Source organism: Gordonia hydrophobica NBRC 16057, assembly GCF_001592365.1.
Lineage (GTDB): Bacteria > Actinomycetota > Actinomycetes > Mycobacteriales > Mycobacteriaceae > Gordonia > Gordonia hydrophobica.
Map to the genome: position 1 here is coordinate 56907 of NZ_BCWU01000007.1, position 112850 is coordinate 169756.

The 112850-nt window shown below is 68.0% G+C and carries 109 protein-coding genes, 1 tRNA gene and 2 pseudogenes (2 of these 112 cut by a window edge); 57 read left to right on the forward strand and 55 right to left on the reverse strand.

Annotation, left to right across the window (positions count from 1 at the left end):
• The 8 genes from GH2_RS12800 to GH2_RS12835 form a co-directional block, all read left to right on the forward strand.
• Positions 1-220 carry the 3' end of a DUF2249 domain-containing protein gene (locus GH2_RS12800; protein ID WP_066168610.1) on the forward strand. Its footprint begins 380 nt before the window's first position, so the window shows 220 of its 600 coding nt (coding positions 381-600); the start codon falls outside the window, past its left edge; its stop codon occupies positions 218-220.
• Between the two features lie 4 nt (positions 221-224).
• Positions 225-572 (forward strand): ferredoxin, encoded by a 348-nt coding sequence (fdxA, locus tag GH2_RS12805; RefSeq protein ID WP_066168613.1) that lies wholly within the window; start codon positions 225-227, stop codon positions 570-572.
• 4 nt (positions 573-576) lie between these two features.
• Positions 577-1173 (forward strand): helix-turn-helix transcriptional regulator, encoded by a 597-nt coding sequence (locus tag GH2_RS12810; RefSeq protein WP_066168617.1) that lies wholly within the window; start codon positions 577-579, stop codon positions 1171-1173.
• Complete coding sequence (locus GH2_RS12815; protein ID WP_066168619.1) at positions 1170-1619, forward strand: hypothetical protein; 450 nt, start codon at positions 1170-1172, stop codon at positions 1617-1619. Before GH2_RS12810 ends, GH2_RS12815 begins: the two co-directional genes overlap by 4 nt.
• Before the next feature lie 306 nt (positions 1620-1925).
• A complete protein-coding gene (locus GH2_RS12820; RefSeq protein ID WP_066168621.1) occupies positions 1926-2852 on the forward strand; it encodes an enoyl-CoA hydratase in 927 nt (308 codons plus the stop codon).
• Positions 2852-4015 (forward strand): acyl-CoA dehydrogenase family protein, encoded by a 1164-nt coding sequence (locus tag GH2_RS12825; RefSeq protein ID WP_066168624.1) that lies wholly within the window; start codon positions 2852-2854, stop codon positions 4013-4015. The genes GH2_RS12820 and GH2_RS12825 overlap by 1 nt, the downstream gene beginning before the upstream one ends.
• Positions 4016-4018: 3 nt before the next feature.
• Positions 4019-4984 (forward strand): acyl-CoA dehydrogenase family protein, encoded by a 966-nt coding sequence (locus GH2_RS12830; RefSeq protein ID WP_066168628.1) that lies wholly within the window; start codon positions 4019-4021, stop codon positions 4982-4984.
• On the forward strand, positions 4981-6072 hold the full coding sequence (locus tag GH2_RS12835; protein WP_066168631.1) for an acyl-CoA dehydrogenase family protein: 1092 nt from the start codon (positions 4981-4983) through the stop codon (positions 6070-6072). The genes GH2_RS12830 and GH2_RS12835 overlap by 4 nt, the downstream gene beginning before the upstream one ends.
• Before the next feature lie 3 nt (positions 6073-6075).
• Here GH2_RS12835 and GH2_RS12840 read toward each other — a convergent pair whose 3' ends face one another.
• The gene (locus GH2_RS12840) at positions 6076-7314 is read right to left on the reverse strand and encodes an Nramp family divalent metal transporter (protein WP_066168633.1); all 1239 of its coding nucleotides are present in this window, start codon (positions 7312-7314) and stop codon (positions 6076-6078) included.
• 138 nt (positions 7315-7452) lie between these two features.
• On the opposite strand from GH2_RS12840, the gene GH2_RS12845 reads away from it, so the two are divergent.
• Complete coding sequence (locus GH2_RS12845; RefSeq protein ID WP_066168635.1) at positions 7453-8322, forward strand: alpha/beta fold hydrolase; 870 nt, start codon at positions 7453-7455, stop codon at positions 8320-8322.
• Positions 8323-8432: 110 nt separating this feature from the next.
• Here the strand turns inward: GH2_RS12845 and GH2_RS12850 are convergent, their stop codons facing one another.
• The 6 genes from GH2_RS12850 to hsaA form a co-directional block, all read right to left on the reverse strand.
• On the reverse strand, positions 8433-9578 hold the full coding sequence (locus GH2_RS12850; RefSeq protein ID WP_066168637.1) for a sulfotransferase family protein: 1146 nt from the start codon (positions 9576-9578) through the stop codon (positions 8433-8435).
• A complete protein-coding gene (locus GH2_RS12855; RefSeq protein WP_066168639.1) occupies positions 9571-10350 on the reverse strand; it encodes an SDR family oxidoreductase in 780 nt (259 codons plus the stop codon). Before GH2_RS12855 ends, GH2_RS12850 begins: the two co-directional genes overlap by 8 nt.
• Positions 10351-10391: 41 nt before the next feature.
• Positions 10392-11588 carry a hypothetical protein gene (locus GH2_RS12860; protein WP_244885381.1) on the reverse strand — a complete coding sequence of 399 codons (1197 nt, stop codon included), beginning with the start codon at positions 11586-11588 and terminating at the stop codon, positions 10392-10394.
• On the reverse strand, positions 11579-12154 hold the full coding sequence (gene hsaB, locus GH2_RS12865) for a 3-hydroxy-9,10-secoandrosta-1,3,5(10)-triene-9,17-dione monooxygenase reductase subunit (RefSeq protein WP_066168643.1): 576 nt from the start codon (positions 12152-12154) through the stop codon (positions 11579-11581). Before hsaB ends, GH2_RS12860 begins: the two co-directional genes overlap by 10 nt.
• A 31-nt stretch (positions 12155-12185) precedes the next feature.
• The gene (gene hsaC, locus GH2_RS12870) at positions 12186-13100 is read right to left on the reverse strand and encodes an iron-dependent extradiol dioxygenase HsaC (RefSeq protein WP_066168644.1); all 915 of its coding nucleotides are present in this window, start codon (positions 13098-13100) and stop codon (positions 12186-12188) included.
• 166 nt (positions 13101-13266) lie between these two features.
• On the reverse strand, positions 13267-14451 hold the full coding sequence (gene hsaA, locus GH2_RS12875) for a 3-hydroxy-9,10-secoandrosta-1,3,5(10)-triene-9,17-dione monooxygenase oxygenase subunit (RefSeq protein WP_066168646.1): 1185 nt from the start codon (positions 14449-14451) through the stop codon (positions 13267-13269).
• 160 nt (positions 14452-14611) lie between these two features.
• Between hsaA and GH2_RS12880 the strand changes: the two genes are divergently transcribed.
• From GH2_RS12880 to GH2_RS12890, 3 genes are all read left to right on the forward strand, one after another.
• The gene (locus tag GH2_RS12880) at positions 14612-15769 is read left to right on the forward strand and encodes a 3-ketosteroid-9-alpha-monooxygenase, oxygenase component (RefSeq protein ID WP_066169184.1); all 1158 of its coding nucleotides are present in this window, start codon (positions 14612-14614) and stop codon (positions 15767-15769) included.
• Complete coding sequence (locus GH2_RS12885) at positions 15769-16155, forward strand: hypothetical protein (protein WP_066168648.1); 387 nt, start codon at positions 15769-15771, stop codon at positions 16153-16155. The genes GH2_RS12880 and GH2_RS12885 overlap by 1 nt, the downstream gene beginning before the upstream one ends.
• A 70-nt stretch (positions 16156-16225) precedes the next feature.
• Positions 16226-16549, forward strand: a complete 324-nt coding sequence (locus GH2_RS12890; RefSeq protein ID WP_066168650.1) for a helix-turn-helix domain-containing protein — start codon at positions 16226-16228, stop codon at positions 16547-16549.
• A gap of 4 nt (positions 16550-16553) precedes the next feature.
• On the opposite strand, the gene GH2_RS12895 is transcribed toward GH2_RS12890, so the two are convergent.
• Positions 16554-17141: a ClpP family protease gene (locus GH2_RS12895; RefSeq protein WP_066168652.1), complete on the reverse strand. Its 588-nt coding sequence runs from the start codon at positions 17139-17141 to the stop codon at positions 16554-16556.
• Positions 17138-17758, reverse strand: a complete 621-nt coding sequence (locus GH2_RS12900) for a ClpP family protease (protein WP_066168654.1) — start codon at positions 17756-17758, stop codon at positions 17138-17140. The genes GH2_RS12895 and GH2_RS12900 overlap by 4 nt, the downstream gene beginning before the upstream one ends.
• Positions 17759-17957: 199 nt before the next feature.
• Between GH2_RS12900 and GH2_RS12905 the strand changes: the two genes are divergently transcribed.
• The 5 genes from GH2_RS12905 to GH2_RS12925 all read left to right on the forward strand — a co-directional run bounded on the left by GH2_RS12905 (position 17958) and on the right by GH2_RS12925 (position 22756).
• Positions 17958-18755, forward strand: coding sequence for a VOC family protein (locus GH2_RS12905; RefSeq protein ID WP_066169185.1), 798 nt, complete (start codon positions 17958-17960; stop codon positions 18753-18755).
• Between the two features lie 3 nt (positions 18756-18758).
• Positions 18759-19601 (forward strand): class I SAM-dependent methyltransferase, encoded by an 843-nt coding sequence (locus GH2_RS12910; RefSeq protein WP_066168656.1) that lies wholly within the window; start codon positions 18759-18761, stop codon positions 19599-19601.
• Between the two features lie 124 nt (positions 19602-19725).
• On the forward strand, positions 19726-21444 hold the full coding sequence (gene kstD / locus GH2_RS12915; protein ID WP_066168658.1) for a 3-oxosteroid 1-dehydrogenase: 1719 nt from the start codon (positions 19726-19728) through the stop codon (positions 21442-21444).
• Between the two features lie 5 nt (positions 21445-21449).
• Positions 21450-22310 carry an enoyl-CoA hydratase ChsH3 gene (gene chsH3, locus GH2_RS12920; protein WP_066168660.1) on the forward strand — a complete coding sequence of 287 codons (861 nt, stop codon included), beginning with the start codon at positions 21450-21452 and terminating at the stop codon, positions 22308-22310.
• A 14-nt stretch (positions 22311-22324) separates the two neighbouring features.
• Positions 22325-22756, forward strand: a complete 432-nt coding sequence (locus GH2_RS12925; RefSeq protein ID WP_066168662.1) for a DUF6918 family protein — start codon at positions 22325-22327, stop codon at positions 22754-22756.
• A gap of 48 nt (positions 22757-22804) precedes the next feature.
• On the opposite strand, the gene GH2_RS21755 is transcribed toward GH2_RS12925, so the two are convergent.
• Positions 22805-22945, reverse strand: a complete 141-nt coding sequence (locus tag GH2_RS21755; protein WP_169802452.1) for a hypothetical protein — start codon at positions 22943-22945, stop codon at positions 22805-22807.
• A gap of 141 nt (positions 22946-23086) precedes the next feature.
• On the opposite strand from GH2_RS21755, the gene GH2_RS12930 reads away from it, so the two are divergent.
• Complete coding sequence (locus GH2_RS12930) at positions 23087-24613, forward strand: MFS transporter (RefSeq protein ID WP_239588892.1); 1527 nt, start codon at positions 23087-23089, stop codon at positions 24611-24613.
• 214 nt (positions 24614-24827) lie between these two features.
• Positions 24828-25382, forward strand: a complete 555-nt coding sequence (locus GH2_RS12935; RefSeq protein ID WP_066168664.1) for a hypothetical protein — start codon at positions 24828-24830, stop codon at positions 25380-25382.
• A gap of 8 nt (positions 25383-25390) precedes the next feature.
• Here GH2_RS12935 and GH2_RS12940 read toward each other — a convergent pair whose 3' ends face one another.
• Positions 25391-25774: a DUF5313 family protein gene (locus GH2_RS12940; RefSeq protein ID WP_066168666.1), complete on the reverse strand. Its 384-nt coding sequence runs from the start codon at positions 25772-25774 to the stop codon at positions 25391-25393.
• A 97-nt stretch (positions 25775-25871) separates the two neighbouring features.
• On the opposite strand from GH2_RS12940, the gene GH2_RS12945 reads away from it, so the two are divergent.
• The 3 genes and pseudogenes from GH2_RS12945 (at position 25872) to GH2_RS12955 (ending at position 28398) form a co-directional block, all read left to right on the forward strand.
• Complete coding sequence (locus GH2_RS12945) at positions 25872-26327, forward strand: MarR family winged helix-turn-helix transcriptional regulator (protein ID WP_066168668.1); 456 nt, start codon at positions 25872-25874, stop codon at positions 26325-26327.
• A gap of 51 nt (positions 26328-26378) precedes the next feature.
• A pseudogene (locus GH2_RS12950) lies at positions 26379-26558 on the forward strand (aldehyde dehydrogenase family protein); the annotation flags it as partial.
• A gap of 232 nt (positions 26559-26790) precedes the next feature.
• A complete protein-coding gene (locus tag GH2_RS12955) occupies positions 26791-28398 on the forward strand; it encodes an ABC-F family ATP-binding cassette domain-containing protein (protein WP_066168672.1) in 1608 nt (535 codons plus the stop codon).
• A 108-nt stretch (positions 28399-28506) separates the two neighbouring features.
• Here GH2_RS12955 and GH2_RS12960 read toward each other — a convergent pair whose 3' ends face one another.
• From GH2_RS12960 to GH2_RS12995, 8 genes are all read right to left on the reverse strand, one after another.
• Entirely contained in the window at positions 28507-28908 is a 402-nt protein-coding gene (locus GH2_RS12960; RefSeq protein WP_084247481.1) for a DUF732 domain-containing protein, read from the reverse strand.
• A 96-nt stretch (positions 28909-29004) separates the two neighbouring features.
• Positions 29005-30630, reverse strand: a complete 1626-nt coding sequence (locus GH2_RS12965) for an AMP-binding protein (RefSeq protein ID WP_066168674.1) — start codon at positions 30628-30630, stop codon at positions 29005-29007.
• A gap of 42 nt (positions 30631-30672) precedes the next feature.
• Positions 30673-31851 carry a lipid-transfer protein gene (locus GH2_RS12970; protein ID WP_066168676.1) on the reverse strand — a complete coding sequence of 393 codons (1179 nt, stop codon included), beginning with the start codon at positions 31849-31851 and terminating at the stop codon, positions 30673-30675.
• Complete coding sequence (locus GH2_RS12975) at positions 31848-32255, reverse strand: MaoC family dehydratase (protein ID WP_066168679.1); 408 nt, start codon at positions 32253-32255, stop codon at positions 31848-31850. Before GH2_RS12975 ends, GH2_RS12970 begins: the two co-directional genes overlap by 4 nt.
• Positions 32252-33262 carry a bifunctional MaoC family dehydratase N-terminal/OB-fold nucleic acid binding domain-containing protein gene (locus GH2_RS12980; protein ID WP_066168682.1) on the reverse strand — a complete coding sequence of 337 codons (1011 nt, stop codon included), beginning with the start codon at positions 33260-33262 and terminating at the stop codon, positions 32252-32254. The genes GH2_RS12975 and GH2_RS12980 overlap by 4 nt, the downstream gene beginning before the upstream one ends.
• A gap of 8 nt (positions 33263-33270) precedes the next feature.
• Positions 33271-34437 carry an acyl-CoA dehydrogenase family protein gene (locus tag GH2_RS12985; RefSeq protein WP_066168685.1) on the reverse strand — a complete coding sequence of 389 codons (1167 nt, stop codon included), beginning with the start codon at positions 34435-34437 and terminating at the stop codon, positions 33271-33273.
• A complete protein-coding gene (locus GH2_RS12990) occupies positions 34428-35519 on the reverse strand; it encodes an acyl-CoA dehydrogenase family protein (RefSeq protein ID WP_066168688.1) in 1092 nt (363 codons plus the stop codon). The genes GH2_RS12985 and GH2_RS12990 overlap by 10 nt, the downstream gene beginning before the upstream one ends.
• A gap of 92 nt (positions 35520-35611) precedes the next feature.
• Entirely contained in the window at positions 35612-37783 is a 2172-nt protein-coding gene (locus GH2_RS12995; RefSeq protein ID WP_066168693.1) for an acyl-CoA dehydrogenase family protein, read from the reverse strand.
• 132 nt (positions 37784-37915) lie between these two features.
• Here GH2_RS12995 and kstR point away from each other — a divergent pair, with 132 nt between their 5' ends.
• Positions 37916-38578 carry a cholesterol catabolism transcriptional regulator KstR gene (gene kstR / locus GH2_RS13000; RefSeq protein WP_157086085.1) on the forward strand — a complete coding sequence of 221 codons (663 nt, stop codon included), beginning with the start codon at positions 37916-37918 and terminating at the stop codon, positions 38576-38578.
• 242 nt (positions 38579-38820) lie between these two features.
• Positions 38821-39333: a flavin reductase family protein gene (locus GH2_RS13005; protein ID WP_066168696.1), complete on the forward strand. Its 513-nt coding sequence runs from the start codon at positions 38821-38823 to the stop codon at positions 39331-39333.
• 58 nt (positions 39334-39391) lie between these two features.
• Here GH2_RS13005 and GH2_RS13010 read toward each other — a convergent pair whose 3' ends face one another.
• The gene (locus GH2_RS13010; protein ID WP_244885382.1) at positions 39392-40288 is read right to left on the reverse strand and encodes an alpha/beta hydrolase; all 897 of its coding nucleotides are present in this window, start codon (positions 40286-40288) and stop codon (positions 39392-39394) included.
• Between GH2_RS13010 and GH2_RS22005 the strand changes: the two genes are divergently transcribed.
• Both GH2_RS22005 and GH2_RS13015 read left to right on the forward strand, forming a co-directional pair.
• Positions 40278-40478: a hypothetical protein gene (locus GH2_RS22005; protein ID WP_244885383.1), complete on the forward strand. Its 201-nt coding sequence runs from the start codon at positions 40278-40280 to the stop codon at positions 40476-40478. The two genes, GH2_RS13010 and GH2_RS22005, sit on opposite strands and share 11 nt — an antisense overlap.
• A 234-nt stretch (positions 40479-40712) precedes the next feature.
• On the forward strand, positions 40713-42176 hold the full coding sequence (locus GH2_RS13015) for an acyltransferase (protein WP_169802454.1): 1464 nt from the start codon (positions 40713-40715) through the stop codon (positions 42174-42176).
• Positions 42177-42179: 3 nt separating this feature from the next.
• Here the strand turns inward: GH2_RS13015 and GH2_RS13020 are convergent, their stop codons facing one another.
• A complete protein-coding gene (locus GH2_RS13020; RefSeq protein WP_244885384.1) occupies positions 42180-43103 on the reverse strand; it encodes an SGNH/GDSL hydrolase family protein in 924 nt (307 codons plus the stop codon).
• Between the two features lie 333 nt (positions 43104-43436).
• Positions 43437-45977, reverse strand: coding sequence for an ATP-dependent Clp protease ATP-binding subunit (locus GH2_RS13025; protein ID WP_066168702.1), 2541 nt, complete (start codon positions 45975-45977; stop codon positions 43437-43439).
• A 317-nt stretch (positions 45978-46294) separates the two neighbouring features.
• Between GH2_RS13025 and GH2_RS13030 the strand changes: the two genes are divergently transcribed.
• The gene (locus GH2_RS13030) at positions 46295-47707 is read left to right on the forward strand and encodes a PQQ-binding-like beta-propeller repeat protein (RefSeq protein ID WP_244885385.1); all 1413 of its coding nucleotides are present in this window, start codon (positions 46295-46297) and stop codon (positions 47705-47707) included.
• Between the two features lie 15 nt (positions 47708-47722).
• Here the strand turns inward: GH2_RS13030 and GH2_RS13035 are convergent, their stop codons facing one another.
• Entirely contained in the window at positions 47723-48118 is a 396-nt protein-coding gene (locus tag GH2_RS13035; protein ID WP_066168707.1) for a winged helix-turn-helix transcriptional regulator, read from the reverse strand.
• A 105-nt stretch (positions 48119-48223) separates the two neighbouring features.
• Between GH2_RS13035 and GH2_RS13040 the strand changes: the two genes are divergently transcribed.
• Positions 48224-49078, forward strand: a complete 855-nt coding sequence (locus GH2_RS13040) for an NmrA family NAD(P)-binding protein (protein WP_066168710.1) — start codon at positions 48224-48226, stop codon at positions 49076-49078.
• A gap of 23 nt (positions 49079-49101) precedes the next feature.
• Here GH2_RS13040 and GH2_RS13045 read toward each other — a convergent pair whose 3' ends face one another.
• The 4 genes from GH2_RS13045 to GH2_RS13060 all read right to left on the reverse strand — a co-directional run bounded on the left by GH2_RS13045 (position 49102) and on the right by GH2_RS13060 (position 51931).
• Positions 49102-50382 carry a M18 family aminopeptidase gene (locus GH2_RS13045; RefSeq protein WP_244885386.1) on the reverse strand — a complete coding sequence of 427 codons (1281 nt, stop codon included), beginning with the start codon at positions 50380-50382 and terminating at the stop codon, positions 49102-49104.
• Positions 50383-50408: 26 nt separating this feature from the next.
• Complete coding sequence (purQ, locus tag GH2_RS13050; protein ID WP_066168716.1) at positions 50409-51089, reverse strand: phosphoribosylformylglycinamidine synthase subunit PurQ; 681 nt, start codon at positions 51087-51089, stop codon at positions 50409-50411.
• Between the two features lie 6 nt (positions 51090-51095).
• Positions 51096-51335: a phosphoribosylformylglycinamidine synthase subunit PurS gene (purS, locus tag GH2_RS13055; RefSeq protein ID WP_066168719.1), complete on the reverse strand. Its 240-nt coding sequence runs from the start codon at positions 51333-51335 to the stop codon at positions 51096-51098.
• A gap of 104 nt (positions 51336-51439) precedes the next feature.
• Positions 51440-51931: a glutathione peroxidase gene (locus GH2_RS13060; RefSeq protein ID WP_066168722.1), complete on the reverse strand. Its 492-nt coding sequence runs from the start codon at positions 51929-51931 to the stop codon at positions 51440-51442.
• Between the two features lie 80 nt (positions 51932-52011).
• Here GH2_RS13060 and GH2_RS13065 point away from each other — a divergent pair, with 80 nt between their 5' ends.
• Positions 52012-52491: a MarR family winged helix-turn-helix transcriptional regulator gene (locus tag GH2_RS13065; RefSeq protein WP_066169196.1), complete on the forward strand. Its 480-nt coding sequence runs from the start codon at positions 52012-52014 to the stop codon at positions 52489-52491.
• A gap of 13 nt (positions 52492-52504) precedes the next feature.
• On the forward strand, positions 52505-54064 hold the full coding sequence (locus GH2_RS13070) for a DHA2 family efflux MFS transporter permease subunit (RefSeq protein ID WP_066168725.1): 1560 nt from the start codon (positions 52505-52507) through the stop codon (positions 54062-54064).
• Positions 54065-54313: 249 nt separating this feature from the next.
• On the opposite strand, the gene GH2_RS13075 is transcribed toward GH2_RS13070, so the two are convergent.
• The 3 genes from GH2_RS13075 to purB are packed head-to-tail and all read right to left on the reverse strand — an operon-like array spanning position 54314 to position 58769.
• Positions 54314-56449: a S9 family peptidase gene (locus GH2_RS13075; RefSeq protein WP_066169198.1), complete on the reverse strand. Its 2136-nt coding sequence runs from the start codon at positions 56447-56449 to the stop codon at positions 54314-54316.
• Positions 56446-57333: a phosphoribosylaminoimidazolesuccinocarboxamide synthase gene (locus tag GH2_RS13080; protein WP_066168728.1), complete on the reverse strand. Its 888-nt coding sequence runs from the start codon at positions 57331-57333 to the stop codon at positions 56446-56448. Before GH2_RS13080 ends, GH2_RS13075 begins: the two co-directional genes overlap by 4 nt.
• Before the next feature lie 8 nt (positions 57334-57341).
• The gene (gene purB / locus GH2_RS13085) at positions 57342-58769 is read right to left on the reverse strand and encodes an adenylosuccinate lyase (RefSeq protein ID WP_066168731.1); all 1428 of its coding nucleotides are present in this window, start codon (positions 58767-58769) and stop codon (positions 57342-57344) included.
• Positions 58770-58937: 168 nt separating this feature from the next.
• Between purB and GH2_RS13090 the strand changes: the two genes are divergently transcribed.
• The 4 genes from GH2_RS13090 (at position 58938) to GH2_RS13100 (ending at position 60847) form a co-directional block, all read left to right on the forward strand.
• Positions 58938-59198 (forward strand): metal-sensitive transcriptional regulator, encoded by a 261-nt coding sequence (locus GH2_RS13090; protein WP_066168734.1) that lies wholly within the window; start codon positions 58938-58940, stop codon positions 59196-59198.
• Between the two features lie 37 nt (positions 59199-59235).
• Positions 59236-59631 carry a DUF302 domain-containing protein gene (locus GH2_RS13095; protein ID WP_066168737.1) on the forward strand — a complete coding sequence of 132 codons (396 nt, stop codon included), beginning with the start codon at positions 59236-59238 and terminating at the stop codon, positions 59629-59631.
• Positions 59632-59673: 42 nt separating this feature from the next.
• Complete coding sequence (locus GH2_RS21760; protein ID WP_169802455.1) at positions 59674-59811, forward strand: DUF8730 family Cys-rich protein; 138 nt, start codon at positions 59674-59676, stop codon at positions 59809-59811.
• 79 nt (positions 59812-59890) lie between these two features.
• The gene (locus tag GH2_RS13100; RefSeq protein WP_066168740.1) at positions 59891-60847 is read left to right on the forward strand and encodes an alpha/beta hydrolase-fold protein; all 957 of its coding nucleotides are present in this window, start codon (positions 59891-59893) and stop codon (positions 60845-60847) included.
• A 28-nt stretch (positions 60848-60875) separates the two neighbouring features.
• Here GH2_RS13100 and GH2_RS13105 read toward each other — a convergent pair whose 3' ends face one another.
• From GH2_RS13105 to GH2_RS13125, 5 genes are all read right to left on the reverse strand, one after another.
• Complete coding sequence (locus GH2_RS13105; protein WP_066168743.1) at positions 60876-61568, reverse strand: LppP/LprE family lipoprotein; 693 nt, start codon at positions 61566-61568, stop codon at positions 60876-60878.
• A 108-nt stretch (positions 61569-61676) separates the two neighbouring features.
• Positions 61677-62930 carry a phosphoribosylamine--glycine ligase gene (gene purD, locus GH2_RS13110; RefSeq protein ID WP_066168746.1) on the reverse strand — a complete coding sequence of 418 codons (1254 nt, stop codon included), beginning with the start codon at positions 62928-62930 and terminating at the stop codon, positions 61677-61679.
• Positions 62931-62963: 33 nt separating this feature from the next.
• Positions 62964-64187 (reverse strand): low temperature requirement protein A, encoded by a 1224-nt coding sequence (locus GH2_RS13115; RefSeq protein WP_307825411.1) that lies wholly within the window; start codon positions 64185-64187, stop codon positions 62964-62966.
• Between the two features lie 129 nt (positions 64188-64316).
• The gene (locus GH2_RS13120; RefSeq protein WP_066168755.1) at positions 64317-66446 is read right to left on the reverse strand and encodes an ArnT family glycosyltransferase; all 2130 of its coding nucleotides are present in this window, start codon (positions 66444-66446) and stop codon (positions 64317-64319) included.
• On the reverse strand, positions 66443-67711 hold the full coding sequence (locus GH2_RS13125; protein ID WP_066168758.1) for a bifunctional glycosyltransferase family 2/GtrA family protein: 1269 nt from the start codon (positions 67709-67711) through the stop codon (positions 66443-66445). The genes GH2_RS13120 and GH2_RS13125 overlap by 4 nt, the downstream gene beginning before the upstream one ends.
• A 300-nt stretch (positions 67712-68011) precedes the next feature.
• On the opposite strand from GH2_RS13125, the gene GH2_RS13130 reads away from it, so the two are divergent.
• From GH2_RS13130 to GH2_RS13140, 3 genes are all read left to right on the forward strand, one after another.
• A complete protein-coding gene (locus GH2_RS13130) occupies positions 68012-70111 on the forward strand; it encodes a RecQ family ATP-dependent DNA helicase (RefSeq protein ID WP_066168761.1) in 2100 nt (699 codons plus the stop codon).
• Positions 70112-70331: 220 nt separating this feature from the next.
• Positions 70332-71816, forward strand: coding sequence for a serine/threonine-protein kinase (locus GH2_RS13135; protein WP_066168764.1), 1485 nt, complete (start codon positions 70332-70334; stop codon positions 71814-71816).
• Between the two features lie 12 nt (positions 71817-71828).
• Entirely contained in the window at positions 71829-72980 is a 1152-nt protein-coding gene (locus GH2_RS13140; protein ID WP_066168765.1) for a serine/threonine-protein kinase, read from the forward strand.
• Between the two features lie 32 nt (positions 72981-73012).
• Here the strand turns inward: GH2_RS13140 and GH2_RS13145 are convergent, their stop codons facing one another.
• The 6 genes from GH2_RS13145 to GH2_RS13170 form a co-directional block, all read right to left on the reverse strand.
• Positions 73013-73441 carry an HIT family protein gene (locus GH2_RS13145; RefSeq protein ID WP_066168768.1) on the reverse strand — a complete coding sequence of 143 codons (429 nt, stop codon included), beginning with the start codon at positions 73439-73441 and terminating at the stop codon, positions 73013-73015.
• Positions 73442-73450: 9 nt separating this feature from the next.
• The gene (locus GH2_RS13150; protein WP_066168771.1) at positions 73451-74935 is read right to left on the reverse strand and encodes a sensor histidine kinase; all 1485 of its coding nucleotides are present in this window, start codon (positions 74933-74935) and stop codon (positions 73451-73453) included.
• Positions 74932-75639 carry a response regulator transcription factor gene (locus GH2_RS13155; protein WP_066168774.1) on the reverse strand — a complete coding sequence of 236 codons (708 nt, stop codon included), beginning with the start codon at positions 75637-75639 and terminating at the stop codon, positions 74932-74934. The genes GH2_RS13150 and GH2_RS13155 overlap by 4 nt, the downstream gene beginning before the upstream one ends.
• A gap of 99 nt (positions 75640-75738) precedes the next feature.
• Positions 75739-76917 carry a winged helix DNA-binding domain-containing protein gene (locus GH2_RS13160; protein WP_066168778.1) on the reverse strand — a complete coding sequence of 393 codons (1179 nt, stop codon included), beginning with the start codon at positions 76915-76917 and terminating at the stop codon, positions 75739-75741.
• Complete coding sequence (locus GH2_RS13165) at positions 76914-77321, reverse strand: RidA family protein (RefSeq protein ID WP_066168781.1); 408 nt, start codon at positions 77319-77321, stop codon at positions 76914-76916. The genes GH2_RS13160 and GH2_RS13165 overlap by 4 nt, the downstream gene beginning before the upstream one ends.
• A complete protein-coding gene (locus tag GH2_RS13170) occupies positions 77318-78898 on the reverse strand; it encodes a carboxylesterase/lipase family protein (RefSeq protein WP_066168783.1) in 1581 nt (526 codons plus the stop codon). The genes GH2_RS13165 and GH2_RS13170 overlap by 4 nt, the downstream gene beginning before the upstream one ends.
• Before the next feature lie 64 nt (positions 78899-78962).
• Here GH2_RS13170 and GH2_RS13175 point away from each other — a divergent pair, with 64 nt between their 5' ends.
• The 5 genes from GH2_RS13175 to GH2_RS13195 all read left to right on the forward strand — a co-directional run bounded on the left by GH2_RS13175 (position 78963) and on the right by GH2_RS13195 (position 82872).
• Positions 78963-79439 (forward strand): GyrI-like domain-containing protein, encoded by a 477-nt coding sequence (locus GH2_RS13175; protein ID WP_066168786.1) that lies wholly within the window; start codon positions 78963-78965, stop codon positions 79437-79439.
• Positions 79436-80356, forward strand: coding sequence for an alpha/beta fold hydrolase (locus tag GH2_RS13180; RefSeq protein WP_066168788.1), 921 nt, complete (start codon positions 79436-79438; stop codon positions 80354-80356). Before GH2_RS13175 ends, GH2_RS13180 begins: the two co-directional genes overlap by 4 nt.
• 12 nt (positions 80357-80368) lie before the next feature.
• Positions 80369-80773, forward strand: a complete 405-nt coding sequence (locus GH2_RS13185) for a helix-turn-helix domain-containing protein (RefSeq protein WP_244885387.1) — start codon at positions 80369-80371, stop codon at positions 80771-80773.
• 87 nt (positions 80774-80860) lie between these two features.
• Positions 80861-82123: an alpha/beta fold hydrolase gene (locus tag GH2_RS13190; RefSeq protein ID WP_066168791.1), complete on the forward strand. Its 1263-nt coding sequence runs from the start codon at positions 80861-80863 to the stop codon at positions 82121-82123.
• On the forward strand, positions 82120-82872 hold the full coding sequence (locus GH2_RS13195; protein ID WP_066168794.1) for a 3-hydroxybutyrate dehydrogenase: 753 nt from the start codon (positions 82120-82122) through the stop codon (positions 82870-82872). Before GH2_RS13190 ends, GH2_RS13195 begins: the two co-directional genes overlap by 4 nt.
• 209 nt (positions 82873-83081) lie before the next feature.
• Here GH2_RS13195 and GH2_RS13200 read toward each other — a convergent pair whose 3' ends face one another.
• The 3 genes from GH2_RS13200 to GH2_RS13210 all read right to left on the reverse strand — a co-directional run bounded on the left by GH2_RS13200 (position 83082) and on the right by GH2_RS13210 (position 88049).
• Positions 83082-84434: an HNH endonuclease signature motif containing protein gene (locus GH2_RS13200; protein ID WP_066168797.1), complete on the reverse strand. Its 1353-nt coding sequence runs from the start codon at positions 84432-84434 to the stop codon at positions 83082-83084.
• Between the two features lie 826 nt (positions 84435-85260).
• Entirely contained in the window at positions 85261-87900 is a 2640-nt protein-coding gene (locus GH2_RS13205) for a multicopper oxidase domain-containing protein (RefSeq protein WP_157086086.1), read from the reverse strand.
• 74 nt (positions 87901-87974) lie between these two features.
• Positions 87975-88049: transfer RNA gene (locus tag GH2_RS13210), tRNA-Thr, on the reverse strand.
• A 183-nt stretch (positions 88050-88232) separates the two neighbouring features.
• Between GH2_RS13210 and GH2_RS13215 the strand changes: the two genes are divergently transcribed.
• From GH2_RS13215 to otsB, 5 genes are all read left to right on the forward strand, one after another.
• Positions 88233-89696 (forward strand): threonine/serine exporter family protein, encoded by a 1464-nt coding sequence (locus GH2_RS13215; RefSeq protein ID WP_066169201.1) that lies wholly within the window; start codon positions 88233-88235, stop codon positions 89694-89696.
• Complete coding sequence (locus tag GH2_RS13220; protein ID WP_066168802.1) at positions 89693-90487, forward strand: MerR family transcriptional regulator; 795 nt, start codon at positions 89693-89695, stop codon at positions 90485-90487. The genes GH2_RS13215 and GH2_RS13220 overlap by 4 nt, the downstream gene beginning before the upstream one ends.
• Before the next feature lie 123 nt (positions 90488-90610).
• Positions 90611-90775, forward strand: a complete 165-nt coding sequence (locus GH2_RS21765) for a hypothetical protein (RefSeq protein WP_169802456.1) — start codon at positions 90611-90613, stop codon at positions 90773-90775.
• Positions 90776-90778: 3 nt separating this feature from the next.
• On the forward strand, positions 90779-92209 hold the full coding sequence (locus GH2_RS13225) for an alpha,alpha-trehalose-phosphate synthase (UDP-forming) (RefSeq protein ID WP_066168805.1): 1431 nt from the start codon (positions 90779-90781) through the stop codon (positions 92207-92209).
• The gene (gene otsB, locus GH2_RS13230) at positions 92206-92970 is read left to right on the forward strand and encodes a trehalose-phosphatase (RefSeq protein ID WP_066168807.1); all 765 of its coding nucleotides are present in this window, start codon (positions 92206-92208) and stop codon (positions 92968-92970) included. Before GH2_RS13225 ends, otsB begins: the two co-directional genes overlap by 4 nt.
• 56 nt (positions 92971-93026) lie before the next feature.
• On the opposite strand, the gene GH2_RS13235 is transcribed toward otsB, so the two are convergent.
• Both GH2_RS13235 and GH2_RS13240 read right to left on the reverse strand, forming a co-directional pair.
• Entirely contained in the window at positions 93027-93812 is a 786-nt protein-coding gene (locus GH2_RS13235) for an enoyl-CoA hydratase/isomerase family protein (protein WP_066168810.1), read from the reverse strand.
• Between the two features lie 46 nt (positions 93813-93858).
• Positions 93859-95467 (reverse strand): annotated as a pseudogene (locus tag GH2_RS13240) (AMP-binding protein).
• A 168-nt stretch (positions 95468-95635) separates the two neighbouring features.
• On the opposite strand from GH2_RS13240, the gene GH2_RS13245 reads away from it, so the two are divergent.
• The 3 genes from GH2_RS13245 (at position 95636) to GH2_RS13255 (ending at position 98887) form a co-directional block, all read left to right on the forward strand.
• Entirely contained in the window at positions 95636-96481 is an 846-nt protein-coding gene (locus GH2_RS13245; RefSeq protein ID WP_066168814.1) for a helix-turn-helix transcriptional regulator, read from the forward strand.
• Positions 96482-96650: 169 nt separating this feature from the next.
• On the forward strand, positions 96651-98009 hold the full coding sequence (locus GH2_RS13250; RefSeq protein WP_066168817.1) for an MFS transporter: 1359 nt from the start codon (positions 96651-96653) through the stop codon (positions 98007-98009).
• A gap of 56 nt (positions 98010-98065) precedes the next feature.
• Positions 98066-98887: an amidohydrolase family protein gene (locus tag GH2_RS13255; protein WP_066168820.1), complete on the forward strand. Its 822-nt coding sequence runs from the start codon at positions 98066-98068 to the stop codon at positions 98885-98887.
• A 6-nt stretch (positions 98888-98893) separates the two neighbouring features.
• On the opposite strand, the gene GH2_RS13260 is transcribed toward GH2_RS13255, so the two are convergent.
• Positions 98894-100027: an ROK family transcriptional regulator gene (locus GH2_RS13260; RefSeq protein WP_066169204.1), complete on the reverse strand. Its 1134-nt coding sequence runs from the start codon at positions 100025-100027 to the stop codon at positions 98894-98896.
• A 95-nt stretch (positions 100028-100122) separates the two neighbouring features.
• On the opposite strand from GH2_RS13260, the gene GH2_RS13265 reads away from it, so the two are divergent.
• A complete protein-coding gene (locus GH2_RS13265) occupies positions 100123-100884 on the forward strand; it encodes an SDR family oxidoreductase (RefSeq protein ID WP_066168823.1) in 762 nt (253 codons plus the stop codon).
• On the opposite strand, the gene GH2_RS13270 is transcribed toward GH2_RS13265, so the two are convergent.
• Entirely contained in the window at positions 100871-101539 is a 669-nt protein-coding gene (locus GH2_RS13270) for a TetR/AcrR family transcriptional regulator (RefSeq protein WP_066168826.1), read from the reverse strand. The two genes, GH2_RS13265 and GH2_RS13270, sit on opposite strands and share 14 nt — an antisense overlap.
• 159 nt (positions 101540-101698) lie before the next feature.
• Here GH2_RS13270 and GH2_RS13275 point away from each other — a divergent pair, with 159 nt between their 5' ends.
• Genes GH2_RS13275 through GH2_RS13290 form a run of 4 tightly spaced genes read left to right on the forward strand, consistent with a single transcriptional unit; the run spans position 101699 to position 106109 of the window.
• The gene (locus GH2_RS13275) at positions 101699-102505 is read left to right on the forward strand and encodes an enoyl-CoA hydratase/isomerase family protein (protein ID WP_066168828.1); all 807 of its coding nucleotides are present in this window, start codon (positions 101699-101701) and stop codon (positions 102503-102505) included.
• Positions 102506-102532: 27 nt separating this feature from the next.
• Complete coding sequence (locus tag GH2_RS13280) at positions 102533-103273, forward strand: SDR family NAD(P)-dependent oxidoreductase (RefSeq protein ID WP_066168831.1); 741 nt, start codon at positions 102533-102535, stop codon at positions 103271-103273.
• A gap of 29 nt (positions 103274-103302) precedes the next feature.
• Positions 103303-104970 (forward strand): class I adenylate-forming enzyme family protein, encoded by a 1668-nt coding sequence (locus GH2_RS13285; protein ID WP_066168833.1) that lies wholly within the window; start codon positions 103303-103305, stop codon positions 104968-104970.
• Entirely contained in the window at positions 104967-106109 is a 1143-nt protein-coding gene (locus GH2_RS13290; protein ID WP_066168836.1) for an acyl-CoA dehydrogenase family protein, read from the forward strand. The genes GH2_RS13285 and GH2_RS13290 overlap by 4 nt, the downstream gene beginning before the upstream one ends.
• Before the next feature lie 26 nt (positions 106110-106135).
• Here the strand turns inward: GH2_RS13290 and purU are convergent, their stop codons facing one another.
• Complete coding sequence (gene purU / locus GH2_RS13295) at positions 106136-107026, reverse strand: formyltetrahydrofolate deformylase (RefSeq protein WP_066168839.1); 891 nt, start codon at positions 107024-107026, stop codon at positions 106136-106138.
• Positions 107027-107053: 27 nt separating this feature from the next.
• On the opposite strand from purU, the gene deoC reads away from it, so the two are divergent.
• Complete coding sequence (deoC, locus tag GH2_RS13300; protein WP_066168841.1) at positions 107054-107731, forward strand: deoxyribose-phosphate aldolase; 678 nt, start codon at positions 107054-107056, stop codon at positions 107729-107731.
• An 18-nt stretch (positions 107732-107749) separates the two neighbouring features.
• On the opposite strand, the gene GH2_RS13305 is transcribed toward deoC, so the two are convergent.
• The 6 genes from GH2_RS13305 to GH2_RS13330 all read right to left on the reverse strand — a co-directional run bounded on the left by GH2_RS13305 (position 107750) and on the right by GH2_RS13330 (position 112621).
• Positions 107750-108922, reverse strand: coding sequence for an LmeA family phospholipid-binding protein (locus tag GH2_RS13305; protein ID WP_066168844.1), 1173 nt, complete (start codon positions 108920-108922; stop codon positions 107750-107752).
• Between the two features lie 5 nt (positions 108923-108927).
• Positions 108928-109740: a carbon-nitrogen hydrolase family protein gene (locus GH2_RS13310; protein ID WP_066168847.1), complete on the reverse strand. Its 813-nt coding sequence runs from the start codon at positions 109738-109740 to the stop codon at positions 108928-108930.
• Between the two features lie 23 nt (positions 109741-109763).
• Positions 109764-110744 carry a hypothetical protein gene (locus GH2_RS13315; protein WP_084247484.1) on the reverse strand — a complete coding sequence of 327 codons (981 nt, stop codon included), beginning with the start codon at positions 110742-110744 and terminating at the stop codon, positions 109764-109766.
• A gap of 65 nt (positions 110745-110809) precedes the next feature.
• On the reverse strand, positions 110810-111598 hold the full coding sequence (locus GH2_RS13320; RefSeq protein ID WP_066168853.1) for a methylase: 789 nt from the start codon (positions 111596-111598) through the stop codon (positions 110810-110812).
• The gene (locus tag GH2_RS13325; RefSeq protein WP_066168857.1) at positions 111595-112110 is read right to left on the reverse strand and encodes a DUF2505 domain-containing protein; all 516 of its coding nucleotides are present in this window, start codon (positions 112108-112110) and stop codon (positions 111595-111597) included. Before GH2_RS13325 ends, GH2_RS13320 begins: the two co-directional genes overlap by 4 nt.
• Positions 112111-112132: 22 nt before the next feature.
• Entirely contained in the window at positions 112133-112621 is a 489-nt protein-coding gene (locus GH2_RS13330; protein WP_066168860.1) for a DUF2505 domain-containing protein, read from the reverse strand.
• Here GH2_RS13330 and GH2_RS13335 point away from each other — a divergent pair.
• Positions 112601-112850, forward strand: partial view of a UDP-N-acetylmuramate dehydrogenase gene (locus GH2_RS13335; RefSeq protein ID WP_084247485.1) — the beginning only. It continues 893 nt past the right edge of the window; only the first 250 of its 1143 coding nucleotides appear in the window; the start codon lies at positions 112601-112603; its stop codon lies off the right edge, out of view. The genes GH2_RS13330 and GH2_RS13335 overlap by 21 nt on opposite strands.

Below are 112850 nucleotides of genomic sequence, written 5' to 3' on the forward strand. Positions count from 1 at the left end.
CCGTGGTGGCGAGGTGGACGTGCTGGTGCACGTGATCTCCGGATCGGGGACGCTCGGCACCGAGATCGGCCCCGTCCCGATCACCGCGGGCGATCTGCTGTGGTTGCCGCACCACTCGGAGCGCTCGTTCACGGCGGGCCCGGACGGGCTCAACTACCTCACGGTCCATTCGCACCGCGAGCCCTCCCTCACCATCGAACCCTTCAACCCGAATCGGTGATCTGATGACCTACGTGATTGCGCAGCCGTGCGTCGACGTGATGGACCGCGCCTGTGTGGAGGAGTGCCCCGTCGACTGCATCTACGAGGGCGGCCGGAGCCTCTACATCCATCCCGACGAGTGCGTCGACTGCGGCGCCTGCGAACCGGTGTGCCCGGTGGAGGCGATCTTCTACGAGGACGACCTGCCGGACGAGTGGGTTCCCTACGCCACCGACAACGCCGACTTCTTCGAGAAGGCCCTCCCCGGCCGCGACGCCCCGCTCGGCTCTCCCGGCGGCGCCATGAAGCTCGGCCCGACCGGCGTCGACGCGCCGATCGTCGCCGCCCTACCGCCCCAGGGCGACGACTGACCCGATGCGCTCGACGATCCTCGACGCCCTCCGCGACGCCGGAACCGCGATGACCGTCACCGAGTTGTCCGCCGACTGCGGCATCCCGGCGACGACCATCCGATTCCACCTGCGCGCGCTGGCGGACGACGGGCTCGTCACCGCCGAGACCGCCGAGCAGACCGGTCGGGGTCGCCCGCGACTGCTCTACCGTGCCCGACGAGCGATGGATCCGTCCGGCCCACGGAATTACGAATTGCTGGCCGGCGTGCTGGTCCGGGCGCTCGCCAAGCTGCCCGGCGCCGAGCAGCAGGCCGCCGAGGCCGGGCGCGCGTGGGGTCGAGAACAGGCCGATACGCAGACCGATCCGGTCGATGACGTCATTTTGGTGCTCGACGAATTCGGCTTCGCTCCCCAGAAGTCCTGCGGGGGCGTTCGGCTGAATCGGTGCCCGTTCCTCGAGTTGGCGCGCGAGCGCCCCGGCATCACGTGCGCGGTTCACCGGGGCATCATGCAAGGGGTGCTGTCGATGCACAGCACCGGCGTGACACTGGCCGGACTCGACCCCTTCGTCGACGACGATCACTGTTATGCCTCGCTGACCGAAGGAGATCATCAGTGACCACGCGCCAGATCGGCATCGACGCGCACACCGCAGGCGGTGCCGCCCTCGTCGTCGTGGGCGGGCTGGTGGCAGCCGCCACCGGACCGTTGGACCTGGAAAAGGGCAGCTGGCTCGCCGCCTACCTGGTGCTGGTCGGCGGCGTCGCACTCATCGCGATCGGCATCGCGCAACAACACTTGCCGACGCCGGTTCCGGTCCCCCTTCAGATCGTCCAGCTCAGCGGGTGGGCGGTCGCGAACGTCGTCGTCATGCTCGGCGGGCTGCTGTCATCGTCGGTGACCATCAACGTCGGTGCCGTGCTCTTGCTGCTGGTCCTCGCGCTGACGTGGTGGGCAGGGCACGGGCTGATCCGGACGCGCAGCGTGCTGGCGTACGCCTACCTGGCGATTCTCACGATTCTCATCGTCAGCGCACCGATCGGGATGGTGCTGGGGGCGCGGTAGCCGACGCCGCACCCGCATCAGCGTGTGACTGCGCGCGCCCCGGCAATCGGTCCCAGTGATACCGGATCTTCAGTTCGAGCATCAGGATCCGCCCGACCAGCAAGGTCACCTCCCGGGCGACGAGCATGAAGGCCGAACAGTCGCCGATGAGCGAATACAACAGTCAATTCCCGATCCTATTCGACACAAACGGCACTTCGCGTTGAATAGACCCCAGCGACAACCCCCGATCCCATCCCCGCGCGACCTTTCCGCGACACCGACCCGACTACCAACCAAGCACTTGCTAGGTTAGAGTCTGAAGGCATGAGCAACGCCGTCATCCCTCCGCCGCTGGGGCCCGACGATCTCGGTCCCGACACCTCGCCCGTCGCCTACGAGACCGCAGGCGCCGTCGCCTACGTGACGCTGAACCGTCCCGACTTCCGCAACGCGCAGAACTCGGTGATGACCTACTCACTGGACGCCGCGTTCGGCAAGGCCGTCAACGACGCCGGCGTCAAGGTGATCGTGCTGCGTGCGAACGGCAAGCACTTCTCGGCGGGACACGACATCGGCACGCCCGAGCGCGACTTCAACACCGTCTACCCCAACACGGCGACGCTGCACTGGGATCACACCCGCAACGACGACGCACCGCTCGACAGCAATCAGCGCCTCGCCCGCGAGATCGAGGTGTATCTGGGGATGTGCCGCCGCTGGCGGGAGATCCCGAAGCCGGTCATCGCCCAGGTGCACGGCGCGTGCATCGCCGGCGGTCTGATGCTCGCCTGGTCGGCCGATTTCATCGTCGCCTCCGACGACGCCTTCTTCTCCGACCCCGTCGCGCGCATGGGCATCCCGGGTGTGGAGTACTTCGCGCACGCCTACGTCCTCGGCGCCCGGCGGGCCAAGGAGATCCTGTTCACCGGCCAGCGTTTCACCGCTGCACAGGCCCTGGACTGGGGCATGGTCAACCACGTCGTCCCCCGTGCGGACCTGGGTGCCAAGGTCGACGAGCTCTGCGCGCAGATGACCGAGATGCCGATGCAGGGCCTGTTCCTCTCCAAGAAGGCGGTCAACATCTGCGAAGACCAGATGGGCATGCGCAACGCGATGGACTCGGTGTTCGGCTGGCATCACTTCGCGCACGCCGCGAACGACGCCGACTCCGGTGACTCGCTCGGCGGGATGGACGCCCGCAGCATGCGCGACGCCGCCCAGAAGTCCGACGAGCAGAAGAGCGGCGCCTGATGGATCTGTTGTTCGACGACGCCGCACAGGCGTTCCGCACCCAGGTGCGCACCTGGCTGGCCGAGCACGTGCCCGCCGAGCCCCTGCCTTCGATGGACACCGCGGAGGGCTTCGAGGCGCACCGCCGGTGGGAGGCCGAGATGGCGGCCGACCGCATGTCGGTGGTCAGCTGGCCGGTGGAGTTCGGCGGCCGCGACGAGCCGCTGCTGCACTGGCTGATCTTCGAGGAGGAGTACTACCGTTCGGGCGCGCCCGGTCGCGTGAGCCAGAACGGCATCTTCCTCCTCGCGCCGACCCTGTTCGAGCACGCGAGCCCCGAGCAGCTGGCCCGGATCATGCCGCAGATGGCGCGGTCAGAGGTCATCTGGGGTCAGGCGTGGAGCGAGCCGGAGGCGGGCTCGGACCTCGCTTCCCTGCGCTCCACCGCGACTCGAACGGAGGGCGGCTGGCTCCTCAACGGACAGAAGACCTGGAGCTCGCGGTCCAGCTTCGCTGATTGGGGCTTCGGCCTGTTCCGGACCGACCCCGAGCAGGCCCGTCACCGGGGCATCACCTACTTCATGTTCGATCTGCGCTCCCCCGGCGTGACCGTCCGTCCCATCGCCCAGCTCGACGGCGAGGCCGGTTTCGCCGAACTGTTCCTGGAGAACGTATTCGTGCCCGACGACCCCGCCGACCCGGCGAATTCCGGTGTCATCGGCGCGGTGAACGACGGCTGGAAGGTCGCGATGAGCACCGCCGCCAACGAGCGCGGACTCTCCCTGCGCTCCCCCGGTCGCTTCCTCGCCGCCACCGATCGCCTGGTCCGGCTGTGGAAGTCGACGAGCGGGCTGCCGTCGACCGCCGCCACCGACAAGGGCGTCGTCGACGCGTGGATCGGTGCCCGGGCATACGAGCTCTCGACGTACCAGACCGTCAGCCGCCTCGCTGCGGGCGGACAACTCGGCATGGAGTCGTCGATCAACAAGGTCTTCTGGTCGCAGTGGGACATCGCCGCCCACGAGACCGCGCTGGATCTGCAGGGCGTCGACGCCGAGCTCGACGACGCGTGGATGGACGGCTACCTCTTCTCACTGTCCGGCCCGATCTACGCGGGCACCAACGAGATTCAACGCAACGTGATCGCCGAGCGACTCCTCGGCCTGCCCCGCGGAGACCGATAAACGATGGACTTCCTCCTCAACGACATCCACACCGACCTCCGCGATACCGTCGCCGCCATCGGGGAGAAGGCCGGCGGCGTCGCCATCGCACGATCCTGGACCGAGGGCGATCACGCTCCCGCGCTGAGCGTCTACCGTCGGCTCGCCGAGGCCGGTGTCACCGGATTGGTGGTCGACGACGCTCTCGGCGGCTCCGGCGCAGGCGCCACCGAACTGGTGGTCGCCGCCGAACAACTCGGGCGGTTTGCGCTGCCGGGCCCGGTCGCCGAGACGTTCGGCGCCGTGCCGACCGCGCTCGCGGCCGCCGGCGCGACCGACGCGCTCGCGACACTGCTCGGCGGCCGCCCCGCGACCCTCGCCGCGGCGGCGACCGGCCACCGGGCCGCCGCCCCCGCCGACGCCGATGTCTATCTCCTCCGCGACGGTGCACTGTCGACCGCGTCGGTCGTCGCCGAGCACGCCTCGGTGGATCCCACCCGCACCGTCGCCGACGTCGGGGCCGGAACGTCACTCGGCTCCGCCGACGAGGCCGCCGTCGCCCAAGTGGGAGCCCTCGTCACCGCGGCGCAGCTGATCGGACTGGGGGCGGCGATGCTCCATCTGGCCTCTGAGTACGCCAAGGCGCGCAAGCAGTTCAATCGCGCGATCGGCTCGTACCAAGCGGTGAAGCATCACCTCGCCGACGTCGCGATCGCCGTCGAGATGGCCCGGCCCCTGGTGCTCGGCGCCGCCGTCGGCCTGGACGGCAAGGCGCCGGACGAGGTGAACGTCGCCCGCGACGTCTGGGCTGCCAAGGTCGCCGCCGCCGACGCCGCCTACCTGGCGTCGCGTCGCAGCCTGCAGGTCTTCGGGGCCATCGGCTACACCGCCGAGCACGATCTGTCCCTGTATCTGACCAAGACGCGCGCACTCGTCTCGGCGTGGGGCACCCCCGCTCAGCACCGCGCCCAGATCCTGGAGACCCTGTGACCACGCCCGAGACCATCAGCGCCGACGACCGCGCGGCACTCGCCGAATCGATCCGCGAACTCCTGCGACGGCGTTCGGACTCCGCGTCCGTGCGAGCGGCGTCGCGTGCGGAAGGTCGTATCGATCGGCCCCTCTGGGACGCTTTGTGCAGCGAGATCGGGGTCGCCGCACTCGCGATCGGAGAGCAGTTCGACGGTGCGGGCGCCACCTTCGCCGAGACCGCGTTGGCACTGGAAGAGGTCGGCCGGGCCCTCGCGCCGGTACCGGTCTTCTCCTCGGTCGTCCTCGCCGCCGGAGCTGTCGTAGCGGCAGGCGATCCCGAGGCGTCGGCGCGGCTGCTGCCCGACCTCGCGTCCGGTGCGAGGACCGGCGCCCTCTGCTGGGCGGGTGCCCCGGGCTGGACCGCGCCGGGCGTCACGGCGGAGGCCGGACTGCTGCGCGGCACCGCGGAGTACGTGCTCGACGGCGAGACGGCCGACGTCTTGCTGGTGATCGCCGGCCGGTCCGACAACCCCGATGCGCAGACGCTCCACGAGGTGGATGCCCGCGCCGACGGCGTCACCGTGACCCCGCTGCCGGTCCTGGATCCCACCCGCGCACTGTCCCGCGTCACGTTCGACGAAGTGCCGTCGACGACCATCGCGTCGTCGTCCGACATCGCCGAGCGGATCCGCACCCTCGCCTGGGCGATGCTGTCGGCCGAGCAGGTCGGCGGTGCAGCACGCGCCCTGGAGCTGACCGTGGAGCACACTTCGTCGCGCACGCAGTTCGGCCGCACGCTCGCGTCGTTCCAGGCACTCAAGCACGCCATGGCCGACATGTACGTGCAGGTGGAGGCCATGCGATCGATGTCGGCCGCGGCGATCGACGCGGTGGTCCACGACCGGGCAGATGCTGCGGAACTGGCGGCGGCCGCGCACGTCTACTGCTCCGAGAACTACCTGTCGCTGACCGGCGAGGCCATCCAACTGCACGGCGGGATCGGCATCACCTGGGAACACGACATCGGGCTGTTCTTCAAACGCGCCCAGGCCGATGCGCAATTGTTCGGCCAGCCGCACGACGCGCTCGCGCGGGTGCTCCGGTAGCGATCAGCCGCCGATGCCCGTCACCGTCAGCACCACGAGGGCGACGTTCAGCACGACGATCGCAACGACCGCCGCGGCCGAGGCTCCGCGCAACCAGGCGTTGTCGGCGAACGGCCCCATGAGTCGTTTGTCGGCGGTGTAGCGGCGCAGCGGGATGATCGCGAACGGGATGCCGAAGCTCAGCACCACCTGCGAGATCACCAGGGCCATCGTCGGATCAACCCCGATCGCGAGCACCACGACGGCGGGGACCAGCGTCACCGACCGACGAACGATCATGGGGATCCGCTTGCGAATCAGCCCGCTCATGATGGTGCCGCCCGCGTAGGAGCCGACCGACGTCGACGCGATGCCCGACGCCAGGAGTCCGACGGCGAAGGCCGCCGCGACGATCGGTCCGAGCGCGTCGCCGACAGCGGCGTGGGCGCCCTCGATGGTGTCGGTGCCCTCGCGCCCGTACAGACTCGAGGCGGCCAGGACCAGCAAGGCGATGTTCACAGTTCCGGCGATCACCAGCGCGACGACGACGTCGAGTCGGGTGGCCGCGAGCAGCGCTCGGATTCGACGATGTCCCGTCGGCCTGCCGTGTCGATCGATGACGAGCGAGGAGTGCAGGTAGATGGCGTGCGGCATCACCGTGGCGCCGAGCATCGATGCGGCGAGGAGGACCGTCTCGGTGCCGTCGAGGCGCGGCAGCATGCCGTTCACGACGCCGCCGGCGTCGGGCGGATTGATCACGAGACCGGCGAGGAATCCCACGACGATGATCGCCAGCAGTGCGACGATCACGTGCTCGAACTGTCGTTGACGCTGCGGGTTCGCGAGCCCGAGCAGAGCCATCGAGATCAGGCCGACGATCACCCCGCCGACCGGGAGCGGCAGCCCGAAGAGCAGGTTGAGTGCGATCGCCCCGCCGATGACCTCGGCGATGTCGGTGGCGCCCGCCACGAGTTCGGCCTGCCCCCAGAACATCAGTCGGCCGCGCCGCGAGAGCCGCTCACCGAGTGTCGCGGGCAGTGTCTTCCCGGTGACCACACCGAGCTTCGCCGCCTGATACTGCACCATCACGGCCATCACGTTGGCGACGACGAGCACCCAGACCAGCAGGTAACCGTACTTGGCTCCGGCAGTGATGTTGGCGGCGACGTTTCCCGGATCCACGTACGCGATCGCCGCCACGAAGGCAGGCCCCAGCAGACCGACGCTCCGCGCCGTCACCCCTTTTCGCACACGCTGCAACATAGGTTGAGGTTAACCGCGAGTGAAAGATTCGGTCAACCGAAACCTGCATGAGGTAGGTCACCGGTCACCGGGACCGTCCGCGGCGCGATTCCGACGTCGACGCCCGAATCCTCCGATCGGCGGTGTAGTAGTGGATGAATGGCTTCCTCCACGGCACACCACTTCACCGTCTCGAGCGCAGACCTCACCCTCCACGGCGATCACTGGCCCGCGGCCACCGACGCACACGGTCTCACTCCCGCGCTGCTGTTGCACGGCGGCGGGCAGACGCGGCACTCGTGGGACCGGACTGCGGCAGCCCTCGCCGCGCGCGGCCGTGACGTCTACACCCTCGACCTCCGCGGTCACGGCGACAGCTCGTGGGCCCCGGACGGGGATTACGCCTTGGACGCGTTCGTCGGCGACCTCCGCGCCGTCCTGGCTGACCGTGCCCGCAAACCGGTGATCATCGGCGCCTCGCTCGGCGGCATCACCGGACTGTGCACCGTCGGCGAGAACCCCGACATCGCGGCGGCCCTGGTGATGGTCGACGTCGTCGTCAACGTCGAGCAGAAGGGCATCGACCGCATCAAGTCGTTCATGACCGACCACATCGGCGGGTTCGCCGACCTCGAGGAGGTGGCTGACGCCATCGCCGCGTACAACCCGGAGCGCACGCGCCCGAAGAACCTCGACGGCCTGAAGAAGAACGTCCGCCTCCACGACGACGGCCGCTGGTACTGGCACTGGGATCCCGAGTTCATGAAGTCGGACGAGGGCGACGAGCCTCGTCGACACACCGATCCAGCGCGCCTTGCGGCCGCCGCCCGCACCGTGACGGCGCCGACGCTGGTGGTGCGCGGCGGGAAGTCGGACGTCGTCAGCGACGCGGGCATCGCCCACATGCGCGAGTTGGTTCCGCACGCCGAGATCGCCGACGTCAGCGCGGCCGGACACATGGTGGCCGGAGACGACAACGAGGTGTTCGCCGCGGCGATCGTCGAGTTCCTGGAGCGGCATTCGCTGTAGCCGCTCAGGCCAGCCGCGGTTTCTTCCACATCTCGGCGCCGGCGCGGCGACAGCGCAAATATGGTGCGTTCGTGCGGCCTATAGCCGCGCGGACGCACCATATTTCTCAGTCAGGAATCGCTGAACGCCGCACGCACCTGGTCGGCGGTCAATCCGTAGTCCTCGAGGGCGTACGTGTGCTGCGGTCGGCGGTCGCCGGACTTGGACTCCTCGTCGAGCGCGATCATCGCAGCGCGCGCTTCGTCGGAGAGCGGGGTCCCGACCGCGCGGTACACCTTCTCGACGGCCGAGAACGGGTCGGACCGCAGGTCGGCGAAGTCGATGTCGACGAACTGGGCGGGATCGTAGCGTCGGCGGGCCGCAGAGAAGTTCCGGAGCCCGCGCGACCAGAGGTCGAGCTGCGTCTGACCGATCCGTTCCGGGGTGTAGGCGCGCGAGTGGCCGACCGTCGCCTGCTCGGCGAGACTGCACATGGAGCCGATGATGGTCTCCGGCGCGCGATGCGTCTGCACGATGATCGCGTCCGGGTACACCTCCATGATCGCGTCGAGCGCGAACAGGTGACTCGGGTTCTTCAGGACCCACCGACGATCGGCGTCGTGCAGTCCGATCAACTGCAGATTGCGCTTGTGCCGCGCATAGGCGGGCGTCCAACTCTGCTGCGAGAGCCACGACGAGTACTCGGGGATGTGCGCGAGCGTCTCATACGAGATCGACATCAGCGACTGCCGCAGCAGCTGCCAGCACTCCTCCACCTCGGCGGCCCCCATGTAGTGCAGCCCCATGAACTCGGGGTTCTCCACGTGGTGCTGCGACAGGCCCGCATCGATCTGCTGAAAGACCGGATTGTCCGCCCAGGTCTCGCGCGCCGGTCGCGGCTGCGGGAACTCTGTCAGCCACATCTCCAGGCCCTGGTTGGCCGGGTCCGCGGCAAGCAGCCGGTGCAGTGCGGTGGTGCCGGTCCGCGGCAGACCCGTGACGAAGACCGGCCGCTCGATCGCGACGTCCGCGTACTGCGGGTGGGCCTTCCACCCGGCCTCGCTCAGCAGTCGCGCGATCAGCGCACCCTTGAGGAAGTAGCGGAACATCTTGCTGCCCAGCGGCTCCAACTCCGCGGTGCTCGCATACGACGACAGGAGGACCGACAATCCCTCGCGGTAGTCGTCGCCGCCGAAGTCGGTCAGCCCGACCGTCCGGGACGCGGCCTCGTGCAGGTCGTCGACCGTGCCGACGGAAGTGCGCTCAGTGCTAGTCATGGTATTCACCGCAGTTCACGTCGAGGGTGTGGCCGGTGATGGACGACGCCATCGATGATGCGAGGAACACCGCCGCGTCGGCGATCTCGTCGGGTTCGGGCAGGCGTTTGAGGTCGCTCTTCGACGCCGTCTGCTCGTACACCTGCTCCGGGGTGATGCCGTACTTCTTCGCGATCTCGCCGAAATACCACTTGAGCTGGTCGTCCCAGATGTAGCCGGGGGCCACGCTGTTGATGCGGATCCCCTTCTCGCCGAGCTCCGTCGCCAACGACTGCGACATCGCGAGCAGGGCCGACTTCGCGAGCTTGTAACTGCCGTACCGCGGCTCCGAATGCCGGATCACCATCGAGTTGATGGTGACGATCGAACCGGCCGCCGCCTCCAGCGCAGGCGTGAACGCCTTGATCACGCGCAGCGTGCCCAGCACCGTCAGGTCCAGGCTCGCGGTGATGTGGTCGAAGTCGGTCCGCGCCAGCGGCTTCATCGACGGCACCGCGAACGCATTGTTGATCAGGACGTCCGCGCCGCCGAACTCTGCGGTGACCGTCGCGACCAGGTTGTCGACGGCCGCGTCGTCAGTGATGTCGGTCGGCACCACCAGCGCTTGCGCACCCGCCTCCCGCACCTGCGCGGCCACCTCGTCGAGACGCGAACGGGTCCGCGCTGCGAGCACCACGCGCGCCCCGTTGGCGGCCGCCCGCAGACACAGCGACCGGCCCAGCGCCGGGCCGACGCCGGAGACCACGACGACCTTCTCGTTCAGTAGTGACATGTGCTCTCTTTCGTCGGCGATGGAAGTCGGCAGGCGAGCGATCAGCCGAGCATGCGGCGAGCGAAGGCCCGCTGTCGCACCGCGATCCGGTCCGCCCAGCCGGCGGCATCGATGCGATTGTCCGGGTAGTAGGGCAGGTACGCGTCGACGTCGGCGTCGTCGACGACCACCGCCGTCGGCCCCAGCTCCGGCGCGATGGGCGCCTCGGTGCGCTGCCACCGGAACTGCAGGATGCCCCGACGACGACCGGTGGTCTCCACCCAGTTCGCGACGCCGGGGTCGACGGCCGAGATCACCATGCGGATCATGCCGTCCGGATCCACCTGTGCCTGCGCTGACGTGAGGGACGTCTGATGGTTCACGTAGTCGAGCGAGATGTACCAGAGACTGCCGAGCTGGAAGCCCTGATAGGGTGCGTCGGACTTCGGCACCGTAACGATCATCGCCTTACCAGCAGGTAGATCGAAGTGCCCGACCGAGGAGAACTGGGTCGCGAGACCGCCCGGCGTGGTGCGCGGCGCGGTGAACGTGTTGACCGGCTCCCCGAGGTAGAACCACTGGGGAAAGTTGAACCAGGTGTTGACGCGCGCGGTCAGCATCTTCGCCGCGATCGCGTACCGCTTGGCGATGCGCGAGGTCGCGAGTTCCACCGGAGCCACACCGACCGCATCGACGCGCTCGATGGTGATCGATCCCCTGGCCTCGGTGGCCCAGTCGCTGTAGACCTCGCGCACCGACAGCATGGTCGCGCCCTCGCCGAGGACGAAGTGCGTGCCCGCCGGGGCATCGGGGTTCTCCGGCCCGAAGGTGATCTCGAAACTGCCGTCCTCGGCGATCGGGATCGCACGGTCGTCGAAGGCCACCTCACCGCCGGGGACGTCGTCGGCGGTGTAGTTGCCGCGCAGCACCTGGAACGCAAGATCCGCGGTGGTGCCGCGGACACCGCGCACCACGTACGAGGCCTCCGGCTCCACCGTCGCGTGGTAGTAGATGGTGTCCGGGTTGTCGAGCCCCATCTTCGCGTAGGGCCCCGTCGAGGTGACGAAGTACGGGTGCGACTTCTCGCCGGCACGCGCCACCTGCAGGATCGACGAGATGCCGCCCGCCAGATAGTCGAGCCCCTCGGCGACGTCAGCGTCCGTCTCGGCGAACTCCGCCGACAGGACCAGGGCCTCCGCCTCGGCGATCGCGTCGGTGAACGGTTTGGTGACCCCCGCGAGGTCGGCGCCTACAGCCACGTGTCTCCTCCGTTCCAGGTCAGGAAATTGTCGAGTTCGGTCTGTGCGGGAGTGACCCGCGGATGCTCAGTCGAGAGGTATCCGCCGCGATAGAACAGCAGCGGCTTGTCCTGCAGTACGTCGCCGAGAGTCAGCGCCCGACCGACGACGATCCAGTGGTCGCCGCCGTCGGCGACGCTCTCCACCGAGCACTCCACCCACGTGAGGTTGTTGCGCAGCACGGGCAGCCCGGCAGGCGACGCGTCCCAGCTGATGGACTTGAACTTGTCCGAGCCGGGGGCGCCGAACGTCGCGCTGACGTCCTGCTGCCGGTTGGAGAGGATGTTGACGCAGAACGTCCCGCGCTGCTCGATCACCGGCCACGTCCGTGACGTCCGCTGCGCACAGAACAGCACGAGCGGTGGGTCCAGGGACAGCGCCGCGAACGACTGGCAGGCGAACCCCACCGGATTGTCATCGGCGTCGAGCGAGGTGATCACCGTGACGCCGGTGCAGAACTGGCCCATCGCGGTCCGGAACTGTCGGGAGTCGAATTCATCGGTTCCATACGGGGAATGCGGAGTCATCGGACTCTCCTACTCGTGAGCTCAGGTCTGGCTACTTCATGCCGATCGTGAAGTCGTGGCCCCACAGACTGACGGCCGTCGACTCGCGGGCCACCCAGTCATCGTCGTCCACCTGACGTCCCTCGCACCCGAACTCGACGTCGAAGCCGCCGGGCGTCTTCATGTAGAACGACAGCATCAGGTCGTTGACGTGGCGACCCAGGGTCGCCGACATCGCGACCTTCTTGCGCAGCGCGCGATCGTGGGCCAGGCCGACGTCGTCGGAGTTCTCCACCTCCACCATCAGGTGAACGATGCCCGTCGAGTTGGGGATCGGCAGAAACGCCATCGAATGGTGCCGCGGATTGCAGCCGAAGAACCGCAGCCACGCCGGCTCCTCGCCCTCCTGGCGGCCGACGACCTGCGGAGGCAGACGCATGGAATCGCGCAGTCGGAACCCCAGCACGTCGCGATAGAACGCCAACGCCTTCGCGTCGTCGGTCGTGGTCAGCACCACGTGGCCGAGCCCCTGCTCGCCGGTGACGAACCGGTGACCGTACGGGCTGACGACCCGACGATGCTGCAGCGCGACGCCGTGGAACGCTTCGAGGACATTGCCGTCGGGATCGGCGAAGACGATCAACTCGGCCACGCGGCGGTCCGCGATCTCCTCCGCGGTGCCCTCGCGATACTCGACGCCGGCGGAGTCGAGGCGCTCACGCACCTCCTGCAGACCCGCCGCCGTCGCGCACTCCCAGCCCGAGCAGGCCAGATGATCGCGGTCCGACGGCACGATCACCAGGCGCGCCGGGAAGTCGTCCATCCGGAGGTACAGGGCGCCGGGGATACTGCCTCGCCCCTCGATCATCCCGAGGACCTTCAGTCCGTACTCACGCCACGCATCCATGTCCGTGGCGTCGATCCGCATGTAGCCGAGAGACCGGATGGGGCTCTGGTCGTCAGTCATGTGTTCCTTCAGGTGTGTGGTGGGGGTGGGGTGGGTTTGGGCTCGTCTACCCAGCCCTTGTCACGCGGTCTCGACCGACGCCTCGGCCTTCGGCCTCGGACGTCGGCTCGACCTGTCGCTCCGCTCCATCGGCTCGACCCGCGACTCCGTCGCGCGCTCCGCGCCGCTAGACCATGGTGTCGCCGATGGGGATGCCGAACTCGCCGTTGCCGAAGGCCTGGTAGGCGCGTTCGGGGTCGTTGGCTGCGTGGACGCGGCCGGCGTGGGCGTCGCGCCAGAAACGCTGGATCGGAGTACCGTTCTCCAGCGCGTGGGCGCCCGAGTTCTCGAAGAGCAGGTCGATCGCGTCGATCGCACGACCGGTGGCGCGCACCTGGTCCCGACGCGCGGCCAGACGCAGCTCCATCGGCACCTCGACGCCCTCCACGATGAGGTCGTACTCGGCCTGCAGATTGCCCGCGAGCTGCCGCCAGGCGGCGTCGATGTCCGAGGCCGCCTCGGCGATGCGCACCTTGGCGAACGGATCGTCCTTCGACTTCTCGCCCGCATAGGCAGCGCGAACCCGCTTGCCCTGGTGTTCGACGTGCGCGGCGTATGCGCCGTACGCCATGCCGACGATCGGCGCGGAGATGACCGACGGATGGATGGTGCCCCACGGCATCTTGTACACCGGCGCCGTGTTCTTCTCCAGGCCCGGTGCCTTCCCGGTGCTCATGGTGCGGAAGCTGAGCATGCGATGGGTCGGGACGAAGACGTCCTTGACCTCGATCGTGTTGGAGCCGGTGCCGCGCAGGCCCACCACGTTCCAGACGTCCTTGATCGTGTAATCACTGCGCGGAATCAAGTAGCTGACGAAATCGACCGGCTTGCCGTCTTTGATGACGGGACCGCCGACCACGACCCACTCGGCGATCTCACAACCCGACGACCACGCCCACGATCCGTTGACCGTGTACCCGCCGTCGACCACCTCCCCCATGCCCATCGGCGCGTACGACGACGAGATCCGAGTGTCGGGATCGGTACCCCAGACGTCTTCCTGCGCCTGCTGGCTGAACAGCGCGAGATGCCAGTTGTGGACGCCCACGATGCCCGACACCCAGCCGGTGGACCCGCAGGCGCTCGCCAATCGGCGGACCGCTTCGTAGTAGGTCACCGGGTCGGACTGCAGTCCGCCCCACTGCTCCGGCTGCAGCAGCTTGAAGAAGCCGGTCGCCTGCACGAGATCTGCGAGGTCGTCGGGGATCCGCCGTGCGTCTTCCGTCGCCTGCGCCCGCTGGGCGAGGTCGGGAAGCAGCGCGTCGATCCGGTCGAGAACCTGTTGCGCGGCCTCGCTTCGCTGTCCTGCCATGAGAGTCACTCCTGTTCGTGTCATCCGCTCGATGCCAATATTAGAACACGTTCTCATTCAAAACTAGAACACGTTCTTATTTTACCCTGGAACGTGTTCTAATATGGACGTAGACGGGCCCGTGTGCCCGAAGCAGACACCGAACGAGGAGTCCACGACGATGGTTGACACCGACATCCGGGAAATCGACACCGGCACACCACCCACACGTTTCGCGCGCGGATGGCACTGCATCGGCCTGGTCGACGAGTTCACCGACGGGCAGACGCATTCATTGGAGATCTTCGGCACCAAGCTCGTCGTCTGGGCCGACCGCGAGGGCGACGTCCACACACTCGACGCCTACTGCCGCCACATGGGCGCCGACCTGTCGATGGGCACGGTCAAGGGCGACAACGTCGCCTGCGCGTTCCACGGATGGGAATGGAACGGCAAGGGCCGCTGTGCGTCCGTCCCCTACGCCAAGCGGCATCCGAAGCTCGCCAAGACCCGCACCTGGCCCACCATGGTCCGCAACGGTCAGGTCTTCGTCTACAACGACCCCGAGGGCAACCCGCCGTCCGAGGACATCGTCATTCCCGAGCTCGCCGAGTTCGGCGCCGACGAGTGGACGCCGTGGACCTGGAACAAGATCGTGATCGAGGGCTCCAACTGCCGCGAGATCATCGACAACGTGGTCGACATGGCGCACTTCTTCTATGTGCACTACGCCCTGCCCGACTATTTCAAGAACGTCTTCGAGGGCGAGACCGCGGCGCAGTACATGAACAGCCACGGCCGCCCCGACGTCGGCATCTCGACCGCCTACGGCGACACCCGGCTCGAGTCGATCGCCGCCTACTACGGCCCGTCCTACATGCTCAACCCGATGGTTCAGTACTACGGCGAGTACTCGGTCGAGACCATCCTGACCAACTGCCACTACCCGATCGACGCGAACTCGTTCGTCCTCATGTTCGGCGTGATGGCGAAGGTGCCGCAGGGACTGACTCCCGAGCAGGCCGACGTCATGGCGAAGAAGATCAGCAAGGGCGTCGAGGTCGGATTCATGCAGGACGTCGCGATCTGGAGGCAGAAGACCCGGATCGACAACCCGCTGCTCGTCGAGGAGGACGGACCCGTCTACCAGCTGCGCCGCTGGTACGAGCAGTTCTACGTCGACGCCGCCGACGTCACCGAGGAGATGTCCGGCAGATACGAGTACGAGATCGACACCGCCAAGGCGCAGGAGAGCTGGAACCTCGAAGTCCAGGAGAACCTGCGGATCCAGGCGGAGAAGAAGGCCGCCGAGGAAGCGGCCGAGGGCGCGTCGGTCTGATGACTCGCGCCGACGAACGCGATGCGGCGGCACCAGGCTGGGCCAAGGCGCCGCAGTGGTCGCACGACCCGGATCGGGCCGCGGCGATCGCGGACGCCACCGCCCGCGATCGTCGGCACTATCTCGCAGGCGGGATGACGGACATCGAATGCCGCACCTGCCACGCCCACGTGATGGTGAAGAAGACTGGCGCCCATCACACCAGCGTCCAGTGGAACGACGACGCGCAGGCCCGGTGCGCGCAGATCGCCGAGATCCGGGAGGCCGGCGGCAATGCTGCACTGCTCCCGACCTGTCCGCGACTGTCGGCGAGCATCGACCACGGTGTCGCCGAGGGAATCATCCCCGCTGAATCTCCCGATGAGGATCCTGACGGCTACTGGTGACGTGAATTCTCACCTTCTGCTCACTGCAGAACGCCTGGCCGACCGCAGAACAGGCCATTAACGTAGTGACATGGCTCCCACGTCACTCGCCCGCCTATCGATCGTCGCCGCTCCGCTGTACCGCGAGGAACTCGGCGCGCACCTGCGCGATCTCCGGCATCGGCGCGGCGAACGACTCGCCGACACTGCGAGCCGGGCCGGGGTCTCGACGCAGTACCTCTCCGAGATCGAGCGCGGGCGCAAGGACCCGTCCAGCGAGATCGTCGAAGCGGTGTCCGTCGCACTCGGGACCACTGTCGGCGACGTCGCGATCGCGGTCGGACACCGTCTGCGCGATCTCGCACGAGCGCCCGGCACGAGCCTCCGTGCGCGGGCGTTCGCGCTGGCTGCCTGAGCGATCACCGTACGTCGGCCACGTGGTCGACCAGTCCGTAGTCGACCGCTGCACCCGCGGTGAACACGCGCGTGTGGTTGGTATCGGCACGCAATTCCTGCTCGGAGTGTCCGGTGTGACAAGCAAGAATCCGCTCCATGTCGCCGCGCACCCGAATGAGCTCTTCCGCCTCGATGATGAGGTCCGGGATCGTTCCCCGGCCCTCTGCCCCCGGCTGGTGCAGAACCACGCGCGAATGCGGGGTTGCCGATCGTAGTCCCGGCGCGCCGGCCGCCAGGAGCACGGCACCCACTGAGACCGCCTGCCCCACGCATGTCGTCGACACCGCAGGCGAGACGTACTGCATCGTGTCGTAAATGGCCAGCATCGCAGCCGGATCACCGCCCTCGCAGTTGATGTACAACTCGATGTCCCGATCCGGGTTATCGGACTCCAGATACAACAGTTGTGCGACGAGCGCGTTCGCGACACCGGCGTCGATCGGCGTTCCCAAGTAGATGATCCGATTCGACAGCAGATGCGAGTACACGTCGGTGACGCGCTCACCGGACGGCGTGCGTTCAATGACACTCGGGATGGAGTACGTGCTCATCGACCCCCTCCCGTCAGGCCGAAGCCGGCGGGTGACAGCGGTGGAACCACGGCCGCGAAGTCGTCGACCACCTCGTCGATGAAACCGTAGGCGAGTGCCTCCGAGACGGAGAACCAGCGATCCCGCAACGAGTCCTCGAAGACCCGCTCCACTGGTTGCCCGGTATCGTCGGCGATCAGCCCGAGGACCGTGTCCCGCGTGTGCCGGAGGTCGTCGGCCTGCAGTTCGACGTCCGCGGCAGTGCCTCCGATCCCCGCCGAGCCCTGATGCAGCAGGATCCGCGCATGCGGCAGGGCACGCCGCTTGCCGTGTGCACCTGCCGACAGGAGGAACTGGCCTGCACTGCACGCGATACCCAAGGCCAGGGTCGCGACATCGCACGGGATCAGTCGCATCACATCGCGGATGGCGAGCATCGACGGAACCGATCCTCCGGGCGAGTGGATCCACAAGGAGATGTCAGTACCCGCATCGGCAGCAGCAAGTTCCATCAACTGGCTGATGAGCAGGGTTCCGTTGTCGTCGTCGAGCCGGCCGTCGAGGACGACGATGCGGCGGTCGAAGAGCCGCCTGCGCTGGCGGCGGTCGAAGTGTGGGGTGCGATCCGATTCGGTCATGACTCGATCGTGCGCCAACGTCGCGGTGATCGACCATACGTTGCTGCGCTGGGCAGATCTGCTGTGAGCGGCGTCGGCGGAGACTGTCGCAGGAACATCTGTCGAACACCGCATTAGCCGTCGACAGAGCCGCTGCGATCGGCAAGGATCGATGGTGACGTTCCTGAAGCTCTCCGTCCTCATCGAAAGCGAGACCGACATGCCCGTCTACTCCGCCCCTCCGGGTGCTCCCATCTGGTTCGACCTCATGTCCAGCGACGTCGACCGCGCAACCGCGTTCTACAACGCGATCTTCGGGTGGTCGGCGGAAGAACCGTCCGCCGACTTCGGCGGCTACCGCAACTTCACGGCCAACGGCAACCGGGTGGCAGGCCTGATGCCGATGGCCGGTTCGGACACCGAGCCGACGAACGTGTGGGCCGTCTACTTCCGCAGCGACGACGCCGCCGCGACCACCGCCTCCGTCACCGAGCACGGCGGCACCGTGATCGTGCCGCCGATGGCCGTCGGCGACATGGGCACGATGGCCGTCTACATCGATCCGGCGGGCGGCGCGTTCGGCGTCTGGCAGCCCGGCACGCACCCCGGTTTCGTCGAGCACGGCGAACCCGGGACACCGTATTGGTTCGACGAGATGTCGATGGACTACGACGCCTCCACCGCGTTCTACCGGAACCTGTTCGGCTGGACGCTCGAGGACGTCGGCACCGGCGGCGGAGGCGGCGGACCCGACCGCTATTCCGTCGTGCACCCGACCGGCGAGGACGACGGCGTTGCGGGAATCATGGCCGCCGCGGGCATGTTCGGCGAGGGCCATCCCTCGTTCTGGCAGGTGTACATCACCGTCGACGACGTCGACGCGGTCCTGGCGAAGGTCACCGACCTCGGTGGCGAGATCCTGATGCCCGCCGACGAATCGCCGTGGGGCACTCTCGCCTCGTTCAAGGATCCGATGGGCGCCGCGATCTGCATCGGCAAGCCGCCGGCCGGGATGTAGCCCGTGGCCGAGTCACCGCTGAACCGGGACTGGTCCGCCTCCGGCGGCGGATGGGCCGCGCAGGGCGCGCTGTTCGACCACGTGTTCCGGCCGGCGACCGAGGCCATCGTCGCGGCGGCGGATCTGACCGGCACCGTGCTCGACGTCGGCTGCGGTACCGGCGCGCTGCTGGAGGCCGCGGCCGCCGCCGGCGCCCGTCCGGTCGGCGTCGACATCTCGCCCGCGATGATCGAGGTCGCGGCGCAGCGGGTTCCCGATGCGCGCACGCTGGTCGCCGATGCGGGCGCCGCCGATCTCCGCGCCCTGACCGACGGCGCGGGCTTCGACCGCATCGTCTCGCGGTTCGGCGTGATGTTCTTCGCCGATCCGGTCGCCGCGTTCGCCAACGTCGGCGCTGCGGCGAAACCCGGCGCGAGTCTCACCTTCGTGTGCTGGCAGGACCGGCGGGACAACCTGATCTTCCACCTGGGCATCGACGTCCTCGCAGCCGCTGTGGACCCGCCGCCGACGCGACCCGCGCCGGGCGAGCCGGGCCCGATGGCGTTCGGCGATCCCGACCACGTCCGGCGCTTGCTGGCCGATTCCGGCTGGGTCGACGTCGTCGTCGACGACTTCACCTTCACCAGCACGTATTCGCGGGACGACGGCGCCGGTGGACTCACCGATGGGGTGGAGGAGCGGCTCGCGATCATCGCCGCGACCAGCGGCGGCGAGTTGCGCGCACAACTCGGCGACGACGCCTGGTTCGGTTTGATCGAGCGTTCCCGGGCCGACATCCGCGCGCACGTGGTCGACGGCGTCCTGTCGCACGACAACCATTGCTGGTTGGTGACCGCTCGCCGATGAGCCGCTCGGGACCGGCGACGTCGCGACCTCCCCTACCGAAGTGAACACGTTCTAGTTTAGGCTGTAAGTGAAACGTGTTCTATTTTGCGTGCCCGCGTGAGTTCGCCGAGCCGAAGGGAAGTCAATGAGCGAGGAATTCGACGTCATCGTCGTCGGGGCGGGCGGTGCCGGACTGGCCGCTGCGCTCACCGCAGCCAGCAAGGGCTTGAAGACCGTCCTGATTGAGAAGTCGCCCTACTGGGGCGGGTCCACGTCACGCTCGGGCGGCGGCGTGTGGATCCCCAACAACTCCGTGCTGCGACGCGACGGCGTCCAGGACACCCCGGAACGGGCTCGCGAGTACGCACATGCGATCATCGGCGAGCACGCCCCCGCCGAGCGGATCGACACCTACCTCGATCGCGGCCCGGAGGCGCTCGACTACCTGATCGCCCACTCACCGCTGAATCTGGAGTGGGTCAAGGGCTATTCGGACTACTACCCGGAGGCGCCCGGCGGTCGCGCCATGGGTCGATCCGTGGAGCCGCGGCCGTTCGACGCCCGCCAGTTGGGCGACGACCTCGCCACCCTGCACCCGCAGTACACCAAGGCTCCGCTGAACATGGTGGTGCTGCAGTCCGACTACCGCTGGCTCAACACCGGCCTGCGGCACTGGCGCGGCCCGCTGCGTATGGCCAAGGTCGGCGCTCGATTCTTCTGGTCGCGCCTGCGCGGGAAGAAGATGATCGCCATGGGTGCGGCACTCGCCGCCGAGCTGCTCGTCGGCTGCCGACAGGCCGGAGTGGACGTGCGCCTGAACACCCCGCTGACCGACCTCATCACCGAGAAGGGCGCGGTCGTCGGGGTTCATGCCACCGTCGACGGCGCATCGACCGAGCTCCGCGCCCGCTACGGGGTCATCCTCGGCACCGGCGGCTTCGAGCACAACCCGCAGATGCGCGCCAAGTACCAGCGCGCGCCGATCGGTAGCGAGTGGACCACCGGCGCACCGTCGAACACCGGCGACGGCATCACCGCGGCGATCGCGGCGGGCGCGGACGTCGCCCTCATGGACGACGCGTGGTGGGGTCCGACGATCCCGCTGCCGAAGGGCCCGTGGTTCGCCCTGTCCGAGCGATCGGTGCCCGGCACGTTCATCGTCAACACGCGCGGCGATCGCTTCATGAACGAGTCGCTCCCGTACGTCGAGGCCGTCCATCAGATGTACGGCGGCACGTTCGGGCAGGGCGACGGCCCGGGCGAGAACGTCCCGAGCTGGCTGATCTTCGACCAGCGCTGCCGCAATCGCTACCTGTTCGCCGGCGTCACCGCGCGTCAGCCGCTCCCGAAGAGCTGGCTCAAATCCGGCGTGGTCGTCAAGGCCGCGACCCTCGACGAGCTCGCCGAGCAGACCGGTCTGCCCGCCGACCGACTCAAGGCCACCACGGAACGGTTCAACGGGTTCGCCCGCAGCGGCACCGACTCCGACTTCCACCGCGGCACCAGCGCCTACGACCACTACTACGGCGACATCACCAACAAGCCGAACCCCAGCCTCGGTGTGGTCGACACGGCGCCGTTCTATGCGGTCAAGATGGTGCCCGGCGATCTCGGGACCAAGGGCGGAGTCACCACCGACGCCGCGGGCCGGGCCCTCCGCGCGGACGGTTCGGTGATCGAAGGCCTGTACGCCTCGGGCAATACGAGCGCACCGGTCATGGGTCATACCTATGCCGGTCCGGGCGCGACGATCGGTCCCGCGATGGTCTTCGGATACCTCGCGGCGCTCGACGCGGTCAGCAAGTCGCAAGCATCCGTCGATCCGTCGGACATCCCGTCCGACCCAACTCACGCAGGAGCCTGACACCCATGCCCATCGATCCGTCCGTCGCCGTCGGCGCCGATCTCGGCGAGACCACCTTCTCGTGGACCCCGCGCGAAGTCGCGCTGTACAACCTCGCCGTGGGCGGTGCACACGATCCGATGGACACCGTCGGCCTGCAGTACGTGGACGACGTCGCCCCCAAGGTGCTGCCGTCGTTCGCGACCGTCGCCGCGTCGTTCCACGCCACCGAGGCGCCGAAGGTCGAGTTCCCGGGTGTGGACATCGATCTGGCGAAGGTCGTCCACGGCGCCCAGCAGGTGCGGGTGCACCGGCCGCTGCCCGCGACGGGCACCGCGACCATGCGGACGCGGATCTCCGAGGTGCAGGACAAGGGTTCGGCCGCGGTGATCGTTCAGGAGTCGACCGTGGTCGACCAGGCGGGCGAGCCGTTGTGGACGGCGCAGTCGTCGATCTTCGCCAAGGGCGAGGGCGGCTTCGGCGGCGACCGGGGCACGTCGACGCGCATCGAGTTGCCCGACCGTGCCGCCGACCACGAGATCCTGGTGCCGACCCGTCCGGAGCAGGCGCTGCTGTATCGCCTGTGCGGCGACCGGAATCCATTGCACAGCAACCCGGCCTTCGCCGCCGCGGCCGGATTTCCGCGCCCTATCCTGCACGGACTGTGCACCTACGGCAGCGTGGCCCGCGCGGTGGTCGACGAAGTCTTGGGCGGCGACGTCGGCGCGCTGGCCGAGTACAGCGTGAGTTTCGCGGGAGTGGTGTTCCCCGGCGAGACGCTCCGCGTGCGCGCCTGGGAAGATGGCGACCGACTGCTTGCGGCCACCACCGTCGTCGACCGCGACGACGCACCGGCCCTGGGCAACGTCGTCTTCACCAGATCCTGACTGAAAGGCAAGGCATGTCCGCCACGCTCGTTCCCCTGCTCGACGCCAATCGCGAGGCCATGGCTTCCGACTTCGCCGACGTCATCGACGCGGAGGTGAAGAAGCAGTCCGGCCTGTCCGGCGCTGCGATCAAGACCGCCTACGCGGCCGCTCAGAAGTTCAAGCCGGGCGTGGTGCAGGTCGCGACCAGCAAGATGCTCCCGGAGTTCATGACCGCACTCTCGCCGCTGTGGGACTCCAAGCCGGCGGGCACCTCGTTCGGCGACCATCTGAAGGCCAACGAGGACGCTGCGGCCGAGGCGCTACTGGCCGTCACCGACGGCCAGGCGGAGCATGCTCCCGCGGTCCTGGCGAAGACCTACAAGAGCGTCCGCGGCAAGGCCAAGGGCTACGTGGTCGACGCACTCGGCCCGGTGGGCGACGTCGTCGAGAAGTACGCGGGATAGTCGACGACGGTTTGTGACGATGCGAGCGCGGTCTGATCTCTCTGCAGATCAGACCGCGCTTGCCACTATCAGCAGGAGTGCGGCGAACACGCCCACCAGGATCGCCAGCATCACCAGCATGCGCCAGACGTGGATCCGGCCCTGCGGCAACGGAGTTACGCGGCTGGACGTGACGTGGTTGGAGGCCATGGTGATCACCTTTCGGTTTGAGAGTGATCTGTTGTCCGTGTGACCAATGTGTCACAAGTTACAAATGAAAGCGGTGAACTGATGGTGCGTGTCGGGGGAAGACGCAGTGACGATCAGGTGAGCGGATCACCTTCGTTCGCGATGTGGTGGCTGGTGCTGGTCGCCTGCCTCGCGGTGAGCCTGGTGGTCGCGGCGATGGCCGCACTCAACACCGCGCTCCCCGACATCGCTCTCTCGACCGGCGCGACGACCGGCCAGATGACCTGGATCATCGACGGCTACACGCTGGTCTTGGCCGCACTCCTGCTGCCCGCGGGCGCGATCGGCGATCGACTCGGCCGCAAGCCCGTCCTGCTGGTCGGCCTGGCCGTCTTCGGCGTCGCGTCCCTCGCCGCCGTCTGGGTCGACACTCCGACGCAACTGATCGTGACGCGCCTGATCGCCGGCGCGGGCGCCGCCATGATCATGCCCGCCACCCTGTCGCTGATCAGTGCGGGCGTCCCGCGCGAGAAGCGGGCCATCGCGATCAGCGTGTGGGCGGGCGTCGCCGGCGCGGGCGCGATCCTCGGCTTCTTCGTCACCGGCGTGCTGCTGAACTTCTTCAGTTGGCACTCGGTGTTCATCACCTTCGCCGTCTCGTCGCTGGCCACCCTGCTCGTGACGCTGACGATCGGCAGTTCGAAAGACGACGCCCCCGGCGCCTTCGATCTCGTCGGTTCACTGACCTCCATGACCGCGGTGGCGGGCATCGTCTTCGGACTGCTCGAAGCGCCGCATCGGGGCTGGTCCGATCCGCTGATCCTGGTGTGCCTGATCGGCGGCGTGGCCATGGGGGCGAGCTTCGTGATCATCGAACTGCGTCGCGTCTCGCCACTGTTGGACGTGCGCCTGTTCCGCAATCGCGCATTCGCCTCCGGCTCGCTGTCCGTCGCACTCCAGTTCCTCGCGTCGTTCGGGGTCTTCTATCTGCTCCTGCTGCAACTCCAACTCGTGTTCGGCTACTCGCCGCTCAAGTCGGCCGTCGCGCTTTTTCCGATGGTGGTCGGCGTCGGCGTGTTCGCCATGCTCGGCAACTGGGTCGCGGTGCGCTTCGATTCGCTGCGCATCGTGCTCTCCGGCGGGATCGCCATCGCAGGCATCGGTGTTCTCTCGATCGGGCTGGTCGACGCCGACACGTACTGGAAGCTCGGCATCATGCTCGGCGTGGTCGCGATCGGCATCGGACTCGCGACGGCGCCGTCGACCACCGCCATCATGTCCAATACGCCGCTCGAGAATCAGGGCGTCGGCTCGGCGGTCAACGACACCGCTCGGGAACTGGGCGCGGCGATCGGCATCGCGCTCGCGGGCAGCATGCTGGCCGCAGGCTACGAGGAGCGCATCGGCGCGACCGCCGACCTCGCCCACCAGCAGATCTCCGCGATCTCGCCCGACGCCGGACAGCAGGCGGCCGACGGGATCCGCGGCTCGTTGGTGGGGGCGATGAAGGTCGCCGAGCAGCTGCCCGCGAACGCCGCACCGCTGGCGCAACGGATCGTCGACGGCGCCCAAGCGGCCTTCCTGCCGCCACTGCAGTCGGCCTGCCTGGTGTTGGGATCGATTCTCCTCGTCGGCGCGGTCGGCCTCGGCTGGTTCGCCCCGCGGGCCGTCATGCCGTCGGACGAGTGAGTCGCCATCAGCAGCACACTGCGCCGCCGGCCATCGGCTGAACACCGTCGTGTCGGCGCTCTGACGCCCGGCGAATTCCGGCAGCACGGACGGGTAATCTGAGAGACCACAGACATCCGCGAGAATCCCGACGCCAGCGCCCGGAACACGGGCGGTCGCGGCGGGGCGATCCAGGCAGGGGGCAGCGGTGAAACGAGTGTGGATCGCAGCAGTCATGGCTCTCGCCGGCGCCGCGCTGGCGACCGCGTGCGGATCCGACACCGCGCCGTCGACCGATGCCAGCACGCCTCCGGGGATCAGCGCGGTCACCCCGCCCGCAGCGGGCACGTCGACCATCACCATCACCTCGGTGCCGCTGACGCCGGACACCTCGTCGGCCGTCGATGTGGATCCCGCCGACTACACCGTCGACGGACACTCCGGCCGCTATCGGTGGAGCTATTCCCGGAAGCCGCTGCGTGAATGCGCTCTGACCACCGCGACGGATCAGGTCCCGCCGCAGGTCACCTGCTCGGCTCCGTACCCGCCGGAGGCTCCGACCATCAGCGTCGACGGCTTCACCGCGGCGCCCAATGCGGTCGTGCTCACCGGAGAGGGCGCCCGAGCCACCATCATCGAGGGCGGCCCGGAGGTCGCGAAGCCGCTCCCCGCAGGCAAGCGCCTCACCGTGGGCGGACTCTCCTGCACCGCGCTGCCGCACGACTCGATCTCGTGCACCGCGTCCGACGCGTGGTTCACCGTCGAGAACGGAGTGCTCCGCACGTCGTGACCGTCAGGTCAGGCGCGGCGCGAGACGTAGACCTCGTCGTAGCGCAGTTTCGCGGCGTCGGCCTGGACCCGCTGCCGCTGCGTCAGGGGCGAATGACCCAGGCCGTGCTTGCGCATCCGCACCACGCGGTTCTGCGCCATGTATGCGGCCGAGAAGATGAGCGCCAGCAGCACCGCGAGCAAGACCATCAACGCGCGGATCCACACGGCGCCGTCGAACGCGAAGAACAACGCCAGGTACAGGGGTGAGAACGCGAACTGCGTGCGGATCAAGTGGCGTGGTGTCGCCATCGGACCGGTCAGATCGTTGCGCACCCACTCCCGTTTGCTGTCCGGCAGCTTCGCACCGTACGCATACCTGACCCACTGAACCGGATTCGGGCGACTACTCATGTCGAACCTCTCGAAGATAGATCGTGCGCTATTAATTAATACCCAATCTACTGCACGATTAGATCGTGCGCTACTGAACTGTCGTAGAATCGGTCACATGGTCGCGATCGCCGGAAACCCACTGCTCCTCGAACGCCAGGTGTGCTTTGCACTCGCGCTGGCAAACCGCTCGGTGCTGCGTGTGTACCGCCGACTGCTTCACCCGCTCGGCCTCACCCATCCGCAGTATCTGGTGATGCTGGCGCTGTGGCAGCACGCACCGTTGCCGGTCAAGGAGATCGGGCACCTCCTCCAACTCGACTCGGCGACCCTCTCCCCCATGCTCAAACGACTCGAGACGGACGGCGTCATCGAGCGACGACGCAGCGGCGACGACGAGCGCAGTGTCGAGATCCACCTCACCGACGCCGGCGTCGCGCTGCGCGAGCAAGCACTGGCGATCCCCGAGCAGGTGGTCGACGCGCTCGGCGGCGACCTGCCTTTGCTGGAAGAACTGCACACCGTCCTGACGAAGGTCAACGCGGCAGCGGTCGCTTCCGAAATCGGCGGATAGGCATACTGTGGAGTGATCGACACCACAGACCGCACCCCGCAGCGACCCGGCGCCCACCGCGTGGCATCGGCCGTCCAGACCGGCACCATCGGCATCGGCCGCTACATCCCCGACCCGATCGCGCCGTTCGGCGGTGTCAAGAGCAGCGGGATCGGTCGCGAACTGGGGCCGGAACGCTTGGCCGCCTACCCGAACCTGAAGTCGACCTACCGGTCACTGGAGCTGCTGTGAATCCCATGCGGATCGGCTGACCGGCCACCGCGACGCCGCGCACCGATCGAGGTGCGCGGCGTCGTCGTGGTCAATCGCGTGGCTCGTCAGCCCGCTGGAGGGTATGGTGGCCGACGTGGAGATCGAGGTCGACAGAATCTGACGCCGTCACACGGCACCCGTCTGTCCAATTCCGACCGCATGTCGTGCCGTCTCGACCGGCCTGCGTCGTCTTCTCACGAAGGATCTCCTCATGTCTCTGCCCCCGTCGTCGATCGCATTGCACGACGTCTCGTTCGCCTGGCCGGACGGCAGTATCGCCCTCGACCATGTCGACGGCTCATTCGTCCCGGGCCGGACCGGCCTCGTCGGCCGCAACGGTTCGGGTAAGTCCACGCTGCTCAAACTGGTGGCGGGACGGTTGGCGCCCGCCTCCGGCCGAGTCGACGTCGCAGGCGACGTCGGCTACCTCCCGCAGGACCTGACGCTGGCCGCCGACGCCACCGTCGCCGATCTCCTGGGCATCTCTGCGGTGCGGACCGCGTTGCGTGCCATCGAATCCGGCGACGCCGACCCGATTCACTTCGACACCATCGGCGACGACTGGGACATCGAGGGACGCGCCGACGAGGCCCTCGGCCGGATCGGCTTCTCGGCGGCCGACCTCGACCGCCGCGTCGCCGAACTCTCCGGCGGTGAGGCCATGCTGGTGGCCGTCAGCGGTCTGCGGTTGCGTCGTACCGCCATCACCCTGCTCGACGAGCCGACCAACAACCTCGACCGCCCGACGCGGGCGCGGCTCGCGGAGATGATCGACGACTGGCCCGGCACCCTGGTCGTCGTCAGCCACGACCTCGAGTTGCTCGAACGCATGGAGAACACCGCCGAACTGCGCGCCGGTCGGATCGAAGTCTTCGGCGGGCCGTACAGCGAGTGGCGCGCGTACGTGGAGCAGGAGCAGGCCGCGGCGGTCCAGGCCGCGCGGACGGCGCAGCAGACGCTCAAGACCGAGAAGCGCCAGCGGGTGGAGGCCGAGACCAAGCTCGCCCGCCGAGAACGGACCGCGAAGAAGACAGCCCGTGACGGCGGCATTCCGAAGATCGTGCAGGGCATGCGCGCCAACGCGGCGCAGAACTCGGCGGGGTCACTGCGTACCGGACTCGATCAGAAGGTCCAGGCGGCGCAGGCCGCCGTCGATGCCGCCGATGCGAGGGTCCGCGACGACGACCACATCAGTCTCGACCTCCCCGATCCCGCGGTGCCCCGCAGTAGGCGGATCGCCGAGTTCACCGACGGTGAGCGCACGGTGATCGTGCAGGGGCCCGAGCGGGTGGCGGTGGTGGGGCCGAACGGGTCCGGCAAGACCACCCTGCTCGAAGCGATGGTGTCCGGAGTCGAGCCGTCGGCGGGGCGCGCGGGAGGTCGTCTGCTCACCGAGCGATTCGGTTATCTGCCGCAGCGCCTGGACGGTCTGGACGAGACTGCGAACGCCCTCGCGAACGTGCAGGCGGTGGCTCCCGACGCCGATGCGGGTCTCATCCGAAACCGCCTGGCGCGACTCCTGCTGCGCGGCGCCGCGGTGGACCGCCCGGTGTCGACGCTGTCGGGCGGCGAGCGTTTCCGCGTCTGCTTGGCGAAACTGCTCTTCGCCGATCCGGTCGCCCACGTGCTGATCCTCGACGAGCCGACCAACAACCTGGACGTCGCGAGTGTGGAGCAACTGGTCGACGCCCTGCTCGCCTATCGCGGCGCGCTGATCGTCGTCAGTCACGACTACCCGTTCCTGGAGAAGTTGGGTCTGGACACCGTCGTCGAGTTGGACGGGGTCGGTGGGCTGCGGCAGCACGCCGAGTTGCCGTAGTCCGCAGACTTTGCGTCTCCCGCCGACAGGAGCGTCGTCCGGGACGACGCACCTGTCGGCGGCGGACGCGGACACGCCGAGACGGCCTGGTTTGGGAGGCGGTCGGCCTCAGTTCGTCGGCAGCGACGGCAGGTCCGACATCGACGGCATCTCGATCGACGGCATCGACGGCATGGAGGGCACGAGCTTGTCCTTCTGATCCGGGCAGAGAGACGAGATCGCGGCACCGACCACGGCGGCGGCCGACGCGGTGTTGCCCGCCTCGGTCTTCATATCGTTGGTGACGTCGAGCATGGAACTTCCCGATTCCAACTGAGAACAGGCCTTCTTACCCGCTTCGATCGCGGCGTCGTCACTCCCGAAATCGACGCCGACGCCGTTCACGACCTGCAGATACGCCTTGGTGTTCGCATCATCGTTTCCAGTGGACGAACTGTCGTCGCCGCCGCAGGCGGTCAGCAGGGCGAGCGCCGCGATCAGCGGGGCGAAGAAGAGTTGCCGAGTTTTCATCGTCCGTCCGTTCAGTGAGGAGACAGGTGCTGTGAAGAGTAGTCGTCGCCGCGCGGCGCGACCGAGTTTTCTCACAGAACTGCGGTCGGCGCGAGATCAGACAGTCGCGCCGGCATTCTCGGCAGTCGCCTTGGCCCACTTGTAGTCGGCCTTACCCGCGGGCGTGCGCTTGACCTCGTCGACGATGACGATGGTGCGCGGCACCTTGTAGCGCGCGAGGGTCACGCGGGCGTGCTCCTGGATCTCCTCCAGCGACGGCTCGGCGGCGCCGGGCTTCAGCGAGATCACGGCGGCGACGCGCTGCCCGTACTTGGCGTCCGGCGCAGGCACGACCAGTGCGTCGGCCACGGCGGGGTGGGCGTGCAGCACGCCCTCGACCTCTTCGGCGTAGACCTTCTCGCCACCGGTGTTGATGCACTGGCTGCCGCGGCCGAGGAAGATGATGCTGCCGTCCTCGCGCAGGTAGCCCATATCGCCGAGCACCGAGATGCGCGTGCCGTCGTCCAGCGTCGGGAAGGTGCGGGCGGTCTTCTCCGGGTCCTTGTAGTAGCCGAGTGGAATGTTGCCAATTCGGGCGATGTGCCCCACCTCGTTCGGCGTGGTGATCTGCCGGAACCGCTCGTCCACCACCATCATCTTGTCGGTCGGCGGGACCATCAGGTTGCCGTTGTCGTCCATCTTGATCTCGCCGTCGTTGCCCGACTCGGACGCGCCGAAGTTGTCGCGCAGCAGCAGATCCGGTTTGACCGCGAGCATCCGCTCCCTGCAGCTCTGGCTCCAGAGCGCGCCGCCCGACGTGACCGAGAACAGCGTCGAGAAGTCGGCGGTGTCCTTCTGCCTCTCCATCTCGTCGGCGAGCGGCATGCCCATCGCGTCGCCGACGATGAGGATCATCTGTGTCTTGTCGCGACCGATGTTGCGGATGATCTTCTCGGCGTCGAAGTCGCGCTCCAGGATCAGACGACTGCCGAGCGAGATGAACGTGAACAGCGAGTACGACGCGGCGCCGTGCATCAGCGGAGCGGCGATGAGGAACGACATCGACGGGAAGTTCTGGACCTCCTTCGCCAGTTCCGCGTAGTCGGCGCGCGCCGGTCCGTACGGGTTGCCGCCGGAGATCGGCTTGCGGAAGAAGTCGTCGTGCCGCCACATGACGCCCTTGGGATAACCGGTGGTCCCGCCGGTGTAGATCATGTAGATCTCTTCGCCGGTCCGAGCGTCGAAGTCGCGGTCGGTCGGCTTCTCGCGGTAGCCGTCGAAGGCGACGATCTCGACGGTGCGGCCGTCGAGTGCAGCGGCGGCGTCGCGCAGCTCGTCCACGATCTCTCCGATGACGAACACGGTGCGCAACGCGGGCAGCTTCGCCATCAGTTCGGCGACGCTGCGCTGGTGCTCGGGCAGTTCGACGACGATCGCCGCGGAATCGGAGTTGTCGAAGATGTACTCCAGTTCGGCGTCCGTGTACCGGTAGTTGACGTTCACCGGCACCGCGCGAATCTTGATCAGCCCGATCAGCGACGTCACGTGCTCGACGCTGTTCTTCAGGTAGAGCGCGACGTTGTCGTCCTTGCCGACCCCGTGTGCCGCGAAGTGGTGTGCCACCTGATTGGCGAGCCGGTCCAGCGCCGCATAGGTGTAGTCCGTCCCCTCCCAGGTGAGGACCACGCGCTCGGGAACGGCGTCGGCGACGGTCTCGAAGACGGTTGCGAGGTTGAACTTCATCTTTCTATCTCCTTGGGAGTGCCGACTGGATCGGTCGATGGGTCAGGCGGTGAGGATGAGGCCGGAGGTGGGCACGCCGGTACCTGCGGTGACGAGGACGTGCTGTGCGCCGTCGACCTGGTTCACCGAGGTGCCGCGTAGTTGCCGGACGCCTTCGGCGATCCCGTTCATCCCGTGGATGTAGGCCTCGCCGAGTTGTCCGCCGTGCGTGTTGAGCGGCAGGGCGCCGCCGACTTCGAGGGCGCCGGGCTGTGAGACGAAGTCCTTCGCCTCACCGCGACCGCAGAATCCGAGCTCCTCGAGTTGGATCAGCGTGTACGGAGTGAAGTGGTCGTAGAGGACCGCCATGTCGATGTCGGCCGGGCCCAGTCCCGCCTGCGCGTAGAGCTGGCGGCCGACCAGACCCATCTCCTCGAGTTCGGGCAGCGCGTCCCGGTAGTAGCTGGTCATGATGAACTGGTCGCTGCCGCTGCCCGACGCCGCGCCGGCGATGGTGACCGGCTTCTGTTTCAGGTCTCGTGCGCGCTCGGGCGAGACGATGACGATCGCGACGCCGCCGTCGGACTCCTGGCAGCAGTCCAGCAGGTGCAACGGCTCGGCGATGTAGCGCGACGCCTGATGGTCGTCGAGGGTGATCGGCTTGCCGTAGAAGAAGGCGTTCGGGTTCACCGCGGCGTGCTTGCGATCGACGACGGCGATACGGCCGAAGTCCGCGCTGGTGGCCCCGTACTCGTGCATGTACCGCTGCGCCACCATCGCGACGAAGCCCGCCGGCGTCGACAATCCGTGCGGATACGAGAACGCGTTGTCCGCGCCCGACGAGTTGGCCTGATTGGCGACGTCCTTGCTGACCTGGCCGAACCGATTGCCTGATCGCTCGTTGAACGCGCGATAGGCGACGACGACGTCGCACACGCCGGTCGCGACGGCCATGGCCGCCTGCTGCACGGTCGACGCCGCCGCGCCACCGCCGTAATGGATGCGGGAGAAGTACGTCAACTCGGGAATGCCGGTGGCACGGGCGACGGCGATCTCCATGTTGGTGTCCATCGTGAACGTCACGAGACCGTCGACGTCGGCGGCGGTGAGCCCCGCGTCGGCGAGTGCGGCGTTGACGCATTCGGCGGCCAATCGCAGTTCACTGCGTCCCGAGTCCTTGGAGAACTCGGTGGCGCCGATGCCCGCGATCGCGGCCTTGCCGGACAGACTGCGCTCGCTCATGCCGCCGCCTCCTCTCGGGTGAGGGTGACCGTCGAGATCACATGCTTGCCGAGCGAGTTGGTGCCGGTCACTGCAACGGTGGCGGCTGCGTCGTCGACGTCGGTCACCTCGCCGGTGAACGTGATGGTGTCGCCTGCGTACCACGGGACCCCGAGTTTGAGCTTGATCCCGGTGATGCGGGCGCGCGGTCCCGCCCAATCGGTGACGAAGCGCTCCACCAGGCCGGTGTCGGTGAGGATGTTGACGAAGATGTCCGTGGAGCCCTTCTGCTGGGCGAGGTCGCGGTCGTGGTGGACGTCTTGGAAGTCGCGGGTCGCCAGGGCCGTCGCGATGACGAAGGTCGGCGACGCGTCGATGACCAGCGGCGGCAGCGTCTGTCCCGCTTCGATGACCGTGGTGTTCACTGCGCCTCCTTCGCGCGCCAGGCGTACAGGTGCCAGGGTTCGTCGTTGTCGTCGTCGGCCGGGAAGTCGAGGAACTCCACGGTCACCGGCAGGCCGATGGCGACCGCTTCGGGATCGACTCCGCGGAGCTGACCGAGCATGCGGACTCCCGCGTCGAGTTCGACGAGGGCGACGACGAACGGGAGTTCGCGGCCGGGGACGCGCGGGGCGTGATGCACGACGAAGCTGTAGACCGTTCCGGTGCCTGCGGCGACCACGTAATCGGTGCCGGGGAACCGGCCGTCGGCGTCGCGTTCGGTCCAGGTGGCGGGGATCGGCGGGTGACGGAGCGAACCGTCCGGCAGCTTCTGGATCCGGAGTTCGTGCGCGGCGATTCCGTCCCAGAAGAACTGGGTGTCGCGCGACGCGGACGGCCGGATCAACCGGGTCGGATCGAGGTCGGGATGATCTCGAGTCGCCTCGTCGGCTCCACGATCGGCGCGGGCAGGACGGAACTTCAGGATCCGGAAGTCCATCTCCGCGACCGTCTCCGTGCCGACGCACCAGGTGTTGCGGGTGGTGAAGAACCAGCCTTCGCCCAACGCCGTCTGTTTGGGGCCGACCACCTGGGTCAGCTCCGAGGAGATCGTCACCTCCTCCCCGGGCCGGGTGTACCGGTGATAGACGGTGTCGCAGTTGGTCGCCACCACGGAGGTGTAGCCCGCCTCGTCGAAGAGTTCGGTGGCCAATCCCAGCGGGTCGTCGGCGGTGCGGGCGCCGTGCAGTCCGCGCATGGTCCAGACCTGCGCCATCGCGGGCGGTGCGACGATTCCCGGATGACCTGCGGCGCGGGCCGCGACATCGTCGACGTAGATCGGGTTGGCGTCTTCCATCGCCTCGACCCAGTTGTTGATCATCGGCTGGTTGATCGGATCGCGGCCGGCCCGCGGAGCGCTGGCGCCCCGATCGGCGATGCGGGCGGCGGCGTCGCGAATCTGCTCGGGCGTGGAGTCGGGAGTGATCGTCATCTGCTCTCCTATCGCTTGATCCGGGGCAGTCCGAGACCTGCGGTGCCGATCATGTCGCGCATCACCTCGTTGACGCCGCCGCCGAAAGTGATGACCACGTTCCGCTTGGCCTGCATGTCCAGCCACTCGACGAAGTCCGCGGTGACCGGTTCGGTGAAGTCGCCGTAGTGCCCCACCACATCGTCGATCAACCGGTAGATCACCTGCAGGCGTTCGGTGGCGAACACCTTGGTCGCGGCGGCGTCGGCCATGGAGATCTCTCCGGTCGACGCGACCTGCCAGTTCAGCAGCTCGTTGAGCCGTTCGTACGCGCCGATCTGCGCGATCAGTCGGCGCACCCGCTGATGGTCGATGACGGGCGTTCCGCGGTAGCGAGCCGCGGCGGCCCAGGTTCGAACCCGGTCGCCGAGCCCGCCGATGCGACCCGACGGACCGAGCATCACGCGCTCGTGGTTGAGCTGGGTGGTGATCAGCTTCCAGCCGTCGCCCTCCTCGCAGACGCGCATGCTCGCGGGCACGCGGACGTCGTTGTAGTAGGTGGCGTTGACGTGGTGGGCGCCGTCGGCGGTGATGATCGGCGTCCAGGAGAAGCCCGGATCGGTGGTGTCGACGATGAGGATCGAGATGCCCTTGTGTTTGGGCGCCTCCGGATCGGTACGGCAGGCGAGCCAGATGTAGTCGGCGTCGTGCCCGCCGGTGGTGAAGATCTTCTGCCCGTTGACGAGGTAGTCGCCGGTGGCGGGATCGACGACCGCGCGAGTGGTCAGCGAGGCGAGGTCGGTGCCCGCATCGGGCTCGGTGTAGCCGATCGCGAAGTGCACGCTGCCGTCGAGGATCTTCGGGAGGAAGAAGTCCTTCTGCTCCTGCGTGCCGTAGCGCTGCAGGGTGGGACCGACGGTCTGCAGGGTCACCGACGGCAGCGGGATGTCCGCGCGGACGGCCTCATTGGTGAAGATCTGCTGTTCGGTCTCGCCGAACCCCTTGCCCCCGAACTCGGTCGGCCAGCCCACGCCCAGCCAGCCGTCGGCGCCCATCCGCGCGATGACGTCGCGGTAGGTCGGTCCGTGTCGTTCGGTGCGCATGGTGCGCGCCTCATCCGGGCTGATCAGACCTGCGAAGTAGGTGCGGAGCTCGTCGCGCAGCGCGAGCTGCTCCTCGGTGAACGCTAGGAACATGCGAGGGCCTCCTGTTCGGCGGGCACGGCCTCGTCGGCCAGCACGCCGAGGGTGGAATGGGCGCCGCCGGCCAGACGCGCGGCGTCTTTGACGAGCGAGAAGTAGCGGTGGAGCGGGTAGGTGACGTCGACGCCGATGCCGCCGTGCAGGTGGGTCATCATGCGCAGCGTCGCGGGGAGTTCGGCGGCGATCCAGTACATCGCGGTCGCCAGATCCTCCTCGGCGGGCACCTCGTTGGCGATGTCCCACGCGGCGGCGGTCGCGACCAGATTCATCGTCCGCGAGATCACGTAGACGTCGGCCAGTTGCTGCCCGACCGCCTGGAACGCGGCGATCGGCTTGCCGAACTGCTGTCGGGTGGAGACGTGTTCGGCGGTGCGCGCGACGGCTCCGGCGACCAGGCCGTCGGCGTAGGCCGCGAGCAGTGCGCGGTAGGCGTCGATCGCCGGCTGCGGATCGTCGGCGATGACGTCGCTCGTCGGGACCGCGACGGCGTCGAAGGTGATCGTGTACTCGCCCTGACCGGACGACGACGCGGTGCGGGTGATCGTGATGCCGGGGACCCCGGCGGGCACGATCGCGACGCCGGTGTCGGCGACCGCGACGATCGCGGCAGCGCCCTCGGCGGCGAGCACTCCGGTCTTGACTCCGTCGAGGCGAGCCCCGTCGGCGGTCCGTGTCAGGGTGAGCGTCGGCCGCTCCCCGAGCGCACGACCGTGCTCGCCGATCGCCACGGCGTGCCAGCCGCCGTCGACGATCGAGCGACCGTGCGCATTCGCTTCCGGCGCGGCCGCGAGCAGCAGCGCCGACACCAGGGTTCCGATGAGCGGTGCGACGACGGCGTCGTGCCCCGCGCGTCCGAGCAGCGGGACCAGGGCGTCGATCGGCAGGTCGTCGCCGCCGAGCGATTCCGGCAACGGCAGGACGGTGACGCCGGACGCCACCAGGGCCGCCCAGGCGGCGTGATCGAAGCCGCCGAGATCGTCGGCGAACTTGCTCTCCCAGTCGGGCTGCAGCCGCTTGATCGCCTCGTCGGCGACGTCGCGGACCGCGGCGGCGGCGGGCTCCAGGGCGAAATCCACCCGGCTCCTCCTCAGAAATTAGAACGTGTTCTATTTATTTGTAGCAGATGACGAGAGACCGTCGTCACAGATGGCGATATCCGGGACATTCCTCAGCTTCGCGGCAGCCCGAGGATGCGCTCGGCTGCGGCGTTCTTCAGGATCTGAGTGGTCCCGCCCGCGATCGACAGGCATCGATTCAGCAGCAGGAAGCCGGTGGCCGCACTGGCCGTCAGACCGGCCGTGCCGAGCAGATCAGTCGCGAAATCCGGGACGGACTGTCGATGCACGACGCCGATCAGCTTGCGGACGCTCGACGTCGCACCCGGATCGGTCCCGCTGAGCCGTTGCGCCACCGACCGAGCGTCGAGGACCCGGCCGATGTGCGCGTCGGCGATGATGCCGCCGAGCGCGAGGGCGTGCGCCTGCGTGAGCTCCACACCGGCGTCGTCGAGCTGCCGCAGCAGGGCGTCGACCTCTTTGCCGAGCCCGGATCCGCCCATCGCCACGCGCTCGTTGGCGAGGGTGGTGCGCGCGAGCCGCCACCCGTTGTCGACCTCGCCGACCACCATGTCGTCGGGCACGAAGACGTTGTCGAGAAAGACCTCGTTGAACATCGCCCGACCGGTCAGTTCCCGCAGCGGTCGGATGTCGATGCCCGCAGCTGCCATGTCGACCAGGAAGTACGTGATCCCCCGATGCTTCGGCACGTCCGGATTCGTCCGCGCCAGACAGACCGCCCACTGCGACATGTGCGCTTCGGACGTCCAGATCTTCTGGCCGGTGAGGAGCCAGCCGCCGTCGGTTCGGACCGCACGAGTCCGGAGCGAGGCCAGATCACTGCCCGCCTCGGGCTCGCTGAACAGCTGACACCAACGCACCTCCCCCGCCAGCGTCGGCGCGACGAACTTCTCCCGCTGCGCATCGGTGCCGTGCTCGAGGATGGTCGGCAGCGCCCACCCGGCGATGACCAGATCGGGACGGGCGACGCCGACGCGGTCGAGCTCGGAGTCGATCAGGAGCTGCAGTGCCGGATCGGCCGACAGCCCGTAGGGCGCGGGCCAGTGCGGAGTCAAGAATCCGGTCCGCGCCAGCTCGGCGCGACGGTCCTCCGGCGGCGCCGCCGCAATGGCGTCGGCCGTGGCGGCGATGGCCGGTCGCCTCGCCTCCACGTCGACGAGATCGGGCGTGAATTCACGGCGTCGCCCGTCTCGACCGATCCGCGCCAGCTCCACCCGCTGCGCCTCCCCCGCGCCGAGGAGCAGTCGTGCCGCCAGTGCCGACCGCAGGTCCAGGTGGGCGTCGTGCTCGAAGGTGAAGCCGATGCCGCCGAGGACCTGAATCGCATCCTTGGCGTTCGCCGGCGCCAAATCGGCGGTGAGGACGACGGCGGCCAGTCGACTGAGTTCGGCCTGCTCGCACCGGTCGGGACTCGGGTCGGCGACGACGTCGTCGAGCGCGCGAGCCAGGTCCCAGGCGGCGGCGCCGAGCTGCTCGCTACGGCAGAGCATGTCGGCACAGATGTGCTTGACCGCCTGGAACGAGCCGATCGGAGCGCCGAACTGCGTGCGGACCTTCGCGTAGTCCACAGCCGTCGTCAGCGCATGCCTCGCCACGCCCGCCTGGTAGGCGACCACCCCCAGCTGCAGCATCTGGACAAGCATGCTCGGCTCGCGCACCGGAAGGAGCGCCTCGGGCGACACGCCGGTCAATCGCACCGACCGGGGAACCGCGGTGCCGTCGAGCGGCCCCTCGACCTCCGTAGCCTCGACACCGACAGTCGACGGATCGATGAGACTCCAGGCGGACACGTCGTCGATCTGCACCGGCGCAACGACGAGCGCGTCGGGGACGAAACCGGGCACCAGGCCGAGGTCGACGCGACCGGCCTCATCGACCCGGTACGCGCAGGTGTCGGTGAGCGCGTCGGCGGGTACCACCACCGGTCGCTCCCCCGTCAGCACGGCGTCGGCCAGCGGATCGGATTGAACGGCGAGAGCGTAGGCAGCGGCCACCGTCGACGCGAGCGGCCCCGGCACCAATTCGTTGCCGCACGCGGAGAGCATCACCGCGACGTCCTCGAACGAACCACCCGCGCCGCCCGCACTGTCCGGCACCCCCGCGGCGAACAGTCCCAGATCGGCGATCTGCCCCCAGAGCTGTCGCCAGGACGTGCCGGCATCATCGAGGTCGCGGCGAGCCAGTGCGCGAACATTTCGCGTCTGGGCCCAGGCAGCGATACTGTCGACTACGACCCGCTGGTCCGCTGACGTGGCGATTGTCACCGAGATCTCCTCCGCGATTTTGTTGGTAACACCAATTAGAACCTGTTCTAATAATCATTGGGTGTACACGATCTTCCGGTCGCTGCCAACTGACGGCCGGTGGACGCACGGTAACGAGGAGAGAAGATTTCTATGGCTGGCGCGGGATCGACGAAAACCGAGACCGACCTTCCGACGCCGCCGCCCGCTCCGGCTCAGCTGTCCGGCGCGGAGGTCGGTTCGGCGGCCCAGCGCGAGCGGCGTCGACGGATCCTCGACGCCACGCTGCTGCTGGCGTCGAAGGGCGGTTACGACGCGGTGCAGATGCGGGCCGTCGCCGACAAGGCCGACGTCGCCGTCGGCACCCTGTACCGCTACTTTCCGTCGAAGGTTCACCTGCTGGTGACAGCGCTCGCCCGCGAGTTGGAGAAGGTGGAGTCGCGCGCCGACCGCACCGCGCTGCAGGGCGACAACGCGGTGGAACGACTGCGCTTCGTCCTCGACATGATCACCTTCGCCATGCAGAAGGATCCGCTGCTCACCGAGGCGATGACACGCGCCTTCATGTTCGCCGACGCGTCGGCGACCAGCGAGGTGAACCGCGTCGCCGACATCATCGACCGGCTGCTGGCCGGCGCCATGATGGACGACAAGGACCCCGCAGCGACGCCCAGCGCCCAGGAGCTCGCGATCGCACGCGTCATCTCCGACGTCTGGATGTCGAATCTGGTCCAGTGGCTCACGCGCCGCGCGTCGGCCACCGACGTCACCAACCGCATGGAGCTGACCGTCAAACTGCTGCTCGATCGCGACTGACGAACATTCTTCGACGACCCCGCGACACCCCTCCGTCGCGGGGTCGTTCTCGTCTACTATCCCCCGTTCGGACGACTACCGCTCGGTGTTCCGACGACGGCGTCGACTCGGCTCGACCGTTGGCGCAGCAGTTTTCCGCGTCGCGGGGCAAACCCTTGTGCCCATCGCGGTCGCGACCGACCATCGAAGGCAACGATGACCGTCCTCCGACGCAGCCCGGAGACCCGACCCCGAGGAGCCTCATGCAGCGCACACTCCCCCGCCCCGGCAGGCAGTCCGCGGACGTCTCGGCCGACGACCTGCGCAACGTCATGGGCCATTTCGCGACCGGCGTCGCCATCATCACAGCGAGGGACGGCGACGAGCCCGTCGGCCTCACCTGCCAGTCCGTGGTCTCGGTCTCTCTCGAGCCGCCGCTGATCGCGTTCTGCCCGGCCAAGTCCTCGTCCAGTTGGCCGCGCCTGCGCAACAGCGGCGACGTGTGCATCAACGTGCTGTCCGGCCCGCAGGGTCGACTGTGCCGCCAGTTCTCGCGATCCGGCACCGATAAGTTCGCCGGAGTGGCCCACAGTCCGGCGGGCAATGGCGCACCGGTCATCCACGAGGCACTCGCACATGTAGAGGCCACCGTCGACGCCGAGCACGACGCGGGCGACCACACGATCGTCGTCTGCCGCGTCACCGATCTCGTGATCGGCTCGGTCGACCACGGCCCCCTGCTGTTCTACCGCGGCGGGTTCGGCAACTTCCACTGACGGGCGGGCTCACGCCGCACTGCGCACATTGTGCCCGGTGCCGGCACCCGCCCACCGCTCACTTGAGCCCGAGGTCCTTCGCCATCATCGGCCAGGTGGTGTGGAGGTCCTTCTGCCAGTACTCCCACGAGTGGGTGCCGACCGGACGGTCGATGACGGTCGTGTCGACGTCGGCCTTCTTCAGCGCCTGCTGCATCTGAATGGTGCAACTGCGGACGGCGGCCTCGATGACGCCACCCATCACCACCTGATCCATGAGGACTGCGGGATCGCCGTGGATCAGGCGAGCATCCAAGGTGTCGTAGCGGCCGGGCAGCCCGGTGCCGGAGGTCATGTACACCTTGACGCCCTTGAGCGCCGAAGCGTGCAGGTAGGGGTCATTGGCCTTCCAGCCGGGTCCATCGAGCGGTCCCCACATGTTGGTGACGTCGCCGCGGCCGCGATCGCCGATCACCGTTCGGATGTACGCCTGTCCCAGCGGGTCGCTGGTCCGCGCGCAGCCGCTGTACGCCGCGACGGACCGATACAGCTTCGGCGCCGCGATCGCGAGATTGAAGACCGAGGTGCCGGACATGGAGATGCCTGCGATCGCGTTCGCGCCCGTGGCGCCCAGCGCCGCGTCGAGGATCGGCGGGAGCTCCTCGGTGAGGAATGTCTGCCACTTGTTGCGGCCGAGCACCGGGTCGTCCCGCTGCCAGTCGGTGTAATAAGAGAAGGCGCCGCCGACCGGGGTCACCACGTTGACGTGCTTGTCGGCGAAGAAGCGCTTGTAGTCGGTCTTGGCGCGCCAGGTGGCACTGTCCTCGCCACCGCCCGCACCGTTGAGCAGATAGAGGATCGGCGCGGGGTCGTCGCTGTCCTGCGGGCGCAGCACGTCGAGCGCGATCGTCTTGCCCATCGCACCCGAGTAGACCTCGGCCAGCGATTCGTTGGGCGAGACCTTCGTGAGCGACACCAGCCGCGACGGCAGCTTCGCCGTCGACGGCTCGTCGGGCGCACTCGTGCTCGGTGCAGCGGTCGTCGGCGCGGAGGTGGTCCCCGGCGTCGTCGGTGCTGCCGCGGATACTCCCGACCCCGCGAGCGACGCCCCGGCGATCACCGCGGCGCACACGCTCGCCAGCACGACGGTGCGCGAACTGAGCTGACGCACAACTAACCCCTTCCGCCCCATAAATAACTCCAGTCACATAGTAACCACACCTGTCGAAGGTCGCGAAACCCGAACATCAGCCGTCCCCAGACAGTTATCAAAACCACACTGGAACGGTGCATACAGCGATAACCCGGCGTTTCGCCGCAGCGGAAAGTGTGTTTCCCCTGCCCCTGCTAGTACCCTCTGCAAGGCGACAGCATGCTGTCGCAAGAATCGAGAAGAATTCATGACGGGATCACCGGTGGTAGAAACCAAAGCGAAGATCGAGGACGCGACAGATCGCGTGACCGACGACGCGGGCACCCGATCGGCGACCGGCGAGGCCGCCGCGGCTGACGCCTCCGAGACTCGCCCGGCGCCGAAGAAGAAGGGTGGCGGGCACCTCCACCAAATCGACTTCGTCCGACTGTTCACCTTCGGCGGCGTCATCCTCGACCATGTGATCCTGGGCATGGCGCCGATCACTGCGATGGCCGCGCAGGGTGTCGGCCTGATGCTGCGCTACACGCGCTACTGCTTCTTCGCGCTCACCGGATTCGTGCTGACCTACCAGTACCGCAACCGCGAGCTCCATGCGCCGACGTTCTGGCGCAGGCGGTACAAGCTGATCGGTCTGCCGTTCCTGGTCTGGTCACTGTTCTATTGGCTCAACCGCCACTATCAACGCGGCGGACTGGACGCGATCGGTGACATCTTCGCCGACGGCGCAAGCGAACGCCTGGCGCTGAAGAGCCTGGTCTACGACCTCGCCACCGGCAACGCGGCCTACCACCTGTACTTCCTCTCGGTGAGCATGCAGATCTATCTGGTGTTCCCCGCTGTGCTGTGGGTCATCAAACGGACGTGGGGATACCACCGCTATCTCCTCGCGGTGAGCGGCACCTTCCACATCTGGCTGCTGTTCCACATGGTCCGCCCACCCCTTGAGATCTTCCAGAGCGGCGTCCTCGGCCTGATCTGGAGGTACCTCGGCGTCACGCTCTTCCCGTACCAGTTCTTCATTCTGCTGGGCTGTCTGGCCGCCTACCATTTCGACGCGTTCGGCGCCTTCATGCGGCGCTTCCGCGGACCGTTGGTCGGACTGTCCATCGTGACCATCGTCGTCACCCTCATCTACTTCGTGATCAACGTGAACGGCGGCGAAGAGATGTTCCGCGCCACCAACGTGTTCATGGTCCACAACTCGTTCATGTTCGTCGGGATCATCATCATCCTGTACATCTGCGGCACCATCTGGCAGGAGCGACGCCACCCCGGTTCCGGGCCCGACAAGGTGATGCAGACGGCCGCAGACCGGTCGTTCGGCATCTATCTGGCGCACGTCATCGTGTTGTCGACGGTGCTGCAGATCTCGCGCGAACACCTCGACGCCCCGCTGTGGCTCAATCTGCTCGCCACCTATGCGGTGACGGTCGTCGTCACCGTCTTCCTGGTGGAGGTCCTGCGTCGCAGCCCGATCAGTCTGGTCACCACCGGCCGCGAACGGATCGACTGGCGCATCCAGCGCTGGGGTCGCTCCGCGTTCGTCGCGGTGATCGGCGGCGCGATCGGCTTCGCGATCTACGAGACCGTCGGCACCCGCCTCGGCTTCCTGATCACCGCGGTGAGCGCTCTCCTGCTGCTGTCAGCGATCGTGGTCGGCATCAAGCAGAGCAACGCCGCGCACGACTCGAAGCCGGTCAAGGCCTGATCGTCAGATCCTGATCTGGCTCGCCACCAGGTCGGCGATCCCCGTCTTCCCCGCGGCGTTCGGGTGGAACACCATCTTCTTCCCGAAGCCACGGACCCAGGGCTGCGGACCGCATGCCGAATGCTCGGCCGCCAGCTGCGTGGTCACCACGTGCTGGGCGCCGGTCCGTGCCGCCACCCGCTGATTGACCTCAGACATCTGCCGGGCGATCTCGGTCTCCTGGACCACCTGCCAGGGCGCCAGCGGCAGCAGCGAGCACTGCGGCGCGTTGATCGCCACCACCGGGGTGTAGTCCACGAGGACGATCTCGGCGTTGGGACCGCGCGCCTTGATCTCGTCGACGGCGCGGATCAACGACGCCTCGAGGCGTGCGTAGTCCGCTGGATTCGGTGGCACCGGGATCAGCCGGCCCGAACCGCATTTCGCCACTCCCAGCGCACGCATGTTGGTGCACGCCTCGGTCATGATCCGCCCGATGAAGTCGATGTCGTTGCCACCGGTGGTGATGGTCACCAGCCGAGTGTCGTGGTCCACCGCCTCCACCTGCGGGCGACGCTTGGTCACATGGTGCGATTTCGGGCCCGTGACGAGTTGCGCGGCGGTGGACCCCGAGCAGCTGACGTCGACCAGCTTCAAGCCAACCTTCTCGGCGAGCTGGCTGGGGTAGTTGTCCGCGGTGCGCAGGCATCGGTGATCGACTACCGGACCTTCACCCGGTCCCGCGGCGAAGGAACTCCCCATCGCCACGTAGGTCGGTTCGGCAGCGTTCGGATGCGCCGCGTTCACCATCGACGCGGTGCTCGACGCCGGTCCGCCGCGCGAGGTGGACAGCGCAATTCCGACCAATGCCGTCACGACGACTGCGACGACGACGGCGAGCGCTGCTGCCGGTCTGCTGGTGGAGGGACGCATGAAGGAAATCTTCACACATTCACCTGAATAAACACCTAATGCGGCTCCGCAAACGCTGTGTCATGTAAGGAATCCCACGCCTTGGTACCGCCCGGTGGCGTGCGGCCCCGGCTGTTGCGGCGGGAACACCAAAGGATACGACACGATCTCCCCTCACACGGTCGGCCACGTACGCGGCGACGATCCGCGCGGCACCGGTTGCTGTCCATCCTAGGTTCGTCGCCGAACCACTCCCCGCGGGGCAGGCCCGGCGGCCGCGCGAACCGAGCAGGCGACGAGAAACGCCGACCGCCGTCGGGATCTCTCCCGACGGCGGTCGGCGTCGTTCGTGTCAGCCGATCACCGGGATCAGCTCGCGTCGCCCTCCGACGTCTTCGTGAGCTCCACCGGAGCGTCCGGGACCGCGCGCGGACGCTCGGAACCGGTGAAGGTGAACTTGGCGTCCTCGCCCGCACCCTCGCCGTCCCAGCCGTCGACGTCGATCAGGATGATCTGGCCGCCCTTGATCTCCTCGAAGAGGATCTTCTCCGACAGCTGGTCCTCGATCTCGCGCTGGATGGTGCGACGCAGCGGACGCGCACCCAGCACCGGATCGAAGCCGCGCTTCGCGAGGAGGTTCTTGGCCTTCTCGGTCAGCTCCAGGTCCATGTCCTTGGTCTTCAACTGCGTCTCCACGCGGCCGATCATGAGGTCGACCATCTCGATGATCTCGTCCTGCGTCAGCTGGTGGAAGACGATGATGTCGTCGATGCGGTTGAGGAACTCGGGACGGAAGTGCTTCTTGAGCTCGTCGTTGACCTTCATCTTCATGCGGTCGTAGTTGGAGCCGCGACCGTCGTCCTTGCTGAAGCCCATGCCGACGGCCTTCGAGATGTCGGCGGTACCCAGGTTGGACGTGAAGATCAGGACGGTGTTCTTGAAGTCGACCGTGCGACCCTGACCGTCGGTGAGGCGACCGTCTTCGAGGACCTGCAACAGGGTGTTGTAGATCTCCGGGTGGGCCTTCTCGATCTCGTCGAACAGGACGACGGAGAACGGCTTGCGACGGACCTTCTCGGTGAGCTGGCCGCCCTCGTCGTATCCGACGTACCCGGGAGGGGCACCGAACAGACGCGACGCGGTGAAGCGATCGTGGAACTCGCCCATGTCGATCTGGATCAGGGCGTCGTCCTCACCGAACAGGAAGTTCGCGAGGGCCTTCGAGAGCTCGGTCTTACCGACACCGGACGGGCCGGCGAAGATGAACGAGCCCGACGGACGCTTCGGGTCCTTGAGGCCGGCGCGGGTACGGCGGATGGCCCGCGAGACGGCCGAGACGGCGTCGCGCTGACCGATGATCCGCTTGTGCAGCTCGTCTTCCATGCGGAGCAGACGGGTGGTCTCCTCCTCGGTGAGCTTGAAGACCGGGATGCCGGTCCAGTTGCCCAGGACCTCCGCGATCTCCTCATCGTTGACCTCGGCGACCACGTCGAGGTCACCGGCACGCCACTGCTTCTCACGCTCGGCACGCTCGGCGACCAGCTGCTTCTCCTTGTCGCGGAGGCTGGCGGCCTTCTCGAAGTCCTGCGCGTCGATCGCGGACTCCTTCTCCTTGCGCGCATCGGCGATGCGGTCGTCGAACTCGCGCAGGTCTGGCGGCGCGGTCATGCGACGGATGCGCATGCGGGCGCCGGCCTCGTCGATGAGGTCGATCGCCTTGTCCGGCAGGAAGCGGTCGTTGATGTAGCGGTCCGCGAGAGTCGCCGCGGCCGCGAGGGCGCCGTCGGTGATGGACACCTTGTGGTGCTGCTCGTAGCGGTCGCGCAGGCCCTTGAGGATCTCGATGGTGTGCTCCACCGACGGCTCGCCGACCTGGACCGGCTGGAAGCGGCGCTCCAGCGCGGCATCCTTCTCGATGTACTTGCGGTACTCGTCGAGCGTCGTGGCGCCGATCGTCTGCAGCTCGCCGCGCGCCAGCTTCGGCTTCAGAATGCTGGCGGCGTCGATCGCGCCCTCGGCCGCACCCGCACCGACGAGCTGGTGCAGCTCGTCGATGAAGAGAATGATGTCGCCGCGGGTGTTGATCTCCTTGAGGACCTTCTTCAGCCGTTCCTCGAAGTCACCGCGGTAGCGGCTGCCCGCGACCAGCGAACCGAGGTCGAGGGTGTACAGCTGCTTGTCCTTGAGCGTCTCCGGGACGTTGCCCGCGACGATTGCCTGTGCCAGACCTTCGACGACGGCCGTCTTGCCGACGCCGGGCTCGCCGATGAGGACCGGGTTGTTCTTGGTGCGACGGGAGAGGACCTGCATGATCCGCTCCACCTCTTTCTCACGGCCGATGACGGGGTCGAGTTTCCCCTCGCTCGCGGCGGTCGTGAGATTGCGGCCGAACTGGTCCAGGACCAGCGACGTCGACGGCGTGCCCGACTCCGACGAGCGCGCGCCGGTACCGGCCTCGGCAGGCTCCTTGCCCTGGTATCCCGAGAGCAGCTGGATGACCTGCTGGCGGACCTTGTTGAGATCGGCGCCCAACTTCACCAGGACCTGCGCGGCGACGCCCTCGCCTTCGCGGATCAGACCGAGCAGGATGTGCTCGGTACCGATGTAGTTGTGACCCAGCTGCAGCGCCTCGCGCAGGCTGAGCTCGAGCACCTTCTTGGCACGCGGGGTGAAGGGGATGTGACCGGACGGAGCCTGCTGCCCCTGACCGATGATCTCCTCGACCTGACTGCGGACGGCCTCCAACGAGATGCCGAGCGACTCGAGTGCCTTGGCGGCGACACCTTCACCCTCGTGGATGAGACCCAGGAGGATGTGCTCGGTACCGATGTAGTTGTGGTTGAGCATCCGCGCTTCTTCCTGCGCCAGGACGACAACCCGGCGTGCGCGGTCGGTGAACCGTTCGAACATTGTTCTCCCTCTTATTGCTTGCGCCCCGGCCGCTGTCACGTCTGTGACGAACTCTGGCGACCAGCCCTGCCTCCACTGTAGTGGTCAATGACGACAACGCCGCTGTTACGCCTAGCCTCGGGCAGGTGCCCTGGACTGCGACGGGGTTCTGTGGTTGACAACGCCGCGCTCAAGGCCGATGTTCCCGCACCTCTACGCCCTGAGCGAACGAGCGTCAAGACCGGAGGAACAGCGCCCTTGAAGCGCCCCCAAGGGTCCCGTTCGGGGGCTCGGCATGCCCACGATGATAGCGTGCGACACATCACACCGACCCATCGGTGCGGAGCACTCCACCGCCACCGACCGGCGTCGTCGCACGTCCCGCCGATCCCGCCGCGGTCACGTGGTTGACTGATCGCATGTCGCTGCGCGCCCTCTTGCACCGCCTGCCGTTCGGCATGCCCGCCGTCGCCGCAGTCGGCGCCGTCGCCCTGGTCGTCACCGCGGGCGTCGTGCTGTCCGGGGCGCCCGCGACCGCACCCCACGCGTCGGCGCAGGGAGTGCTGGCGAACTACGCGGCGGCCCCCGACGACGCCTGGACGCTGGACGACACCCAACTCCCGGGCGCGGGCGGGCAGGGGGCGATCACGGTCGCCGCGACCGTCGGCCACGACTGGCTCATCTCGTACCCGGTCGGCTTCAAGCACGAGTTCATGCTCGTCGATTCCCGGTCCGGGCGGCCGCAGTGGGACGCTCCGATCGACGCCGGATTCGGCGGCTGCGGAATCACCGCGGCAGGCGAGATCGGCTGCGCGATCCGCCTCCAGATCGACGGCCCGAAGAACGGCTTCTATCTGGCCGACCGATCGACCGGCGAACTCACCGGAGTCGCGGACGCCGACGACACCGCGACCGTCCTCGGATTCGGCCAGAACTTCGTGCACGTCAATCAGTCGGGCTACCAGGTGAGCCTGCGGACCCCGACCGGCGAGATCCTGTGGAGCCGCACATTCGCCGCCGCCGCGCGGGTCGGCATCGCCCACGGCGCGCTGGTCGTCGCCACCGCCGACGGCGCGAGCTTCGTCGTCGATCAGCACGACGGCACCGACCGGATCGCCTGCACCCAGTGCTCGATCGACAGCTTCCTCACCGGAATCACCGTCACCCGTACCGCACTCGGCGCGGAGTCCGTCACCTTCTACCCCGCCACCGACACGGGGATCGCGGACCGGCCGTCCGGGACGGCGAAGGACTCGTCGCTGGTCCACGGACCGTCCACCTATCCGGTCATCGCACCGGCGGGCGAGGGTTCCTCGCTCGAAGCCGCTGGACGGTACGAGGTCGTCGACCCGCGCACCGGTGAGGCGCTGTGGCAGATCGCCGATCCGAACCTGTCGAAGGCGGGAGCGCGTCCCTGCGGATCCACCGTCTCGGTGGCACGCAAAGACCGGTCGCGCGTCTTCTTCGATCTGATCGACGGTGGCCGTCGCGGCGCGCTGCCGGCGCCCGCCCTCGACGCGCCCGACGCGAACATCGACAACGCCGCGTGCCTCGGCGCCTCCAACGACGTCGTCGTCTTCGCCAACGCGAACCAGCTGACCGCCTACAACGTGGATTCGAGCGGGGTGGATTCGAGCGGGGTGGATGCGGGACGACCGGCTTGGACACGCCCAATTCTCGGCAGTGCCGAGAACGTGGACGGCACGATCGTGCTCCGTCAGGGCAGTACCCTCACGGCGCTGCGGCCCTGACCTCGGTCGGCCTGCTCAGCGGGCGTCGTACTCCGCGCGCGCGCCGCCGACCGCCCCGACCTGCCCTTCGACGAGTTCGATCAGCCCGGTCAGCCGCTCGGCCACTGCGCGCCCCATCTCGGTCAGCGAGTATTCGACGCGCGGCGGGATCGCCTGCAGCATCTCGCGATGGACGTAGCCGTCGCGTTCGAGCGATTGCAGCGTCACCGACAGCATCCGCTCGCTGACCCCGTCGACTCGCCTGCGCAGCGCGTTGAAGCGGAGTTCGCCGTCGAGCAGCGCCACCAGCGCGAGCAGCCCCCAGCGGCTGGTCACGTTCTGCAGGATCTCGCGCGACGAGCAGTTGCGCGAGAAGACGTCGGCCTCGAGTGTCGGGTCGACGTCGTTCTCAGACTGCTGGGGTGCGGACATGCTGCCATCGTACGCTCGTTCTTTTGCCTGTGCTTACGATCACCATTGCACATTACTTTTAGTAAGTGCATGATGATTGGGAACCAACCGACGAAGGGACATCTCATGACGACCTACGCAGTGACAGGCGCCACCGGCGGACTCGGCGGCAGCGCCGTGACCGCACTCATCGAGCGCGGCGTCGCCCCCGGCGACATCGTGGCCGTGGTGCGCAACCAGGCCAAGGCCGACGCATTGACGTCCGCAGGCGTGACGGTCCGCGTCGCCGATTACACCGATCCCGCGGCGCTGCGCTCAGCGCTGGCCGGCGTCGACAAGCTACTCCTGGTGTCGGGTTCCGAGGTGGGCCAACGGCTGCCGCAGCACACCAACGTCATCGGGGCCGCAGAAGCCGCACAGGTCGGCTTGATCGCGTACACGTCCATCCTGCGCGCCGACGACACTCCGCTCGCGCTCGCCGACGAACACGCAGCGACCGAGAAGCTGCTCGCCGACAGCGGCATCGACACGGTGCTGCTGCGCAACGGCTGGTACTCCGAGAACTATCTCCAGTCGCTCGCCCCCGCACTGGAGTCGGGTGTGTTCGCGGGCAGTGCGGGCACCGGCTCCGTGGCCCCGGCATCGCGCGCCGACTATGCGGACGCCGCCGCAGCAGCGCTGCTCACCGCGCCGGCGGGTGCGATCTTCGAGCTCGCGGGCGACGAGCACCTGACGTATGCCGACATCGCTGCCACGTTCGCCGCGGTCGGCGGCAAGCCGGTCGCCTACCAGGATGTTCCCGAAGCCGACTACGCGGCCGCTCTGGAGGGCGCGGGGATCCCCGGACCGTTCGCCGCGATCCTCGCGAACTCCGACGCAGGCGCCGCGAAGGGCGCCCTCGACTCCACGTCGACCGACCTCGCGGACCTGCGCGGGAAGCCGTCGACTCCGTTCGCCGAGGTCGTCAAGGCCGCACTGTAACCGCGTCGGAACGCGGGGGTCGTTCAGCGGCGCAGGAACGCCGCCAACGCCGCCGAATACATCGCGACGTCGGCCGTGCCCATCAGTTCGCGTGCACTGTGCATCGCGAGCTGCGGCGCGCCGACGTCGACGGTCAGCAGTCCGGTCCGAGTCGCGGTGAGCGGTCCGATGGTCGAGCCGCACGGCAGGTCGGCGCGGTGGATGTACCGCTGCAACGGCACCTCGGCGTCACGACAGGCGAGCGCGAACTCGGCCTCGCCGACCGCGTCGGACGCATATCGGAGATTCTGGTTCACCTTCAGGACCGGGCCGCCGTTGACGGCGATCCGATGAGACGGCTCGTGACGATCCGGGTAGTTCGGATGCGTGGCGTGCGCCATGTCGCCCGAGACGCAGATGCTGGCGGCCATCGCACGGAAGAAATCGTCCCGGTCGCCGCCGGTGGCCGCCACAATCCGCTCGCAGACGGTGACCAGGAAATCCGACGATGCTCCCCGCTCGGAGCCGGAGCCGACCTCTTCATGGTCGAACAGCACCAGCATCGAGATCGCATCGGCGGACGGCTCGGCGTCGAGCAGCGCACGCAGCCCCGCATAGCAGGTGCCCTGGTTGTCCAACCGCGGCGCGCTCAGCAGATCCTGCTCGGCGCCGATGATGCGCGACGGCGTCACATCGTGCGTCATGAGCTCCCAGCCCAGCACGGCGTCCGCGTCGACGTCCGCACGCTCGGCGACGAACGCCAGCAGCGACTGCGCTTCGCCGACACTGCGAACCGCGTCGACGTGCCGCTGCGGATCCAGACTCACGCCCTTGCGGTCCTCCGACAGGTGGATCGCCAGCTGCGGGACTCGCAGGATCGGCTCGTCGATCGTCACGAGTCGGAGGGCGACGGCGCCGTCCGAGTCCTCGTAGGCCAGGCGTCCCGACAACCCGAGGTCGCGGTCGAGCCACGAGTTCAACCAGGCGCCGCCGTACGGCTCGAGCGCGACGGTCGCCAGGCCCGCGCTGGTGCGGTCCGGATGCTGTTTGACGCGCAGGTTGGGACTGTCGGTATGCCCACCGATGATCCGGAAACGGGGCGCACGACGCATCAGGGTGGCCCCGACCGCGTCGGCGTTCCAGGCGATGATCGAACCGCCGCGCATCACGTAATGGCGACCGATCGAGTCCGTCCACCGATCGGTCTCCGACAGCCGCTCGTACCCGGCGGCGTCGAGCGCCGCGGCCACGGTGGCACAGACGTGGAACGGCGACGGCGAGGCGTCGATGAAGTCACCGAGCCCCGCCGCGCTTGCCGTTGACACTGCCGCAGAAGTTGTCACTGTGCTGCTCAGACTGCCGCGAGCACCGCGTCCAGTGCCGAGTAGAACAGGCCGAGACCGTCGTCGCTCGGGCCGGTCAGCGCTCCGATCGCGTGCTCCGGGTGCGGCATGAGACCCACGACGCGCCCGTTGGCGCTGGAGACACCGGCGATGTCGAGGCTCGACCCGTTGGGATTGTCGCCCGCGTAGGTGAACGCGATGCGTCCCTCGCCCTTCAGTTCCTCGAGTGTCCGCTCGGAGGCCACATAGCGTCCTTCACCCGACTTCAGCGGGATCAGGATCTCGGCGCCGACCTCGTAGCGGGACGTCCACGCAGTGGTGTTCGACTCCACCCGCAGCCACTGGTCGCGGCAGACGAAATGGAGCCCCTCGTTACGCGTGAGAGCGCCCGGAAGCAGCCCCGCCTCACAGAGGATCTGGAATCCGTTGCAGATGCCGAGCACCGGCATGCCGCGTTCGGCGGCCGCGACCACCTCGCCCATGACGGGAGCGAACTTCGCGATGGCGCCGCACCGCAGGTAGTCGCCGTACGAGAAGCCACCCGGAACGACGACGGCGTCGACGTTCTTGAGGTCGGCGTCGCCGTGCCAGAGGTTGACGGCTTCACCGCCCGCCGTGGTGACGGCGCGCGCCGCGTCGACGTCGTCGAGCGTGCCGGGGAAGGTGATGACTCCGATGCGAGCAGTCATGTGCGCCTACTCCGCGACGCGCGAGACGTTGAAGTTCTCAATGACCGTATTGGTCAGGAGTTCTTCGGCGATCCGCTCCAGCGCAGCGTCGTCGACAGAGTCGTCGACTTCCAGCTCGAAGCGCTTTCCCTGACGGACGTCGGCGACGCCCGCGAATCCCAGACGCCCGAGCGCCCCGACGATGGCCTGTCCCTGCGGGTCCAGGATCTCGGCCTTGGGCATCACATCGACAACTACACGCGCCATTCGCCGCACTGCTCCTCACACCGATGGTGTCGAATGTCCGGCCCGAGCGGACCGGACGGTTACGCGCTTACTCTACCTGCCGATCGGCCGGCCGCAGACACTCCCTAACCGAGCGCGGCTTCGATGGCCGAGATGACTTCCGGGGCGTCGGGTTCGGTCCGCGGACGGAACCGTCCGGCGACGCTGCCGTCGGCCGCGACGAGGAACTTCTCGAAGTTCCACTGGATGTCGCCCGCCTCGCCGTTCGCGTCGGCGGTCTGCGTGAGTTCGGCGTACAGCGGGTGGCGGTCGTCGCCGTTGACGTCGGTCTTCTCCAGCAGCGGGAAGGTGACACCGTAGGTGGTCGAGCAGAAGCTGGCGATCTCTTCGGAGGTGCCGGGCTCCTGGCCCATGAACTGGTTGCACGGAACGCCGACCACGGTGAGTCCACGGTCGCCGTAGTCCTTCTGCAACTTCTCCAGAGCGGTGTACTGCGGAGTGAGTCCACATTTGGAGGCGACGTTCACCACGAGGAGCGGACCGGTGAGATCCGCGAGCGAGAATGCGCCGCCGTCGAGTGCGCGGACCGGGATGTCTTTGATGTTGGCGTGACCCATGCCCCACAGGATAGCGCCAGTGCGCGAAGTCACCAGTCATTGCGTTGCAGCAATAGTTGCGCGAGCGTAAGTTCTTGCAGGTGTCGAATTCTCCAACCTCCGTCGAGGCCTGCACCAGCACGCTGGTGCAGTTCCTCGATCGGGTCGCGGCACGCGCCTCCTGCAGCACCGTCGACCGTGTCGCCGCCACCGACTTGACCCTCTCGCAGCTCCGCATGCTGATGGTCCTGTCGCGCAGCGACCACGACTTATCGGTGAACGAACTGGCCGACGCCGTCTGTCTGTCGCTCGCGGCAGCCGGTCGCGGCGCCGATCGTCTGGTGGCCGCCGATCTCATCGTCCGACGCGAAGATGAGACCGACCGTCGCGTGAAGCGGTTGTCGTTGTCCGAACATGGACGCGAACTCGTTCACACCAAGTTCCGGATGCGGGCCGACGATCTCGCATGCATCGTCACCGAGATCCCCGACGATGTCCGCACCGATCTGCAGTCTGCTCTGGCGGCGGCCCTCGAGTCCATCGCTCCACCCCCGACCTCCGCTACTTCTGACCGTTCCTAGCAAAGGACACCTCATGACCACCTCCCCACCGGGAGCAGCCAGCGACAAGCTGGATCGCGGCGTCTTCGTCATCGCGGGCGTCGTCGTTCTGGGCGCCATCATGTCGATCCTCGACGTCACCGTCGTGTCGGTCGCGCAGCCCACCTTCATCACCGAGTTCGATACGTCGACGGCGGGTGCCGCCTGGTCGATGACCGGGTACACCCTGGCCCTCGCTGCGGTCATCCCCGCAGCCAGTTGGGCGGCGTCACGCTTCGGCACCAAGCGCGTCTACATGGCGTCGCTGATCCTGTTCCTCATCGGCTCCATCCTGTGCGCCCTGGCGTGGAACATCGGCTCGCTGGTCGCGTTCCGCGTGATCCAGGGCTTCGGCGGCGGCCTCCTCATGCCGATCGGCATGATGATCATGACCCGCGCGGCAGGCCCGGAGCGGGTCGGCTCGGTCATGGCCGTCCTCGGCATCCCGATGCTGCTCGGCCCGATCATGGGACCGATCCTCGGCGGTTGGCTGATCGAGATCGCCTCGTGGCACTGGGTCTTCCTGATCAACGTCCCGATCGGCGCGATCGCGCTGGTCTACGCCTTCTTCGCGCTTCCCGGCGGCGATGAGGAGCCCGGCAAGAAGATCGACGTGCCCGGCCTGCTGATGCTCTCGCCCGGCCTGGCGCTGTTCCTGTTCGGTGTCTCGTCGAGCGCCGAGGAGCAGACCTTCAACGCTCCGCGCGTCTACATTCCGATGATCATCGGCGCCATCCTCATCGCGATGTTCGTCCGCCACGCGTTCCGCACCACCAATCCGCTGCTGGACCTGCGGTTGTTCCGGAACACCACGCTGCGCGGCGCGGTCATCACGATGTCGCTGTTCGCGATCGCCTTCTTCGGCGCTTCGCTGCTGTACCCGCAGTACTTCATCATCGTCCGCGGTGAGAGCACGCTCGCCGCTGGTCTGCTGCTGGCCCCACAGGGTCTCGGCGCCATGCTGACCATGCCGATCGCAGGCAAGCTCACGGACAAGATGGGTCCCGGCAAGTTCGTCCTCGGCGGCCTGGTCCTGATCGCCATCGGCGTCGGCGCATTCATCGCACTCGGTACCGACACCTCGTACTGGTACCTGTGCGGCGCCCTGTTCATCCAGGGCCTCGGCATGGGCATGACCATGATGCCGATCATGACCGCCGCACTCGCGACGCTGCGCGGCGGCGAGATCGCCGACGGCTCCACGCTGATGAACGCCGTTCAGCAGACCGCGGCGTCGATCGGCACCGCCGTCATCACCGTCATCTTCACCACCATGCTGATGCCGCTCTCGCGCGCGGTGATGCAGGCCGGTGGCGACCAGGCGCGCGTCGGCAAGGCGATGGTCGAGAACGGTGTCAACGTCTCGGATCCGGCCGCCGTCCAGGCTGCCGGCGCGGATGTCATCTCCGACATCGCCTCCACCTACGGCAACACGTTCATCGTGGCCACGGTACTGGTCGCACTCACCCTGATCCCGGCCTACTTCCTGCCCCGCAAGAAGATGGTCGTCGAGGGCGATGCCGACGAGCAGCAGGTGCCCGTCACGATGCACTGAGCGAGGTCCGCACCGCGCAACCACCGATTCGGCGTCACTGGTCCTTCGACCGGCGGCGCCGAATCGTCGTTGCCGGGACCATCCGTGCAGCGACACTCGCAGAAATGGTGCTCGGAAGCGGCGCTGGGCCGCTCCCGAGCACCATTTCTGTTCTCTTCTGTCATCGGCGGAGGAAGAACGACCTCGCTCGCTGAGTCCAGGACTGCGGCGGAAGTTCGGTCATGACTTCGCACGCCCCGTGTTTCGACTCTATTCCGCCAGCGCGCCGGCCTTCTCCAAGATCCAGGCCAACTCGAAGGCCGTCTCCTCCCACTGCTTGTACCGGCCGGAGACGCCGCCGTGGCCTGCGGACATCTCGGTCTTGAGCAGCACCGGATTGCCCGAGGTGGTGGACTCCTGCAGCCGCGCCACCCATTTCGCCGCCTCCACGAAGAGGACGCGGGTGTCGTGCAGGGAGTTCTCGGCGAGAATCGACGGGTAGGGCTTCGCGGTCACGTTCTCGTACGGCGTGTACGACTTCATGTACGCGTACACCTCGGGATCGTGGAGCGGATCGCCCCACTCGTCCCACTCGATCACGGTCAGCGGCAGCGACGGGTCGAGGATCGAGTTCAGCGCATCCACGAACGGCACGGCGGCCAGGATGCCGTTGAACAGCTCCGGAGCCAGGTTGACGACGGCGCCCATCAGCAGTCCGCCCGCGCTGCCGCCCTCGGCGACCAGGTGCTCGGGCGAAGTCCAGCCGGTCTCGATGAGATGCCGCGCGACGTCGACGAAGTCGGTGAAGGTGTTCTTCTTGGTGAGCGTCTTCCCGTTCTCGTACCAGAGCCGACCCATCTCGCCGCCGCCGCGAATGTGCGCGAACGCCATCACCATGCCGCGGTCGAGCATCGACAGCCGTGCCACCGAGAAGCCGGGGTCCAGGCAGGTCTCATACGAGCCGTATCCGTACAACAGCATCGGACTCGGCGTGCTCTGGTCCAGATCGCGGCGGAACACCAGCGACACCGGGATGCGCGTCCCGTCGGCGGCCACCACCCACTCGCGGACCGCCGTGTAATCGGCCGGGTCGTAACCGCCGAGCACCGGCTGCCTGCGCAGCAGCGTGCGCTCCCCGGTCGCGACGTCGAGGTCCAGCACCTCGGCCGGATCCACATAGCTCGCGTAGCCGACGCGGAGTTTCGGGGTGCCCCACTCGGCGTTGGCGCCGAGCCCAGTTGATCGCAGCTCCTGGTCGAAGGTCACTTCGACGAAGTCGTCGACCGTCGGCAGCCCGTCGATGCCGCGGAGATCGGCGATCGCCACGCGCGGCAATGCGGCCTCCCGGTACGACAGCACCAGGTAGTCGCGGAAGCAGTCGACGTCCTCGATACGACGGCCCGGCTGATGCTCGATCAGTGTCTGCCGCGCGCTGAAATCGTCGACGGGGACCACGTCGACGGCGAAGTCGACGGCACCCTGCGCATTGTGGACGACGACGAACCAGTCCTCGCCTCCGATACGCGCGTGCTCGACCGAGTACTCCACGCCCTCGACACGGCCGGCGACGCTGACGAACTCACCGGTCGGGTCGTCGGCCCGCAGCACATAGGCCTCGGCGGTGATCTTGGATCCGACGCCGATCACCAGGTACTCGTCGCTCTGCGTGGTCCCGATGCCGACCCAGTACCGCTCGTCCGGCTCGTGGAACACCTGCACATCGGATTCGGTGGAGCCCACCTCGTGCCGCCAGACGCTGTCGGGACGCCATGCGTCGTCGACGGTCTGATAGAAGACGTACCGGGCGTCGAGCGACCAGGTGGCGCCCGCGGAGATGTTCTCGATCGTGTCCGGCAGCAGTTCGCCGGTCGTCAGGTTCTTGATCCGCAGCGTGTATCGCTCATCGCCCTTCACGTCGACGCTGTACGCCAGCCACTCGCCGTCGTGGCTCACCGACATCGCGCCCAGACTGAAGAACTCGTGCCCCTCCGCTTCGGCGTTGGCGTCGAAGAAGACGTGCTCGCCGGGCAGGTCGACGCCGGGGGTCACCTCGGGGGGAGTCCAGTCGTCGTCGGAGCGGATCGGGCACCGTGCCCGGACACCGTAGGCGAGGCCTTCGGTGGTGCGGGTGAAGTACCAGTACTTGCCGCTGCGCGTCGGGACGCTCATGTCGGTCTCTTGGACCCGGGACTTGATCTCGCCGAAGATGTCGCTGCGCAGCGACGCCAGGTGCGCGGTCTGGGCGTCGACGAATGCGTTCTGCCCCTCCAGATAGGCGATTACCTCGGGATCGTCGGCGTTCCGGAGCCACTCGTAGTCGTCGACGAAGACGTCGCCGTGGTGCTCGCGCGGTGCGGGGACCTTCTTGGCGACCGGAGGGGCCACCGGGTTCGACGCGGCCGTCACGCGTCGAACCACTCGTCGAACGACAGTCCCGAGATCCGCTCGTACGCCTCGATGTAACGGGCGCGCGTCCGCTCGACGACGTCGTCGGGCAGGGCGGGCGGCTGCTGTTCAGACCCGCGGTCCCACCCGGAGTCCGGACCGGTGAGCCAGTTGCGGACGATCTGCTTGTCGAAGCTCGGCTGGACCACACCCGGCTGGTAGGTCGCAGCGTCCCAGTAGCGCGACGAGTCCGGAGTGAGCACCTCGTCGGCGAGGACCAGGGAGCCGTCGGGTGCTTGGCCGAACTCGAACTTGGTGTCCGCCAGGATGATCCCGCGTTCGGCCGCGAGATCGGCGCCACGACCGTAGATGTCGAGGGTGCGTTCGCGCAGCGCAGTCGCGAGCTCCTCGCCCACCTGGTTCGCGACGTGCGCAAAGCTGACGTTCTCGTCGTGATCGCCCATCGCGGCCTTGGTCGCGGGAGTGAAGATCGGCGCGGGAAGCTTGTCGGCCTCGCCCAGACCGGCGGGCAGCTCCACGCCGCAGACGGCGCCGGTGGCGTTGTAGTCGACCAAGCCCGAGCCGGTCAGGTAGCCACGGGCGACGCACTCCACCTGCACCATCGGCAGTTTGGTGACGACCATCGAGCGACCGACGAGGCCCGCCGGGATGCGCGCGTCGTCCGGTCCGCCCGCGAGATGGTTCGGGACGCCGAGCCGGTCGAACCAGAAGAAGCTCGCCGCGGTCAGGATCCGCCCCTTGTCGCGGATCGGGGTGTCGAGAATGAAGTCGTACGCCGAGATGCGATCGGACGCGACCAACAGCAGGGTGGCGTCGTCGATCTCGTAGATGTCGCGGACTTTGCCGGACGCGACATGCCGGTAATCGGACAGCGTGGGTCGCATGAGATCTCCTAGAGGATCGGGGCGGGCGCGTAGGCGGCGGCGTCGGGGTGCTTCGCGACCCACTCGGCGGCCTGCGCGACCACCTGCGCGACCTGCGCTTCTGCCGCGCCGACGAACGCCGACTTGTCGGCGATCAGCGCGTCCAACTGCCCGCGGTCGAGCGGAATGCGGTCGTCGGCGGCCAATCGGTCGAGGAGGTCGGGCTCCCGACCCTCCTCACGCATGGCGAGCGCGACGGCGACGGCGTTCTCCTTGATCGCCTCGTGCGCCGTCTCGCGGCCGACCCCAGCCCGCACCGACGCCATCAGCACCTTGGTGGTGGCGAGGAACGGCAGGTAACGATCGAGTTCGTTCGCGATCACCTCGGGGTACGCACCGAACTCGGCGAGCACCGTCAGGAAGGTCTCCATCAGGCCGTCGATCGCGAAGAACGCATCTGGCAGCGCCACGCGGCGGATCACCGAGCAGTAGACATCGCCTTCGTTCCACTGGTTGCCCGCGAGCTCGCCGGTCATCGACGCGTAGCCCCGCAGGATCACGGTGAGACCGTTGACGCGCTCGCAGCTGCGGGTGTTCATCTTGTGCGGCATCGCCGAACTGCCGACCTGGCCGGGCTGGAAGCCCTCGGTGACCAGCTCGTGCCCCGCCATCAGCCGGATGGTGGTGGCCAGCGACGACGGCCCGGCGGCGACCTGCACCAGCGCCGAGACGACGTCGTAGTCCAGCGACCGCGGGTACACCTGGCCGACGGAGGTGAAGGCGTTGGCGAACCCGAGGTGGGCGGCCACCGTGGATTCGAGTCGAGCGAGTTTGTCGGCATCGCCGTCGAGGAGGTCCAGCATGTCCTGGCTGGTGCCCATCGGTCCCTTGATTCCGCGGAGCGGGTAGCGGGCGATCAACTCCTCGATGCGGGTGAGCGCGACCATGAGCTCGTCGGCGGCGGTGGCGAACCGCTTGCCGAGGGTGGTGGCCTGCGCCGCGACGTTGTGACTGCGGCCGGCCATGACGATCGACGCGTACTGCGCCGCCCGCTCGGTGATGCGGGCGAGGGTGGCGACACCGTGGTCGCGCACGTGCGTCAGCGACAGGAGGACCTGCAGCTGTTCCACGTTCTCGGTGAGATCCCGGCTGGTCATGCCCTTGTGGATCTGCTCGTGTCCGGCGAGGGCGTTGAACTCCTCGATCCGCGCCTTGACGTCGTGGCGGGTCACGCGCTCGCGGTCGGCGATCGACGCGAGATCGACGGTGTCGATCACTCGCTCGTAGTCGGCGATCGCCTCGGCGGGGACCTCGATGCCGAGGTCTCGCTGCGCCTTCATGACGGCGATCCAGAGCTGTCGTTCCAAGACGATCTTGTGCTGCGGCGACCAGATCTCCGCGAGGCTCGCGGACGCGTAGCGACTGGCCAGGACATTGCTGATAGCAGGTTTACCCACGGCGGACAGTCTATGGCATGGCCGCACCGCCACCGCACGCGCGAAGTCCGCCCGTCCGGCCTCACGGCCCCGGCCGCACGCCCGCATCCTCGGATTCATCGCACCGCACGACAAGCACAGTCGCCCAACTAATACCCCTAGGGGTATAGTGGCGGCAAGGAGGATTCCATGCAAACCGATGCCGAATCGACCACCGCGGTGCTGAACCGCCTACGTCGTGCGCAGGGACAACTCGGCGGCGTGATCGCCATGATCGAGGACGGTCGCGACTGTAAAGACGTGGTGACCCAACTCGCTGCCGTCTCACGCGCCCTCGACAAAGCGGGTTTCAAGATCATCGCGACCAATCTCCGCGAGTGTCTCACCGCCGAGAGCGACGAGGGACCCGACCTCGAGACGCTCGAGAAACTGTTCCTCACCCTGGCGTGAGGACTCCGACGCATCGCCCAACCGAACAGGAGAAGACATGTCCATCGCTATCGCCACCACCGTCGACGCACCGCTCACCGAAGCCGTCGACCGCACCAGGGAAGCCCTCGCCGCGCAGGGATTCGGCGTCCTCACCGAGATCGACATGGCGGCCACGCTCAAAGCCAAGATCGGCGAGGACATCGAGGAGTACGTCATCCTCGGCGCCTGCAACCCGCCCCTCGCCCATCGAGCCGTGACCGCCGAGCGACAGATCGGCCTGCTGCTGCCCTGTAACGTCGTAGTCCGCGCCGACCGCGACGACCCGAGGCGCAGCATCGTCGAGGCGATGAACCCGCAGGTGATGATGACGGTCATCGACAACCCCGACCTGGTGAGCGTGGCCGACGACGCGACCGCGAAGCTGACCGCCGCCGTCGAGTCCCTGACCTGACCTCCCGAACACGCAAGCCCCGATCCCCTCCAAGGAGTTCCCATGTGCTTCCCCGTGACCTGTCCGAGCTGCAGCAAGATCACCTGGGACGGCTGCGGCGAGCACGTCGCCGACGTGCTCGGGCCGGTGCCCGACGACCAGCGCTGCCACTGCCCCGACCCTCGCCTCACCACTGCCTGAGGCCACGACCTGAGCCGTCCCGTGTGACCCGTGCGACGGACGCGGGGGCACGCGCGGAGGAGGTAGACTAGCGCCCCGTATGGCTTCCTGGAATCGACTTCCGACACCCGCCGCGACCGCCGCCGACCCTTCGGCGTCGTCGCGGCGTCCGCTGTCCCGTCGATCGCTGCTCGGCGGCGTCGCGGGGCTGGCCGCGCTCGGCGGAATCGCTGCGTGCACGACCTCGGAGACCTTCGATCCGCAGGTCGCCGCCGACATCGGCGGCGACGATCAACTCCCCCTCGACCCGGCGCCGGAGATCCCCGACGACCCTCCCGTCGTCACCGGCAGTTTCGTCTCCCAGCGCATGGCGGGACGACCGACCCGGTGGGCCGCGTCGCGACCGAACGGCGTGACCGGGGAGCTCCCCGTCGTGATCGTCGCACACGCGCTGAACACCAATGAGCGAAGCATCTTCGGCACGGCGCTCAACATCCAAGGCGTGGTGCAGCAGTACGTCGACGCGGGCAACCCGCCGTTCGCGGTCGCCAGTGTCGACGTCGGACGCAACTACTTCCACGCCCGGAGCGACGGCGCAGACGGCGCCGCGATGATCCTCGACGAATTCATCCCGATGCTGGAGAACAGCATCGACCTCAACCTCCGCACCGATCGGATCGGGTTGTACGGATGGTCGATGGGCGGTTACGGCGCGCTCCGGATCGGGGCCCTGCTCGGCTCGCCGCGGGTCGCAGCGATCGCCGCGAGCTCCCCCGCACTGTGGGGCGACCCCAACAACTTCCCACCCCGCGCCTTCGACTCGTACGCCGACTACCAGGCCAATTCGCTGTTCGGCCAACAGCACGCGTTCAGCAAGATCCCGGTGCTGCTCTCGATCGGCATGGCCGACCAGTTCTACACGTACACCCGGCAGTGGGCCGCCGACCTGCATCCGCCCGCGGCGTTCTCGACGACCCCGGGCGGCCACACCAACCGCTTCTGGCGGTCGGTCCTGCCCGAACAGATCGAGTTCCTGGGCCGGAACCTGGCCCGCTGACGGCGCGCCGTCCCTCGCCGCACCCGACCTACGTCTCGGGCGGGAACTGCCCGGTCCGCGAGATCTGCCCGCCCGACAGCGTCACCGTCACTGTGCTGGGACCGCCCTGCGGACAGCAGAACGGATCCTCGTCGCGCAGCCAGCGGTAGCGGACGGTCACCGAGTCCAGTGTGTCGCCGGCGATCGACGTGTACGAGTACTCGTGCGGTTCCACGGTGCCCAGATACTGTCCGTTGCCGAAGAGCAGGACGCGCGAGGTGTAGGTCGCGTCGTTGAAGCCGCTGCCGTTGACGATCATCCAGTCGAGGCCGCAGCCGCCCGACACCGGATGATTGCTCGCCCCCTGCGGCTGCCACGCGCCGCCGTTCGAGTCGGTGCCGAGTGTCGCGATCGCGTCCTGCGCGAGCTGCGAGTTCAGGTCGAAGCAGAGACCGTGCCCGCTGCCGGGGCGATCCGCGGCGGGGGTGGAGATCTGCGGAGTGGAGATCGGCGGAGTCGAGACAGGTGCGGGTTCGGTCGCGCGCGGCCGGGTGTTCGCGGTCGTCGGTTCCGGAACGACGGTCGCATCGCTGCCGTCGCTGGAACCGACGTCATCGGTGGCCGACGCCGGGTGCTGCGTCGACTCCGCCGTCGGGCTCGAATCCAGTCCGCCGCACGCGCTGAGCACGAGCCCCAGCACCATCGCTCCGACGGCTCCGCGCGTCACATCGAGAAGTTTCATGTCGCCTCCACGGTTCCCACCCGACCTGTGGAGTACGTCGACCGGCGACCCTACTGCGTGACCGCCGTGTCATTCATCGAGACGACGCCCGCAGGCGAAACCCGCGGACTACAGGCTGATGCGTCCCTCTTCAGCGGCCTTGCCGATGTCGGTGCGGAAATGCGAGCCTGCGAGCTTCACGCCGGCGAGGCGCTCGTAGGCCTGGGCGCGAGCGGCGGCCAGATCGGCGCCACGGCCCACGATCGACAGCACGCGACCGCCCGACGAGACGATCTCGCCGGACTCGCTGACCGCGGTGCCCGCGTGCAGCACGCCGTCGGCGGCGGCGCCGCTGATCGGGTCGCCGGTGCGCGGGCGGCCCGGATAGTTCTCTGCGGCCAGCACCACGACGACGGCGGCGCCGTCGTGCCACTGGAGCGGCGGCAAGTCCGCGAGGGTGCCACGCGCGGTGGCGGCGAGTGCCTCACCGAGCGGGGTCTGCAGCAGCTCGAGGATCGCCTGCGTCTCCGGATCGCCGAAGCGGCAATTGAACTCGACGACCGCAGGGCCTTCGTCGTCGACGGCCAACCCGGCGTACAACAGCCCGTTGAACGGGGTGCCGCGCTTGACGAGCTCCGCGGCCACCGGCTTGCAGACCTCGTCGACGATGCGGGTCACCATCGCGTCCGGCAGCCACGGCAGCGGCGTGTAGGCGCCCATCCCGCCGGTGTTGGGACCGCGGTCGCCGTCACCGACGCGCTTGTGGTCCTGGGCGGGCAGCAGCGGAACCACGGTGTCGCCGTCCACCAGGCAGAACAGCGAGACCTCCGGGCCGGAGAGGAAGCTCTCCAGCAGGACCGGGTGTCCGTTCTCCAAGCAGTCCGCGGCGTGGGCGCGGGCCGCGGCGCGGTCGGGTGTCACGACGACGCCCTTGCCCGCGGCCAGGCCGTCGTCCTTGACCACCCAGGTGGGACCGAAGCGGTCGAGGGCGGCGTCGAGCGCGGCGGGGTTGTCGACGATCTCGGCGCGCGCGGTGCGGACGCCCGCTGCGGCCATGACGTCCTTGGCGAAGGCCTTGGAGCCCTCGATCTGCGCCGCCTGCGCGCCGGGGCCGAACACGGCGAAGCCCGCCGCGCGGAGTGCATCGGCCACGCCGAGGACCAGCGGGACCTCGGGTCCGATGACCACGAGGTCGGCCGCGATCTGCGTCGCGAGCGCGACGACGGCGTCGGCGGAGGCGACGTCGACCGCATGATTGGTCGCCACCGCAGCGGTGCCGGCGTTGCCGGGCGCCGCATGCAGGTCCGTCACCGACGGATCACGGTCCAAACCGAGCAGAAGGGCATGTTCGCGGCCGCCCGAGCCGATCACGAGTACGCGCACGACGTTCAGCGTAATGGGTACCGGCGACCGGCTCTACGACGACCGTTCCGATGGTGCGCGGCCACGGCGTGCCGTCAGTTCCACGAGCAGGACCGGCAGCACCGGCGCCAGGCAGCCGACGACGGTCGCGACCAGCAGTCCACCGCCCGCGGCGACGACCGCGACAGCGCTGACCAGGGGCAGAGCCGTCGCCACGACGAGCGGGATCAGCAGGGCGTCGGACCCGGCGAGGAAGTAGTACATCGCGATGGTGCCGAAGCAGAAGATCGCGAGCGGAATCGCGCCGGACAACAGCACGGCCATCTCCGGAATCCGGGTCTCGCCGTCGAGCCACATCGCGACCAGGTGGACCCCGGTGCCGACGGCGGCGCAGCCGATGAAGATCGCCATGCTGCCGTAGCCGAACACGAAGCATTTTCCGGGATTCTCGCCGAGCGGTCTGCCGACTTCCAGCCGGAAGTAGAGCCACCACATCGCGAAGGTGAGTCCCATGGCCGCGAGGCCGAGCACGGCGGTCTCGACGCTCCAGCCGGTGCGATCGATGATCGCCTGCAGAACGGCGACGGTACCGACGACGCCCTCGCCGAGCGTGATGACGACGAGCGTCGAATACCGTTCGACGATGTGCCCGGGATGCCACGGCGTGCGGCGGAACCGAGTCTCGGCGATGCCCGGTCCCAGGAGTTCGAGCACCACGCAGACGACGATCCCGATCAGGGTCGGCCCCAGGGTCAACGGTTCCACCGCGACGATGATCCAGCCGACCTGCGCGACGGCGGTCATGCCTGCGTAGGTCAGGCAGGTCGCACGCCATTCGCGTGCCTGGGCCGCGGCACGGAGCCACTGCACGATCATCGCCACGCGCATCACCATGTAGCCGATGACGACCACCGTGAGGTCGACGTGTGCGTTCGCATCGATCGACGCGAACACCGGGGGCAGTCCGATCGCGATGATGGCGACGCCGACCATCTGCAGCAGGGTCAGCATCCGGTAGATCCAGTCGTCGGTGTCGAACGCGGATGCGAACCAGGCGAAGTTGATCCACGCCCACACCGAGGCGAACGTCGAGAGCAGATATCCGACGATGGCCGCCCGGTAGTGGCCCTGCGCCAGGTACTCGGCGAACTGCGTGCCCGCGATGGAGAAGGCGACGACGAAGACGAGGTCGTAGAACACTTCCAGATCGCTCGGACCGCGACCGTCCTCGGCGGGGTCGCGGCCGGTCATCCGGCGAAGGGAGGTCGACACGCTCACCCGGATGACAATAGACCGACGTCGCCGCCGGTGCGCGCAACCCGGAAGGGCACCGGACCGACGGCACCGGACCCGATGACACGGGGTCATCGGGTCCGGTGCTCGCCGAATCGGTTACTTCGACATCGGTTACTTCGACGCGGTCAGGTCGTACAGCGTCACTCCGTCGACGGTGGTCGTGGTGAAGTTGGCAGCCACCCACTCACTGATCTCCGACGAGGACCGGCTGCCGCCCATGCCGCCTTCGCCGCCCATCCCACCGCGGTTGCTCGCGATGAAGTAGTGGATCTTGTTCTCCGACACCAACTTCTTGAACTCGTCGAGCGTCGGCGACGGGTCGGTCCCGTTGAAGCCGCCGATCGGCATCACCGAGTACCCGCTGGAGATCTGGTAGCCGGACGCCTCGTTGGAGCCGACGGCCGCAGCCACCCAGGTGTACTGGTCGGCGTCGGTCCGCAGCAGTGCGACCATCTCGTCCGACGGCGTCGATCCGTTGAGGAGTCCGCCGCCGGGGCCGCCGTTCATGCCGCCGGAGCCTTCGCCGCCGTTCTGCCCGCCCATGCCGGGCAAGCCGTTCGGCGGGACGCCGGGGAAACCGGTCTGCTGACCGCGCTGGGCGCCGTTCATGCCAGGAGGCTGGTTGCCCCCGCCGCGCGGACCGCCTCGACCACCGGGGCCGAACTCGCCGTCGACCTGCGGGCCCGCACTGATGATCGATCCCTGCTTGGCCGTGCTGACGGTGTCGAGCGTGTAGGCCAGCGGTCCGGCGAGACCGGCGAGGATCGCCGCGGTCACGGCCGCCGTCGCCACGGCCCGTCGCTGAGCCAGCAGCATGAGGGCGCCGCCGAGGAGGCCGACGATCAGGACGACGAAGCGCAGCCATCCGGCGAAGTCCGCCGACCGGTTCAGCAGCACGAAGCCCCAGATCGCGGCGGTCCAGGTCGCGGCGACGAGGACCAGTCGGACCCACAGCCGTTCGCGTTCACGCCAGCAGAGGACGGCCGCGCCGGCGACGACGGCGGCGATGCCCGGAGCGATCGCTGCGGTGTAGTAGCTGTGGAAGATGCCCGCCATGAAGCTGAAGACGCTGATCATGGTGACGGCCCACAGTCCGAACACGGTGAGGAAGGCGCGCCGCAGGTCGGTGCGCGGGGCGCGACCGATCAGCACCAGCGCCGCGATCGCGAGGATCGCCGCGGACGGGATCAGCCAGGCGATCTGGCCGCCCTGTGCGGCCTCGAACATCCGGAACACACCGGTCGAGCCCCACATGCCGCCGCCTCCGGCACCACCCGGTCCGCCGCCCTGCCCGGCCATCTCGGCCGCGGCACTGCCCATTCCGCGCATGCGGCCACCGCCGTCGCCGCCACCGCCGACGCTGCCGGTCTCGTTGCCGTCGAGGCGACCGATGCCGTTGTAGCCGAGGGTCAGTTCCAGAATCGAGTTGTTCTGCGAGCCACCGATGTAGGGGCGGCTCGAGGCCGGCCACAGTTCCACGGTCAGGATCCACCAGCCCGCGCTGACGATCAACGCGCCGAGCGATGCGAACAGATGGCCCAGTCGACGCAGCCAGGTCCGCGGACCGAACGCCAGGTACGTCACCGCCATCGCGGGGACGATCAGCATCACCTCGAGCTGCTTGGTGAGGAAGCCGAAGCCCACCGCCACACCGGCGGCGATCATCCACCGCACACTGTGCGTCGGCTTGTCCGGGGTCCCCGGTTCCATCGCCCGGAGAACCGCGCCGACGGCTGCGATCATCAGCAGGATCAACAGTGCTTCGGGATTGTTGAAGCGGAACATCAAGGCCGCGACCGGCGTCAGCGCCAGGACCACGCCGGCGCCGATGCCCGCCCAGTGGCCGAAGTAGCGGCGGGTGATCAGGTACAGCAGTGCGACGGACGCGACGCCCATCAGCACCTCGGGCACCAGCACCGACCACGAGTTGAGCCCGAACACCCGCACCGAGAGCGCGGGGATCCACAGGGAGGCGGGCGGTTTGTCGACGGTGATGGAGTTCGCCATGTCGGACGATCCGAAGAACCATGCCTTCCACGACTGCGAGCCCGCCTGGATGGCGGCCGTGTAGAAGGAGTTGGCCCACCCGTTGATCGACAGGTTCCACAGGTAGAGGACGGTGGTGCCGAGCAGCAGCGTCGCCAGCGACGCTCTCCGGATCAGGCCCGAGCGGTCGGGCCGATCGGGTTCGGCGGGTTGGGCGTCGGCCGGTTGTGGCCGATCGAGGACGGTCGCAGTCATGCGGCACTCCGTTCAGTGGTGAGGTCAGCGCCGCGGCGACGGAAGATCCACCGCAGCCCGACGAAGCGGGTGGCGGTCGCGACGAGGTTCGAGACGACGAGGACGGTCAGTTCGACGGCATGCGAGGCGTCCGGACTCCAGCGGTGCAGCGCGAACAAGGAGCCCGCGGTCACCAGCCAGCCGAACAGGAACACGCCCCAGCCGAACAGGTGGTGGCGCGCGCGGTCCGCCGCGCCGCGGACGCCGAAGGTGAAGCGTCGATTGGCTGCGGTGTTGAGCACCGCGGTGATCGCGAGGGCGAGGAAGTTCGCGGCCTGGGCGCCCAGCGGACGCAGCAGCAGGAACAGCAGCGCGAAGGCCAGCGTGGAAGCGATGCCGACCGCGCAGAAGCGTGCGAGCTGTCCCACCATGCCGTACGGCACGCCCTCGATCGCCGGGCCGGGCAGCCGCTCGCGGCCGAGCGTGCGCCGGAGTTCGGCGACCGGGATGCGGCCGGTGGCCAGCGCCCACGCCACCCGAACGCAGCCGCGCAGGTCGGCGACGGCGGTCGCGACGATGTCGACGGAGCTGTCCGGGTCGTCGATCCAGTCGACGGGCACTTCCGCGATGCGGAGGCCGACGCGTTCGGCGAGGACCAGCAGTTCGGTGTCGAAGAACCAGCCGGTGTCCTCGACGTACGGGAGCAGCGTGCTCGCGACGTCGGTGCGCATCGCTTTGAAACCGCACTGCGCATCGGAGAACCGGGCGCGCATCGCAGTCCGCAGAATCAGGTTGTACGAGCGCGAGATGAACTCGCGCTTGGCGCCGCGCACCACCCGCGACGAGTGCGACAGTCGCGTGCCGATCGCGATGTCCGAATGTCCGGAGATCAGTGGCGCGATGAGCGGCATCAAGGCGTTGAGGTCGGTCGAGAGGTCCACGTCGCAGTAGGCGACCACCTCGGCGTCGTCCTCGCTCCACACCTGGTTCAGTGCGCGGCCGCGGCCCTTGAGCTCCAGGTGGACCACGCGCACACCGTCCAGTTCCGCGGCGAGGCGGTTCGCGATCGCCAGCGTCTGGTCCGTGCTCGCATTGTCGGCGACGGTGATCCGCGACGGATAGGGCACGTGATCGGCGAGGTGCCGGTGCAGTCGACGCACCGACGTCTCGAGGTCGGCCTCTTCGTTGTAGACCGGCATCACCACGTCGACGACGGGTCGGTCGGGTTCCGGGATCGCGGCCCGGGGATCGACGCCCGCGTCCACGCTGCTCAGCAATTCTGTCATGGTTAAGAGAATCGGGGGGTTCGCTCCGGCGGCCCTGGGGCTCGACTGGCAGGTTCCTGTGAATCGTTGCGCCGGCGATCAGCAGACCTGTGGACAACGCATTCGTCGGTGTCGCAGCGCGCAGCTAGGGCATGTCTCCTCAATCCCTTGCGTGGGATCGGCGGATCAGATGTGCGTCCGGCAAGGCGGAGGAGGGAGGCATAGCGGTAGCTATGTCGACCGACGACAACGCAGCCGGGCGTGCATCTGGCCGTCGAGACCCGCAAAAGGATTGAGGAGACATGCCCTAGATTGAGCGACATGAGCACGCAGCAGCCCGGACCGGAGCTCGATCCCCGACAGCGCACGATCGCCGACGGTGTCATCACCGCGCTCGCAGGCCCCGACGCCCGGCTTCGGGCCGACCAGGAGACCGCTGTCTCGGCCCTGGCCTCGCCCGGCGCACGCGTCCTGGTGGTGCAGGCGACCGGGTGGGGCAAGTCCGCCGTGTACTGGGCGGCGACGGCGGTCATCCGGGCGGCGGGCGGCGGACCGACGCTCATCGTGTCGCCGCTGCTGTCGTTGATGCGCGATCAGGTCGCGGCGGCCACCCGCGGCGGTCTCCGCGCGGCCACCGTGAACTCGGCGAACATCGACGAGTGGGCGACGGTGGAACGCGACCTGCTCGACGGCTCGCTCGACGTCCTCCTCGTCTCGCCGGAGCGGCTCGCCAACCCCGGGTTCGGTCGACGCGTGCTGGACGCGCTGGCCGGGCGGCTCGGACTGGTGGTGATCGACGAGGCGCACGCGATCTCCGACTGGGGGCACGACTTCCGGCCGGACTACCGACGCGTGTCCGACGTCCTGCAGACGCTCAATCCGCAGACGTCGGTGCTGGCGACCACCGCCACCGCCAACGCGCGCGTGACGGCCGACGTGGCCGCCCAACTCGGCGACGCCACGCTGGTGCTGCGCGGGCCACTGGCCCGTAAATCATTGCACCTCAACGTCATCGACGGCCTCGACCCGCTGCAGCGCTACGCCTGGGTGGCCCAGGAACTGCCGATGCTGCCCGGCTCGGGCATCGTGTACGTCCTCACCGTCGCCGACGCCGACCGGCTGGTGCAGGCGATCCGCGCGGTGCACGGCGACGACTATCGGGTGGCCGCCTACACCGGCGGCCTGCCCGCGGACGACCGCCATCGTCTGGAGGACGACCTGCTCGCCGGACGGGTCAAGGCGCTCGTCGCAACGTCGGCGCTGGGCATGGGGTTCGACAAGCCCGATCTCGGCTTCGTGGTGCATGTGGGCGCCCCGCCGTCGCCGGTGTCGTATTACCAGCAGGTCGGCCGCGCCGGTCGCGCGCTCGACGAGGCCGTCGTGATGCTGCTGGCCTCGACGCTCGACGATGCGATCTGGGAGCACTTCGCGACCGCGACGATCCCCGACCCCGCCCGGATGGAACGGCTCCTGGACACCCTCGCGAACGCCGCCGGTCCGATGACCGTCCCGGGTCTGGAGTCGGCCACCGGGATCCGCCGCGGCCGGGTGGAGTTGATGTGCAAGCAGTTGGCGGTCGACGGCGCGGTGGAACGCACCAGCGAGGGCTGGCTGATCACCGGCAGGCCCTGGCAGTACGACGCCGCCCACTACGACGGGGTGCTGGCGGTACGCCGACGCGAGGCCGACATCATGCGATCGTTCATCCACGGCGAGAAGTGCCTGATGCGTCTGCTCACCGAGTCGCTCGACGATCCGCGCGCCGAAGACTGCGGACGCTGCTCGGTGTGCCGCGGGGAGATCACCGCCGGCCTCGCCGAGGCGCCCGAACCGGACGTGGTCGCGACGGTCGGCGGGGTGCTGCGCCGGGACGCCGACGTCCTGGAGCCTCGCAAGATGTGGCCGGGAGGCGAGTTCGGCTCGCGCGGCCGCATTCCGGCTGCCGCCATGGCCGAGCCGGGCCGGATCCTCGCCTTCGCCGATGCACCGCAGTGGCGCGAGGTGCTCGATGCCGCCAAGGCCGGCGCCCCCGACGCGGTCGACCGCCTCGCCGACGCCGCCGTCGCCGTGGTGGCCCAGTGGGGTCGGACGTCCGGCGTTCGGCCCGACGTGATCTTCTCGCTCGACCTGACCGGCGGAGGTCTCGCGGAGGCGCTCGCCCAGCGCCTGCGGCAGGTAGGCCGTCGGCCCGGCGACGTCGTCCCCGTGCAGGGCGGGCAGCGGCCCGGCCGGGAGGCGACCGGTGCCACCGAGGCCGCCTATTGGCGCGACCGCATCGGCCCGATGCCCGCCGTCTCGGGGGCCGTGTTGCTCGTGGTGGACGAGACGAGCTCCGGCTGGCCGGTCACCCTCGCCGCCGCTGCATTGCGCGAGTCCGGAGCTTCAGCCGTGCTGCCACTGCTCATTCATCGGACTGCGTGACCGACAGAACGACGTCACCTCATCCTTGACCTCATTTGCGAGGGCGCGAATCTGACTCGAGGGTAGTCACTGAATCGGTCGACAAAACGGACTAATAGGGACCCCAAACTTTCCTTCACTCGCCGCGCGTCGTGGCGCTTCCCGGTGGCTATTGTGCGTTCATGGGTGGGCACGTCGAACGGGGCAGCGCGACGTCGGGATCGAAGGGAGTAGCGCGTTCATGGCGATCACAGTCGGTTCTGTCTTCGCCGACCGCGAGATCCTGCGCCCCCTCGGCAGCGGTGGAATGGGACAGGTGTTCCTCACCAAGAACCTCCGACTCGGGCGGCTCGAAGCGCTCAAGGTGATGCCGATCGGCAGTTCCGGAACACTGCCCCAACGTTTCGTCTCCGAGGCCACGACACTCGCCGCACTCGACCACCCCCACATCTCGACTGTCTATCAGTTCGGCGTGGACGACGACTATTTCTGGTACGCGATGAAGTATCTGCCCGGGGACGATCTGGAGAAGCAGATGCCGGTGTCGCGGCACGATGCGGTGACCGTCATCAGGCAGGTGGCTCAGGCACTGGACTACGCCCATTCGGTCGGCGTGATCCATCGCGACGTCAAACCGTCGAACATCCACATCCAACGTTCGGCGAACCGCGCGGTGAGCACGGCGACCGTCCTCGACTTCGGCGTGGCGAAGGTCGTCGGCGCCACGGCGCTGACCGAAGTCGATTCGTTCGTCGGAACCCTCAGCTATTCGGCTCCGGAGATGATCAGCGGCCACGACGGGACGGCGGCGGCCGATCAGTACTCGTTCGCGTGCACCGTCTACGAGATGCTGGTCGGGCACACGCCGTATTCGGCCCGAACGCTCACCGCGTTGATCGCCGCCCACGCGCAGGCGCCGGTCCCGAGCATCTCGTCGTACGACCCGAGCCTCGCGGCGTGCGACCCGGTCCTCATCCGCGCTCTGGCCAAAGATCCCCGGGACCGTTTCGCGACCTGCGGCGAGTTCGCCGATGCGCTGATCCGAGCGCTGGCGCCCTCACGGGTGGGGCGTGCGACCAACGAGCGGCACTTTCCTCCCGAGCGCCCGCCGTCCCTCCGGACGACCGTCGCACCGCCGGCCGGACGGGCCTCCGCGCCACCGCACCGGCTCGCCGACCAGGTGTTCGTCCGACGGCGCCGGATCGCGGGTCTGGCCCTGGGCGTGGTCGCGGCGCTGCTGGTGACCGTGGTCTTTCTCCTGCTCCGACCGAGTCCGCCGACAACGCCGACCGAGGCGCACGCCGACCCGTCGAGCAGCATCGCCCCGGAGACGACCCCCGACCCGATCGCGTCCGGTCCCGCCGCCCCTGACGCGCGTCTGCCGGGCACCTCGAGCGGACGGGTCGGCGCGGTGTGGGGGCTCGCCGTGGCGCCCACCGGGCAGACGTACCGGTTCAGCGACTACCTGGACCCGGAGTCGCTGATCGCCGCCGCGACGAAGAAGTGGGGCTACCAGGCCCAGACCTGGTCGCTGGTCTACTTCGAGAGCGGGTGCGCCAGCTTCGCCCGGCCCAACGCCGCGGCACGCGGAACCTTCGCCTACCAGTCGGGGATGGGTCCCGACTCGGCCGCCGCCGAAGCCACGGCGGCTGCGAAGGTGCTGCGGCATTCAGACAGTTCCAGCACCATCGTCGACACCCTGTGCGTCGGTGGCTACGACCGATGAGGAGCCGTCGACGTGGACGATGACCAGGAGAAGGAGTCGGAGACGCTGCTCCAGTCCGGTGACGAGTTCGCCGGATACACGATCATCCGACAGCTCGGACGGGGAGGCATGGGCGAGGTGTACCTGGCTCGGCATCCGCGACTGCCGCGGTCGGTGGCGCTGAAGGTACTGCGGCCGGTCCATCACCAGGACCGCGAATTCCGCCGCCGTTTCGCTCGCGAAGCCGATCTGGCGGCGTCCCTGGACCACCGCGGCATCGTCGCGGTGTACGACCGCGGCGAGCAGAGCGGGCTGCTCTGGATGTCGATGCAGTACGTCGACGGCCCGGACGCGGCGCGCTTGTTGCGGGAACACGGCGCGCTGGCTCCCGCCGTGGTCGCGGGGCTGATCCGCGACGTCGCCGCAGCGCTCGACTATGCGCACCGTCATCATGTGATCCACCGCGATGTGAAGCCTGCGAACATCCTGGTGCGGTCGGCGCCGACCGGCCCCGAAGCACTCATCGCCGACTTCGGGATCGCCGTCCCCACCGTCGACGCCACCCGGATCACCCTGATCGACAGTCTTGTCGGCTCCGTCGAGTACGCCGCGCCCGAGAGACTCACCGACAGCGGCGTGGATTCGCGCGCGGACCAGTACTCGCTCGGCTGCACCGCGTTCCAACTGCTGACCGGTGAGCTCCCGTTCTATCGGCCCACACTCGCCGAGAGCGTGATCGCGCACTTGTCGGCGCCGATGCCGTCGGTGTGCGCTCTGGTGCCGGGACTCGATCCGTCCGTCGATCGGGTGTTGAACCGGGCGCTGAGCAAGAACCGTGAGGACCGCTATCCGACCTGCCGCGAGTTCGCCGACGATCTGCTGAGGGCGGTGGGCGTCGGTCCGCAGACCTCGCGGCGGGCGCCGAGCCGTCCAGTCGGACCCGCGCAGCCGGCGCCCGCTGCGCCGCGGACGCCGGCTGCTCCGCCGACCCCGCCGCAGTCCACACACGTGCCCGGCCCCGTCGGCCACCGGATGACGGTGATCGACGCGTCGCTCGGTGAGATCCCGGCCGACGAGCGGCCTGCGCCGCCGCCGGACAGCGCCGGACCGGTGGTCCTGCGCTCCGCGATCATCGGGATGGCGGCGATACTGCTGCTCCTGACGATCATCGTCCTGGTGACGTAGGGGCCCGCGCCGCGCGGGTCAGTCCGCGACGATCATCCCTCCGGGACGTACTCGCCGTATCCCAGCTCGCGCAGTCCGGTGCGCACCTTGTCGGCCGCTTCGTCGAGGGACTCCGCCGAGGCGTTCCGGTCGGCCTTGGAGAGGTCGAACGATTCCAACGTGTGTGCGGGGAACACGTGCAGATGCAGGTGTGGTACTTCCAGTCCGGCGATCAGCAGGCCCATGCGCGGGGCGTCGTAGGCGGCTTTGACGGCGCGGCCGATCTTCTGTGCGACGTCGCTGACGTGCGCGAACGTCGCGGTGTCGATCTGTTCCCAGTGGTCGATCTCTTTGCGCGGCACCACGAGCACGTGGCCGGCGGTCACCGGCTCGATGGTCATGAAGCCGACCGCTGTGCCGTCTTTCCAGACGAAGCGTCCCGGCAGATCTCCGTTGATGATGTGTGTGAAAACCGAAGGCATGTCCTGAGTTTAGGGGGTGTTCGGCATCCCGTGCTCAGTACTGCCGTCCGCCATTCCACCGCTGTCGATCCGCGGGAGGACGAACCAGAAGCGGGCACCGGCGCCGGGTGCGGTGTCGACGCCCACCCGACCGCCGTGCGCCTGCACCAGGGCGGCGACGATCGACAGTCCGAGACCGTTGCCCGATCCCGCGCCGTCGCGGTGCCGGGAGTCGTCGCCGCGATAGAAGCGTTCGAACACGTGGGCGGCGTCGTCGGCGGTCATGCCGGGTCCGTCGTCGGCGACGGTGACGGTGACCTCCGACGGCCCGGAGTCGATCCGGACCCGGATGCGCGCGTCGGCGCCGGCGTGCGCGACGGCGTTGCCGACCAGGTTGCGCAGCACCTGCATCAGGCGAGACGGGTCGGCCCTGACCACCGGATCACCGGTGTCGTTCGGCACGTCGAGTTCGATGTCGGACTCGGGCGCCGCGGCACGGGCTGCTTCGACGGCGTCGGCGACGAGGGAGACCATCTCCACCTCCCCGAGATCGAGGCGGCGTTGGGCGTCGAGGCGGGCGAGCATCAGCAGGTCCTCGACGAGCAACCCCATCCGATCGGCTTCGGAACCGATCCGCCGGACGGCGTCTTCGCGGTCGACGGCGCCCATGGTCAGCAGTTCGGAGAAGCCCTTGATGGACGTGAGCGGGGTGCGCAGTTCGTGCGATGCGTCGGCGACGAAGCGGCGCATCATCGCCTCGGATTCGCGCGCCTGCTTCTCGGACCGCGCCGTCGCGGCGAAGGAGTTCTGGATCTGGGCCAGCATGCGGTTGATCGACCGGCCGAGGCTGCCGACCTCGGTGTTGCCCGGTGCCTCGTGCACCCGTTGATGCAGGTCACCGCCTGCGATCGCGTGGGCGGTCTCTTCGACGCGGCGCAGCGGCCGCAGACTGGATCGGACCAGCAGCGAGCTGAGCACCGCGATCACCACCACGACCACGATCCCGATGCCGACCTGCAGCCAGATCAGTCGACTCATCGTCGCCTGCACGTCGGTCAGCGGGACCGCCACCGTGGTGCTGCCGGTATCGGAGTCACGCTTGATCACCCGCCACTGCGGACCCTCCCCGAGGGAGTCGACGGTCGTCGGCCCCAGGTTGCCGTCCGGCAGTCCGTTGAGGTCGGGGCTGCTGCCGAAGTCGCTGATCGTCACCACGCCGTTCGGCATCTGGATCGAGACGTAGTACTGGGACGGCGGACGGCGCGGGCCGGGCGGCGCCGGACGATTGGTGGCGTCCTGGTCGCGCGGACGGGCCCAGCCGTTGATCGCGTCGACGAGTCCGGAATCGGTGCGAGACATCAGGTCGCCGCGCATGGCCGAGGTCACCGCGAACCCCGAGGCCACCAGGCCCAGGGTCACCAGCAGCCCGGTGAGGACCACCAGGGAGATCCGGAGCGGTACCCCGCGGCGCGGCTTGGCAGGCGTGTCCGGCGCCGTCGTGGCGACGGCAGTCATGTCCGCGGCTCACGCATCACGTAGCCGACGCCGCGCAGCGTGTGGATCAGTCGGGTGGGTCCGGTGTCGACCTTCCGCCGCAGGTACGACACGTACGACTCGACCACGTTGACGTCGCCGCCGAAGTCGTAGCTCCACACGTGATCGAGGATCCGCGGCTTCGACAGCACCTTGCCCGCATTGACCATGAAGTACCGCAGCAGCGTGAACTCGGTCGGCGACAGCGACACCAGTTCGCCGTTCTTGAACACCTCGTGCGTCTCCTCGTCGAGTTCCAGATCGGAGAAGACGATCCGCGTCGACTGCTGCTCGCCCTCGCCGAATCCGGTGCGCCGCAGCAGGACCGCGAGCCGTGCGATGACCTCTTCGAGGCTGAAGGGTTTGGTGACGTAGTCGTCGCCGCCGACGGTGAGGCCGTTGACCTTGTCCTCCACCGAGTCGCGGGCCGACAGGAACAGTGCGGGCGCCGCGATGCCGTCCGCACGCAGCCGGCGCAGCAGCCCGAAGCCGTCCATACCGGGCATCATGACGTCGAGCACCAGCACGTCGGGTTTGAAGGTGCGGACCACGTCGAGCGCGCGGGGGCCGTCGGCGGCCGTCTGGACCTCGTAGCCCTGAAACTTCAGAGACACCGACAGGAGCTCCCGAATGTTGTCCTCATCGTCGACCACAAGCACCTTGGCGGGTTTGTCAGCAGTTGCCATGTCACCAGCTTGCCGGAGGCGGCGTCGATTCGACTGGTAAATCGCTGGCAGATTCCTGTGAGCGGCGAGCTTCGCCGCCAGAGCCCGTACCGGGGCCCGTCAGCGGTGCTTTCTCATCAGCGGTGACGGGAAGCCGACCGACGGGCGATCGTCGCCGAGCCACGCGCTCAGTTCGTCGGCGCGGTCGGCCAGCCCCGTCCGTGCCTGCGGCGGCAGGTCGACCAACTCGATCACCTCGACGGCGTCGTCCCCCAGCACCCAGCCGCCGACGATCCGGCCGTCCCACCAGGCGGTCTGGCCGCCGTTGCCGGTGCTGTCGAACAGCGCGGCGGCGTGGTCGCCGAGGTAGAAGTTGCGCTCCTTCCATCCCATGGTGGTCGGATCCAGCGCGGGGAGCAGGAGCGCACGCGGTTCGACGGGGTCCACCGGGTCCAGATCGTCGGACATCAAGTACCCGATCGCTCCTCCGTCGAGCTCCACCTCGGTGACCTCGAGCCCGGCGAGGGCCTGACGGACGGCGGTCTTCGTGGAGCCGAGCCACCACACCAGGTCGGTCTCGGTGCCCGGGCCGTACTGTCGCAGCCATCGCTGAACGAGCGCACGGTGACCGTCGGCGACGTCGACGTGCGGCAGCGGCGCGCCCAGCCAGGTCTGCATCGACGTCCACGACGGACGCGAGCCGTGCCACGGCGCACTGTTGGGACCGCGCACCACCTCGCCGCGTGCAGCGAGGAAGTTCAGCATGCGCGGGAGAATCGGCGACGGCCCGCCGTACGCCTTACCCGCGTCGCGCATGATCTCGATGTCGAACTCCGGCAACCGTTTCCGCATGTCGGAGGCAGTGCAGAAGACGCCGTCGGCGAACTCCGCCAGGATCGCGTCCCGCGCCCGCTCGATCCACCTCTCCGGGTCGGCGGGCCCGTCCGCGCGACGGAGATCTCGCAGCAGATTGGTGCGCTCCGACGCCGCGACCCGCGGTCCCACCGCACCGACCGCCTCGGCGAGCATCGCGCGGGTCATCACGAACAGCGTCCGCCGCATGACCAATTCTTTGATCAGCGTGCGGTCGTCGTACAGCGCGGTCTCGACGGCGGCGGGCGTCGGCGCGCCGCCGCGTGCCCACGCCGACAGGTGCACGGTCGACGCCGTCGTCGCGTGCAGTCCGACGACGGCGTCGGCGACCGTCGTGACCGCGTGCTCGGTCGAGCCGTCGAGGAGCTGTCTGCGTTGGAGCCGGGCGCGCCGCTGATCGTCGGAGACGCGGGGGCGCACGGTCATCGCACCGGTCCGGTCGCGATGATCGCCTCGATCTCGACGAGCTGGCGCGGGTACGGCAACACGGTGACGCCGACGACGATCGCGGGCGGGGCGGCACCGTCGAAGGCGGCGTCGAGCGCCTGCCACGCCGCACCGATGACGGCGTGATCGGTGGTCGCGACGTACGTGGTCAGCTTTGCGATGTCCGCTCGCTGGGCGCGTTGCTCGGCCAGGATCTCGTCGAGGCACTGGACGGTGCGGGTCATCTGCGCCACCGGATCGTCGGGTCCCACGATCTGTCCGTCGGCGTCGAGCGGAGACAGGCCGGCGGTCACGATCAGCGAGTTGGACGCGATACGGGCGCCGTAGGCGAAGCCGCCGTCGTGCAGGGCGGCGGACCCGAAGCGGTCGACGGCGCCGCTCATCGGAAGCTCAGCACTTCGTCGCCCCACGCTCGCAGGATGTTGTCGTCGAGCCCCTCGACCGGGGTGTCTGCCGTGCCGCCGATCAGCAGGGAGCTGTGTCGCATCGGTGCGTACGGCTCCCAGATCGCGTCCCCGTCCTCGCCGGTGTTGGGGTCGCCGTCCGCCGCGAACCCGAGCCAGCGGTACTGCATTCGATGGCGCACCAGTTCGCCGGTGGCGCGCCCGCCGAGCGCGTACATCGGGTCGCGTTTGCTCGACGCCGGGTTGCCCCACACGTACGGCACCTCGGTGGCGTGCGCGGCGCCATAGCCGAGGACGCGGAGAATCGGTGTGGCCCAGTCGAACCGGTACAGGTACACCGGTGCGGTCTGCGCGTGCGACTCGGCGATCCACACCGCGGGCATCCGGAAGCCGATGTCGCGGGAGATCGCCATGGAGCGGGCGCCGGACGGGACGTGCTGATACGACGAGTCGAGGTGTTCGGGTTCGGGCACCCGCAGCGCCGGTCGTTCCGAGCCGATGAGGGTGAACATCGCGTCGAGGCCGTGATCCTTCACCGGCAGCAGCGGCGTCGACATCCAACGGAACAACGAGGTCTCGTGTCGGTTGGTGCCGATCAGCAGTGGTACGCGGTGGGATTCGCCGGTGACGATCGCTTCGAGCGGATCCAACGGGACCAGGTCGCCGTCGACGACGGGTGCGAACGCGATGGTGCCCGGGAAGCGGTTCGGGACCAGGTTGAAGATGGTCGACGACGCGTTCACCAGCTCCAATGCGGGCGTGCGGCGCAGGTCGGCGGCCCGTACGTACTCCGGCGAGAGTTCCGCGAGCAGCATGTTGGCGTACCGCTCGCCGCGCTCGGCGTCGTACACCGTGGTCGCAGGCGAACTCTGCGCAATGGCCTTGTGGAACAGGCCTTTCGCGGCCGGCGACGCCAGCAGCGTGGTGACGACGCCTGCGCCCGCGGATTCACCGAACAGCGTCACATTGCCGGGATCACCGCCGAATCGTTCGATGTTGTCCCGGACCCAGCCGAGCGCCGCGATCACGTCGGACAGTCCGCAGTTGGCTTGAAAGACGTTCTCACCCGAGGAGAACTGGCGCAGGTCGGTGAACCCGAATGCGCCCATGCGGTAGTTGACGGTGACGATGATCGTGGGGGTGCCGCGGGTGACCGACGACTGCACCAGCGATCCCGGGTCGTAGAGGGGTTGGGATCCCGCGCCGCACAGGTAGGCGCCGCCGTGCACCCACACCATCACCGGCAGGCGGGCGTCCGTGCCCGCGGCGCCGCGCGGCGTTCCGACGTTCAGGTACAGGCAGTCCTCGTTGGCGAACGCGTCGGGCCCGAGGTCGATCACCTGCATCACCGGCTGCGGGCAGACGGGCGCGAAGTTGCGGGCGTCGACGATCTCGGTGCGCTCACGCGGCGGCTGGGCATGCAGCCACCGGCGCGGACCGGTGGGGCGCGCGGCATACGCGACGCCGAGCCAGAGGTCGGCGGAGGGAGTGCTGGTGCCCCGAAGCGGGCCGTAGACGGTGTCGACGACGTGATCGGTGTCAGTCACGTCGTCCATTTTGCCCGCACCACGCGCAGTCTGCACCACACGCGACCGCGGCGCGTCCGCTTACCATGGGCGCATGAGTAGTTCGTTGCCGCTGATCTTGCGTGAAGAACCGTTCTTCGACGCCATCGAGGTCCCGCTGCCGGAGCACGTCGCCGTGGTCACCATGGAGTTCCCCGAAGTCCAGCTGGCGGACCTGCCCGAGATCTTCGACGGCCATTTCCATGTCCTCGCCGAGGCGGGTCCGATCGGTCCCGGATTCGCGATCTACGAGGGCGACATCACCGACGAGTTCGATCTGACGATCGGGTTCCCGGTCGCGGGCCCGGCGCAGATCGACGGTGCTGACAACGGAGCCTTTCCCACCGGGCAGGCCCTGATCATGTCGCACTTAGGTGGATTCGACGGCCTCGGATCGGCCTGGGAGACCCTGATGGAACGGCACTTCGCGAAGGGCGGCTCCGCGCCGCGCGCCGTCGTCGAGATCTACGTGACCGATCCGAGCGTCGTGGAGCACGACGACCTCCGGACCGATCTCCTGGTCCTGCTGTGACCACCCGGACCGGCACCGCCCGCTCCGGCGATCTCCAGATCTGCTTCGAGGAGTTCGGCGATCCCGACGATCCCGCCGTCCTGCTCATCATGGGCGTCGGCGCGCAGATGGTGTTCTGGCGCACCGAGTTCTGCGAGCAGATCGCCGCCGTGGGCTACCGCGTGATCCGCTTCGACAACCGCGACTCCGGTCTGTCGTCGAAGCTGCACGGCGTCGCCGCCGGCGGCGGTCCCATCCTGTGGAGCCTGCTGCGCTTCTTCGTCGGACAGGCGGTCCCCGGGTGCGCTTACACCCTGCGGGAGATGGCCGACGACGCCGCCGCGGTCCTCGACCACCTCGGCCTCGAGCGAGCGCACATCGTCGGGGCCTCGATGGGTGGGATGATCGCGCAGGTCTTCGCGTCCGAGCACGCCGACCGGACTCGGTCCGCGACGATCATCATGTCCAGCAACAACCGTGCGTTCCTGCCGCCGCCCGGACCGCGCCAGTTGGTCGCATTGTTGAAGCCGCCGCCGCGCGGTGCGACCCGGGAGCAGATGATCGACGTGAATCTGGAGCGAGCCACGGTCATCGGCAGTCGCAGCTACCCGGCCGATCCCGCCGTCGCACGACAGCACGCCGCCGAGTACTTCGACCGCAGCTACTACCCGATCGGCTTCGCCCGCCAGTTCGCCGCGATCCTCGGCACCGGCAGTCTGGTCGGCTACGACGAGACCATCGCGGCCCCAACGTTGGTGCTGCACGGCTCCGAAGACAAGTTGATGCGACTCACCGGCGCCAAGGCGGTGGCGAAGGCGGTGCGCGGCGCTCGCCTCGTCGTCGTCGACGGCATGGCGCACGACCTCCCGCGCCCGCTGTGGGACCAGATCGTCGGCGAATTGACGGCGCATTTCGGGCACGCCGCGAAGCGGCGCTAGGCGGCCGTCAGCGTGTCGAGCCCCAACGACCTGCCGCACACCATCGGCGCCGTCGTCCGTTATCAGCGGACGATGGCGTCCCTCTCGCTGCGCCAACTCGCCACGATGGTGGGCATCTCCAACCCGTATCTCTCGCAGATCGAGCACGGCTTACGCGCTCCGAGCGAGGCTGTGCTGAACTCACTCGCCGATGCGCTCGGCCTCGACGCGGACGAGCTGAAACCGCCCGCGGACGCCGGCACCTCCGGTGTGCTCGCCGCAATACAGGCCGACCCCGAACTGACCCCTGAGCAGCGGAGATCACTCACCCACGTATATCAGAGCATGCTGATCGCCTCGCGTGCGCTCAGGTCCGGCGTCGACGTCGACAGCGAGGTGACCGGCGGCGGTCGATCCGGCTCCCCCGTCGACGAATAGATCGAATCGAGTCGAAACCGCTGCGCGACTCGGGAATGCTAGCTAGCTTTGCTAGCACCATCCCGATTTGAAATGCGAGGTTGTCTCATGAACGACGGCACCACAGCGACCAGTCAACTCCAGCGGTGGGCGCAGGCTCCAACCGATCTCGCCACGGCGTGGATCAAGGGATGGACGGACTACAGCACCGCCGCGTTGCGCTCGGGACCGTTCACGCCGATGCAGTTCCTCTCCGACGCGACGCGCTGGGCCGGTGCTGCCACCGTGCGTTCGAAGCCGGGGTGGACCACCCCGCACTCGGTGGTCCGCACCTGGCCTCAGGCTCGTCTGCTCGACTTCTCGGCACCGACAGCCGACCCGGCCGAGATCCCGATCGTCTTCCTCCCGCCCCAGGGCGGACACGCCTCGACGATCGTCGACTACTCCGCGGACCAGAGCCAGGTGCGCACGGCACTCGACGCCGGCATCGGGCGTGTCTTCTCGATCGATTATCTGCCCGCCACCGCGGAGACCAAGGACATCACCGTCGACGACTACGTCGCGATGCTCGACGACGTCGTGGGACAGGTGGGCGGCGCCGTCCATCTCGTCGGCGACTGCCAGGGCGGTTGGCTCGCGGCGATCTACGCTGCCCTGCGCCCGCATGCGGTCCGCAGTCTCGCGCTCGGCGGTGCGCCCATCGACACTCATGCGGGCGACTCCGCTGTCGCCGAGTGGCTGACCGCGCTGACTCGGCACGGCGACATCGCCGCCTACCGGGTACTCGTCGCCGCGGGCGACGGCCGACACCTCGGAGCCAATCAGGTCCTCGGCTTCAAGATGCTCGAGCCCACCGAGGAGTTCAATCGCCTGTGCCAGCTCTGGGGCAATATCCGCGACCCCGAGTATGTGGAGCGGTACGACGCTTTCACCAACTGGTTCGAACACGGCCAGGACATGCCCGGCGCGTTCTATCTCTGGGTCGTGGAACACCTCTTCCACAAGAACGAATTGATCGCCGGCACACTCGAGGTTCAGGGCACCGTCGTCGACCTCGCCGCGATCGATGCTCCGCTCTACCTGATCGCCGGCGAGCGCGACCACATCACCCCGCCGCCGCAGATGCTCGCGTTGGCCGACGCCGTCTCGACTCCAGCCGACGACATCCGCACCTGGACTCTGGACGCCGGTCACCTCGGTCTCTTCATGGGCCACACGGCGCTGTCCGAGCCGTGGACCGAGATCTTCACCGACCTCGCGCGCCGCCACCGGGAGTCCGCAGCCGCCGACGCTGCGTCGTCGGACACCGCATCGGAGAACGCGACATCCACGGACGCAGCATCGGCACACGCAGAATCGGCGGACGCATGAGCGGGCCGCTCGAGGGACGCCGCGCTCTCGTCACCGGCGCCGCCGCCGGTATCGGGGCGGCCATCGCGCAGAGTCTGGCCGACGACGGCGCCCAGGTCACTGTCGCCGACATCGACGCCGACGGCGCCGCCCGCTTCGCAGCACAGATCGGCGGCACCTCCTGGGCAGTCGATCTCACCGACACCGCAGCGCTCGCCGACCTGACGCTCGACACCGACATCCTGGTGCACAACGCCGGAATCCAGCACGTGAGTCCGATCGAAGACTTCGAACCGGAGTGGTTCCATCGGATACTGACGCTCATGGTGGAGGCGCCGTTCCTGCTCACCCGCGCCGCGCTGCCCGGCATGTATGAGCGGGGCTTCGGTCGCATCGTCCACATCTCATCGGTGCACGGCCTCCGGGCCTCGCCCTACAAATCCGCGTACGTGACGGCCAAACACGGAGTCGAGGGCTTCTCCAAAGTCACGGCCGCCGAAGGCGGTCCGCACGGCGTCACCAGCAACTGCGTGAACCCCGGCTATGTGAAGACAGCGCTGGTGACCAAGCAGATCGCCGAGCAGGCCGCCGTGCACGGCATCTCCGAGGACGAGGTCACCGAAAAGATCTTCCTCGCCGGGCCGGTCATCAAACGGCTGATCGAGCCCTCCGAGGTGGCGGCCCTGGTCTCCTGGCTCTGCAGCGACCACGCTGCCATGGTCACCGGATCGTCGTACACGATCGACGGAGGGTGGACGGCTACCACTTGACCTGTGCTGGTGGTTGCCTGCGCCCGCGCGGGGAGCGGCGTGAATGTTGGCCCGCGCGGGGAGCGGCAGCTGGTCACACCACCTCGGCAGTCCTCGCTCCTCGGCTAGCGCCTCGTCCCTGCGGAGAGCTCGGCGGCCGTGACCAGCTGCCGCTCCCCGCGCTGCTTCCTGCGTCGTGCGGGTTGTCGGCGTGCCGTTTATGCGGCGGTTTACGCTGCTGCCGTGGGTGCGGCGGTCATGGTCCTTCTCGCGTTTGAGCGAATCGGTTCGCGGTGGCGATCCGGGTTCGCTTGGTCCAGTGGTGGGCGGAACCAGGGGTGGCGGTCGTGGCCGATGAAGACTTCCCAGCCGGTCTGATGGATCAGGGTGTGGTGCATGCGGCAGAGCAGGACGCAGTTGTCGATCGCAGTGTCTCCGCCCTCCGACCACGGAACGCAGTGGTGAGCGTCGGTCCAGGAGATCGGGCGTCCGCAGCCCGGGAACGCGCAGCCGCGGTCGCGGGCTTCCAGCGCTCGGCGGAGACCGGCGGTCACCAGGCGGTGTTCCCTGCCGACGTCCAGCGGTGCCGAGTTCTGGTCGAGGATCACTCGGCGCATCGCTGCCTCGCAGAGGACGAGTCCGACAGTCGCCGGGGAGACCGGGCCGGTGAAACCGAGTGACGCGACTTGCGACGAGCGTCCAGCTGCACTGCTGTCACCGCATTGCGTCGGGACGATCATGGTGACGTGCGGGAGAACCCCTCCCGAGACGGTCGGGCGCTCCTTGCTGTTGAGGTAGGTGCGAATGACCTGCGCGAGCGCATCGGATCGACGTTGTTTTGCGGTGCGCGGATCTCGCGAACCGTCGGGCTGCGGGATCGGCTTGCAGAGCGGGTCGAGCGCCTGGTTCAGTTCTTCGCCGGTCAAGGCGTCCAGATCGAGCGTCCCGGTGGTGCGGCCGTCGTCTCCGGTCACCAGCGTCATCTCGTTGAGATCGGGGTTTTCGGCGATCGGTACCGCATCGGGATCGGTCTCGTCGATCTCGGGTGCCCATTCCAGGGCGAGTTCGCGAGCCCGCTGGGACACATCGGCCGGAGTCACTTGGCAGGAGAGTCGCCGCGCCAGATCCGCCCGCCGATCCTCATCCAGCGGCACCCGTCGACCCACGAACGCGACGCCTTTCCCGATGGCGTCGAGTTGTTCGATCGGGACGCCGCCGGTCCTCGCGTGCACCATCACGCCTGGCATCGTGTGCGCGGCGTGCCCGGTCCGCGCGTATCGGTGCGCGGCTGCGGGCGTGATGCCTAACTGCTTGAGGAGGTCGGTGCTGGTTTTGACTCGTTTCCGGGCCGGTAGTCCGGCTCGTCCGGCGGCGTCGGTCAGTCCCGACATCGCCGTCCCAGCGAGATTGACCACCCGATTCAACTGCGCCATGGTCTGCCCGATGACGGCGTCATCGAAACCGACCGTCGAAGGACTCACGCATAAGCGGGCGAGTTCTCCTCCGGGTGCAGCGAGGGTGGGTGGGCTGAGCGCTTCGATGAGCGCGTCAGCGAATTCAGTGATGACGTCGACAATAGCCACGGCAATCCCCCTTGCCCTTGTTGGCGAACGCGACCCGATGCGGGTCGCGATCTTGGCTGGACGCACTCCGGTAGGGAGCGCACCCTGAAATGTGAAGCGGAGCATCGCTTCCGGCCCGGGATCACCGAGCAGGAGGGCGGATGCGCCGCTGACGTTGGACAACACGCACGACACCGATCCGACGCAAGCAGTCACCCCGCCGCCAGACCCCCGAAGCCCGTGAGGGCAGGGGGTCTGGCGACGTCGCAGGACAGGCCGCCGGCCCGAAGGCCCGGCACTAGATCACCCGCATCGCCCGGCCCCAACCCAAGGGGCCGACTCGAGAAGCGACTCCAACCCGAGGAGCCATCCCGAGGCGCGACTCCAATCCAAGGAGCCGACCCGAGACACAGCCCCTACCCAGGGGCCGACCCGAGGAGTGACTCCCACCCAAGGAGCCGACTCACGGCGATTCGGCGTCGATCCGCATAACCCCTGCCGGCCGAACACTCGAACCGACGGCGGTCCTGCTTCCGTGCGCACCCACCGACCACCCCTTACAGCCCCTTGCTACGGAAGCGGTCCGTGTCGCCTGTGCGCGACGGCTATGAAGTTCTCAAACAACACGAGACGACCTTCCAGTCACCTCAATGAAGCTGTACAAACTATGATACATCTCACGTTAAATAAGAACAAGGGTTCGATACATAAGACATGCGTCGACTGAATATCAGGACGAACTCGGATTGTCAGAGCCCAGCGCTATCGTCAGACCTGCGATCACCGGTCGACACAATCACCGTCCGGTCGCGACGGGACCACGGCCAACACAGTGGGTAGACGACCGCTACTCCACCACGATCTTCCCCATCGCCCCGCGGTCGCCGTCGACCATCCGGTGATTGACGAACGTATAGGTACCCGGCTCGGTGAACGTCATCTCCACAAAGCCTCCTTGAGCGGGCAGCAGTCCAAGCGCCTGCGACGCGCCGCCGAGGGCGTTGTCTCTCCGCAGGAGGTACGCGCCCTCCGAGTAGACGGTGTCGAACTGACTGCCGATCATGTGGAATGAGAGCGGCTCGTTGGGGCCTGCGTCGAGCACCCACATGCGGATGCGGTCGCCGACCTTCGCGTGCAGGGGGCGATACACGTACTGATTCGCATAGCCGTTGAACATCACCAGGTCCGGGACGGCGCCTGCGACAACCTTGTCCGCATTAATCGGTTCGCCGTCGGGTCCGAGGTACCACTCGGACTGCGTGAACGCGTACTCGGCGTCGACCGGCGCGAGGTCGGGCGGGTCGATGATCACGGCGCCGAACATGCCTGCGGCCAGGTGGACCGACATCGGCATCGTGGCGCAGTGGTAGAGCCAGATCCCGCTGTGCTCGGCGCGGAACCGGTATACGAGACGTTCACCGGGATTGATGTCCCGCATGTTCGCATCCGGCGAGACCATCCCGGCGTGGAAATCGATCGAGTGCGCCATCGTGCCGTTGTTGACCAGCGTGATCTCGAACGTGTCACCGATCTTGCCCCGGAGTACCGGGCCCATGGTTCCGCCGTTGTAGGTCCAGCGCACTGCACTCGTCCCGGGGGCGATCTCACCGGGCTCCTCGGTGACCTCGAACGTGTACCTGTGCACCTTCTCGGACGACGCCGGCGCGAGCCGCGGATCGCGGGCGACGAAGTCGGGCCCGGGATCGGTCATCAAGTCGACAGGGCCGGTCGCACTGTGGTGCCCGGAGTGGTCGCCGGAATCGTCGTCGCCCTCCACCTTGATGTGCAGCACCATGCCCTGCTGCCGGTGGCCGACGATGGAGCACCATGCCTCCAGAGACCGTCCGACGACGGCGACCTCGACAGTGGCCGACTTCCCGGGCGCCAATCGCCCCGTGCTCTGGCCGGTCTCCAGGACGAGATCGTGCACCATGTCGTCCTTGTTGGTGACGTTGATGACCAGGCGATTCCCCTTGGGAACGGTGATGGTTCCGGGGTCGAAGCGCATGCCGACCGCGTCGACCTGGACGGTCGTCGTCTGGCCGGTGGCCGTGACACCCGCGGATCCGTCGTCGCTCGCGAAACCGTTTCCACCGCCGAGCGCGACGCCGACCGAGATCACCAGCGCGAGTGCGGCCACCGCGGCGATGGCCTGCTGGCCGAGCTGCGGTCGCCGTTCCGGCGACGGGGCTGACTCGTGCGAGGGCTCGGGCGACGACGAGGACGCGGCGTCGTCGGGCTGCGCGGCAGCCGCTGTCATCGCGCGCCGCACCTTCATCGCGGCCACGGCACTGCGGATCATGATCGGCAGGAACATCGCGTACGCCAGCATGATCAGCGCCGACAGCGCGACCTTGACCCAGCTCTGCACCGGCAGCAGCCACAGCACCAGACCGCCGTTGATCACCAGCACTCGCCACAGCCACCAGGTGTCCATGAGCTTCTTGCCCGCCGCGGTCACCGGGCCGCCGCCCATCATCACCGGCAGCAGATGACTCATGACGCCGAGCAGCAATTGCCCGGCGAATCCTGCGAGGAACCACACCGTGAGCAGCGTGATCCGGGAGGCTTCGAACGGGCCGGTCAGCAGGATCACGCCATACCCGGCCAGGGAGCCGATCAGCCACACCAGCGCCGCGGAGATCGACGCCGTCGCATACGAATGCGGTGCTCGACGCAGTACGACGCGGACGAACGGACCGATCACGATCAGCCACCCGACCAGGTAGATTCCGACGCCGACGGCGGCGACCACCGGCCGGTCGGTGAGCGCACCCGCACAGATCACCGCAATGCCGGCGGGCAGGACCGCCAGGGCCAGCGGTCGGCGTCGTGCGCCGACGTGGGGATCGCCGAAGAGTCGCGGGAACATCACCATCAGGACACCCGCCGCCGCGAGTCCGAGGAAGCCGAGGATATTGAGCGCCTGGTGCGTGACGAGGAGGCCCGCCTGCGTCGGATCGGCGAATCCGTAGGCGAGCGCAACACCGAAGCCGGCACCGAACGGCAGCGTGCACGCCGAGGTGACGAAGAACCAAACGCTCATCGCCTGTTCGGCCGGAGGCTGGCCGTTCGCAGCGCGGGTGCGCTGCGCTTCGCGGATCAGGAGCGCCAATGCGACGGCGTGCCAAGCGATGGCGGCGCCGATCAGGATCGCGCCGACCATCGTGACCTGCCACCAGGTACCGAGCATCCCGACGATGGTGACCACCAGTCCGAGGTTGACGGCGTAGATCCGGCCGATCTGCAGCGGTCGTCGCTCCGGCGGCAAATGATGACCGAGGAATCGTTCGGCGAGCGTCTGCGACCACAGCAGGATCGAGTTCGCGACCAGGCCGATCGTGAAGATGTGGACGATGAGCCACCGCGAACTCGGGAGCATCCAATGCAGGAGTCCGGCCAGGACCAACACGGTCATCCATACCCGGACCGGCATGCCCGCCCGCCGGTGCCAGCTCATCGGACGACGATCTCGCTTAGTGCTCACTCCTTGATATTAAGGAGAGAACTACTCGAAAAGGTTCGGTGGCGACGTGGATCACGCCGCCACCGAACCTCACATGGAGCCCCCTGTCGGGATTGAACCGACGACCTTCGCTTTACAAGAGCGGTGCTCTACCACTGAGCTAAGGAGGCCTGCCGCGGAAGTATATAGGGTCACACTCGACAGCCGTAACGCCCGGTGGTGCTGCGACGACTTCCCTCGGGAACCGGCGCGCGCGACGCCTGCACGACCGGCCGCGCGGATGCCAAAATCGATAGCGGCGAGGCGTTCAGCGCAGCATTTCCACGACGATCCAGTGAGGAGGCACGGTGCAACTGAAGGGTGTGTTCCAGCGAGGACTGAGCAAGGTCCTCGGTGAGGCCACAGCGACGATCGACACCATCGAGCCGGGCAGCATCGTCGTCGCACCCCGCAAACCGATCCCGCTCGACGACGAGGGGGCGATCACCGAAGTCCTCGACCTCGCGGCGCGGATCGGCGCGGTCCTCCTCGACTCCGGCACCGGCGCCACCGACACGCTGAGCCAGATCGAGTTCGTCGCGGGCATCTACGGCCTCGAGGACGTCGAAGTGGACGTCACGTTCAACACCATTCACATCAGCGCCCGACGCGGCCCCACGCTGCCGCCGGTCACCACGGTCCGCACCGTGCACTACCGGTCGCTCGACTTCACCCGACTCGCCCACGTCGACCGCCTGGTCCGACGCATCCGCCAGTTGGCGATCACGCCCGGCACCGCGCACCGCATCGTCGACGGCATCACCAGCGCACCGCATCCGTACCCATACTGGGTCGCGAACCTGTCGTGGGGCGTCATGGCGTTGGGCATCTCGATCCTGCTCGGCGGCACCCCGATCGTCGGCACGACGTCGTTCCTCACCACCATCGTGATCGTCGCGATCAACCGTCGCCTGGCGCGAATCGGCACGCCCATCTTCTTTCAACAGATGCTGGGTGGTTTCATCGCCGTCTTACCTGCAGCGGCGCTCTATCACTGGCGCGAACCACTGCATCTGGACTTCGCACCGTCGCAGATCGTCGCAGCGGGCATCGTGGTCTTGCTGTCCGGGTTGTCGTTGGTGGGCTCGGTGCAGGACGCGATCACCGGCGCCCCCATCACCGGAACGGCACGCTTCTCCGAAGTGGTGCTGATGACCGGCGGCATCCTCGCGGGCGTCGCCTTGGCGATCCGAACCGTCGAGACGATGGGCGTGGTCCTGCCGCCACTCGGCACCAGCTCGCCGTTCGGTCCGTCCAATCCCATTCCGAGCCTGATCGGCGGCGCGCTCGCCGCGGGTGCGTTCGCGGCGGCCAGCTATGCCGAACGACGCGCCATCCCGGTCGCACTCGGCGCGGGCATGCTCGCGTCGGGCGTGGTGAGCGCGTTGTCGTTCACGTCGGCGGGTTCGATCGTGGCGAGTGCGCTGGCCGCCGTCCTCGTCGGCCTCCTCGGTGGTCTGGCCGCACGTCGTGCCCTGGTGCCGCCGCTGGTCGTGGCGGTCTCGGGCATCACCCCGCTGTTGCCCGGCCTCGCAATGTATCGCGGCCTGTACGGCGTGATGAGCGAGCAGACCATCCCCGGTTTCCGGGAGCTCGCGACGGCGATCACCATCGGCTGCTCCATCGCGGCGGGCGTCACGTTGGGCGAGTTCATCGCCCGCACCCTGAAACGCCCCACCCTGCCTGCGGGATTGATTCCTCCGCGGATCCCGCGACGCGAGAATCGGCTCGACCGCTTGACCCTCACGCGACGTAAGCCTCCACGCTGGAAGACATGACGGTGACCAGCGACGCGAACAGCAGCCGGCGAGCCTCCACCTGGACGGTGGGCAGGCTCGCGGACCTGACCGGAGTCACGGTGCGCACCCTGCACCACTACGACCGGATCGGACTGCTGTCGCCGACGACGCGCACGCATGCGGGATATCGCCTCTACACCGAGGACGACGTCGCCCGCCTGCAGCGCATCGTCCTCTACCGGCGGCTCGAGATGCCGCTGGACGAGATCGCGGCGCTGCTCGACGGAGACGACGACCCGGTCGCTCATCTCCGGAGGCAGCGCGCCGCCGTCATGTCCCGGCTGGGCGAGCTGACCGAACTCGTCTCGGCCATCGATCGAGCGATGGAGAGAGAAATGACAGGGCGACCGGCGACCGACGCCGACATGCGAGAGATCTTCGGCGACGGCTTCAAGGACGAGTACCAGGACGAGGCACAGCAGCGGTGGGGCGACACCGACGCCTGGAAGCAGTCCGCCGAGCGGACCGCGAGGTTCACCAAGGCGGACTGGCAGGCGGTGAAGGAGGAGACCGACGCGATCAACGCCGCCTTCGTGGCGGCCAAGCGCTCCGGCGCGCCCGCGTCGAGTGAGACTGCGATGGACGCGGCGGAGGAGGCGCGACGACAGATCAACGACCGCTTCTACGACTGCAGTCACCAGTTCCACGTCTGCCTCGGCGACATGTACGTGAGCGACCCGCGGTTCACGGCGACGTACGACGACCTCGAGCCCGGACTGGCGCAGTATGTGCGCGACGCGATCGTCGCGAACGCAGCTCGCCACGCCTGATGTGCCTCCTCAATCCTTGTCCGGGTCTCGGCAGGGATTGAGGAGACACCCCTAATCGGACCGCGGTCCTGATGAGCGGAGCACGCCGCGAACTACCCGGTTCGCTCAGGTAGAATCCCCCGCATGGCAGCAAAGACGACCGACATCGCCGAAGACGACGAGCTGGAGCCGGTGGCCGACGAGACCGCCCATCAGGCCCGCCGCGTGGTGGCCGCATACGCCACCGACGCTGACGAGTGCCGGATGCTTTTCTCGATGCTGGGCATCGCCCCGGGCGAGACCGCCTGAGGGATGACTTCGCCCGGAGGGCACCCTGCGGCGGGTGCGAGTTTCGTCGTCGTCGCAAATCGACTCCCCGTCGACAAGCGTGTGCTTCCCGACGGTTCCACCGTGTGGAAGCGCGCTCCCGGCGGATTGGTGACCGCGCTGACCCCCACCCTCGCTTCCCGTACGGGTGCCTGGGTGGGGTGGTCCGGCATCCCTGACTCGGACGAGAACCCGCACGTCGACGGCATCGACATCCATGCCGTTCCGTTGAGCGGCGACGAGATCGCCGACTACTACGAGGGCTTCTCGAACGCCACACTGTGGCCGCTGTACCACGACGTGCTCGTGAAGCCCGAGTACCGCCACGACTGGTGGGACACTTATGTCCGTGTGAACCGCCGGTTCGCGGAAGCCGCGTCGCGTGCTGCGGCTCAGGGGGCGACGGTGTGGGTGCAGGACTATCAGCTCCAGCTGGTTCCGGCGATGCTCCGCGAACTCCGACCGGATCTGTCGATCGGCTTCTTCCTGCACATCCCGTTCCCGCCGCGGGAACTGTTCAGCCAGCTGCCGTGGCGCACCGAGATCCTGGAAGGGCTCCTGGGCGCCGACCTCATCGGCTTCCATCTGCCGGGCGGCGCGGAGAACTTCCTGTCGCTGGTCCGACGGTTCCTGCACGCCGACGCCTCGCGTGACGCCGTCGGCATCCGCGACGGCTACGGCACCGTCGACTACGACGGCCGCACGGTGAAGGTCGGGTCGTTCCCGATCTCGATCGATTCGGCGACCGTCGCGACGAACGCGGCAGCCACCGGCGATCGTGCCGCGCAGATCCGCGCCGAACTCGGCGACCCCGACATCGTGATGCTGGGCGTCGACCGCCTCGACTACACCAAGGGCATCGACGTCCGGCTCGCCGGCCTGGAACGACTCTTCGCCGCCGGTCGTCTCGATCCCGCGAAGACGGTGCTGGTGCAGTTGGCGAGCCCGAGCCGCGAGCGCGTCGACAGCTACATCGACATCCGGAATCGGATCGAGCAGACCGTCGGCCACATCAACGGCACCTACGGGACCGTCGACCATCCGCCGGTCCGCTACCTGTTGAAGCCGGTGCCACGCGACGAACTCCTCGCCTACTTCCGCGCCGCCGACGTCTGCCTGGTGACCCCGCTGCGCGACGGGATGAATCTGGTCGCGAAGGAGTACATCGCCTCGCGCGACGACCTCGGCGGGGCCCTCGTCCTGTCGGAGTTCACCGGTGCGGCCGCCGAACTCACCGAGGCCTACTTGGTCAACCCGTACGACGAGCGCAGTGTCGACGACGCCATCGAGGCAGCGGCGACCGATCCCGCCGACGTTCGCGGCAAACGAATGCAGGCGCTGCACGATCAGGTGATGACCAACGACGTCGACCAGTGGGCCCAAGCCTTCCTCGACACCCTGGCCGGCGAACGATGAGCGAGACGGTGCTCGACGACGCGCTGGTCACTGCGCTCGAGGTCTTCGCCGCGCGGACCAGCGTGCTGGTCGCCTCGGATTTCGACGGCTGCGTCTCACCGATCGTGTCCCGCCCCGAGGATGCCCGCCCTGATCCTCGGTCGATGGCCGCGCTCGAGGCCGCGGCCGTCGCGCCGCTGACGCAGGCCGCGCTCATCTCCGGCCGTGCCCGCGTCGACCTGCAGTCCCTGTCGGGTGCGAGCGCGAATCTGACCCTGGTCGGCAGTCACGGCGCCGAGTTCGCCGACGGTTTCGAGACCGCGATCAGTCCTGCACAGGAGGAACTGCTGCAGCGGATCGTCGCGGAGTTCACCTCGATCAGCGATCGGTTCCCCGGCACCTCGGTGGAGCGCAAACCGGCCAGCGTCACCCTGCACACGCGGATGGCGAGCCACGAGAACGCCGTCAGCGCCCTGGAACTCGCGCAAGCCGGACCGGCGAGCTGGGACGGCGTGCACGTGACGAACGGGAAGATGGTCATCGAGTTGGCCGTCATCGAAACCAGCAAGGGCCACGCCCTCGACCGCCTCCGCGCCGCGATGGGCGTCGACGCCGTCTTCTACATCGGCGACGACGTCACCGACGAGAAGGCCTTCGCCCACCTGCGCGACGGCGACGTCGGCGTGAAGGTCGGCGGCGGCGAGACCGCCGCGCAGTACCGCGTCGCCGACACCGACGGCGTCGCCGCGGTGTTGGAGACGATCGCGGCGCTGCGAGGCTGAGGTTCAGTCGACGAACGACGGCGCGCACCGGGCACGGGTGACGGCACCGTCTTTGTTCACCAGTGCGCCGGTCGGCCTTTGAGTTCCTGCCAGTAGCGGCGATGGGCGTGACGCGCATCGTCGCTGGTCATCCCGTCCGCGAGACCGTCACGGTCGTGCGGATCGGCCAGCGCGGCGATGTCACGAAGCGCCGGCGCCTGCAGCGCCCGTTTGGTGTAGGCGTACTGCTCAAGGCAGTCTTCCGGTGTGAGCTCAGCGATCGCGACGGCACGCTCGATCAATGCGCCGGCAGGTGCCGTCTCGTGCATGATTCCCATCTCGTGGACCTGCTCGGTGGTGAAGATCTCGCCCTGGAGGCACGTGCGTGCAGCCACCGGATCGCCCCACGCGTAGGCGAGCATTCGCAGGTACACCGCAGGCATCGGGATGCCGATGTTCACTTCGTTGATTCCGAAGCGTGACGTCGGTTCGTCGACGACGATACGGCGGTCGCAGACTGCGGCCGTGATGAGTCCGCCGGCGAAGGCGTGACCGTTGACCGCTGCGACGGTGGGACGCGGGTAGGTGAACAGCCGCATGTTGGTCGCACGGTAGTCGGTGAACCAGTCCGCGACGGCGTCGCGTTCGCCGGCGAACAAGCGGAAGTGTTCGTCGAGGTCCAGACCGGCGGAGAACCTCGAGCCGATGCCGGTCAAGACGACCGGCGACTCGGGATGCTCCCTCTCGAGTCGATCGAAGGCTTCGTGAAGATCAGCGAAGAATGCTCTGTTCTGCGCGTTGACCTCATTGGTGTTCATGGTCACGACGGCGACGCGACCGCGTCGCTCGATGCTCCAGCTCATGGAGTTCCTCTCGTTGGTTGGTACTGACGTTCAGCGGTGCGAATGATCAGAGATCAAGCAGTTCTTTGGCTTGCTCGCGCATCGCCACCTTGCGGACCTTGCCGGTCACAGTCATCGGAAACTCGTCGACGCAGTGCACGTAGCGGGGCACCTTGTACTGCGCCAGCCTGCCGCGACAGAACTCGCGCAGCGCCGGCACATCGAGCTCGGGAACGCCTGGTCGGAGGCGTATCCACGCCATGATCTCTTCCCCGTACTGCTCATCCGGAACCCCGATCACCTGGGCGTCGAGGATGTCGGGATGGGTGTACAGGAACTCCTCGATCTCGCGGATAGATGTTCTCTCCTCCGCGCAGCACGACGTCCTTGATCCGCCCGGTGATGCTCACGTAGCCGTCGTCGTCCATCGCGGCCAGGTCGCCGGTGTGAATCCAGCCGTCGGCGTCGATGGCCTCAGCGGTCTTCTCCGGCTGGTTCCAGTAGCCGAGCATCACCAGGTATCCGCGGACGCAGAGTTCACCGGACTGCCCGCGCGGTACGACGGCGCCGCTGTCGGGATCGACGATCGTGATCTCGACATGCGGGTGCGCCCGCCCGAGTGTGGAGACGCGCCGATCGATCGAGTCGTCCGGGCGGGTCTGCAGGGAGGCCGGAGACGTCTCGGTCATGCCGTAGGCGATGGCGACCTCCGGAACCCACTGCGTGACCTTCTTCATCACCTCCACCGGGCACGGGGATCCAGCCATCACTCCGGTGCGCAGCGACGTCAGGTCATAACCGGCGAAATCGTCGACGTTGAGCATCCTGATGAACATCGTGGGGACGCTGTAGAGCGAGGTGCACCGTTCCTCGGCACAGGCGCGCAACGTCAGGTCCGGGTCGAATGTCGGCGACGGGATCACGACGCACGACCCGTGGCTGCTGGCGCCGAGGTTGCCCATCACCATGCCGAAGCAGTGATAGAACGGCGCCGGAACACAGATGCGGTCGTCGGGGGTGTACCCCAGGAGTTCGCCGACGAAGAATCCGTTGTTGAGGATGTTGCGGTGCGACAGGGTGGCGCCCTTCGGGAATCCCGTGGTCCCCGAGGTGTATTGAATGTTGATCGGATCGTTCGGCGACAGGCTGGCCTGGACCTCGGCGACGACGTGGTCGGCCACCTGACGTCCGCGCGCGAGGAGGCGGTCCCAACTCTCGTCGTCGAAGTACACGATGTGCTCCAACTGCGCGCAGCGCGGCCCGACGGCGTCGAGCATTCCGGCATAGTCCGAGGACCGGAACACCCTGTGGGCAAACAACATCCGGATGCCGGACTGATGGAGGACGTACTCGACCTCATGCTCCCGGTAGGCGGGATTGACACTGACCAGAATGGCCCCGACCTTGGCCGTCGCGAACTGCACCACCACCCATTCAACGCAGTTGACCGCCCAGATGCCGACCCGGTCGCCGACCCCGACGCCGTCGTTGATCAGTGCTTTCGCCAGGCTGTCGACCTCGAGGTGGAGTTGGTCGTAGGTCAGCCGCCGGGCACTGCTGACGTCGACGATCGCCTCGCGGGCGCCGAACTGCGAGACGGTCTGATCGAAATTGTCGCCGATGGTCATGTCGAGCAACGGCTGGTCTGTTGCTCCGGTGGTCACGCTGGGTGTCATGGGACATCCTCCATTCCTTCGGCCCCACTGTGATGGCTGACCGCGACGTCGAACACCTCCGAAGGTGGGTCGACGACAGCCGTACCCCCATTCGGGGGTACAGCCGTTTACATGCTGTGACAGCTGTCACTACCGTGAGTGACACCTGACCTGACGAGGAGAGACGTGATGGCTCGGTTGTATGAATCGCCTGCTGAGGACGGCCGGGTCCTGGCTCGGGCGCTGGACGCGTTTCGTCAGCGCACCAGCATGGACATGGTCTTCGGCGGACCGGTCCGGCGTGGGTCGGTGGCGATGGAGATCACCGCGCTCAACGGCGCTCGGACCCGCTCCGCGGCAAATCTCGTGGTTCACAAGGGCGAGGGTCTCGGCGGAAAAGCCCTGGTGCTGGGCCGTCCGGTCATGGTGGCCGACTACGTCACCGCCGAAGGCATCACACACATCTACGACCATGCGGTCCGACCGGAAGCACTTCAGACGTTGACCGCCCTGCCGATCGTCGTCGAGCGTGCGCCGCGACTGCTGATCTATCTGGGCGCCCGCGCCCAGGTCAGCTTGGGCGATCGCTGGTTCGACACGTTCAGCCCCATTGTTCGCCGCATCGAACGAGATCTCGCCGTCGACGACGAGGTACAGCGCCGATTGTCACTTCTCCAGCAGGCGAACGGTTACCCCGCCTTGACGCGCGGCGACTTGTTCGACATCGCCCGCGAGCTGAACGACCTCGCCGACGCCATCGACGACGAGTCGGTCAAGGCTCGACTGCAGGCGGTCGGCGATCGGTTTGCACCGAGCGTCGCGCCGGATCGATCGACCGTCCAGCCTCTCCTGCGGCCCCGCGAGATCGATGTCTTGCGCGAGGTCTCACGCGGGCTGAGCAACCGGGAAGTCGCTGACGCCCTCGGCCTGCTCCCCAACACCGTCAAGTCGTATCTGAAGAACGCCATGCGCAAACTGCATGTCAGCAACCGGGTGCAGGCGATCACCGCCGCGCGCGAGCAAGGCCTCATCTGATGATTCCAGTTCGACGTTCGCCGGCTGCCGCCGATGCGTACCTCCGAAGGTGGGCACCGTGGCCGCCGACCCACTTTCTAGGGTTCCAGCGCGGTGTAACTGCCCTCACACTTCTCGCAGTGTTTCTCGACGTCTCGTGACGTCGAGCGCAATCACACAGAGGAGAATCATGTCCGAATCCGTCGATTCCGCCCCACGACCGCCGACCACGTCCATGCGGCGTGTCGCGTTCGCCAGCTGCACCGGCACCACCATCGAGTTCTACGACTTCTTCGTCTACGGCACCGCGGCGGCGCTGGTCTTTCCCCAGGTGTTCTTCCCGGCGCTGGGTTCAGCGGCCGGCACGGTGGCCTCGTTCGCGACCTTCGCCGTCGCCTTCATCGCTCGTCCCTTGGGCGCCGCCTTGTTCGGGCACTTCGGCGATCGCATCGGCCGTAAGAAGACGCTCATCAGCACGTTGCTCCTCATGGGCGTCGCGACTGTGCTCATCGGCTGCCTGCCGAGCGCCGACACCATCGGCATCGCCGCACCGCTGGTCTTGATCGCCTTGCGCATCGCTCAAGGACTGGCGGTCGGCGGCGAGTGGGCCGGCGCCACTCTGCTGGCCACCGAGTACGCGCCGAAGGCGAAACGTGGCCTGTACGCAGTCTTTCCGCAGCTGGGACCGGCCATCGCCTTCGCCCTGTCGAGTGCCACGTTCCTCCTCGTCAACATGTTCATCGGCGAGGAGTCGGAAGCCTTCATCAACTACGGCTGGCGGATCCCGTTCATCGCGAGCGCCCTGCTGGTCCTGATCGGACTGTACGTACGACTCAACGTCGAGGAGACACCGGTCTTCGCTCGTCAGTCCCTGGCGGCACGCACGTCGTCGGTCGGTCCGCTCGTCGGAGTCTTCAAGAATCAGCCGCGTGAGCTGCTCCTGGCATCCGGCGCGCTGGCGATGATGTTCGCCTTCTTCTATGTCGGTACCGCCTACCTGACCAACTACGGTACGGCGACCTTGGGATTGAGCCGCGGGACAGTGTTGTCACTGGGATTCGTCGCTGCACTCGCGTTCTGTGCGTCGATCGTCTTCTCCGCGATGTTCTCCGATCGCATCGGACGGCGAACCATGGTCATCGCCTCGTGCGCCCTCGCCATTCCCGGTGGTCTGATCCTGTTCCCGCTTCTCAACACGGGTTCACCCGCCGCCTTCCTCGCTGGACTGAGTCTGGCTCTGGTGATCATGGGCATCTCGTATGGACCCGCAGGCGCCCTGTTGCCCGAGATGTTCCGGACGGAGTACCGGTACACCGGCGCAGGCATGGCGTACGCCATCGCGGGGGTGCTCGGCGGCGGCACCGCGCCGATGCTCGCAGCAGAGCTCATGGCAAGGTTCGACAGCAACTCCGTCGGCTGGATGCTGACCGGATTCGGAATCGTGAGCCTCGCATGCGCATTCGCGCTACCCGAAACACAGAACCGAGCCCTGGAATCAGCCGAACCACAGCCGGCCGACCAGGACACGGTCCCGGAGCCGACGGCGTGAACCGCCCCGGAGTCGACGCGATGACCACACCCGTCCCAGCACCGAGAGGGAATGCCATGACCGGCACCATCATTGACGCGTGGATGCAGCATCCGACAGCCCGCTGGCTCGCGAGCCCCCTGTTCGACTCGCTGCGCCGCTGGTCGCAGGGCACGATCCCGGACCATGAGGTACCCGTGTCCTGGACGCTCGACCACATGGATCGCGCCGGCGTGCAGATGGCCATGCTCAACGCGTGGTACTCGCCTGCAGGCCCGATGATCAGCAACGACGAGGTCGGTGCCATCGTCGCAGCACACCCAGAGCGGTTCTCCATGGTCGCCTCGGTCGACCTTCGACGCCCGATGCACGCGGTCACCGAGTTGCGGCGCGCTGTCGAGCACCACGGCGCCAAGGCCCTGCGAATCCTGCCTTGGCTCTGGGATCTACCGCCCGACGATCGGCGCTACTATCCGCTGTACGCGGCGTGCTGCGATCTCGACATCACCTTCTGCACACAGGTCGGGCACACCGGGCCGCTCGCCCCGTCCGAGCCGGGGCGTCCCATCCCCTACCTGGATCATGTCGCGTTGGAGTTCCCCGACCTCCGTATCGTCGGCGGACACACGGGGGCTCCGTGGACGGCCGAGATGATCTCGTTGGCGACGAAGTACCCGAACGTCTACATCGACACCTCGGCGTACAAGGCGACTCGCTACCCCGCAGAGCTCGTCGACTATCTCCGCGGTCACGGACGTCGCAAGGTGCTGTTCGGGTCCAACTCCCCGGCGTGGCCTGCCGCCGACTGCCTCGTCGGTCTCGACGAGCTTCAGCTCGACGATGCCACCCGCGCGGCATTCCTCACCGACAATGCCCGCCGCGCGTTCGCGCTGGAGTAGTCGGCCCTACTCCCCCACGACCCCCAGCGGGTCGGCGTACACCGCCGACAACGCGACGGCCACCGCACCGGCTTCCGGGACCTGCACTCCGAAGCAGGTCGGCAGGATCTCCAGCGGTTGCGGCTGGTTCGTCGCCGCGTCGAACGCGGCCTGGACCGGTTCCAGGCCATGGGGGTGAGCGGAGAACGCATCGCCGGCCACCACGATCTCGTCGGGGTTGAGGACGTCGCGCATCATGGCGACGGCTTCGCCGAGGACGCGGGCGCGGTCGTCGGCGACGGCACCGGCCGACGTGTCGACCCCGAGACGCGCGGCAGCGGCCTTGGTCGCCGCGGTGCCGATGACGCTCTGCAGGGAGGCCACGGGTTCGGTGTCCAGGACACCGGGCTGCACCGGCAGCCGCGCAATGGTGCCGGCGCCGCGGGCAGGCTGGTGAACATCGCCGTCGATGATCATCGCCATCCCGACCGTCTCGCGCGCGTAGAAGAACAGGCTGGAACCGCTGCGCGCGACGGTCGACGACAGCAGCAACTCGGCCGCGGCCATCGCCTGCACGTGCTCGGACACCGAGATCGGCACGCCGAGCGCGGTATGCAGTCGCTGCCCGAGCGGCTGCCGTTCCCACCGGAGGATCGGGTGATCGACGACGCCGGTGGCGTCGTCGACCACCCCGCCGATCGCGGCGCCACCCCAGAGGACGCGTCGTCCGGAGAAGCGGGCGGCGAGCTCGCGCAGCAGATCGCACAGGCGTCGCACCGCGGTGTCAGCGTCGGCGGAGGTGAGTTCCTTGGTCCGGATCGCGTGGCTGTAGAGAGTGCGGCCGCCGATGTCCGCGATCACCAGTTCGGTCCGGCGGGCGCCGACGTGCATTCCAGCGACGCAATAGCGATCGCGGTCGAGCGTGAGCGGTAACTTCGGGCGCCCGACGCCGGTGTGGTTCAACAGGTCCGGACGCTCCACCACCAGACCTGCGTCGAGGAGCGCATTCACCTGGCGGTTGACCGTAGCCGCCGACAGTCCGGTGTCGGTGACGAGCTGATCGCGGGTGGCGGGCGCACCGACCCGAATCGCGTTGAGGACGGCTGCGGCGGGGCCGGTTCCGAAGTGAAGGGGCGCGGGTACGACGCCGCCGGTGGTCATGGGCTCGAACATATCAGCCGGTCGTGACTGCGATCACTGCGGCCGCCGTGAGTCTGGCAACGTCTCCGCGTTGACCCCACCACTAAGCTGAACCCATGAGCGCACCTGGGAATTCAGTCAGCGGAAACGGCAAGATCGCAGTCGTGACGGGGGCGAGCTCGGGCATCGGCGCCGCCACCGCTCGCAGCCTCGCCCGGGACGGCTTCGAGGTGGTGCTCGGCGCCCGCCGCATCGACCGGGTGGAGGCGCTCGCCGCCGAGATCGGCGGCCGCGCAATGTACCTCGATGTCACCGACGCCGCCTCCGTCGAGCGGTTCGTCGCCACCCTCGACCAGGTGCACGTGCTGGTCAACAACGCGGGCGGCGCCAAGGGGCTGGCGACCGTCTCCGAGGCCAATCTGGAGGACTGGCGCTGGATGTGGGAGACCAACGTGGTCGGCACCCTGCGCATCACCAAAGCCCTGCTGCCGAAGCTCGAGGCATCGGGCGACGGCCTGATCGTCACCATCACCTCCACCGCCGCGCTCGAGGTGTACGACAACGGCGCGGGCTACACCTCCGCCAAGCACGCGCAGGGCGTCCTGCACCGCACCCTGCGGCTGGAACTGATCGGCAAGCCGATCCGCCTCACCGAGATCTGCCCGGGCATGGTGGAGACCGAGTTCTCCCTCGTCCGGTTCGACGGCGACGCCGATCGGGCCGACGCGGTCTACGACGGACTGACTCCGATGGTCGCCGACGACATCGCCGAACTCGTCTCCTTCGCCGCCTCGCGGCCGTCGCACGTGAACCTCGATCAGATCGTCGTTCGCCCGCGCGACCAGGCGACGTCGCGCCGCAACATCAAGACGGGGTAGGAGCGCCCAGCAGATCGGCGTAGTCGTCGACGTGCTCCGGCGCGACGAGGGCGCGGAGCGACAGCGCGAGCTGAGCGCTGATGTACGCCTCGATGTCGAGGGTCCGCTCGAAGTACCAGTGCTTGAGCGCCCACGCATGGGCCAGGAGGAGCAGGTTGTAGGCCACCAGCTCCGGATGCGGTGCGACCAGCAGGCCGTCGGCGATGCCGTCGGCGATGGCCTGCTGCAGCGGTTCGATGGTGAGCAGTTCCAGATCCTTGATCTGTCTGCGCCCGTCCGGCGCCAGCGCATTGCTCTCGCGATACGTGAGCAGCGCGGCGTGGCGACGTGAGTCGATGACGCGGCAGTACGCGCCGAACGCCGCTGCGACGCGTCGCACCGGGTCGTCGCCCGCCGCCGCGATCGCCGCGGGCACCTGCGCCTCGAACTGCGTGAGGACGTCGGTGATGACGGCGAGCAGGACGTCGTCCTTAGACCCGAAGTAGCGGTAGATCAGGCCCACGCTGACCCCGGCCTCGGTGGCGAGCGCCTGCATGGAGACCGCCTCCGACCCCGCCTTCTCCATCAGTCGCGCCGCGGCGTCGAGCAGTTGTCGGGAGCGGTGTGCGGCGCGCGCCTGCTTGGCGGCGACGTCGGGATCGAGAACGTCGGACATGATGCCTCCTCCGGTCCGGTTACCTCATCACGGTAGATGAACGAATATTCATCGAATCGCTCGGACCCCTTGCGCGTCGAGTGAAATGAATCTATGTTCATCACTAGTGAATACATCTTCATTTTGCATTGACCCGGCACCCGAGGCAAGGACGATCCCATGAACTTCTCCGATTACCAGCATCTTCTGTTCGAGCGTCGCGACAACGGCGTCCTGCTGATGACGCTCAACCGTCCCGACAAGTACAACGCCACCAACGAGGTGATGCACGCAGAGTTGGCGCGGGTGTTCCCCGAGATCTCCGCCGACCCGGAGACCCGCGTCGTGGTCGTGACCGGTGCGGGCAAGGCCTTCTCCGCCGGCGGCGATCTCGCGATGGTCGAGGCCATGGCGGGCGACCACGACCGCGTCGCCGCGATGCTCGACGAGATGAGCCGCCTGGTCTACGGCATCGTCGACTGCGCCAAGCCGGTGGTCTCCGCGATCAACGGCGTCGCCGTCGGCGCAGGCACTGTCGTCGCGCTCCTCTCCGACATCTCCGTGTGCGCGCAGGACGCGAAACTGGGCGACGGCCACGTGAAGTTGGGCGTCGCGGCGGGCGACCACGCGGCGATTGTCTGGCCACTGCTGACCAGCATGCCGAAGGCCAAGTACTACCTGATGACCGGCGAGATGATCGACGGCGTCGAGGCCGAGCGGATCGGTCTGGTGACCAAGGTGCTGCCGCGCGACGAGGTGCTCGACGAAGCACTTCGCATCGCCGAGGTCATGGCGACCGGCTCACAGAATGCGATCCGGTGGACCAAGAAGTCCCTCAACAACTGGATTCGCAACGCCGGTCCGATCTTCGATCAGTCCGCCGCCTACGAGATGCTCGGCTTCATGGCGCCCGACGTGGTCGAGGGCTATACCGCGCTCCGCGAGAAGCGGGCGCCCGCCTTCCCGTCCGCCGCCCCCACCGCCTGACCCGATCACCGACCAGGAGCCACCACCATGACCACCTCTTCCATCGCCGTCGTCACCGGCGCCGGTTCGGGCATCGGCCGCGCCATCGCCCTGGCCCTCGCCGACCGCGGCGACACCGTCGTCGCCGCCGATCTGAACCTCGATTCCGCCACCGCCACCGCTGAACAGGGACCGGCCGGACGCATCCACGCCATGGGCGTCGACGTCGCCGACGCCGGCCAGGTGAACGCCCTCCGCGACCGGGTCAACGCCGACGTCGGCGTACCGAACGTGCTGGTCAACGCCGCGGGCTGGGACCGCACCGACAAGTTCCTCAACGCGACTCCCGAGTTCGCCGAGAAGGTCGTCGCCATCAACTACCTGGGCCCGGTCAACCTGTGCAGCGCATTTCTGCCCGGGATGGTCGACTCCGAGTCCGGCGGCAGGGTCGTCAACGTCGCCAGCGACGCGGGCCGCGTCGGCAGCGCGGGCGAGACCATCTACGCGGGCGCCAAGGGCGGCGTCATCGCCTTGACGAAGTCGCTCGCCAGGGAGATGGCGCGGTACGCCATCAATGTGAACTGCGTCTGCCCGGGCCCCACCGACACCCCGCTGTTCCGCGCACAGGACGAGAAGCTGCAGGAGGCGCTCATCCGCGCGATCCCGTTCCGCAGACTCGCGCGTCCCGACGAGGTCGCCGCCCCCGTCGTCTTCCTCTCCTCCGACGCCGCGTCGTTCATCACCGGCCAGGTGATCAGCGTCAGCGGCGGCCTCACCATGGCCGGTTGACCGCAGCAGTTCACCAAGGAGCCTCGATCATGTCTTATACGTACGACGCCCGCGCCTACCGCGAGTACTTCGAGAACGACTTCACCTATCTGAACGGCTTCCGCCGCAACGTCCACCGATTCGCCGACCGGCCCGCCATGCAGCTCGCCGACACCGGCGAGACGATCACCTACGCCCAACTCGGCGCCCGCGTCGACGCCCTCGCCGCCGGACTCATCTCCGCCGGCGTCGGCCCGGGCGACGTGGTGGCCTACCAGTTGTTCAACGGTCCGGAGTTCGCGGAGCTCTACCTCGCGACCCAGGCCGCGGCGGCCGTCGGCGCACCGATGAACTTCCGGCTCGCCGCCGGGGAGACCGCGTTCGTCCTCGGCTCCACCCGCCCGCGGGTCTACGTCTACGACACCGCGCTCGGCGAGACGGCCGCCGCAGCACTGGAGCACGCCACGCACACGCCGGCGGTGATCATCGCGGTGGGCGACGGCGAGCCGATCGCGGCACCGACCGGCAGCGTCGTCCTGCGCTACCGCGACCTCCCGACTCCCGGTGCCACGCCCCCGCCGCCGACTCGCACCGTCTGGGACGAGACCACGCGCCTGTTCACCTCGGGCACCACCGGCATGCCCAAGGCCGTGCCGATGAACAGCATGATCGAGGTGTTCAGCGCGCACGACGTGATCATGCACTTCCCGCTCGCCCCCGACGACAAGACGCTGAACATGACGCCGTGGTTCCACCGCGGCGGCCTGTACTGCGCGGGACCGAATCCCACGTTCTACCTCGGCAGTTCCCTGGTGCCGCTGCGCGCCTTCGACGCCGACCGCACGCTGGACCTGGTGGAGCAGTTCGGCCTGACCTTCCTCATCGGCGCCCCGACCAACCTCGCGATGCTCGCCCGCGCCCAAGAGACTCGCCCGCGCGACCTCTCCACACTGAAGGGGCTGGTCACGATGGGGGCTCCGCTGGAACGCGACGCCGCACTGCACTACCAGGACGTCCTCAACCCGCGGATCTTCAACGGGTACGGGAGCACCGAGGGCTTCTGGAACACCTTCCTGCGCCCCGGCGACCTCCCGGACATGGCCGGGACCGCGGGCCGCGCGTGCATCGACGACGACGTCGCCGTGGTCGCCGTGCGCGACGACGGTCTGGCCGATCCGAGCGACACCGTCCCGCGCGACGGGACCACCGTCGGCGAGGTCGCGATCCGTTCGCCGAAGGGCGCCGGGCAGTACTACGACAATCCCGAGCAGGACGCCGCCAAGTTCCGCGACGGCTGGCTGTACATCGGCGATCTCGCGACCTGGGACGAGAACGAGTTCGTGACCATCGTCGGCCGCAAGGACGACATGCTGATCTCGGGTGGCGAGAACGTCCATCCCGTGCAGGTGGAAGAAGCCCTCAACGCCCACCCGGGCGTCGCCGACTCCCTGGTCGTCGGCGTGGCCGACGACGAGTGGGGGCAGTTGGTGGTGGCCTATGTGGTGCCCGACGCCGACACCCCGCCGACCGCGTCGGACCTCGACGCCCACTGCCGGGCGCATCCGATGCTGTCGTCGTTCAAGCGGCCGCGCGCCTACCGCTTCGTCGAACAGCTTCCGGTGTCGGCGACGGGCAAGAAACTGCACTACAAGGCCACCGAGCAGGCACGCGACGACCTCGCGGCCGGCCGTTTCACCTCCCTGAAGGATCTGGCATGAGCGTGACCTACCACGACGAGCACCGGCAGTTCCGCGACCTGGCCCGCAGCTTCGTCGCCTCCCGCATCGCGGACCGACACGAGTCGTGGGAGCAGTCGGGACGCCTCGCGGCATCGATGTTCACCGACGCCGGCGCGCACGGGCTGCTCGGCTTCCCCGTCCCGGAGGAGTTCGGGGGCCCGGGCGTCGACGACTTCCGCTATCACGCGATCGTCGTCGACGAGGTGGCACGCGTCGGCGCCGCCGCCGCCGCGATCGCGTTCTCGCTGCAGAACGACGTCGTGCTCCCGTATCTGACCGACCTGACCACCGCCGAGCAGAAGGCCCGCTGGCTCCCCGGCGTGGTCTCCGGCGAGACGGTGCTCGGCATCGCGATGACCGAACCCGGCACCGGCAGCGACCTCGCCGGGATCGCCACCACCGCGGTGCGCGACGGCGACCACTATGTGGTGAACGGCGCCAAGACGTTCATCTCGAACGGGCAGAACGGAACGCTGTTCGTGGTCGCGGTGCGGACCGGCGCGGATCGGCACAAGGGACTGTCGTTGCTGGTGGTCGACGCTGACACCCCGGGTTTCGACCGCGGTCGCAACCTGGACAAGATCGGACTGCACGCGCAGGACACCAGCGAACTCGCGTTCACAGACATGCGCGTACCCGTCGCCAACCGGCTGGGCGAGGAGGGCGACGGCTTCTACCACCTGGTCCGAAATCTGCCACAGGAGCGGTTGTCACTGTCGGTCGGCGCCGTGGCCGCCGCGGAGGGCGTCTTCGCCGCCACCCGCGAGTACGTCGCGCAGCGTCGTGCCTTCGGCTCCCCGATCGGGAGCTTCCAGAACACCCAGTTCGTGATGGCCGAGCTCGCCACCGAGCTCGACCTGGCACGCACCTTCCTCGACGACTGCCTCGCCCAGCATGTCGAGGGTGAGCTCACCGCCGCACGCGCCGCCAAGTTGAAGTGGTGGACCACCGAACTCCAGGTCCGCACCGCCGATCGCTGTCTGCAACTGCACGGCGGTTACGGCTACATGCGCGAGTATCCGGTGTCGCGCGCCTTCGTCGACGCGCGCATCCAGACCATCTACGGCGGCACCACCGAGATCATGAAGACGATCATCGCGAAGGATCTGGGCCTGTAGGGAGCCGTCGTCGACAAACGGTCCTTCTACTGGAAGACGACCGTCTTCCGGTCGTGGACCAGCACGCGGTGCTCCAGGTGCCACCGGACGCCGCGGGCCAGGACCAGGGTCTCGATGTCGCGGCCCTGGCTCACCATGTCGGCAGCGGAGTAGCCGTGATCGATGCGGCTGACGTCCTGCTCGATGATCGGGCCGGCATCGAGGTCGGCGGTCACATAGTGGCACGTGGCGCCGATCAGCTTCACCCCGCGATCGAACGCCTGGTGGTACGGCCGAGCGCCGACGAAGCTCGGCAGGAAGCTGTGGTGGATGTTGATCGCCCGACCGGCCCACGCCTCACAGAGGTCGGCGGGCAGGATCTGCATGAAGCGCGCGAGGACGATCGCATTCGGGTCGTAGCCTTCGACGATCCGCTGCACCTCGGCGAAGGCCTCAGCCTTGCCCTCCTTGGGAAACGGCACGTGATGGAACGGGACGCCGAACCGGGTCGTCAGCGCTTCCAGGTCGCGGTGGTTGCCGACGACAGCACTGACCTGTGCCGGGAAGTCGCCGCGCTCGGCGCGCGACAGGATGTCGGTGAGACAGTGACTGTCCTTGCTCACCAGCAGCACCACCGACTTCTCGGCGCCGGAATCGGTGACACTCCACTCGGCCTCCGGCCCGAACATCGCCGCGACCTCCGCGAAGCGGCCCCGGAACTCCTCGACCGGCATCGCGACGGAGTCCGCACGGACCGCCTGCCGGGTGAAGAACCATCCGGTCGACGGGTCCGAGTGGTACGCGGCCTCGGTGATCCACCCACCGACACCGGTGAGGAATCCGGCGAGCGCGGCGACGATGCCGGTGCGGTCGGGGCAGCCGAGGGTCAGAACAAAGCGGCGTTCGCCGTCGGAGGAGGAGATCTGGGAGTTGCTCACCCGTCTCAGTGTGCCAAGCTCGAATTCGTGACGAACACCAACCTGACCCGAGCAGCTGTCGCCGCGATGGTCGACCACACGATCCTCAAGCCCGAGGCCACCCGCGCCGACGCGGAAGCCACCGTCGCCGAGGGGCTGGAACTGGGCGTCTACGCCATCTGCCTCTCGCCGTCGATGCTGCCGATCGACACCGGCGCCGCCAAGACCTGCGTCGTCGCGGGATTCCCCTCCGGTAAGCACCACTCGCTGGTGAAGGCGGCCGAAGCGCGCCTGGCCGTCGACACCGGCGCCGACGAGATCGACATGGTGATCGACGTCGGCGCCGCTGCCGAGGGGAAGTACGACGAGGTGTTCGGCGACGTCCTCACCGTCCGCGAGGCCATCGGCCACGAGCACGTCCTGAAGGTCATCGTGGAATCCGCAGTGCTGCTCGATGCGGTGGGTGAGGACGGCCTCGCCCATGTGTGCCGCCGTGCAGTGGAGGCGGGCGCCGACTTCGTCAAGACCTCGACGGGCTTCCACCCGGCGGGCGGGGCGAGCGTGCGCGCGATCGAGGTGATGCGCACAGCCGTCGGCCCGACCGTCGGGGTCAAAGCGAGCGGCGGCATTCGGACGGCCGAGTTCGCCGCCGAGCTCATCGCCGCGGGGGCGTCGCGCCTCGGCCTGTCCGGAACCCGCGCCGTGCTGGACGGTTTCCCCGAGTAGGCCGCTGCCGCAGCAGAGCTACGCCGTGCAGCCTCCGCTGCTCGAGTCGCCCGTGCTCTCGGCCGCGGACTTCAGGTTGACGTCCGAGCCCGAGAAGGCGAAGTCGATGCCGTTCTGACCGACGTCGAGCTTGCTGACCTGGATCTGCTTGAACAGCGGGCCGAACATGGCGGTGGTGACCCGGTCGACGATCGGTTGAGCGAAGTCCTTCGGGACGCCGAAGACCAGCGCAGTCGCTTCTTCCACTGTGAAGGTCACCGCCCCGTCCTTGAGCACGGGCTTCAACGTGACGGTGGCCGGGACCGGGATGATCGCCAGGGTGACCGTCGTCGAGATCTTCAACGTTCCCGCCGACGGGTCCGCGGTGATGGACTCGATGGGCGAGCTGCTCTGGCCGTCTCCCTGACTCAGTTCCTTGATCCGCTGGTACGGCAGGAAACCGTTGCCGTTCAAGCTCTGCACGGTGCCGCCGTCGGTGCTGATGCCCTCGGCACGAGCGTGCAGTCGCATGGTGGTGCCGCCGTCGGAGTTGGTGTCGACCTGCACCCACGGCACGTCGCCGTCGATCATCGACAGCAGCATCGGCCGACGCGACACCGACACGTCGGTGCCGGTTCCGGTGAGGTTGTCGAACGACGTCTGCAGACAACTCGTCACCTTGTTGCGGATGTACAACTCGGAGCCCACCCCGGCGATCACCACGAGCAGGACGACCGCCGCCAGGATCAATCCGATGGTCCGCCCGCGTCCCCGCTTCTTCTTCGTCATCGGTGCAGTCAGCACCGGGCCGGACGGCGGAGCGGGCGGCTCTGTCGGGATGGGCTCGAACGCACTGGAGTCGAGCGCGTCCATCTGCTTGGTGCCGGGCTTCGCGGTCCGCGAATACGCCTGCGTGGCGGGGCTGGGCGTGTAGCGCACCGGTCCCGTCACCACCTCACCGGTCGGCGCGTCGTCGACGAAGGGCTCCGGAGTCGGCGGCTCGGTGCTGTCCGTCATGGGGCTCTCCGACCGGGGGCTCTCCGGCATGGGGCTCGCCTGCGGGGTGCTCGCCGAGTGAGCGCTCTCCGGGTGAGTGATCTCCGAGGTCGGACCGTCGGCCGGCGACGGCGCCGCGGCGTCCTCCGGCACCGCGGCATCGGCGCCGGGCTCGGTCGGATCGTCGGGCTGCGGCGTGCGTTCGTTGTCGGTCATCTGCGTCAGGTCCCATCCAGGCGGGGAATCTCGCGGGTGTTGGCCAGAACGGCCAGCGCCGTGCGCGCCTTGTGTGTCAGGCCCAGATCGATGTCGTGAACACCGGTCTGCACTGCGGAGTCATAGTCGGCGATCACGCTACCGAACGGATCTGAGAGGCGGCTATGGCCGATCCCAGTGGGCGCCGAGGAATTCCTGACAGAGATGTCGGTGGGCAGGGCCTGACCGACGGCGGCGATGTAGGTCGTCGCATCGAGCGCACGCGCCGTCGACAGGACCTCCCACTGCGCGACCTTGCCCGGACCGGCTCCCCACGACGTCGGGACGACGATCAGCTCTGCGCCTCGTCTCGCCAGCTCGACGAAGAGCGCGGGAAACCTGATGTCGTAGCAGGTCGCGACACCGACGAGATGCCCTGCGACCTCGACGACCAGCGGATCTCGGCCCGGCGCGACGGTGGCCGACTCCGCGAAGCCGAACGCGTCGTACAGATGGATCTTGTCGTAGCCGACTGGAGCCTCGCCCGGCCGTGCCACCAGCACGGTGTTCCGGATCCTGCCGTCTGGATCGGGCGTGAACATGCCCGCGACCACCGTGATCTGTTCGGCGTCGGCCACCCGAACGACGTCGGAGGCCCACGGTCCGTCGAGCGGCTGCGCGACGTCGCGCAGCGGCACGCCGAACCGGCACATCGTCGCCTCAGGAAAGACCACGAGCTCCGCGCCGTCGGCTGCTGCCGATCGCGTCTGATCCACGACGGTCCTCAGGTTGGCCGACGGGTCGTCCGTGGAACTGATCTGGGCCATCGCCAATCGCATGTCGCCTCCTCGAGTCGAACCAGTCACCTCTGATAGAGGGTAGTTCCCTGCGGTCCCCGACTGTCGCTGACCAGCTTCGCGAAGCAGTGGTCCTTGTCGAGACCGACGCTGCGGCACCACACCAACGCCGATTCCGGGCTCGGGAAGTTCTGCGCCGAGACGGTGATCCACCATCCCGGCTCAGAGAACACCGGCCATTCGTTCGAGTTGAGTAGTTTGACCTGCGGGTACCGGGCGCGCGACGACTCGAACTCCGACCAGATCGCGGCGTTGTTCCACGTTGTCCCCTCGGCGACCAGACCGAGCCGCTTGGAACTGATCTGTGCAGCCCACTGGTTGTTGTGCATGGTCCTCATGTCCGCGGCATCGGTCGCCGCCTGACCACGCAGGGACTCGCCGGCCGACACCTCGGGATCGACGGCGGTCGACGTGACCGTCGTGGTCTGCTGCTGCGGTTGCTGCTGTTGCGTGGTGGCGTCCGGCTGGGCCGTCGTCGACGCGTCGTCGCCTGAGTCGGCGACCTTGAGCCAGACGAACACCGCGGCCACCGCGAGCCCGATGACGCACGCGATCGCGATGCCGAGCAGCACTGCGCGACCGCCACCGCCCGACCGCGGCGGCTGTCCATAGGAATAGCCCGGGTATCCCCCGGTCGGCGGCCCGCCCGCATACTCTCCGCTCGCGTACTGGCCCGCGGGGTACTGACCGGCCGCGTAGCCGGCGTTCTGCTGTTGGGCGCCCGCGTACTGTCCGCCCGGGTATCCGGCCGCTGCCGGGTACTGCACTCCCGCATACGGTGATTGCCCGATCTGGGTCTGCTCATACTGCTCGCCGTCGGTTGACGCCGGCGTGTTCCCCAGCGAGGTGGTCTCCACCGAGGTCGTCTTCTCCAACGACACCGCAGGCGTCGTCGGCATCGGTCTGGCCGCGGTCTCGGCAAACGGATCCGGCGCAGACGATGCGGCGTCGTTCGGCACTTCCTCTGGCTGACCTGGTGTGGACATGCGCCAATCGTAAACCTGATATCGGACATCCCCGAGGTTCCATCCATACGGACGACACCCGATCTTCAGTGCGGCGCGACCAGGTCCCACGGCACCGACAGCATGTTGTCGACTCGTCGGCCACGCGGGATGCTCACGCGGACTCCGGAGTCGACCATCATCTCGCGGGCATACCGCCAGCGGTCGCGCGGACCGTACGTCTCGTGCGACGCCGCGCGGTCCCAGCAGCGGTCGGCACAGGTCAACAGTTCGTGGATCGCCTCACCGGCCACATTGTGATGGATCAGCGCCTTCGGGAGGCGTGCCGCCAGTTCCGACGGATGCCTGGTGTGCGCCGGCGACCACGACAACGTCAGTTCCTGCGGTCCGGTGGCATCGAGCAGAATCCAGCAGCAGCGTCGACCGATCTCGTCGCAGGTGCCCTCCACGATCAACCCGCCGGGAGCGAGCGCGTCCTGCATCTGCGTCCAGGCGGCACGGACCTCGTCCTCGTCGTACTGCCTCAGCACGTTGAAGGCCCGGACCAGATTCGGATGCAGGCCTGCGAGTTCGAAACCGCCGAGCGCGAAGCGGACACCGTCCCGCGGCGGGACGATCCGGTCGGGATCGATCTCCAACCCGACCAGTGTCAACGTCGGGGCGGCGCGGCGCAGCCGGGCGGCCATCTCGACGGCCGTGTCCGGACGACCGCCGTACCCGAGGTCGACGGCGAGCGGCGCCGGAACAGCCAGCGCCGCGCGGATCCGAGGGTCGGCGGCCATCGCGCGGTCGACACGACGCAACCGGTTGATGTTGGTGGTGCCGCGGGTGATCCGCCCGTGCGGTCGTCCGGCCTTGAGGCCGGACCGGGTCATGCGATGTTGTCCTGAACCCAGGTGGAGGTGAACTCGGCCTCGCCGCGGAACAGGTCGACGAGGTTGACGAGCATCAACTGTTCGAGCTTGGCGTTGACGAACGGGATGTAGACCTTGACTTCGGTGGTCTTGCGGATGGTGCAGCCGGTCTCCGTCGGAAACAGCTCCTGCTCGCCGGTCAGCGAACCGGGGCCCGCGGGGATCGACGCACTGTAACTGCCGGTGGTGCGCGACTGCGCGTCAAGGAGCCCGTAGGTCTCGGTCCGCGTTATCAGCATGTCCTTCAACATGACGGTCTGCGCGACCGGCGGCAGCATGTCGCGCGTGATGGTCTGCTGCAGCACCACGCGGATGCCCTCGTCGGACTTGGCGAACTCCTCGACACTGGAGATCGGCGTCAGCTCACGGAATCCCTCCATGAGCGCCTCCCAGTAGTTCTGCTGCGAGAGTGCCTGGTAGACCTTCTCGGCCGGATGCTTGTACCGAGCCGAATAGCTGAGCCGTCGTGCCATGTGGAACAGCCTAACGTCAGAATTAACGTCCGAGAAAATCGACGGTCGCGTCGCGCTCCGCGTCGAGCAGGTGACCCACCTGCTCGATGACGGCCTTCTCGATCTTTCCGCCCACGAACGGAATGGAGACGTTGGCGCTGCCCAGGTACTGCGCGGTGGCCGGGTCCCCGGCGATCGTGATGTCGCCGGAGATGGTGGCGGGCGCGCCGGTGACCGAGGCCTCCATGTGCCCGGTGATCGCCGCTGCGCCGAGGGTGAAGACGCTGGTACGGGGAATCTCGAGGTCTCCCGGCCGCACCGCGGTCACCACGGACGGCAGGTTCTCGGCCCCGACGCCCTGCTTCGTCACGACGGTCACGGTGTCGCCGTCGAGGGTGAACGACTCCAGCGAACCGTGATCGTCGTTGGTCGCCGCGAGGAGGTCGCGCCAGTACTGCTCGGTGCTGATCAACGCCCACAGGGCGGACACCGACGACGGATAGCTGACCGAATGCTCGAACTTGCTCGACATAGCAGTCAGGCTACCGTTACCGATGTGGCTGATTCACACGAGACCGACGCTTCGGTCCGCTCCGCACTCTCCTCGTTCACGACGCTGCGACTCGGTGGGCCGGCCCGCGCCGTCGTCCGCTGCACGCAGACCCCTGACCTGGTGCGGACGGTCCGCGATCTCGACGCCCGCGACGAGCCGGTCCTGCTGATCGGCGGCGGATCCAACCTGGTGATCGCCGACGACGGCT

Bases quoted from the DNA above. Each gene is read 5' to 3' on its own strand.
- fdxA (WP_066168613.1), top strand. From the start codon at position 225: ATGACCTACGTGATTGCGCAGCCGTGCGTCGACGTGATGGACCGCGCC.
- GH2_RS12810 (WP_066168617.1), top strand. From the start codon at position 577: ATGCGCTCGACGATCCTCGACGCCCTCCGCGACGCCGGAACCGCGATG.
- GH2_RS12820 (WP_066168621.1), top strand. From the start codon at position 1,926: ATGAGCAACGCCGTCATCCCTCCGCCGCTGGGGCCCGACGATCTCGGT.
- GH2_RS12825 (WP_066168624.1), top strand. From the start codon at position 2,852: ATGGATCTGTTGTTCGACGACGCCGCACAGGCGTTCCGCACCCAGGTG.
- GH2_RS12830 (WP_066168628.1), top strand. From the start codon at position 4,019: ATGGACTTCCTCCTCAACGACATCCACACCGACCTCCGCGATACCGTC.
- GH2_RS12840 (WP_066168633.1), bottom strand. From the start codon at position 7,314: ATGTTGCAGCGTGTGCGAAAAGGGGTGACGGCGCGGAGCGTCGGTCTG.
- GH2_RS12845 (WP_066168635.1), top strand. From the start codon at position 7,453: ATGGCTTCCTCCACGGCACACCACTTCACCGTCTCGAGCGCAGACCTC.
- GH2_RS12850 (WP_066168637.1), bottom strand. From the start codon at position 9,578: ATGACTAGCACTGAGCGCACTTCCGTCGGCACGGTCGACGACCTGCAC.
- GH2_RS12855 (WP_066168639.1), bottom strand. From the start codon at position 10,350: ATGTCACTACTGAACGAGAAGGTCGTCGTGGTCTCCGGCGTCGGCCCG.
- hsaB (WP_066168643.1), bottom strand. From the start codon at position 12,154: ATGACTCCGCATTCCCCGTATGGAACCGATGAATTCGACTCCCGACAG.
- hsaC (WP_066168644.1), bottom strand. From the start codon at position 13,100: ATGACTGACGACCAGAGCCCCATCCGGTCTCTCGGCTACATGCGGATC.
- hsaA (WP_066168646.1), bottom strand. From the start codon at position 14,451: ATGGCAGGACAGCGAAGCGAGGCCGCGCAACAGGTTCTCGACCGGATC.
- GH2_RS12880 (WP_066169184.1), top strand. From the start codon at position 14,612: ATGGTTGACACCGACATCCGGGAAATCGACACCGGCACACCACCCACA.
- GH2_RS12885 (WP_066168648.1), top strand. From the start codon at position 15,769: ATGACTCGCGCCGACGAACGCGATGCGGCGGCACCAGGCTGGGCCAAG.
- GH2_RS12890 (WP_066168650.1), top strand. From the start codon at position 16,226: ATGGCTCCCACGTCACTCGCCCGCCTATCGATCGTCGCCGCTCCGCTG.
- GH2_RS12895 (WP_066168652.1), bottom strand. From the start codon at position 17,141: ATGAGCACGTACTCCATCCCGAGTGTCATTGAACGCACGCCGTCCGGT.
- GH2_RS12900 (WP_066168654.1), bottom strand. From the start codon at position 17,758: ATGACCGAATCGGATCGCACCCCACACTTCGACCGCCGCCAGCGCAGG.
- GH2_RS12905 (WP_066169185.1), top strand. From the start codon at position 17,958: ATGCCCGTCTACTCCGCCCCTCCGGGTGCTCCCATCTGGTTCGACCTC.
- kstD (WP_066168658.1), top strand. From the start codon at position 19,726: ATGAGCGAGGAATTCGACGTCATCGTCGTCGGGGCGGGCGGTGCCGGA.
- chsH3 (WP_066168660.1), top strand. From the start codon at position 21,450: ATGCCCATCGATCCGTCCGTCGCCGTCGGCGCCGATCTCGGCGAGACC.
- GH2_RS12925 (WP_066168662.1), top strand. From the start codon at position 22,325: ATGTCCGCCACGCTCGTTCCCCTGCTCGACGCCAATCGCGAGGCCATG.
- GH2_RS21755 (WP_169802452.1), bottom strand. From the start codon at position 22,945: ATGGCCTCCAACCACGTCACGTCCAGCCGCGTAACTCCGTTGCCGCAG.
- GH2_RS12930 (WP_239588892.1), top strand. From the start codon at position 23,087: ATGTGGTGGCTGGTGCTGGTCGCCTGCCTCGCGGTGAGCCTGGTGGTC.
- GH2_RS12935 (WP_066168664.1), top strand. From the start codon at position 24,828: ATGGCTCTCGCCGGCGCCGCGCTGGCGACCGCGTGCGGATCCGACACC.
- GH2_RS12940 (WP_066168666.1), bottom strand. From the start codon at position 25,774: ATGAGTAGTCGCCCGAATCCGGTTCAGTGGGTCAGGTATGCGTACGGT.
- GH2_RS12945 (WP_066168668.1), top strand. From the start codon at position 25,872: ATGGTCGCGATCGCCGGAAACCCACTGCTCCTCGAACGCCAGGTGTGC.
- GH2_RS12955 (WP_066168672.1), top strand. From the start codon at position 26,791: ATGTCTCTGCCCCCGTCGTCGATCGCATTGCACGACGTCTCGTTCGCC.
- GH2_RS12960 (WP_084247481.1), bottom strand. From the start codon at position 28,908: ATGAAAACTCGGCAACTCTTCTTCGCCCCGCTGATCGCGGCGCTCGCC.
- GH2_RS12965 (WP_066168674.1), bottom strand. From the start codon at position 30,630: ATGAAGTTCAACCTCGCAACCGTCTTCGAGACCGTCGCCGACGCCGTT.
- GH2_RS12970 (WP_066168676.1), bottom strand. From the start codon at position 31,851: ATGAGCGAGCGCAGTCTGTCCGGCAAGGCCGCGATCGCGGGCATCGGC.
- GH2_RS12980 (WP_066168682.1), bottom strand. From the start codon at position 33,262: ATGACGATCACTCCCGACTCCACGCCCGAGCAGATTCGCGACGCCGCC.
- GH2_RS12985 (WP_066168685.1), bottom strand. From the start codon at position 34,437: ATGTTCCTAGCGTTCACCGAGGAGCAGCTCGCGCTGCGCGACGAGCTC.
- kstR (WP_157086085.1), top strand. From the start codon at position 37,916: ATGGCTGGCGCGGGATCGACGAAAACCGAGACCGACCTTCCGACGCCG.
- GH2_RS13005 (WP_066168696.1), top strand. From the start codon at position 38,821: ATGCAGCGCACACTCCCCCGCCCCGGCAGGCAGTCCGCGGACGTCTCG.
- GH2_RS13015 (WP_169802454.1), top strand. From the start codon at position 40,713: ATGACGGGATCACCGGTGGTAGAAACCAAAGCGAAGATCGAGGACGCG.
- GH2_RS13025 (WP_066168702.1), bottom strand. From the start codon at position 45,977: ATGTTCGAACGGTTCACCGACCGCGCACGCCGGGTTGTCGTCCTGGCG.
- GH2_RS13035 (WP_066168707.1), bottom strand. From the start codon at position 48,118: ATGTCCGCACCCCAGCAGTCTGAGAACGACGTCGACCCGACACTCGAG.
- GH2_RS13040 (WP_066168710.1), top strand. From the start codon at position 48,224: ATGACGACCTACGCAGTGACAGGCGCCACCGGCGGACTCGGCGGCAGC.
- purQ (WP_066168716.1), bottom strand. From the start codon at position 51,089: ATGACTGCTCGCATCGGAGTCATCACCTTCCCCGGCACGCTCGACGAC.
- purS (WP_066168719.1), bottom strand. From the start codon at position 51,335: ATGGCGCGTGTAGTTGTCGATGTGATGCCCAAGGCCGAGATCCTGGAC.
- GH2_RS13060 (WP_066168722.1), bottom strand. From the start codon at position 51,931: ATGGGTCACGCCAACATCAAAGACATCCCGGTCCGCGCACTCGACGGC.
- GH2_RS13070 (WP_066168725.1), top strand. From the start codon at position 52,505: ATGACCACCTCCCCACCGGGAGCAGCCAGCGACAAGCTGGATCGCGGC.
- GH2_RS13080 (WP_066168728.1), bottom strand. From the start codon at position 57,333: ATGCGACCCACGCTGTCCGATTACCGGCATGTCGCGTCCGGCAAAGTC.
- GH2_RS13090 (WP_066168734.1), top strand. From the start codon at position 58,938: ATGCAAACCGATGCCGAATCGACCACCGCGGTGCTGAACCGCCTACGT.
- GH2_RS13095 (WP_066168737.1), top strand. From the start codon at position 59,236: ATGTCCATCGCTATCGCCACCACCGTCGACGCACCGCTCACCGAAGCC.
- GH2_RS21760 (WP_169802455.1), top strand. From the start codon at position 59,674: ATGTGCTTCCCCGTGACCTGTCCGAGCTGCAGCAAGATCACCTGGGAC.
- GH2_RS13100 (WP_066168740.1), top strand. From the start codon at position 59,891: ATGGCTTCCTGGAATCGACTTCCGACACCCGCCGCGACCGCCGCCGAC.
- GH2_RS13105 (WP_066168743.1), bottom strand. From the start codon at position 61,568: ATGAAACTTCTCGATGTGACGCGCGGAGCCGTCGGAGCGATGGTGCTG.
- GH2_RS13120 (WP_066168755.1), bottom strand. From the start codon at position 66,446: ATGACTGCGACCGTCCTCGATCGGCCACAACCGGCCGACGCCCAACCC.
- GH2_RS13125 (WP_066168758.1), bottom strand. From the start codon at position 67,711: ATGACAGAATTGCTGAGCAGCGTGGACGCGGGCGTCGATCCCCGGGCC.
- GH2_RS13130 (WP_066168761.1), top strand. From the start codon at position 68,012: ATGAGCACGCAGCAGCCCGGACCGGAGCTCGATCCCCGACAGCGCACG.
- GH2_RS13135 (WP_066168764.1), top strand. From the start codon at position 70,332: ATGGCGATCACAGTCGGTTCTGTCTTCGCCGACCGCGAGATCCTGCGC.
- GH2_RS13145 (WP_066168768.1), bottom strand. From the start codon at position 73,441: ATGCCTTCGGTTTTCACACACATCATCAACGGAGATCTGCCGGGACGC.
- GH2_RS13150 (WP_066168771.1), bottom strand. From the start codon at position 74,935: ATGACTGCCGTCGCCACGACGGCGCCGGACACGCCTGCCAAGCCGCGC.
- GH2_RS13155 (WP_066168774.1), bottom strand. From the start codon at position 75,639: ATGGCAACTGCTGACAAACCCGCCAAGGTGCTTGTGGTCGACGATGAG.
- GH2_RS13160 (WP_066168778.1), bottom strand. From the start codon at position 76,917: ATGACCGTGCGCCCCCGCGTCTCCGACGATCAGCGGCGCGCCCGGCTC.
- GH2_RS13165 (WP_066168781.1), bottom strand. From the start codon at position 77,321: ATGAGCGGCGCCGTCGACCGCTTCGGGTCCGCCGCCCTGCACGACGGC.
- GH2_RS13170 (WP_066168783.1), bottom strand. From the start codon at position 78,898: ATGGACGACGTGACTGACACCGATCACGTCGTCGACACCGTCTACGGC.
- GH2_RS13175 (WP_066168786.1), top strand. From the start codon at position 78,963: ATGAGTAGTTCGTTGCCGCTGATCTTGCGTGAAGAACCGTTCTTCGAC.
- GH2_RS13190 (WP_066168791.1), top strand. From the start codon at position 80,861: ATGAACGACGGCACCACAGCGACCAGTCAACTCCAGCGGTGGGCGCAG.
- GH2_RS13195 (WP_066168794.1), top strand. From the start codon at position 82,120: ATGAGCGGGCCGCTCGAGGGACGCCGCGCTCTCGTCACCGGCGCCGCC.
- GH2_RS13220 (WP_066168802.1), top strand. From the start codon at position 89,693: ATGACGGTGACCAGCGACGCGAACAGCAGCCGGCGAGCCTCCACCTGG.
- GH2_RS21765 (WP_169802456.1), top strand. From the start codon at position 90,611: ATGGCAGCAAAGACGACCGACATCGCCGAAGACGACGAGCTGGAGCCG.
- GH2_RS13225 (WP_066168805.1), top strand. From the start codon at position 90,779: ATGACTTCGCCCGGAGGGCACCCTGCGGCGGGTGCGAGTTTCGTCGTC.
- otsB (WP_066168807.1), top strand. From the start codon at position 92,206: ATGAGCGAGACGGTGCTCGACGACGCGCTGGTCACTGCGCTCGAGGTC.
- GH2_RS13235 (WP_066168810.1), bottom strand. From the start codon at position 93,812: ATGAGCTGGAGCATCGAGCGACGCGGTCGCGTCGCCGTCGTGACCATG.
- GH2_RS13245 (WP_066168814.1), top strand. From the start codon at position 95,636: ATGGCTCGGTTGTATGAATCGCCTGCTGAGGACGGCCGGGTCCTGGCT.
- GH2_RS13250 (WP_066168817.1), top strand. From the start codon at position 96,651: ATGTCCGAATCCGTCGATTCCGCCCCACGACCGCCGACCACGTCCATG.
- GH2_RS13255 (WP_066168820.1), top strand. From the start codon at position 98,066: ATGACCGGCACCATCATTGACGCGTGGATGCAGCATCCGACAGCCCGC.
- GH2_RS13260 (WP_066169204.1), bottom strand. From the start codon at position 100,027: ATGACCACCGGCGGCGTCGTACCCGCGCCCCTTCACTTCGGAACCGGC.
- GH2_RS13265 (WP_066168823.1), top strand. From the start codon at position 100,123: ATGAGCGCACCTGGGAATTCAGTCAGCGGAAACGGCAAGATCGCAGTC.
- GH2_RS13270 (WP_066168826.1), bottom strand. From the start codon at position 101,539: ATGTCCGACGTTCTCGATCCCGACGTCGCCGCCAAGCAGGCGCGCGCC.
- GH2_RS13275 (WP_066168828.1), top strand. From the start codon at position 101,699: ATGAACTTCTCCGATTACCAGCATCTTCTGTTCGAGCGTCGCGACAAC.
- GH2_RS13280 (WP_066168831.1), top strand. From the start codon at position 102,533: ATGACCACCTCTTCCATCGCCGTCGTCACCGGCGCCGGTTCGGGCATC.
- GH2_RS13285 (WP_066168833.1), top strand. From the start codon at position 103,303: ATGTCTTATACGTACGACGCCCGCGCCTACCGCGAGTACTTCGAGAAC.
- GH2_RS13290 (WP_066168836.1), top strand. From the start codon at position 104,967: ATGAGCGTGACCTACCACGACGAGCACCGGCAGTTCCGCGACCTGGCC.
- GH2_RS13305 (WP_066168844.1), bottom strand. From the start codon at position 108,922: ATGACCGACAACGAACGCACGCCGCAGCCCGACGATCCGACCGAGCCC.
- GH2_RS13310 (WP_066168847.1), bottom strand. From the start codon at position 109,740: ATGCGATTGGCGATGGCCCAGATCAGTTCCACGGACGACCCGTCGGCC.
- GH2_RS13315 (WP_084247484.1), bottom strand. From the start codon at position 110,744: ATGTCCACACCAGGTCAGCCAGAGGAAGTGCCGAACGACGCCGCATCG.
- GH2_RS13320 (WP_066168853.1), bottom strand. From the start codon at position 111,598: ATGACCCGGTCCGGCCTCAAGGCCGGACGACCGCACGGGCGGATCACC.
- GH2_RS13325 (WP_066168857.1), bottom strand. From the start codon at position 112,110: ATGGCACGACGGCTCAGCTATTCGGCTCGGTACAAGCATCCGGCCGAG.
- GH2_RS13330 (WP_066168860.1), bottom strand. From the start codon at position 112,621: ATGTCGAGCAAGTTCGAGCATTCGGTCAGCTATCCGTCGTCGGTGTCC.